Source organism: Leptolyngbya sp. 7M, assembly GCF_018128485.1.
Window position 1 is genome coordinate 4747467 of sequence record NZ_CP070897.1, and the last position, 111183, is coordinate 4858649.

Consider the following 111183-nt stretch of genomic DNA (forward strand, 5'->3'; position numbering starts at 1 on the left):
TGAAAGGGCTGGTAAAACAGCGGGACGGCTTTGGCAAACAGCAGCTTGGGTTCTGCGGTGCTGATCCAGGCGATCTGGCGTTGGCTGGCTTGCTGTTGCAGTTTGGCATCCTGGGGCAGAATCACGGCACTCGCCCCGGTGTGGTGAATCTGACTGGCGAACTTACCACCTTCGATGTAGCTGAGGCTTCCTGGCTGGGCCTCATCAATCGCTGCCAACCCGGTTAAAACCGGATCGTGAGCCGGATCCACCAAGAGGCTGTGCTGGTCTGTGATTTGTAATTCCTGGAGCAACTGGCTAAATTTCATTCCGGCACTGGCTGAAGTTGTTCGTAGTTAATTATCAACAAAATTAGGAATGCAGGCCGAACTAGTACAGGTCGAACTAGTACAGGTCGAACTAGTACAGGTCGAACTACTGAATCTAAATGTTTGTCTGGTTGAGCGAAGTGAGCCGCTTAAAACCTAGCGCTGGTTCTAGCACAATTAAGGTGTCCACTCGTAACCATTGCAGAATCAATTGTGAAGCAGACTATCGGCTATCGGTTAGAGCAGTACACCCTGAAGCGTCCCCAGGAAGTGCTGATCGTCACGGCAGAAATTGACGGAGAACCGGATCAAATCACCATCTTCAAGGGCTTTTCCAGTTCGCTGATGCGGCCCACCGACTTTGATCCAGATGTGCCAATGCTGCCAGCAGGAACGCAGATTATTGCGATTGATCGGCTGCAAAGCCCCTACAATCCGCTGACGCCTCGCTATATTCAACAGGGACTATCCCTATCTGAAATGGAGGTGTTGCTGCAAGAGGTTGGGGTTTGACTGAGGTGCGCGGCTGAACTAGCTGACGCTGTCCTGAAACTAATTAATTCACATTGCATATAGGTTCTATCTAGTTGAACAGCAATTGTTCAATTAGATTGCCGTTGACATCTTATTTGATATCATGTGAATAAATCGTTATTAATACTATTAATGATCTGTTAATATGAGCCAGGCTGAATCGAAACCGGCTGCCTTTTGGCCTTATATGATTGAAGGGATAGGGTGCTTGTTGGTTGCAGGTGCAGCGGCTTATGGGGTGTATACATTCCAGCAGCAGAAAATTAGCCGTCTAGAAGTAGAAAATCGCCGGTTACGGCAGGAAATTGCCAGTTTGCAATCTGCTAGCACTCAACAGAAAGGCACAATTGCCAGATTGACTCAAGAGAACAGTGATTTGAAAACCAGTTTGCAAACCGTTTGCCGGGAAAGTCAGGCTGGCTTTTTCAATCGGTTGGAATATCAGATCGATCGGCTGCTGGAAAAGGATGTTTTAGCCCAGTGGCGTCAGATTTGCCAGAATGTTCAGGCTAGGGCAAATTTACAGTCCTAACTTTAAGCTTTGCCATCTCATCCTGGTTTTTTAAGGCTTTAATCTAGCTTTCCGGAATCGGATTGGCCCAAATTGTAGTGTGAACAATTGCAAAAAAGAGTATCCATTAGTTAAATGTACCTAAAGTGGAGAGACGTGTTATCCTCCGCTGTGAGTGTGGTGTTAGGAGTAAAAACAAATATGGTTCTATCTGCTTCTGGCAATTCTTGGCGAGATTCTCATCCGGTTTCTTCGCTCGGTACGGGCTGGGGAAGCCTCAATCTACCGGCTTCGCGGCTATTTGGTACCGACGGTATTCGCGGTAAGGCGGGCGAGCTGCTAACGGCTCCAACCGGACGAACGGCGATCGAAGCGATGCAATTAGGAGCCTATGATTACATTACTAAACCGTTTCAGCTAGACACACTGCTGAACATTACGGAGAAAGCCCTTAGCCATAGTCAAGCAATCGCAACCGTGAGCCAAACCGCTGACCCGCGAGTGCTGAATCAAGACGAACTGCTAGGACAATCGGCAGCAATGGCTGAGGTATTCAAGTTAATTGGCCGTGTGGCTCAAACTGATACAACCGTGTTGATTTTAGGCGAATCGGGAACGGGGAAAGAACTGGTCGCCTCGATGCTGCACAATACCAGCCGTCGCAGCCGCAGTCCGTTTGTGAAAGTTAACTGTGCGGCTCTGCCCGAACATCTGCTGGAAGCCGAACTGTTTGGCCATGAAAAGGGTGCCTTTACCGGAGCCGATCATCTGCGACTAGGGCGATTTGAACAAGCTAACGGCGGCACGATTTTTTTAGATGAACTGGGCGAACTCAGTCCGGGGACCCAAGGCAAACTATTACGCGTACTGCAAGATCGCTCGTTTGAACGCCTCGGCAGTAACCAAACTCGCACCGTCGATGTGCGGATCATTGCCGCTACTAATCGCAACCTAGAGCAAATGGTGCAGCGGCAGCAGTTTCGGGAAGACCTCTACTATCGGCTGAATGTGGTGCGGATCGATCTGCCACCTTTGCGCGACCGGCTGGAGGATCTGGAGTTATTGACCCAGCATTTCCTCAATCGGTTGACCCTACAGCATAACCTGCCTAAACTGGCAATTACCGAAGCAGCTATGACCAAATTGCGCGACCATCCCTGGTTCGGTAATGTGCGCGAGCTGCAAAACACCCTAGAGCGGGCTGTGATTTTGTCAGGCGGACGCACGCTGCTGCCAGAGCATCTGGTATTTGTTCAGCAGCCTAAACCCGATTTGAACTTGGCCAGAGCCACTGCCCAGCTAGAGCAGGATCTGATCCGTCGAGCGCTTGCCCTCTACCCACATCAACCCCACGTTGCTTTAGGACTGGATCTAGAAACCTTTTCACAAAAACGTCAGCAGTGGAACCTATAAGCATTGCTCCCTCACCCCAGCTCGAACCGCGTTTGGAAGCACAGGCCGTTTTGTATCCAAGCCTGCGTCAACTAGTGCGGTTATTGCCGTTAAATCACAAACAAATTCTGCGGGAACTGCAAACCGAGGCCCAACAAAATCCCTTCTTAATCGATACTGTCACAACTGAGGGCCGCTCTGAGCCGTTGATCAATGACTGGCTGCCCGATTATTACGAACCAGCGGCGGCCAGCGAATCGTTGCAGTCCCATCTAGAAGCTCAAATCGCGGCTCTGTCTATTTCAGCCTCGCAGCGACAAAAGCTGTTGACTTTGATGCAGTGGCTGTCTCCTGCGGGTTATTTAGAAGAATCGCCGAGCCTGTGGGCGGCGGGTACCCCCTGGCATCCCCAAGAGCTGGAGGCAGTGGTGCCGCTACTGCAATCCCTGGATCCGCCTGGAGTGGGTGCCCGCTCGCTGCAAGAATGTCTGCTGCTTCAGCTCCAAGATGGGCAAGCTGCACCGGTCGATACGCCAGTTGGTTTGGCAACTGTGCTAGTGCGCGATCATCTCGACGAGTTGGCAAGCGGTATGAATGCTGCTGAGACTGGGCTATTTGCCCTGCTTGAACGCTTGAAACAGCGCCAGCAAATTCCGGCTGAAACTACGCTAGTCCAACTGCAACAGGCGATCCGCCAGATTCAAGCCCTAGAGCCGCGACCCGGTCGTAATTTCAGCTACACTCCAGCTCCTACCATCACGCCCGATTTGCAGGTCCAACGCCAGCCCGATGGGAACTGGCAAGTCAGTCTCGCCTATGAATTCAAATCGCGTTTTGTCCTGAATGCAGAAGCTGTTCCTGCAGTCCAGTCTCTGGCTGGATATTGGGGCCGGTGGGTCGTTTCCTCCCTAAGGACGGTTTGCCGATGGGCTAAACTATCTTGCCGCAGCTTGACGACATAATCGCTCGGCGGGTCTCGCTGCTCTGGATCACCATATAGCTCTAGAAATGCTCGCCGCTGACAGCGCTGATATTGAAACAGCAAATCGTTTGTTAACCAAATGCCCTCCGGACTCGACTGAACGGGCACAGAGGGCAGGGGCAACAAGTTTTTAGACACTAGAACCGAGAAGGCTGGTTGGCATCCCTCAGCCTCCTGGAAGTTAGGTCGGTGAGGGCTAACGGACAAGAGCCTCCTGCTTAGACAGGGCAAAACTGCCAGAGGCATGAAGAGCGAGGCGTCTCAGTGGCGATTCTGCTATCGGCCAACCGCAGGACTGAGTAAGGCTGCATGAACTTCGACTCAGGTGCGTTCGGCTCAAAGGGGTTCGGCTAACGGCCTGTCGGTAATGGCTCATACCGGCTGGGATCTCACAGAGAGGTTGGATCTTTGTTGAACCAATTCCCTATGAATGTAACTTGATTTCGACCTGTTTGGCTATGGGGGCAGAGATTTTTATACTGGCAAGGCTGGCAAAACGCTAACCAATGAGCAACAACTGCACAGAAACCTAGCCGCCATACTCCGCTTCTGTCACCATCTGCGAGGTTGTAGCCTGCGGCTTCAGCCAGGGAATTTTGGCATCCTGAGCTAGCTTCATCGCCACCGCATGAGCACCATAGCGATTCAAGTGGCTTGGATCGGAAAAGTAGCTGTACTGCGTGGTCCATTGTTCGCTCAGGTCGCGGAAGACAAAGTTGCGCTGCTGCAAACTGAGCTGCACCATATAGTCGCGAAATTCCTGCTCGTATTCCAGCCGCACCGGATCGAGGTAATCCTCAGTCAGGGGCAGATTAACAAACACCACCGGAATCTGGTTAGCTGCGGTGAACTTTAACAGTGCCTGCAGCGCCGCTTCTTGGCTGCCGGAAATGCGGAAGTTTTCGTAGTCACTATCGTATGCGCCTAATACTCTGGCATATTTCTGGTAGTAGGTGGCCGGGTTAAACTGGGTCGCCAGCGACAAAAAGCCGGTTTGATCCGGTAGGGATTGGCCCGTTTTGAGAATTTCGCTCACCCGTGAATCCGCATCATCCGCCACGGATGCCACATCCGCTGCATCACCGGGCAACAGGCGAACCATCTGCTGCTGGAGCCAATGTTTCAACTGGTCTCGATCGGTTTGCCTGCCGGTAAGTTGACCCACTTGCTGACTCAACCAACGGTCGATCGACTGGTAGCTATCGGTCAAGCTGGTGTTGATACTGGGCTGGGCGGCTGGAGTAGCGGTTTCTGTTGAGCTGCGGGGAATGGCGAGCGTTCCGGCCAACAGTTCGCGATAGGCGGGCGACGCTACCATGCCGTTGTAGGTGACATCAACCGTACCGCTGTTAAAGGCCCGTGCGCCATCGGCCCAAACAATCATACGGGGAAGCTGTTCGGGGGTAAGAATATGCTGCACCAATAGGTTCACAACCTGAGCGGTGGCGCCATTAATGCCAAAGTTGAACACCTTAGCATCGTCATAGCCCAGATCGGCCAAGGCATTTTGCAGCGCCAGTGGGTCAACCCCTCGCAGCGCTCTGGAGCTGCCGACAATCAGCACATCCGGCGGACCAAACTCCTCTACAAATCGATAATAGAGCTGGAGTTTTTCATCGAGCAGCGGACTGTTAAAGCTGGGCAGGGACGGGGCTTCAGCTAAAATTTCTGCCGTAATCAGTGGAGCCGTTTGGCTGCGGGGCGTGTAGGCTAACCGGGCCGGCTTGGCGGATGCATCGTTCAGCGGAGTTGGCTCAGAGCGAGTAAAGTCAAAGCAGAGTTGCCTGATCAAATCGACTTCGCAATCAGTAAGGTTTATGGAATACAGCAAAGCTGATTCAATCGGGCTGCAATGTCTGGCAATGATAAAATTTCGTCCACTGATGTGCGAGCAATCGTAGCCTCTGGCATGACTGGACTCTGAGCCGTTTTGGGATCTTGGACAAAAACCAGACCACCACAGGCTTTCACTGCTGCGGCTCCAGCCGCTCCGTCCTGATTGGCACCCGTCAAAATAATGCCAATCGTGCGTTCGCGGTAGACATCAGCAGCGGATTCAAACAATACATCGATCGAAGGACGAGCATAGGAAACGGGTTCATCAGTGGATAGGGCAAAATGATCTGCTTCGATCAGCAAATGATAATCTGGCGGAGCTAGGTAAACATAGCCAGAAGCAATCTGGTCCTTGTCTTCTACTTCTTTCACTGTCAAGCTAGTGGAGCGCTGTAAAAAACCAATGATTTGATCGGCGGAATCTTTGTGGCGATGCTGCACAATTGCGATAGGAAGAGCAAAGGCGGGTGCTAGTCCTTGCAGCAGTACCTTCAAAGCGGCCATTCCTCCCAAGGAAGCACCGACTACAACCAGACGCGACGCCATCAGTCCAACCTCCGGTAGATCTTCTCTCGTTTGTCTAAATCCTCGTAGCGATCGGCAAAAGGGCTGAGTCGGAGCGATTCTTGCCGTCCTAAGGCTAAAATCCCAAACGTGCAGAGACTCTCGTGGAAAAGCTGATGCACCCGTTGCTGCAACACCGAGTCGAAATAGATCAAGACATTGCGACAGAGAATGATATTGAATTCGTTGAAGGACCGATCGGTTGCTAGATTGTGCTGCGAGAAGACAATGTTTTCGCGTAGCGTGGCTCGAAAAATGGCGCTGTCATAAGCGGCGGTGTAGTATTCCGAAAAAGATTGTTTCCCGCCCGCTTGTAGATAAAGCTGAGTATATTGCTGCATCAAGCCCAGTGGATAGATACCGCTCTTGGCCTTTTGTAGCACTATTTCATTGGCATCAGTAGCATAGATCCGGCAGCGGTTATACAGCCCTTCTTCCTGAAGTAGAATCGCCATCGAATACACTTCTTGCCCTTCTGAACAGCCAGCATGCCAAATCCGGATATAGGGATAGGTGCGCAGCAACGGGATCACCTTTTGCCGAAATGCTAGAAAAAAGCTCGGATCGCGGAACATAGACGTGACATTAACGGTGATGCCGAGGAGAAAACGCTTTAAACAATCTGGATCATGAAGAATGCGAGCTTGCAGCTCAGAGATTGTGGCTAATTCTTCGGCATGCAAAATTTTGCGGATTCGCCGCTTTAAGGATGAGACCGCATAGTTGCGAAAATCAAAGCCATAGTATTGATAAATCCCCTCAAGTAATAGCTGAAGTTCAATATCTTCCAGGTTTGGCTGTGACACATTCATAACCACAGACATCAGGTAGCAGCGTAGCTTTATCTCCAACATTCTGCCCCTATCGCAGGTATCAAGTTAGACTCACTCAAAGGTAGAATCTATCCTTAGAGATACTTTAAAGAGGTTAGCTATGGAGTTAGGTTGGAGCTATTTGTCATCCTAGCCTTAGACAAGTCTTCTAGGGGGAGCTAGACGGCTATCTTAGGACTATCTATAGACTAAGTTTAGCTAGAGTGCCCTAACCGGCTCAACCTCTGTCAAAATTGAAAAGCATTACTTGATACTTGATTGGGTATCTCCTTTCCCTGTTCCAAGACTATCGTTTTACTGCACAACTCATTGCACAACATGTTGAATCGCTTAAAAATCGGAACGAAGATCGGAGCTAGTTTCGCGTTGGGACTAACTATTTTTACAGTTATTGCCCTTCTTTCCCATCGTAGTATCAATCAACTCGTTGGTGAACGGCGGTCGCTTTCAGCCTGCTGCCGGCGTGACTCCCAGTCGGACCGCTGTTGCTGCATACGTGAACGGCGGTCGCTTTCAGCCTGCTGCCGGCGAGCCTCTTTATCGGAACGTTGTTGATCCCAACCCGGACCGGGTCGCTCAACATTTTGTCGTCCGCCGCGATCATCGCCCCCTCGTCCCTTGCCTCGGCCTTGAGCGACAACATCGTTCGACGCGACTATGAGCAATAATGCCAGCGCCGTTAAAGCCACCGAAACCTGTTTTATTTTTGATCGCATAACGTTTCCCCTTTTTTCACATTAACGTGCGGTATTAATTTTCAATGCGATAGGTTCTTGCAACCTCTGTTCCGTGCTAGTGTTTTCAATAGATTACGTCTAATGTGTCATAAAACAATACGCCAAAAATAACGATATAGTGTGCAGCCTTAACCTGTTTCGTTCACAAGATTTTTGTTGACTCGACGTGCTTAACAGATTAAATTCAGCCTCTACTGAAGCTTTGGATCCCAATTCGTGATACCAAACTCATTCATTGGCAACTATGCCCTTAGCCGACAAGGCATCGACAGCTTAGAGGAACACTATGCCTGAACTGAAAATAGCTACGTGGAATATCGAATGGATGCTCTCTCTCTTCGGCGGGACGTGGAATGACTGGGATGGCACAATGCCGCAAACCTTTCCCGGTCGTTCGATCGGCGGGATCAAATTGGCAAAGATCGAAGACGTTCCGGCACTTTGCAGTCGTATCGCGGGGGTCATAAGGGCGGTTGATCCAAAGATCCTGATGGTCCAGGAAGGACCGCCGAGGAAAGATCAGATGGAGCTTTTTGTAAAGGAGTATTTGAACAATGATTTCGTTGTTCACTCATCAAATCCGAAAAGCCAAACGCTGCATGCATTAGTTCACAGATCGATCGCGAATAAGGTAACGTCATTCGCACATGACGGCGCGGAAACGCTAGGACTTCGCTCCGGCATCAACTTCTACCCGTGGGGCAAGATCGCCGAATCGGATCGCAAGGAGCACAAGTTTGATCGCCGGCCCCTCGTTCTTACGTTCAAGCCTTCGGCGAAAAAGACCCTGCGGCTTATAAATGTCCACACGAAATCTAAGTTCTCAAAGCTGAAAACACCGCAGCAATGGTTCGATCGAATTCCGGAGGCGATCAATGATGCCTTGCTTGTCCGTCAAAAACTTTCGGCAGAGATATATAGGCTTCGCGAGTGGGCCGTCGCCGATCTTGGCCCCGGAAACAACCCGCCCGACGGGTGCGTTATCCTCGGCGACCTGAATGACGGTGCATACGCAGAACTTATCGAGCGTGAATTTTTGATCCACAACATCCTTGATGAACTCGTGGGTTCTTTTCTGGAGCCTGACACTTTCTTCAAACACGCAATGACGCCGGCGACGATCGGTAATTCATTCACCGTAAGTTTTCCCGATCCGCTAGAGAACGGACAGATCGTACACGAAATGATCGACCATGTGCTGATCTCACCGGAGGTCTGGCGAGCGGGAGGAAAATTTAAAGTAAAGGCAGGATCATGCCGGGTTGAACTCGCGGCTTTTAATCAGTTTGACGCGACAACGCCACAACGCAAACGCGGCGATCGTCCGAGCGATCACCGCCCGGTGTCAGTGGTGCTAACTTATTGAAAGATAGGTTTGTCTACTGAGCCGGCAACGGCGCGGAAAGCAGGTGCCCGCGGTATGCGAAATATACGCGGCCTCCGTCAACCCACATATCCAGGCTGTCAAAGATTATCTTCGGAACACGCAGCACAGGACGAAAACCAAATACGCCGGCATCGTAAAGCCCGACCAAGGTTTCGTTCTTCTCCTCATTCGGCATCGCGGCCCAGAATTCATTTAGTCGTCGTGAGGCGTTGAGCATGGATTGTCTTGGCGGCGAGTTCTCCGGCTATCGTAAATCCAACCAGACCTGGGCTGGAATCTCTTCTAGCTCTGGAGATAATGGGAACGTTCCGGGTGCAAAATCATGAGAGACCAATTGCTCCAGCAAAATTAGTGCTTCTGCAAATAGAAATTCTACAATTTCATCAGGAACACTACTGCCGACAAAATTGACAGGATAGCCCTGATTAACCAGATACAAAATACGATTTGGGAGATGATACGCTTGCACATGAGGGTGGACAAATTCAGTCCATTGTGCCTGAGTATGCAAATAATCCAAATCGATTTCAACCTTTTTTGAACTGGCGCTAACCAAAATAGTACGATGACTCAATTGGTCAATCAGCTCTGGCGTCATCGAACAGGCACCCGACGCGCCGATCACCAGCGAAACTTGCTTTAAGCTATCCAATTCATCGCGCAGTAGAAAACCATCTAGCTTCAAGGCGACCTTTTTGATCACATCGATATCGTAAGCGGCTACTATCACGTTTTTGGCGCGCAGACTGCGACAGACGCCACGCCCAACCCAGCCATAGCCATTCACCAAGGCTAAACGCCCAGCCATCGCGTAGCCAATCTCGCGCAAAATCGTATCCAGTGACAGCACTACCGCATCTCCAACATAATCTCCTTCGATTTCCTTGAGTCGGGTTTCAGCGCAGTTCAATTGAGGAATCAACAGGTTATCAATCCGCCGTGCAGCCCATACCCCTTGTTTGGTAATCTCAACGCTGCCACGCACAAGATGACAATCCTCTCGATAATGCTGGTGTAAGATTGTAATCGCGTAGCCACCAACCTCATGAAGGATGAGTTGATTCCCGGCTGAGCGACACCGCTCCAGGCTATGCTTTAGCTCGGTTCGGATGGTTGCCTCAAGGTCGTGAAATCCCGGTGTCAATACTCGGATCCCCTGCTGCTGCAAGGCTTCTACAACCTGCTTTTTGCCGGAGTAACTGATACCGATTACCACATCAATGGGAAAAAATTGGTGGGAGATCAGCAGTAAGCGCAGTGTATCCTCATAAAGATGCTGTACGACAAATTGCCGATAATTAGGATGAGGTTGAATACCGACTCGGCGAGCAACTTCACCGAGAAAGTCTGGATGAAAACTGTTCATTAAGCATCCCTGCAAGCTGTTTCAATGTTGATCTTCTTCTACAAAACCATTTAAAGCTCGGACTTGGAGGAAGGCACCCGACAAACAAACAACACATCGTTTGTCCACTGGCGGAAAAACGGCAGCCCGCCCAATAGCCGACTGAGATGCCAATCCAGAACCCGCAGCAAGGGCTTTTCCAGAGTCTGCTCGCGCAATTGCTTAAATAGCCGAATCAGGGCAGGAGTTTTCTCGTAGCGAGGATGGAACATTACCAGATAGGGAATCACCGAAATGAACCCAACCCCCTGGCTCTTGCATACCTTCAGCTGACAACTCAGAAGGTTATACCATTCCTTTTGCCGTAAGCGAATTTTATGTTCTTTGTAGTGCAGATGCTTGAACTTGAACCGATCGAGCCGATACATCTGCGGAATGGTGACCACAACAAGCCCATCGGGGGGCAGAATCGCACAACAAGCTTCAAGCACCTGGAGAATATCAACTTCGAGTCCGTCCAGGTGTTCCAAAACATCCAGCAGGAAAATCACATTGGGCTGCCAGGGAAGCTGGGGAACAATTTGCTCCGCTTTGCGAATATCTGCCAAAATGTCGGGGGAGAAGGGGGATTCATAGTCTACCCCACAGTAGTCAAACTTAACCCCCAATTTGAACAGGTAACGCAGCGCAATTTTGTCAGCACAGCCCAGATCCAGAATCCGAGGCTGCATAATACCGGATTCGCGCGGCTGGGATTGGCAGAAATCTCGTGTGCCAGCTTTAGCAGGCCATCGGTGGTCTTTCCCATCGCTGAAACCACGACCACAAGCCCATGACCAGTTTGAGCCGTTTGAATCACTCGCTGAGCGACTGCCTGAATCCGCTCCACCGAACCAACAGAAGTGCCGCCGTATTTCTGGACAATCAGTGCCATAGTGCCGCCTACTCTGGCTTTTGCTTAAATCTCTACAACCTAATAAAGGTAACAGACCTGAAGAGTAATCGTAGATAAATTATTAGATTCTATGGGTTCGCTTAACTATACTTAACTGCGACTGGTTGCTCTGACATCCGGCTTGTGAGCATAATCTCTACAGAGGTTCTGCCTCACCCTAGGGAGCGTCGGGTGAAGTGGGGCCTCTAATTGTTGGTGGCTCTTCTCATCATCAGGTTGTGCGTCAGGAGTCAGAATTGCTCCTAGTGTCTGGGATTCTAATCAGCGCAATTGCTATGATGCGGGTGAAGGATTGGTGACTGGCGATGTTCTTCTACGATCCCACTCTTTGCCTGCCTTCTTCTGAGGAACTGCCTGATTCCGACGACACTCCTGTGGATAATGAGCTGCAAGACCTGATTCCTGGCCTGTTGAAATCGATTTTGGCCTGGCTCTGGCGCGATCGATGGGATTGGTTTTTTGGGGTGGATATGGGGATTTACTATGACCCGGACTTGCCCGCGATTGTGCCAGATGGCTTTCTGAGTATTGGAATTCCTCGCGTCATCGATGAAGAACTGCGATTAAGCTATGTGCTGTGGGAAGAACGCCGGGTACCGACCTTTGTGCTAGAAGTGGTTTCGCGGCGGCATCGAGGTGAATACAGCAGTAAAAAGGCCCTCTATGCCCAAATGGGTGTGAAGTACTACGCTATCTACTCATCGCGACGCCGACGCAAGCCTCGACTAGAGGTGTACGAGCTTGTGGACCAGGAGTATCACTTACTGACTGGAGAACCAGTCTGGCTGCCCGAAGTTGGGTTGGGGCTAGGACGGGATCGGGGCGTGTACCAAGGCATCGAGCGGGAATGGCTGTATTGGTATGACCAGTCTGGCCAGCGAATTCCTACCCCCGAAGAGCGTGCCGAACAAGCGGAAGCATGGGCTGAACAAGTGCGGCAACAAGCCGAGCAAGAACGCCAACGTGCTGAGCAAGAACGCCAACGTGCTGAGCAAGAACGCCAACGCGCTGAACAAGCTGAAATTAAGCTGCAAGCGCTGATGAACCAATTGCGGCAACGTGGTATCGATCCCAATCAGCTTTAGCCCAACATCTAGGGGAGGATCGAATTTAGTGGAGGCACCTCTACCCAAGTGCCAGTCTGATGTGATTGATGAGTCAAATCCATCAGGAGTTGGGAGTACACCCCCTCTTGTAACGAAGGTGCTAATGGGCGGCCTTGCTCGATTCCTTGGACCCATTGATCGACTACTCGGATAAACGGCGCTAAGCGACCGTCGGGATAGGTAGCGGGAAACGCGAGGCGAGCTGGAATCTCCAGTTCGGTTAATGGTTGACCTGCTTGGCTGCCCCACAGTTTGAAGCCATGCACATAGTCACTCTGATTATCACTGCCCAAAACCAGCGTGCCACGGTCGCCATACACCTCTACCCAATGCCCTCGCCCCTGATAGGTGACGGCACTGAGACAAGCCTGACAGGGCGTTCCATCGGTTAATTCCAGCATCAGTGTGCAGGTGTCGTCGGCATCAACTGGCTTCGCTTCGCCGGTGAGGGGATCGGGACGAGTGGCAATCGTAGTGCTGAGCTGACCACACAACCGCGCAACCGGAGCAAATAGCCAGACTACATAGTCAAATAGATGCGAACCAATGGCTCCTAATGCTCCACCGCCCTGATCTCCAGCGAACGAGAATGACGGGGCGATGCTCATGCCGCTGGTGGACGCCATCCCTCCGGTGAAGGGCAAGATCGGGGCCCCACGCCGCAGGCCCGATTCGGCGAAGTCCGACAAGGCTTCCCACTGGAACTTCCGCGAAATGATGCTTCGTGTGAAGGCCATTGAGCCGCTCCTGCCCCGCCGCGGGACCGAAGGTGACACCAACCTGGGCCGCGTGCGGTGGGTGGTGGAGCGCACGATCGCCCGGCTCGACCAGTTCCGTCGTCTCAGCGTCCGCTACGAACGTCGCTCCAACATCTATCAAGCGTTCCTGTCCCTCGGATGCATCCTCATCTGCTTCAGAAAGCTCGATCCGCCATTCTGTTAGAGTGTCTTGGCGTCAAGCGGCGACTTCTCTTGTGACTGAAGCACCTTCGTCGCCCTCGCGAGAGTGTCGCGGTATCCTTCCAACGCTGCCGGGTCGACTACCGCTTGCGCATTAGCCCGGGTCGCTTCCGCAAAATCTAATGTGTCGGTTTTTAGTATGCACATAGATAATAGAAAAATTTGACAGTCGCGGAGTATGCAAAGATCTTCATGCATTTCTTCACATGCTTGTTCACAGCGCGACAAGTTTATATTCGCCCGAATGCAGCCTATTGCCTGACACAAAAAGAATGCGGAAAGAAAAATTATTTCTGTACTATAATTTATGACGCTTTCGATGAATACACGGCATATACTACTAGTCTGCTCTTCGATAATTAATCGCCTAGTCGACAGCGCGACGAGCATCGCAGCCGAGCAAGTCAGCTTTGCTCCCAAAACGTCATCAACATCAAGATCTGGAAAGGCCGTCGGTGATGCTGATGCGACCGAGAACATAGTAAATATCTCTGGTCGATCAATATCTTGCGGCAGATCGCCAGTGCGCACGAAGTTAACTAATTTATTGTACAGACCTTCTGGGTCATCCGTTTCTCGGCTGCGAGCGACAAGCTCTCGCAACGAGGACAATGAAGCGGCAGACTGAAGGAGCCACGCAGCAGATCTCATTTACCATCTCCATCAATGGGACGGGGAAACTGTCGGATGCAACCGATGAGGAATTGTGTGAATGGGAAGCATTGGTACTGGCGGTAAGGAAGGCATAGCGGGGTCAAGTTCGATGCTTGACGGGCTATTTTTACCACTGCAGTGCTTGGCCCATAGATCGGTGCAGTTATCCATCGCGTTGATCACTTTCCTCTCCTGCCCGAAGTGCTGTCGGCCAGAATTGTCAATGCCTCCAAAGCACGCACGGGTCACCTCCCGTCTTGCGTTTAGGCACTCGTTGCCGCGATTGTGACGATTGATAAGTTCTTTGCAATACGCAACATGATCTGCCCAACGGTTCGGCATATTACGCGAACAGCTGTACCATCGGCAGGCGTCGAATTTGTGAGTCAGTGCTTTCCGGCAAGGCTCTTCAGGTGGACCCATCTCTGGATCGGGCGGAAGTGGTCTAGCTTTCGGCGTCCGCTTGGGGTGTTCATCTTCGCGTAGCCCATCTAGCGGCCTCTGTCGCTTGCCGTCCCGCGGAATCAATACTGGCGGGTGACACTCGCCAGGTGGATGCATAGACGGTAACTCGATCCAGTCGGGTCCCCCTCGGCCTGGAGGCCGATAGTCGGGCGATAACTCAGGCAGCCAAGGCGACGGAGTTCCTGGGCGAGTTCTGTTCGGCGCGGACGGCGTACCCGGAATCGGGTAATAGTATGGGTCGCCGCCGGGTGGATGAACCAATCTCAAGGGTGGCTGAGGCGGCGGGCGCACACTGGGTACGGGCTGAGCAAGAAGTCCAAAGTATCCCCAAGGGTCTACTCCGACCACCGGCATGCTCCGCACGTACGCGTACAGGCTCATGCCATCGACGATTTCAATCAAGTGGATCTTTTCGCTCTTCTGGTATATTCGTCCCAAACGCGGTTGGGTAAAGGTTTGCGTTGCTTCAGAAAGAAAGGATAAGTCACCAGATGATGGGTCCCATTCGGTTATTAATTGCAGACAAACATCCTCCAATGCGTGAAGGTTTATCTGCCTTATTAGAAAAACAGCCTGACTTTCAAGTGGTGGCTTTGGCAAAAAATGGACCTGAAGCGATTGCCCAATATCAGCAGCATCGCCCCGACATTCTGTTAATGGACATACGCATGCCAGAAATGGAAGGCACAGATATCGTTGTCACGCTACGAAACCAATTTCCCCAAGCGCGCATTATCATCCTCACTATCCACGACGGCGATGAAGACATCTATCAAGCTTTGCGTGCTGGAGCCTGCGGCTACTTGCTCAAGCATGTGCCCTGTCAGGAATTGTTTGAAGCCATTCGTAGAGTTCATGCTGGCCAGAAATACGTGATGTCATCCGTTGCTCAGAAGCTGACCGAGCGGTTTTCTGACTCTGAATTGACGGAGCGGGAAATGGATGTGTTGCGGCTGATGGTGCAGGGAAAAAGCAATCGCACTATCAGTGAAGAACTTTGCATCGTTGAGGGCACCGTTAAATTCCACGTCCGCAATATCTTAGAGAAGCTGGGAGCCAGCGATCGCACTCAAGCAGTCACCATTGCACTGAAGCGCGGGCTGGCTCGACTCTAATCAATTGGGAATCATTCAGAGAATCATTCGATTGTCATTCAATTACAGCCTTTTCCAGGCTAATGAAGTACAAAAATTGGGGTGCAGGGGCTGTGCCCCTGCGTGGGGGCTTCGCCCCCACACCCCCTATACCTTACGTGGGTGAAAAACGCTGTAACAACCATTCAATTAACAACCCTTAGAACCGGTCATGGAAGGTCCGCTTAATCACATCCAACTGTTGCTCACGAGTCAGCTTAATAAAGTTAACCGCATAGCCAGAGACGCGAATCGTTAACTGCGGATAGAGTTCAGGATGATCCATCGCATCCAGCAGCATGTCCCGATTCAGAACATTCACATTGAGGTGATGCCCGCCGTCGTGGCAATAGCCATCCAACATTCCCACCAGATTGGTGAGCCGATCCGCCTCAGTTTTACCTAACGCTCCAGGCACAATCGAAAACGTATTCGAGATGCCGTCTTGCGCGTAGGCATAGGGGAGTTTAGCAACCGAGGCCAGCGAGGCAATCGCGCCCTTGCTATCTCGCCCATGCATGGGATTGGCTCCGGGTGCAAAGGGTTCTCCTGCCTTGCGGCCATCGGGGGTGTTACCGGTTTTCTTGCCATAGACGACGTTAGAGGTGATGGTTAACACAGACTGGGTCGGAACTGCATCTCGGTAGGTTTTATGCTGCCTCAGTTGCTTCATAAACTGCTTCACCAGATCAACCGCGATCTGATCGACTCGGTCATCATTATTACCATACTTGGGAAAATCGCCTTCAATCTGATAATCAACGACTAGCCCAGCCGGATTCCGAATCGCTTTCACGTTGGCATACTTGATCGCGGAGAGCGAATCGGCGACTACCGATAACCCAGCAATTCCACAGGCCATTGTTCGGAAGACATCGCGGTCATGTAGAGCCATTTCCAGTCGCTCATAGCAATATTTGTCATGCATGTAGTGGATTACATTCAGCGTGTTGATATAGGCTTTTGCCAGCCAAGCCATCATGCTGGTAAACTTCTGCATTACCTCAGCGTAATCCAGATATTCAGCCGTAATCGGAGCGTAGGCAGGGCCAATTTGTTCACCGGATTTTTCATCCTTGCCGCCGTTGATCGCATACAGCAAACACTTGGCTAGATTCACCCGTGCCCCAAAGAACTGCATTTGTTTGCCGTTGCTAACTGCTAAATCCACAGCCGCTGTTGCATCCGCCACGCCAAACTCGACTCGTCCCGTCCCGGCTCCACCAAAGGCAGAATCGACTGCGCCAGTGGTTGCATCATACTTGGCAACGAACGCCTTGCCCAAACTGGGGAGCGGAAACGCCCCGACCAAGCCGGAAATGTAGAGATTATTGCCATTTAACGCGAGGCTCAACCCGGCATCCAGACCGTTACGAATGGTGCCAGAGACATCCACCGTTGTGGCGATGGTTTTAATCCACTGCTGGAGACCGTCACTGTTGTATTTGGTGACGAACACATCGCTGTTGGTGGCAGAGCCAGACCCCGTTACCGTCGCACCTGTGACATAGTAATTGCCAGCGTCGTCCACCGCCACATCAAATGCCACATCAGCTCCGGGTGTATCAATCGAGCGTCGCCACAGTTGGGTGCCATCCACCGCATATTTAGCGATAAACCCATCTCCGGCAGGACCGCTGCCGGCATTGGCCACACCTGCCACATAGAGATTGCCGCTGCGATCTACTGCGGTGCCGTAGGTGTAATCGTTGCCAGAGGTGCCAAACTGTTGCAACCAACGCCGACTGAATGTATTCAACGGTGTAGTGACAGGCTGAGGCGTTGGATTGCCTGGATTATTAGGAACCGATGCTTCCAGAGGTTTAGCGGCTAGCTTGGCTCCGTAGCTGCTGCTGCCGCGGCGCTGGTGGATGCGTAGATAAAATTCACCGGCTGGCAAATCAAGGTTGAGCATGCCATCCTTGCCGTTGGCAAAGGTTTGGTTGGCAATCGGCTGAAGGAATTTCTTGATATCTCCTCGTTTGAGTGTGCTAAACGCCTTGCGGCCAATCGCTTGCAGCACTCGTTTTTTTGCACCCTTCAGCGAGAAGACCTGCACACCTATCACTCCCCCTTTGTCGGTTGCTAAGTCAAGATTGAAGGAGCTGGATCGATCAAAGCGAAAGCGAAACAAATCATCCCGATTCGCGGCTCCCAATACCCCTTTGAATGCATTGAGGCTGGTACCTAAATTTAGCGGTTTTGCGGCGGCTAACGTGCTCTTAGCAATATCTCGTGGCATGGTTCGATTGCAATGGTTGATCTAATCAACCGCAGTATTCCCAGACCAAGTCACCAAAGCACGGCCAGATCCATCAGGTTTTACCTCAGGTTTAAGAATGCTAGAACCACTTGTTGAATCTACGTAGAAACGGCAGCAGCTTTAGACTCAATTTGGTTTATCCGTTGCGATGATATGTACGTCAATATTTTTCAACAGTCGCAGCAGCTTATGAGTCAGGGATCCCCGCAGCATCAGCTTCCAGCGCGACCGTTGGCTTTCACCGATGACAATTTGGGTAATACGATAGTTGCTCGCCACCTCCGCAATCGCCTTGGCTTTGTCCTGATCTCGCACGCGAATAAACTCGCCTTCAAACTCGTGACAGAGCCGTTCACAGGTTTCGATGTGCAAACTTTCAGTCTTAGTCAGAAATCGATCTGGATCATCCACAAATAAGCAATAAAAGGGAGCGTGCATATAGCCAGCGATGCGTGCCCCGCGGCGGATCAGTTGCACCGCATTCGGATAGGTGGAAACACAAACTAAAACCCGTTCATGAATATTGCAGTAGGGGGCAGCAGGCTGGTGACTGTTGGCAGTTTCAGCGAGAGCATCTTCCTCAATGTTGTCAGCAACTTCTCGTAGGGCTAACTCCCTCAAGGCAATTAGATTGCGTCGCTGAAAGAAGTTTTGCAGCGATTGGTCTACTTTCTCTAGGGCATAGATTTTACCATCTTTTAAGCGTTCTTCAAGCGTTTCCGGTGTGACATCAATTACCACGACCTGATCGGCTTCTTCTAGCAGGTGATCGGATCACTCATCACCAATATCTACAGCGTTCACAAATTGGTTGTGAACAGGGGGGTGGGGCAGTGCCCCCACGCAGGGGTTCCACCCCTGCACCCCGTTCAGATCCTACAAAGGATTACTGTATATCAATCCCTTACCAATGAAATTCCTGCCGCCATGAACTCTAATGTTAGCCGTCCAGTACCGTCCGCCAATACTGGCTCAGCTGTTTTGAATTGGATCAGTGATACAGCCTTGTTCCTAGTGCAGCTAGAACGCCGATTTGATCCGTTTTTTCGGCCTGCGCTTGATGCGGTGCTGCGGGATCCACTTGCCAGGTTGACCACAGCCTTGATCAATCTGCAGCGGCCCAACGAAGGCTTGAAAATCGCCGAGGAAAAACTGCTGCCAGATGAAGACGCCTTCCTCGACTCGATCATCTCAACCTTTGAAAAGCAAATGCAGTTGCTCTGGAAACCAGGAGCATTTGAACGCGGCGGCAACACCAAGACTCATGGGATCGTGCGCGGCGAGTTGATTGTGCACGACGATCTGCCTGCAGAATTTCGCCACGGTATCTATGCCAAACCGCAGACCTACCGAGCCTGGGTGCGGTTTTCCGGTCCCGGTCCCTACATTACGCCGGATATTGACGATGTGGGCTTTATGAGTATCAGCATCAAGCTGATGGGGGTACCGGGTCCCAAGTTAATGGAGGACGAAAAATTTACCCAAGATCTGTTTGGCGTTTCTACACCCACCTTTGTAACGCCAGACACCAAGGCCAACGCCCAGTTGCAGCTAGCAAGCCTGAAGAATGCGCAACTTTACTATTTCATTAATCTTCATCGCCCCCATATTCTGGATCTGATCATGCAGTCGCTGTGGCTCAAAACCCAGAGCAGTCCGTTTGAAGCACCCTATTTTAGCTGCGTACCCTATCTATTAGGCGAAGGCCAAGCGATGCAGTATTCCATCTGGCCGAAATCCAACCACCGGACGCCCATTCCTCGATTGCCGTTGCGCCCACCCGATGACTACTTGCGGGATGCGATGATCGACAGACTGGCTGAAGAGGATGTTGAATTTGACATTCGCATCCAACTGCAAACCGATCCATATCTGATGCCCATTGAAAACAATGCCGTGCTTTGGCCTGAGCGACTATCACCCCGCATCTCGGTAGCGACACTACGAATTCCACGTCAGACCTTCGATTCGCCTGCCCAAATGGAATTTGCCAAGCGCCTTTCCTATAATCCCTGGCATTGCATTCCCGAGCATCGTCCCTTGGGGAATCAAAACCGAGCACGCCGGCGAATGTATAGCGAACTTTCCAGACTACGGCAAAAGATGAACACTGTGCCACATTACGAACCAACTGGAGACGAAGTGTTTGAGTAGATCAATCAAAAAACAATATGGAATAACCAAGAAAACATCCATAGGAAGGTAAAAATCAGGGCTATCAGAAAAATCTAAACCAGGTAGCAATCATGGTAAAAAAAGCCGTTTTATGTGGCATCAATAACTACAAAAGCCAGCCCGATCTGCGCGGATGTCTCAATGATGTTGAAAATATGTTTCGCTTGTTGACCGAAGCCGGTTTTCAAGAGGAGCAGATTCATCGTCTCACCAACGAACAGGTGACCAAGTCGAATATTCAGCAAGAATGGCAATGGTTAGTAGCAGGTGCCACACCAGGAGATGCGCTCGTGTTTCATTTTTCTGGGCATGGCTCCTATATTCCCGATCAGCAAGGGGATGAAATCGATCAGCTAGATGAAATCACCTGTCTGCACAACATGGATTTTTACGATCCAGAGACATTCATCCGGGATGACGAATGGAATCAAATGCTGCAGCAAGTGCCTGAAGGCGTGGTATTCACAGTCATAATGGATAATTGCCACATTCATTATTTATTGGCGTGGCGCAGAGTGCCTTTAAGCAGCAGCTTGAACAAGGTGATTTTCTGATTCGCAACTTGCTGGGAGTTGATCCGAGAACCGGAGCGATTGCGGTGGGTGATCGAATTCGTCCTGGCCAGCGGATCCAGTTTCATTTACGCGATGCAACTGCTTCGGCAGACGATCTCAGTACGCTGTTAACTCGCTATCGAATGCATTGCACTAGCACCACTTCTCCGGTTGGAGCATTGCTCTTTTCCTGCATGGGGCGGGGTGAGAGTCTCTACGAGGAGCCTAACTTTGATTCCCGATTGTTCACACAGCATGTCGGTCAGATTTCCCTTAGCGGCTTTTTCTGTAATGGCGAAATTGGTCCGGTTGGCGGTACGACATTTCTACACGGCTACACCTCTGTGTTCGGCATCTGTCGACCAGCAGAGTAAAGCAAAGTTCGAACGTTCTTCACTCAAAGACCACTGTTTCGCTGTCGGCGAGCCTCATAGAGAATGAGGGCAGCGGCTATACCAACGTTCAAGGACTCCACCCCTGCAGCCAGGGGAATTTTGACGGCGATGTCGGCAATCTCGGTGAGCTGAGGTGAGAGGCCGGCTCCTTCGTTGCCAAGCAGCACTACGGTAGGACGGGTAAAGTCAACCTGCCAGTAGGTATGTGATGCAGTGGGCAAGGTGGCTACCAATTGAATGCCTTCGGCCTGTAGTTGCTGGAGATCGGTAGCTAGGTCGGGACTCACACGCATGGGCAGGCGAAACCACTGTCCTGCCGAAGCCCGCAACACTTTCGGATGGTCGAGGTCAACGCTATCGTAGCTCAGCCATAGCCCATCGGCCCCTACCGCCGCACTGGTGCGAATCACTGTCCCTAGATTGCCCGGATCTTGCAGCGTTTCTAAGGCAACACCGAGCTGGAGTGACTGGTGATTAAACGATTGCTCAACTCGTCGGGCAGTTGCAACGACACCATCTGGATTGACAGTTGTAGCAATGGCCTGCAACACCTCTGGACTCACCAGTTCGACGCGCTGGGCCTGTTGATTCACCTGCAGCCAGAGCAATGGATGGGCCGCTTGCCAGTCCGGCGTACAACACACTGTCTCTAGGGGATAGGCAACGGCACAGGCTTCCTGCAGCAAATGGGTGCCTTCTAACAGAAACAAAGCTTGCTCGCGTCGCTCTTTAGCCCGATGCAGCTTGCGTAGCTTTTTCACTAAGGGATTCTGCAGGCTGGTTAGCATGCTGTCTGCACGTTTGCCTACCTAGACTTTCTCACTAAACTTTCTCACTAAACTTTCTCGACGCGGAACCGTTCCACCGAAGACAGCAGATCGCGAGCAACTCCTACCTGGTTTTGCAGAGAAGCAGACACCCGCTGCGCCTCTTGAGAGGTTTCTTGCGCCGTCAGCTCGACCGATTGCATCACTTGAGCTACCGTCCGCGAGGTTTCGGTCTGCTCGATCGTGTCTGCCGTAATTGACCGCACCAGCACATCGATGCGATTCGAGACCTGAATGATGTCTTCTAGCGAACGTTTGGCTTGCTCAGCTAGGCGCGTTCCTTCGATTACTTGCTGAGTCCCTTCTTCCATTGCTGTCATTACCGAGCTGGTTTCGCTCTGGATCTGTAACACAATTTGCTCAATTTCCTTAGATGCTTTCGCAGCCCGGTCAGCCAACTGGCGCACCTCATCGGCCACAATCGCAAAACCGCGTCCGGCTTCTCCGGCTCTCGCGGCTTCAATACTGGCGTTCAGGGCTAACAGATTAGTCCGGGAGGCGATTTGGGAAATCAAGGCGACAATCTTAGAAATCTCCTGCGAGGATTCGGCCAAGCGCTTCACCTTGCGAGTCGTCTCGGCCACAGTTTCGCGGATTCTGGCGCTGCTGGGGTTTGAGTCGCTCGACTACTGGAACCAAACCGTCAATGAACGGGTGCTGCAAAATGAAGTCAAGAAGCTCGACGCCGAAGGTAAACGCAAGTTAGCCGAACAGTTGCTGCGTGAGGCTGAGGCAATGCCGTCCTCGAAGGTCTTAACGAGTAGCGGAGTGTAAATTGCTGCTTAGCATGGGAGGTGAAATGCAATGCCGCTGACAACTCCTGCGGTTGCTGAGTCTGACGCTGGTTATTCTGATCTACCGGCTCCGTTGGGGCGCGTGGTGGCCGAGTACCGGGTCGAGGCGGCAACAGCAATGGCCTATCGGGTGCAGGCGGGACAGTATATCCAAATTATTGATGTGGAGGGCAGTCAGTGCTCGGATTTTTTGGCCTTTGCCGGCGAACAGTTCGAGCAGGAACTCGATGCCACCGTTACCCGCACGCTGAATGGCTTAGCAATGCCCAGAGCCGGGCTGCACGGCAAATACTTCTCCCAAACCATGCAGCCTTTGTTCGAGGTGATTCAAGACACCTGCGGACGGCACGATAATTTTTTGCTGGCCTGCACCGCCCGCTACTACGAAGATGTTGGCTATCCCGGCCATCCGAGCTGTAGCGAAAACTTCAATCAAGTCTTGCAGCCTTATGGCATTCAGCCCCGACCCGGCTGGAGCGCGGTCAATTTTTTCTACAACACTGCGGTGGACTGCGAGGGCGCCATTGTGGGTGGCGAATCTTGGTCGCGTCCGGGCGATTATGTGCTGCTGCGGGCAGGCTGCGATCTGCTGTGCGCTAGCTCCTCCTGTGCTGATGATGTAGACCCGACCAATGCCTGGAATCCGACTGCCATCCATGTGCGGATCTACGACGCCAGTGAGGAATTTCCTCAAGCCATGGGTCGCAGGGTTTCGCCTACGGCTCCGGTGCGCCTGACTCGCGACAGTGCTTTTACTCCCCGGATTCGTGAGCTGACCCAGTATTTGGTGGAGTACAACGGCTTCTGGGTGCCCAACAGCTTTGCCAACTACGGTCCTCAAGCTGAATACTGGGCACTGCGAGAACGGGCGGTGCTGCTGGATCTATCCGCTCTGCGCAAATTTGAAATTCAAGGTCCAGATGCCTATGATTTGCTGCAAATGGCCTTTTCACGAGATCTGGCGAAACTGAGCGTCGGACAGTCGGCCTATGGCTGTTTGCTCAACCCCCACGGCGGCATCATCGATGACGGAATTGTGTTTTGCTTTGGGAAAACGGCCTATCGCTATGTGGGTAACTGCGATACCGACGCAGATTGGTTGCAGCAGGTGGCGGACCAGTATGGGTTTACAGTCAGCATCGAACGAATGAGCGATCAACTGCACAATCTGGCTCTGCAAGGTCCGTTGTCGCGCGACATTCTGCGCCCACTGGTGCAGTTTGACGAGCCGTTCACCAATCTGGATCAGCTAGGCTATTTTCGGTTTGCGACGGGCACGGTGTCGGGGGAAGGGAAGACCATTCCGGTTCTGGTTTCTCGCACCGGCTACACGGGCGAACTGGGCTACGAGCTGTTCGTCCATCCGGATCGGGGTGCTGAACTGTGGGATCTGCTGATGCAGGCCGGTCAGCCCTACAACCTGCTGCCGATGGGCATGCTCGCCCTCGATTGTGCCCGCATCGAAGCTGGATTGCTAGCCGCAGGCCGAGAATTTGACGATCTAACGTCTCCCTACCAGGCCGGAATTGGCTGGGCTGTGGCGCTGAAGAAACCCGATTTTATCGGCAAGGCCGCCTTGGAACAGATCAAGCCCCATCCGCCCAAAGTTGCAGTTGGCCTCGTGTTGGCTGGGAATGAAGTGGCTGCTCACGGGCAATCAGTCTATCCAGTCGGGGAACGCTGGCGAGTCGGGGCCAACATACGAGCCACGGACTGGACGGTTTTGAGCGGGTGATCGGAAATATAGAATCCCAGCAGGTCTTTTTCCAGCTTTAGTTTTTCCTGAGGCGGATAGTCGGGGACCGGAGGCGTTTTGGGAGCGGTTTCAAAGCCGTTGGTGTCGGAGCTGGCGCTATCGCCGCTGCCAAATAAATCAAATAAGCTGCCCTGCCCAACTGCCCGGTCTCTGGCGCGGGACTGTGCCCATTCCAGCACGGGTTCTAGGTCATGCATCAACTGGTTGCGGTTGGGATCGAGGCCATCAAGGGCACCGCACTGAATCAAGGCTTCTAGGGCACGCCGGTTGACGGTGCGGGGGTCAATCCGGTCGCACAGGTCCGCTAGTGAGGTGAATTTGCCGCCGGTTTCTCGCGCTGCCAAAATATTCTCAATCGCGCCTTCACCGACGTTGCGCACTGCCGATAATCCGAACAAAATGCTGTCTTGTAAGGGCGTGAAGTCTACCCCGGAGCGGTTGATGTCGGGCGGTTCAACTTGAATGCCCATGCTCATACAGGTAGCAATGTATTTCTGCACTTTATCCTGATCGCCGCTGTTGGCCGTCAGCAAGGCCGCCATGTATTCGACTGGGTAGTTGGCTTTCAGATAAGCGGTTTGGTAAGTGACATAGCCATAGGCAGTTGAATGGGATTTGTTGAAGCAATTAGAGGCAATCAAGCCATTTCTCAAGCAGAAATTATGGTCTTGTTTAACTCCGATGTCATAAACGGATTGAACACCGACTGAGCGACGACTGATAATCTTAACCACGTTTGTAGCTCCTCAAAAGAATCTCACGGTATTCCATCCCTCGATTGAAAGCTGCCAAAATCTCCTGCTTTTGTTCTGGCTTTAACTGGCCGTAGCGGATACCCATTGCTCTAACCTTGTCACCTGTGCAAGCTCTAATCCTCGTTCAAAAATCTCATCAATTGGCAGCATCTCGCCCCCCTTAGTCATGAACTTATGATCTTTGGTAGAACGGATAATCGAACCATCTTCTAAAATATATTCAAACACCTCCTGTTGTCCGCGATCATGCCACTGAGCAATTGGCTGAATATAAATACATCCATTGCTGTCTATACTATAGACGCTGCACATCATCTGATTTTCGACAATCTCGCCAATTGGCAAAGCACCATACTCTACCGTTAAAATCTCAGTATCGTAACTCAGGCAGTACTCTGCGAATTGCACCATTTGTTCCCATAAAGCTTCTGCAATTTTTGGCTTAACGCCATTTTTAGTTGCTCCACTCACAAAAATTTCCTGGTGTTTTTGCATTTCCGATGGTTTCTTCTTACCCATAGCCCGCCTGAGTAAATCGGCTTGACCAAGAGAATAGCCTGCCATGTCCTGAGCAATTTTCATAATTTGCTCTTGGTACACCATTATTCCGTAAGTTTCTTGCAAAATTGGTTTCAGAATATCATCTTCATAAGTAATTTGTTCACGACCATGTTTTCGATTAATAAACTTGGGAATCAATCCTGCATCTAAGGGACCAGGTCGATACAGCGCCAGCACTGATGAAATGTCTTCTAAACCGGACGGCTTCAACTCCCGCACAATTTGCCGCATCCCGGATGATTCAAGCTGGAAGATACCTTCGAGTTCGCCTCTGGCCAGCAGTTCATAGGACTTGGGATCGTCTAACGGCAGTCGATCTAAATCCAGCTTGACTTGATGAGTTTGGGCCACCAGGTCCACGGTTTTCTGGATCATCGTCAGGTTTTTCAGTCCCAAAAAGTCCATCTTCAGCAAACCCAGCGATTCGATGTCCTCCATAAAGTACTGGGTAAACACCGCTCCGTCCGCGTTGCGCTGCAAAGGAACTACCTCATCCAATGGCTGTCCGGCTGACAGTATCGGTAACTTGAGCGACAGGCCAGGGTAAAGATTAAGCTGTTGATGCAGCTCTGCCATTGGGTCTACAAATAACCAATCTGCCGGAAACCCGGTGTAGGTGCAGAATCGCTCTCCTGAGGCGCGGTCGCCAATCCCAACCGCCCGGATTGCTATTCCAGCCGCCTGAAGCCGCTTGGCTTCTCGTTGCAGCCACCAGGCATATTCCAGACTGTCAAAGTCGCCTAATTGGGACCACAGTAGCATTAGTTGGCGAGGAGCCGTTTCACAGCCGCTCAGAATTGGGACAGTAGCTCCATCACTGATGCGTTGACGCTGAGTTTGACTAAGCAGGGTATATATCGTCATCACATTCCAGAAGGTCTTATCACTTCATCGCTATGTTCTCCCACTCATACCTTCCGATCAAGCCACTCAAAACTAAGATAGCGCGATCCCACAATCTCCTTTAGCGCCTCAAGCAGGGACTACTGCTGTTTTTAGGAATACATACCATACTGTATGGTATGCTAATTTCATATAGCTCATTAAAGGAGAAAACATATGAACGGATTTCTTCTAGCCGCCGCTGTTGTATCCCTTCTTACTTTCTTGGTCCACCTATTTTGGGGAGGCTATGACATTATCAATCCACTGCTTAAAGCTTCAGATCTTCAGGACATGCCGAAACTCACAGCCTATTACGGTTGGCACATTGTAACGCTTGTACTGCTTGCAATGACCTGCGCTTATGCTTATGTTGCTTTCGTACAGCCTGATGTTCCTCTCACAGTGATGCTGACCAGCATAGCTGCTGCTTGTACGCTCCTCAGCGTTGTACTGATCGTGACACGCCAATTGCAACCGCTTGATTATCCCCAATGGGCATTCTTTCTTCCGATTGCCTTGTTTGGAGCGTTAGGGTTGATCTTAGGATGAAAACAATAGAACGATTAACTCGCAACGCTTGGTTCGAGATTGGCTTGCAACTTCTAGCGGCTGAGGGGGAAAAAGCTCTAACTATCGATCGCCTGTGTCAAACTGCTGAGCGAACCAAAGGCTCTTTCTATCACCACTTCAAAAGCCATGATGAGTTTGTAACGGCTCTGCTTGCGTACTGGCAATTCGAGTACACCAACCGCATCATCGCAAGAGTTGAGCAACTTGAAGATCTCAGCGATCGCCGGCGGGAGTTAGATCGCCTCGCGGCAAGCGTAGACAGTCGGCTTGAACGGGCAATTCGCAGATGGTCAGGTGTGGATGAACGAGTGCAGCTCACGCTGAAGCAGGTGGATGAGCAAAGAATCCAGTACCTAGCGAAATTGATTTGTGAGTTGGGACAATCGGATGAGGAAACTGCTCATGAACTAGCCGTGATTGAATATGCTGCTTTTGTAGGGTTTCAGCAGCTATTTCCAGAGGCTGAATCGCAGTGGATAGAACGACTTATTCATCGGGTTACTCAACTGATTTCCTCAGGAAAATAGACTGTTAACCCGGCGCAGTGAACGCAATACCGGTTCTTTATTCACGGCAAAGCCTATAAATATGGGAATCAGCAGCTACTCTAGCGGCTCCACCTGCTTCGCAACATTGCGATGCTCTAGCCAATAGGTCAAGCCAACCCAGCCGATTAGCAACGCCAGCACCACAAAGGCCGACTGAGCCACCCAGGCCACAAGTTGCTCTAACGGCACGAGCTGACCGGCAAAATAGGCCGCACTCACGGTTGCCGAAGCCCAAAGGCCAGCCCCTAAAAGGTTACAGAGCAAAAAATTGAAATAGGGCATCCGGACTGTACCGGCCAAAGGCCCAGCAAAGATGCGCAGCAGGGCCACGAAGCGTCCCAGGATCACCGCTTTGGGTGCATTCTCGGCAAATCGATCGCGCACTGGTGTTAACGTTCTGATTTGCCGAATCAGCGTCCGTCCGTCTCCATCAGGCAGCACAATATTACTGATCAAAACATCGCTTTGCTGGCGTTCCAAAATCTCTAACGCTTCACGGACTGAGGCCACAGCAACCACCTCGGCACCACCATCTATTATCAGAATATCGCTGAGCAACTGTCTGGCTGATGGATCATCCTCCACAAGCAGAATCCGTAATCCTGCTAGTGCAGGTGCGTTTGCAGTAGGTTGGAGGTTAACAGGTGAAGGATCTGAGGTTAGATCTGAGGTTAGATCTGAGGTTAGATCTGGGGGTAACTCATTGGGCAACTCGTTGTTCTGATTGCAGTTCATAAAGCCATCTGCACTAGATTTGCACTGGAACACACTATTCAGAGATACGACTCCAGAACACGATCCTGGAACGCACTCTAATTTATCAAGCTGTTGATTAAACGAACTTGATTAAACGAACTTGATTATTTAGTTAACCTAATTTCAACGTTTGCGCCAGGTGGATGACTACCCTCACTTCACGGGTGAACCTTTAGAGGAGACAAACCAATTACCAGTAGTGACCAGCGATCAACCCAATGATTGAGCAAACCGATAGCGCAGACCATTAATTCCTCAGCAGGTCAAATGCCTCATCTTTGATAGTTGATTTTGCCCATTTACCTGATCAGCTCTCTTTGTATAACTGGTTTGAGATTGAATCAGCTTATCCCCAGACACGTTCATTATAAAATCTAGGTTAAATTAAAAAATTAGTTCCTCACTAAGGTCCAGAACTATTTGAAAGATATTCAATAATTGTTGAATTTGGTGTACTCAAAAGGAGCAATTAGTAGCGTCTAAGATCATTTTACGGACGCGCTCGGCTGGTACTCTTTCACTTCAATTGGCAGTATCACCGTGAATGTAGAACCAGTCCCAACCTGAGATGCCAACTGGATCTCGCCCTGCATTAGCTTCACGAGCCGAGCCACAATCGCCAGCCCTAAGCCTGTACTGTCTGAATTGCTAAACGAATCGGGAGGGCGGAGCTGTACAAACGGATCAAAAATATGTGTCTGTTCTTCTGGTGCAATGCCAATTCCCGTATCAATTACAGCAACTTCCCATTTTTCCTGATCGAGGGTACGAGCCTGAATGGTAATGTTGCCCGTTAGCGTATAGCGCACTGCATTACTCGCCAGATTGATCAAAATTTGCTGCAAGCGCAACGGATCCACCACCACCTGGGATGGAGCCAGGTTATAGTCCACCACCAATGTCAAGCCACGAGCATCAGCCAGGGGTTGAATTACCTCAACCACAGAGCGAATCACCGAACCCACTTCGGTTGATACTAATTGCAGCGGCATCCGGCCAGCCTCACAGCGCGACAGCTCCAGCGCATCGTTGATCAAACGCAACAACTGCCGACCATTGCGCAACACTCGCTCAATATGCTCTAAGCTGGGGACCGTATCCCTAGTTTGAGCTTGGCGCTGCTGCCGCAAGAACAGCTCAGAGTAGCCAATGATTGAATTCAAAGGGGTTTTTAGCTCATGGGTCAGTATCGACAAGTTATCTTGGTTGGCTCTTGCTAAGCGAGTCAGCTCCTGATTGGTCAATGCTAGCTGGGATTGAAGCTGTTCAAGTTCCTGCAACCGTTCCTGCACGTAGCTTTTGAAACATTGAGCGATAGCTGCATCTACTACTGCATTAATTAATGTCATAGCCCGAAACAATTCTTCCGGGCTGCCTTGCAACAAATCTTGCCGCAGGTTCGCTGAAATAGTAGAGCGTAGCAAATGATACTCACGAGCAATTTCGGTAGGATCAAAACCTTGTTCAGCTCGTAATGCTCCATGCTGTAAACTGGCAACTGCCAATGTTTCTAGGTCCGGCTGGCTTTCTGTTAAGTTGGGTGGCAGGCTTTGTAGATACCTCGGCGTTCATCATTTTATTCGGTATCTTCACGGCCCATGTCACGGGTAATATCGCCTTAGCTGGGTCTTCCTTCGTCAGTTCAGACGAAAAAACCACCATTACTCGGCTGTTGATGTTGCCGACATTTGTTGTGGCGGTTGCTTTGACTTCTCTGTTAGCCCGTTATGCGCGGCACAAAAAATGGCCGGTGTTTGCGGTGCTGCTAACGGCAGAAGCGGTTGCTTTGACTGGATTCTTAATCATTGGAACTAGCCTTTCACCTGCCCTGATGTTGGATGTACAGGAAGAGTATATCCTCCCGATTGGGATGGCTGGTGTGGTAGCAATGGCGATCCAAAATGGATTGATGAAAGAAGCAAAAGGAGTATTTAAGAGCTACATTCCGACAACGGTGATGACTGGAAATACAACCCAGCTCACCATTGATATGGTGCAGTATTTGCTGGCTAAATTATCGCCAGCGTCAAACCCGACTGCCCAGCTAGAGGCTGAGGAAGCTCTAGAGCGCATGAGTCGCGTGTTTCCAGTAATCACTGGGTTCGCCCTGGGTGGTTTAGGTGCAGCCTATCTTATTCTGTTAGCGGAAACCTGGTGGAGCTTAGTTTTACCGCTAGCCATTATTTCAATTCTAGCGGTGGCTGCCTATGTGGAATTTAATCGTACCTCGACCCAAGCGGAAGCAGAGTCTTCCGTAGAGGCACAAATGGCAGTAGCAGTAGAGGCAACCGCCGTCGAACGCCCTAGTGATGACAGCGCCCTATTTCGTTCTGAAGTTTGATCGTTGAGGCTGTAGTAATAGCTGATTGGTCATCTTACCCCTAGACTTAGATCATATTTGCCCTGGAGGAAATTCACAATGAAGCGTAAATTACTGTCGGTTTTTGCCTGCTTAGTAGTTTTATTGAATCTACTAATAGCCCAGCCAGTCCAGGCCCAGCCATTCATTCAAATCTCGTTGCCAGGTCTGTCCAATCTAGGCTTCTCGAAAGCTGAACTGACCCCAGAGCAAAAGGCGATGATCGAACAGCTAGAGGATGAAATTGTGCCTCAGCTAGAAACTATCCTGACCCCAGAGCAGCGGGACCAGTTTATCTCGGCGATTGGTGAAGGCAAAAGCTTTCGCAAAGCCTTCAAGTCCATTACTCTGACTCCCACACAGAAAAGTCAGCTTGCCTCGGTGATGAAATCTATTCCCAAGGCTGATTTCTTCGCTACACTGACGCCCGAACAGAAGAAGGGCTTCTTCATGAAGAAGAAAGATATGTTCATACCAACGGCGGAAGAAATTACCGAGAAGATCAATGCCGGTATGAAGAAGAAAGATATGTTTGCACCAACCGCAGAAGAGCTGAGTGAAAAGATTGGGGCAGGACTCGATAAGAAGAAGATGTATATGCCTTCAGTTGAGGAAATTGGCGAAAAGATCAAAGCCAAGATGAATGCCATCATGCCAGAAGATTAAGTGTCCAGCACCAAACAAACCGGTGAGAAGGCGAATTTCGGTTCGCCTTTTTTAGGATGTAGCCGTTGCCACCACAGTTAGGACAAAGTGTTGTGGGTGTGATTCAAACGCCCACAACACTGCTCTATCTCTTCTGGCAAACACTATATCTGCATAAAGAAAATCACCATCATGATCAGGGCCAGCAATACGATAGCGGCTCCTAATAAATCAGTTTTCACCAAAGAGCGGCGAAAGGCAGGGCGCAACCAGAAACCCATCAGCCGCGTCACGATTGGCATCACGACCCAAGTCAAGCAGGAAGAAGTAATTAGGTTATTTACCAGCATCGAGGCAGCAGGCGGCCAAAACTGCATGATCCCCAACGCTGCCACAAAATGCCGGTCGGGGACAGGCATCGACTCTGCGCGTCCAGGCAGAGCTTCTTCAGGGGTGGGAATGGTTAGCTTTTTACCAAATCCAAACAGGACCATAATGAAAACCTAGCTTTCTGAAAATCTTTACGCTTCTTAACTTCCATCATAGATCGGCAAACCTAGCTCCACCTGAGAGCCACCTGAGAAATTGCCGATCGGTTTGCGGACGGTTTGCCAGAAGTCTTCTGCCATGTTTTCCTGACCAGAAATCTGACCTTCTGCTGACTTCGACTGACTGACACCGGCAAATCGCCCGATTAGGATGGATGTATTCCGAAATAAGTGAATGGGTGGATGAGTGGACGGGTGGATATCCATGCAGATAGGCCCACAAACCAGCGTGAAATTCACTTGAAGTTATCAGTAAATTTACAAAACATTGGTGTAGATCTCCGCAGATACAAACCAGGACTGCATCACTAACATGCAGGGTTTGCTTCAAGATTTTGTTTCATCATATCATCAGGACTCGGCAACTATGACTACCAGAACTTCCCCCTGCGTTCGCAACCTATATCTACCAATTTTCGCTAGCCTGTTTACAGCCATAATTACCCAGCTATTTATAGCCGCACCTGCTCAAGCAATCTGCGAATACCAAGGCCAAACCTACGAAACGGGCGACACGGTTGGACCTTATGTCTGCATGCCCGATGGTAGCTGGCAGCCCCAATAGGTAGCTCAACCAATAGCTCAACCAATAGCTCAACCATTTTGGATTTGTTTTGGGACCATTGCCCTATCTCAAGGAGACCGATCGTGTCCTACGAAGAAAGCCCCAGCCTTAACCCCCAGCCCCCCTACGTCACTGAATCTAGCGAACGCCCATTCCCTGAATCAGAACTACGAGACCGGTTAGGAGAACCGTCCGTTGCCCCTACTGCTGCAACCGAGCCTCCAAAGGCTAAAGTTGCGGTTTTTCCGGCCTTGCCTGTCCAAACGACACAGCAACGAATCCATTTGCCTCAGCGGTTCTGGAGTTGGGTTGGACTCAAAGATAAAACCCTCTTTGATTTGCTGCAACTGCTCGGTGCCTCGATTGCTGTGCCTGTGTTTCTGGCGTTGCTCACCTACCAGCAGGCCAAAACCGCGGACGATCGGCAGCGTCATGAGATGATGTCGAACTATTTTGACGAAATGACCGAGCTGATGTTGAACAAAAACCTGGGTGAATCAGGACAAGACTCTAAAGTGCAGTCGATGGCGCCGGCTAGAACCCTGAGTACGCTACGGCAGCTCGATGGAGAACGCAAAGGTCAATTGCTCAAGTTTTTGTACGAATCGAATTTGATTGGACAGTGCAAGTTGAGTGCTAAACCAGGGCAGCCTACGGCATGCCAAGACCCGGTGCTGGATCTGAATGGCGCGCGCCTGAACCAAACCACATTTGATCAACCGGTTCCCCTGCCGGGGATCAACCTCACCGCTGCCTTTTTGCCGGGTGCTCAGTTGCCGAAATTCGATTTGTCGCGGGCGCAGCTCCCAAACGCCAACCTGGAAGGTGCAAATTTAACTGAAGCGATTCTGGATCAAGCCCAAATGGTGAAAGTACAGCTAGTGAATGCGGTACTAAAGGATGCCAATCTCCATAAAGCCACCCTAAACGGCGCTTTCATGAGAAAAGCCGACCTGAGTGGTGCCACCTTGACGGAAGCGAAGCTAGACAAAGCCGACCTCCAAGAAGCCAACCTCAGTAACGCTAGCTTGGTCAAGGCGATTCTGACCAAGGCGATTCTGAAGAATGCCAACCTGAACAACGCCGATCTGGCAGATGCGAATCTGAAGGAAGCCAAACTGACGGGTGCCGATCTAACGGGTGCCAATCTGGAAAACGCGGGAAGCTGAATCAATAAAGCATCGCCCTCCATGCCGCGCATTTTTTGATCCGAAATGATCAGAGGAATTTGTTTGCCTTCCGCAACTAATTCTGCACAGAGTAACAGTGCATCTTCACCGCTACTGGTTAGCTCAATATCATAATCTTTGCCAAAATTGCGCCTGAGCTGTTGCCCTAAACTTCTGAGAATTGTCCATTCATCATCTACACAAACAATTGCCGCTCGTATCATCGATATCAATCCAGTGCCGTACTAATCACCTGCTGTAACTCTGCCTCGGTCCAAGGTTTGTGGAGACAGGCATAGAGATTTGCTTCTCGTCTCGCTCGCTCAATTGCGGCTTCGTCAGCTTGCCCCGTCAACATCACGGTAACAATTTTAGGAAAGCGCTGATGCACTTGAGTCAAAAATTCATCGCCTTTGATCCCAGGCATCAACCAATCCGAGACAATGATCAAAATTTTGATCTCTTCGTTGATTAATTCATCGATCACGATCCAGGCTTCTTCAGCATTTTGAGCAACCTCATAGATATAGCGATTGCCAAAGCAGCGTTTCAGCTGTTCTTTCAGGCATTTCAAAATAGTGACTTCGTCGTCTACACAAAGAATTGCTGCATCGGACATGATTCAGTATCTCCTAATTCATTGCTTAGTTTTCTCCACGTTGAACCGCTCCAATCGGCAGCCAAACCTTGAATTGAGTGCGTCCAGGCTGGCTTTCTACCGCAATATAGCCCTGATGTTTCTCAACAATCTTTTGACTGATATACAGTCCTAGCCCGCTGCCTTCTCCTGCGGCCTTGGTGGTAAAAAAGGCGTCAAACATCCTCTGCTGCACCTCTGGAGAAATTCCAGAACCTGTATCTGTAATACTGACTTCCACTCCGTCATCCTGTTGACGAGTTGTCAGCATCAGCTTTCCCTTTGACTGCATCGCCTGAATAGCGTTATGAATCAGGTTAGTCCAGACCTGAATCAGCTCATCTGGATAACCCCAGATTGCGGGAATAGGTTGATAGTCGCGAATTAGTTCGATATTGCGCTTCAGCTGGTTGTGATAGATCTCGATTACCGTTTCTAATCCATCTGTGACTTCCACGCGCTGCTTTTTCCCAGTTTGGTCAAACCGAGCATAGCTCTTCAAGGCAAAAACGATCTTGGCAGAACGATCAACAGCTCGTAGAATCATTTGGTTATTAATAAACGAACAGGTCAGGTTATAGGCAAACTGCACCGCCCATTCACCCTGGTCACCTTTTAAGAGAGGTGCTAAAAACTCAATTTGTTCATAGATGCCCATGTCCATGAGTAGATCAGCAGTGTCTCTGGCATTTTCAAGTCCATACTCCTGAAGCTGAGCCGTGAGTTTGCGCTTCAGCGCCCGGTTTTCAGTGGATGCAATCAGGGGTTGACTATTGAGTGCTCGCTGGACCAACTCAAAGAAGCTCACCTGTTCTGTATCGTTTAACCGTTGGTGTAGATAAGGCAGTTCGACCAACGCTTCCTGTAGTGCTTTATGAGTGTTGTCAGCAGACGCTTTGATAGTACCCAAAGGATTATTGATCTCGTGCGCCACTCCAGCAATTAACTGCCCCAAGGCTGCCATCTTTTCCTGCTGAATGAGCTGGCTTTGCGTTTGCTGCAGATCCTGTAAGGCAGTTTCGAGAGCTTGATTTTTGGCCCACAACTTGTTGCTGAATCGGTGAAACAAACTTCCAATAATTGCAGCAGACAAAATCAACGATGCACTGGTGCCAAAATCGGCAATTCTACGTGTCTGTTCCTTTTGCTCTATAAATCTTTTTTCTAGAATTGCAACTTCAGCGTATAGATCATCGTAGATTTTATCAATGCCGTCTGCATCAATATCGATTGCCTTTGGCTTGGATTACTTTTGCTTATCTCGGCGGTCGTTGTCGCGGCGGTGATCTCGTTCTTCATTCATAAACGAATTAGCGGCCGACGGCTCCCAAATGCTGCTTCGAGGTATATTAAAGTTGATGCAGTGTACCAAGCGCTGATGAAGGAAGATTACTGGCGTACAACGTTCATAATTTTCTTACTTCGTGTTTCGGTGATAATGCCCTTCGCATTCACCAATTTTCTGCTTGCCTCGGCCCGCGTCCGCCTTAGCTCATACGTGATCGGAACATTTACCGGAATGCTTCCGCGTTCAGCGGCGATGGCATTTGCGGGGGCCGGGCTTTCGCAGCTCGATCCGCAAAGCTCGCGCGATATGGTTGCTTTGTTCATTGGCCTTGCGGCAACGATCGGGGTTATTGTTTTGATCGCGCGATTCAGTAGGGTAGCTCTCAAACGTATGACCAACGGCGAATCCGAGGCGGAAGCAGCGATCTGTACCGAAAGCTGAAAAGCCTCAAATCGTTCTCCTGAGAATAATTCGAAAAATTGCAGAAAAACGAGCTGAATTGCGTTATTATTTTAGGCAGAAAGTTTACGCAACCTTTCTGCTCGGATTTCGTGAAAGATTAACGTACCGGCTAACCTGTGGGCCACAACAACAAAAATATGAAACGTGCATTGTTGATCCGATATTTGCTCACGCTTTTCGTCCTTGTCTCACTTGCATCTCCGACGGCGGTTATCGCGGCGGGTGAAGGTAAGAAATATTTCAAGATCGGCCTAAAGCATGAAGCTGCTGAAGAATGGGACAAGGCAGTGGAGGCATTCACCATTGCGGTGAAAGATAATCCGCGCAATCCGGAATATCGTCTTCATCTGCGGCGTGCGTTGTTCAATGCCTCGCAGCAATATATGAAGCTTGGCCGCGCTGCCGCCGATGAGAAGGATTACGCGTCCGCATATACATTTTTCAGAAAGGCATTTGCGTTCGATCCGGTCAATGAGCTAGCCAAATCGGAGATGGCCCGAATGGTCCGTCTTCAGGAGGAATTGAAGTCGGGCAAGCGTCCGGAGCCGACCACAGCGGACGGAATCCGACTCGTACAGACCTCTTTCGGAATGCAGCCGGAAGGATTTAGAATACCGCAAAAGTTAGAAACCCTCCGCGACTTGCCTTTTCCAAGCGGCATTCCGCTTCAAACTATTGTTAAGGATCTAGCTCGTTCGCTGGATCTCAATGTGCTTTTCGATGTTGAATCGCGACTTGAGAATCGCAGTGTTCGTATCGAGCTTCGACAAGTAACGGCGGCAAAGGCTCTGGATTATATCTTTCTTCAAGAAAATCTCTTTTTTCAACGTGTCGGCCCACGGACGATCTTGGTTGCGAGCGGGAACCGGAGACAGAATTTTCAGCAACTCGTACTTCGTACTTTCTATCTGGCAAACGCAAATCCTAAAGACGTAAAGACCGTCATCCAAACGGCGATCCCGCCCCAGCCGGGACGTTCGCAAACGATAGTACTTGAAGACGCAGCAACAAACAGTGTAACTGTCCGTGATACGGAAGAGAACGTTCGCTTGATCGGACGCCTAATTAGCTCGCTTGATAAGGACAGAGCTGAGGTTGTGATGGATGTTGCTATCTATGAGGTTTCCAAATCTGATCTTATGAAACTCGGAAATCAACTCGGTTCTGAAACACAGCTTTCAAATCTGGGTGGTGTTGGTCTTCCGTATGTTCTAGGCGGATCGACCCAGCCTATAACCAGCGGTCTGCCATTCCCGAATTTCGATGTTGCGAGCGTTGCTATCGGACTGCCTTTAAGCACACTCGCCGCTTTTCAGAGCAAAGGGAATACGAAACTGCTTGCATCGACCCAGATTCACGCGTTCAAGACTTATCTGAACTGTTGGGCACAACCCGCGTCACCGTGACTCGCGCCCTGATTCAACTAGAGCAGCAAGGCTTTATTCAGCGCCTCTCATTACAACGAATTGTGTTACAGCAAGCTGAATACTGGCACTACGAGATTTAATTTGCTGTATTATATTTCATCCGGAACTTTTAACTCATACAAAGTCATAAACCAATTCACAAATCTTTGAGCATTAGGATGCTGTGGATTCAGGAGACGTTCCATAATTGCTTGATGAAGTTGTCGTCCCGGAGGATTCTGCCAAGCCAACCAGGTGTATATGTTTGCTTTATCAAGATGAGAATCTGTAAACACTGCGCCCCTACTTTTTGCTCCTTGAACTGTTTCCTGAGCAAACTGCCAAAGCACTTCATTACCTACTGGGATCATATATGCCAAGAAGGTTTCTAACATACCACGCATTTTATTATCAGGCATAATCCAAATCCCCAATCTAATTCCATCCTCTGTGGTATGTATTAAACCATCCTCTGGCAAAGAGATTGGAATGTCAGGGATACTTTTCAAAATGGCACTTCTAATGCTTTGCCAACGCCCTAAAGGATTTTCATCAGCATCAATCATGATTCCAAGTGCAGAAAGTCCAGAAGCTTGCAATTCAGTAGAAATCACATCTGGATCGACTAAATTTTGATAACCGTCGTAATTGCGGATATACACAGTTGGGTTATTCCGGGTTCCCCAATTTATACCATTTGCTTCAATTAACTCTGGTATTACACGAGCATCTTGCTTTCCCTCTACAAGAAGAACCTTGGGATAAATATCAGCCATTCTCTACCGCACCTCAATTCCCCGTTCAGCCGCAATCACAACTTGCCGCTCAGTGAAGACGACGCTCCTTGATTTACCTTTTTCAATTCTTTGAATTGTAATACCCTCCTCGCTGGGACCTACAGCACTTGCAATTTCAGCCAGGCTTGTCCAGCAATCACTGCTATGGGTTGTAGCGAAAACTTGAACATTGAGTCGCTTAGCAGTTTCCCATATCAGTCTCCACATATTAGACATTGCGCTGAAATGAAGTCCTGTATCAATTTCATCAACGAGTAGAACACCGTCTCTTGCATTCACAATTGCCAGCGTCAATCCCAAAATTCGCCGCATACCATCTCCCATACTGCCTAGTGGAATACGTTGGGTACTACCCTTTAGGCGTACAACTAACCCTCCTGGGGATGTCAATGATATATATCGTCCAGGACCAACTGACGCTATACGCTCAACAAGGGGTTCAATAGTTCTCAGTGATTCAATCACAAAATCCTCTTCTGGTGTCAGAACAATCTGATCAAACAGTGCAAGCATATCTTTGTTGGTCAGCGAAGATGTGGTTACATATTGCGTTCTAACCCCCAAGTTTTTTGATTCTCCAGGAATACGAAGAATATTTGCAGGCAAACCTTGATTTGCAGATAGAGGAACCTGAATAGTTTTATTTTCTCGCTTTAAGTAATTAATAACTAGTGCTAAAGGGCCAGAATTCTCAAATTCAGTAAGATGATCATTATTTTCAATCGATACAACAATCTCTTCAGCATCAACACCATTAAAACCAAATATCGAAAATTTGCTACCTATGTGAATATCATGTCCATAGAATAGGTGTCGTATGTCTAGCTCTCGATTACTGACATTTTCATCAACCCAGACATACTCATTACGATTGAGCATCATTTCTGGTAACACTTCAAACGTGGCCTGAGAGCAAAGAAGCAGTATTGCTTCTAGAATTGATGTTTTACCACTATTATTAGTACCGACAAGCAAATTAACTCTGCCAAGCTGCTGAAGCTCGAATGCTTGAAAACAACGAAAATTCTCAATCTTTAATGTCGAATAAGACAAGCAACTATGTAGAGATAATTGAGACAATGCTCAAGTTGCAATTTTAGAAATAGAAAGGCAAACTGCATTGACACCTCGGATAGTCGTTTAGAACTCAAGCCGTCGCATTTTTAGAAGGCTTCTATAAAAGCGAACCCTCATCCGGCAGCTTGGATGGTTGATTTCGTTCGGCTAATTACGGAACTGTCTCACGCACAAATTCTCAAACCCGCTTGACACCCCCCACGGCTTCATAGTCGTTCCCAATCACCCGCCGCCGACAACCTCGAATTCCCAACAGATACCCTCTCGGCGGTCGGGGTGCATTGGGGTTGTTATGCTGCGTTGCGATATTTCCCTTTACTTGACCAAATGCTCTATAATCACTGTTTTCAGGTAGATTGAGCAAAGTCTGAATATAGGTTGACATGACCGCAAAATGCGAGAGTAGCTTATGGAGCATAACGACCAGCAGAAAGTGTGACTGAAGAATTGTCGGGTTGAAGACTGTGCTAAGTTCTGAGTTTTCTCTTTATACTTAATCCCTTGTAAAGCACACAGCCAATAAAAAACAGTCCAACATACCCTACAATTGGGTAAAGCACTCCAACAAGTTCACTAAAAGAAAACATACTAATAATAAAAGTCATCATTGCAATTCCAATTGCAATCAATGCATTGCCTCTTCTTCCCCCAAAGTGAAAACGGCTACAGACGGACCACATCATCGCAGAACATGAGGAAAAGATACCTAAAATCAAAGTGATTGAAAATATTGCTCCTAGAATATAAGAAATCTTCCTTGCAAGGTACAAAACAGGAATATCAAGCCCTGCAATGGTATCCCCGTTCAACAAAATCGCCGTGCTCATAATTGTGATTGATAGCATCAGTAGAACGACTCCAAGTAGCGTTCCGTATTTTAGATCTTCCTTTGATTTTGCAGTTACACCAATCTGAGTAAAATATGTGCTGCCTGGGAAAAAATTGAGTCCAAGATACAAAAAAGCACTTAAAAACCATGATGGGGCAGACTGATATGGCAATAAGGTTTCTCCATATGTTGGAATATCGTTGAAATAATCAAAATCACTGATAAGAGTAATTATCCCAACAAGTATTGAAAAAACAATTATGATAGGTCCAATTGGAGCAATAATTCTTACTAGCCTTTCGAATCCAATAAGATATGCAATAAGCATCAGAATTGCCATGATTGCTGAACCAATATATTTATTCAGTCCATAATATTCATAAAGAGTTGCACCGGCTCCAGACACTAAAACCGGCATCAAAAGGATAAGTGTTCCAGTGATCAAAAACGTATAAGAAGTTCCGAGTTTGTTTCCACAAAAATATTTAAAGTGATTAAAGTTTTTAATGTCCCTATTTTCAAAGCCAGTTCGCATTAAAAGATATCCTAAGATTAAAAATCCAATGAAATTAATGACTATAATTCCAAAACTGAAATATCCATAACTTGAAAAGAATTGAAGGATCTCTTGTCCGGTAGCAAAGCCTGAGCCGATCACCCAGGCAATAAGAGCGCCAGATGTTCTAATTAATGATTTTTTATCGAATACTTCTTTTTCCATTGCTTTTAATTCGTACTAGCTCTTTTTGGTGGCAGCATCGCTCGGCATCACCTGCCGTCTCAGGCGATTCGATTTACATGACGGCTTTCGTGGCGGCGGTCGGATGCATTCTATGGCAAAGACATTGCCAGTGCGGTCAAGGGCTAAGAAATCTGGCGATTATACATCTCGCAGGCTTGACAGGTTCGGGCTACTTGCTTTCTACGGCCAGTTTGACGCCCAGCAGGATGAGGAGACCACCAGCCACCCTGTCCATCCAATGACCGACTCGACGGTAACCGCGCACTACTACTGTTGTCAGAATTGATGCCGAATCGCGAAGGCCAGCGCAGAGAACACAAGGCGACGCACCGTCGAACCCTCTCGAGGATTTCTTCCGACAACTCCCGCAGCAAAGAGGACAGCGGCCGCCGGTAGAACGAGGAATGGGCTCCGGCGTTCTGGTAAGCGCGGACGGCACCATTCTGACAAATGCCCACGTGATCGATGGTGCAGACCGTATCACGGTTCAGATGAACGATAACAAAACGTTCGAGGCAAAGGTCGTGGGAGCAGACAAGCCCAGCGATCTTGCCGTACTGAAGATCGAAGCCCAAAATATGCCATTTCTGACCCTTGGCAATTCTGATAACGTCCGCGTCGGAGACATCGTGCTTGCGATCGGCAATCCGCTCGGCATCGGCCAAACGGTTACGGCAGGTATTATTTCAGCAAAAGGTCGTCGCACCGGACTGAGCTACGGCGGGCAAGATTCGTTTGAAGACTTTCTGCAAACCGATGCTCCGATAAACCGTGGAAATTCGGGCGGCGCTTTGGTAAGCCTTAATGCCGAACTGATAGGCATCAATTCACAGATACTCGCCGGTGGACCTTCGGGCGGAAATATTGGTATCGGCTTCGCCATCCCTTCCAATATGGCTCGGTCCGTTATGGAGCAATTGCTCAGGGATGGCCGCGTCCGCCGAGGAATGCTTGGCGTAAACATCCAGAATATTACGGAAGAAACGGCTCAGGCTCTTGATCTAAAGGAACGCTCCGGCGTGATCGTTAGTAACGTAAGACCGGGCAGCGCCGCCGAAAAGGCTGGCGTAAAACGCGGAGACATCATTACCGCAATAAATGGCGAAAAGATCGATGATGGGAATGTACTGAGAAACAAGGTTGCCGGTACTCTTCCGGGAACGGAGATCAAACTCACCGTCCAACGTGATGGAAACCCGTTGGAGCTCACGGTAACCCTTGACGAGTTTGACACGGACCGATCAGCTACAAGCGCAGAACCAGGAGCGGCTCCGAATTCGGCTTCTCCGACCGGCGGCAAGTTGGGGTTGACGCTCCAGCCGGTAACTCCGCAGGTTGTAAAAGAATTGGGGCTTACGAACGAGAAAGAAGGTGTTATAGTTACCGGAGTAGATGAAGGAGGTCCCGGAGCCGAGGCCGGGATACAGCGGGGAGATGTGATCCTCGAAATAAATCGGCGATCAATATCAACAGCAGAAGATGTTCTTTCTGTGGTCGAGAGTTCGGGTTCGCGCCCTATACTTCTGTTGATAAATCGTCGCGGCCAAACGGCATTTATCACTATTCGCCCAAGATGATCGCAGAGCAGAGATAGATTTCGCGATAACTATCTCAATTATCCGGTCCAATTTATTTCAAAGACTATGTGGACAAAGACCTACATCGCAACGGCTGTCACATTTTGTCTATTTCTTGGATTTGTTGTCTATTATTCATCTAGCTGGTTGGGAAGTATTACCGCCCCGGCCGATGCCTTCGCGGGTTACGAATACTATCGCGGCCTCTCATGGTACATTCTCGCATTCACGTCGATAGTTTTGTTGATACTTGCTAATGTGATCTTTGCGAAACGTGGGAAAAGCTGGGCTATGTGGACAACACTTGGTTATTTTTGTCTTTTCCTTGTCGCAATTGGCTTTGTTCTCCCGATCGCTTCTATCAGTTTTCTTCGCGGACACGGTTACTCCGCAGAACTTAGATCGTATTTTTCTCCATTTATCGCTGTAGCATTTATGGCCGCGGCTGCGGCCCTCATTTATGGCAATCGCTATCTGGCCGGACGACTACGCGACCGTATTCACGGTAGATCATCTGCAGAGGAAGCATCCGATGAAGAAACTGTAGCGACCTCACCCAATTGATCTCAAGTCTACGTCGGCATCGGTCATGATGATAATCCGGTGGTAGCGGAGCTGAGACGGATTGAACTCTTCGCCTTTGATACCCAAACCCAAGGCCGTAATCAGGGATTGGATCTCGGTATTCTTGTAGATCTTGGCGTCGTCGGTCTTTTCAATGTTGAGAATCTTACCCCGCAGTGGCAGAATCGCCTGGAAGCGGCGATCACGACCTTGTTTAGCGGAACCACCGGCTGAGTCTCCTTCTACAATGAAGATCTCCGATTCGCTGGGATCGCGCGAGCTACAGTCGGCCAGCTTACCAGGCAGCGTCGAAGACTCCAACACCGACTTGCGGCGCACCAGTTCCCGCGCCCGCCGAGCAGCTTCGGCAGCATTAAAAGCTTGAATCGCCTTCTCCAGAATCGCATCGGCCACGCCGGGACGGAATTCCAGATACTCGGTCAGTGCCTCACCAACGAGCGTATCGACAATGCCACGCACCTCAGTGTTACCCAGTTTGGTTTTGGTTTGGCCTTCAAACTCAGGATCGGGCACCTTGACCGAAATTACACCCGTCAAGCCTTCGCGGACATTCTCGCCAGCCAGATTCGAGTCGTTTTCCTTGAGCTTGTTGCGCTTGCGGGCAATGGCGTTCATGGTCCGAGTCAACACCGCCTTTAGCCCTTCTAAGTGCGTACCGCCATCGATGGTGCGAATGTTGTTGGCAAAGCCGAGCAAATTATCGGTATAGGCATCGACACACCATTGCAGCGCTACCTCGACCTGGACATTATTGCGCTCGCCTTGCACAAAGATAATCTCCTCGTGCAGCGGCTGCTTGTCCTTATTCATGTACCCAACATATTCCCGAATCCCACCCGCGTAGTGATAGGTTTCGACTTTGGGTTCATCGCTTTTCAGCAGTTCCAGGCGATTGTCGGTAAAGGTGATTTCTACACCCGCGTTCAAGTAGGCCAGCTCGCGCAGCCGTCCAGCCAGAGTGGCGTAATCAAACTCGATGCCGGTGGTAAAAATTTCGATATCGGGCTTGAAGGAGACCGAAGTGCCAGTGCGATTGCCCTTAGCAGGTTCAATAATCAGATCGGTTTGGGGTACGCCGCGTTCGTAGCGCTGCTTGTGTACCTTTTGTTCGCGCCAAACGGTGACTTCTACCCATTCCGAGAGGGCATTCACGACCGAAATCCCCACCCCGTGCAGTCCACCGGAGACCTTGTAGCCACCGCCGCCAAACTTGCCGCCCGCGTGCAGCACCGTCATCACCGTTTCCAGGGCCGATCTGCCGGTGCTGGGATGAATCCCAGTAGGAATCCCCCGCCCGTCGTCGGTAACACTGACGGAACCATCTGGGTTCAGCGTGATGCCAATATGCTTGCAATAGCCTGCCAGAGCTTCATCGACCGAGTTGTCAACAACCTCATAAACTAAGTGATGGAGTCCACGCGGGCCGGTGCTGCCAATGTACATGCCTGGTCGTTTCCGCACAGGCTCCAAACCTTCAAGGACCTGAATTTGTTCAGCACCATAATTTGTTGTCATGTATGAAGCGCTCCCGTGAGTGGTGTGAAGCCGTCCAAGACCTCAGAATATTAAAATACACCAAAATTCTAGCACAAAAGGGTTAAGGACGATTTTAAGCCAGTCTGAGGCGAATTTTCCGAAGGAGATCGATCAGAATAATTTGTTAGCAATCCTTCATATGTAAAGCTTGGAAATCGGCCAATTTTAAACAAAGTTAATTTTATTGCCATTTGGGCTAATACATTTGTACCAAAATTCTTCTCCTCTTATTTTACTCTAAACAAATGGAGTCAGCGTTGATTGTTATCTGCGGCGCGACAGCCACCGGCAAATCCGGATTGGCGCTTGAACTGGCCCGCTGTTTCTGATTTAGTCTCAGTTTACAAGAAGTGTCAGATTAAGTCTTGACTATTACAGTTAGATTGCGCGATCAAGCTTCTGCGATCGCAAAACAATTCCTCAAAGGATCGCCTATCCGTAAGTTTTTTGATTCTTTAGCAGAACATGCTGAATCTGGTATCAGATCTCAGCAGATGCTTGATGAAGAACGCTGGGGGTGATTTCTACTTCCCTTTCCCCAATCGCTCCACAAATACCTCATGCTCCGACGACTGCAACCCTTCCTGCACCACCTCCAGCACCCGCCGCGCCATCTGGTTGTTCAACAGCGCCTCTACCGCCAGCCACAGGCTCAGAAACATCCGACGGCGAATGAGCCATCAGGTCAGCAGGAAGTAACTGATACTCCCCATCCGTCAGCCAGAACCATTCCAGTTGGTTCTCATAGGATTGCCAGATCACATATTCCAGCACACCATTGCGACGATAGACCTGCTTCTTGCTTCCGGTATCAATCGCGGCACTACTGGCAGCAATTTCCACAGTCAATTCTAGCGCTCCTTCAATATAGCCATCGCTGCTCAATCGGGTTTGCCCGCTTGCATTCGCTTCCATGCAATCTGGATCATCCGGTTGAGCGCCGCGCATTTGATGAACCACGCCACCGCTCGGTTGTCAAATTGACGCGCACTCAGATTGCCGCCCAAAATCGTCTTCAAAGGTCACTGTAGAGGACAGCGGCACCGGGTTTGCCGCTCAACTCTTCGACCCCCCATTGCTCCAGGACGAATTCTTCGATCCAGAAGGTGAGGCTTCCTCTCTGCTTGAGACCAGCGTTATACTCAGACCAGTTGCGGATGCGGTATTGAGGTTTCATGGCATGTTGCGGTGTGGTAACTACAACTTACCATTCCTCTCCCCTCCGCAACCCCTCTTCGTGCAACAACGCCTCCTAAAATTAGGAATGTTGAATCAATCACTCGTGTTTCTGCCTTCTACAGCCAACCTTAACCATGCCCACTCTTATCGCTGTTTGGTCTCAATGGTTTCGATCGATTTATCGCCGCTTGCAAATCTGGTTGATTCTGAGTATGGTGCTGGTCCTTTTGGCTATCATGCCTCCATCAATCCATGCTCAAGAGAACAATTTGATTGGCGATCCTGGCAGCCCAGCAGAGAATCCGGCAGGTAATCCAGTTGATGGCTATCCAGTGGTCTTAGATGGGCAAGTTCTATTTCGCGTTAGGCAGGATATTCCAGGCATTGCATCAGCGCAGGAACGGGCAGCGATTATCAATAGTCGCTTGACTAGGTTCGCTGGCGATACCTCAATTACACCCGAAACCATCCGAGTTGAAGAACAAAATGGCCTGTCGGTTGTCTTAGCAGGAGATACCATTCTGCTAACTGTGGCAGATGGCGATCGAGAAGGTAATCAACCACGTCAAGTACTTGCTGAGAAAACAGTACAAATTATCCAGTCCGCTGTGACTCAATATCGTCAAGCACGGAGCGCTGAGAAAATTGTCCGAGGTATTATATTGAGCGTTTTGAGCACAGTTACCTTAATCGGCCTGCTGCTGTTGCTGCAACGCTGGATCTCCCGCCTATTAATTCGGATTCGAGCGGCTCGACAAGCCGATGCACTAGACCTCAGAATTCAAGGCATGCAATTGCTTGGTTCCGATGCAACCAGCTATCTCCTTTCAGGATTGGTGAAAGCATTGCGGCTAGCGTTGATTTTAGGCGGCCTCTACCTATATATTCCGTTTGTTCTCAGTCAATTTCCAGGCACCAGGGCCGTTGGGAATTCTATCTTCAGCGACATCGCCACGCGGTTAGAGCTGCTGATTGCTGGCTTGGCAGGATATTTACCAAATTTAGCGATTATCACGATTATTGAGATGCCCTCGATCCGCGCAATACCCAGCGGTAAAGCTTTTCAATTGAGCAGCAAACGTTCTTAAAAATATTGTCAAGCTTAAAGAGGTAGTTCAGCTATTGACTATGTTTTAAGCCTTAAGATTGAGAGAATTCTGAATAGAGTCGTAACAATACTCAGCTAACTCGATTGTCCTATTTTTAATTTCCTCTTTACTCCAATTTGTAACATTACTTTCTGCAAATTCTTGCGTTAGTTTAAAGTTGGATTTTTTGTATATATTCATCTTGTCAACCAATTCCTTGTTACCGGCTTCTTCATTTAGCTCTTGTCCTAATGGCAACAGATTACCAATGCTACCCACATAGTCCTCTGCACCAAATGATTGAGGTAATATGTGTTCTAGAGTAATACTGTCAGGCATGAATTCACGGGTTGTTTGCTTGGTAGATTCAAGATAACTAAAAATGTATTGAATAAGTCTTTTATCTTTTGTGTAACCTTTAAGAAATCTTAACTTTGAGAACTTCTCCTTAAATAGATCTCTGTCAGGCAATCGCGTTACCAACTGTTGCTTCAGCTCTGCTAAAACTTTCTTGGTCGAGTTCTTATCTTTTGCTTCAAAAAGCTGTCTTGCAGCCTTAGAGTAGCTTCCTTCAATACCAGAAGGTCTCATAGAACATACAGCATTGAAAAGGAAATGAAACTTCTCAATGAAGGAAAGAATTTCTTTCACTTCAGATAGCTTTAAATATCCTTTTTCTCGAACTCTAAATAGATTTAGTATAAAGGGTCTTTGTTGCGTGATATTGAAGGTTTTTAATGCAGACAGAGATCGATATAACTCCTTTTCTTCTTGCTGCTTGAAATCCTCCAATATAGGAGAAGACGTCTTAACATATAATTTCGCGTCACCCACTAACTCATCAACAAAAGTTTTAGCATCAATACTGCCACTATTCCATTGCTTCTTAAATGATTTGTAAACGTTTTCTGCACTCACATAGCTATATCTAGATATCCACCAATGTCTAACAAATGTTTCTAAACTACCTACACCATCTCTTGAAACTATTATGCTTCTCAATTCCTTCCATTTAGTTTTTGCGAAATCATCAGGATGCTTCCCAATAAGACCTTTGAAGACCTTGTTTTTTATTAGATCTACAAAGCTTAAGTTCATTCCTCGCGCATTGAGGGTCTCAAAAATTGTGTAAGCTTCATCTTCTTCACTAACAGTGATGAAAATAACCTTCAGATACTTAACAACTTGATCTCTAATTGCTTTTAAAAGCTTTTCATACAAATCATCGTCTATTTTGAAAATTGAGAATTTGCTTCTCAGATTCTCCTTGGAAGTACTCAAATAAAATTCATTGTATGAATTTAGAAGGGTCTTTTCTTCTTCCGAAGATGGAGAATTATTTTCTTTCTCAATATGTTGAATCGTCGTCTGGAAAAACGGCTTAGGAGTTTCGTTTTCTAATTTGAAGTAGTAGTTTCCTTCGTCATCTTTGCCTGCAATATAATTTTCATATATTGATAGAGCTACATTTTCTTTTCCAATTCCTCGAAACCTCTCACAAAGGACAGAAAGTAGAATAGTTAATGTTGTAAGTCGTTGTTGTCCATCAACAATTTGTAATGCAACAGATTTGTCATCTCCGACAAGGACAAGAGACCCAATAAAGTACTCCTCATGGCTAAAACTGCCATCGCTATTTATAGTAATGTTTGAAACAATGTCATCCCACAGTTCAGTAACTTGTTCTTTTGTCCACGAGTATTCTCGTTGAAATCTAGGTACAACGTATCTCTTTTTAACAGAAAACAGGTCGGAAATTGTTCTGGTATATGCGTGCAGTTCCATATTTTTGGAGAGATTGATGAAAGCCTCCGGGTCAGGGCGGGGTGGGTAACCTAACGGTGAACGCAAATCAAATTCGCCTGAATCGAGAAGCTGTGTTGACTGCTGATTCTGCTGCAGGTACTAGAGGGAATATTAGTCTGCAATCTAATAATATTCTACTCCGACAGCAGAGTGCTATTACAACAAATGCTATCGGCAACGCTCGTGGTGGTAACATTGCAATTGATACAACGATTTTGGCCGCCGCCGCAAATAGCGACATTACCGCTAATGCTCAAAATAATTTTGGTGGACAGGTGTTGATCAGGGCTGAAGCTGTTTTAGGAACGCAGGCCCGCCCGCAGGTGACTCGCTTCAGCGACATTACGGCCTCTTCTGCATTAGGACCCCAGTTCAGCGGTACGGTCCAGATCAATGCGCCCGACGTGGACCCTAATCGTGGTCTCGTGCAACTGCCCGCTAACCTGATCGACGCTAGCAACCAAATCGCTGCTGTTTGTGAGCAAACCGAGGGCAACAGCTTTGTCGTTACCGGGCGCGGCGGTCTGCCGGAGGCACCAACTCAGCTATTGCGCGGTGAAACTATTTGGGAAGACCTGCGGATATCGCGGATATCAGAGATGGAGCATCGTGGAAGCGCAAGCGAAACTAGCCGAAGTGTGCAGCCTAACCTGAACGAGAACAGGCTAGTAGAAGCGCAGGGCTGGCGAATCAACGCAACAGGCCAAATCATCTTGCTAGCGTCACCAACGTCATCCCGAATTGCAGTAGACTGTGCCAAGAGACAGGATGAGCCAACATGAAACTGCGGCAACGGCTACAGCACTTCTTTAATCAGGTCTACAAGCGGCTTAGCAGATCTCATTCTCGACAACGATTGGAGGAATGTCTAAAGCGACAATTAAGATTACATCTAAGATTACAGCTAAGGCTACAGCTAAGACTACCGTTGAGACAACGGTCGAGGTATCGGAGTCGTGGTTTGGTAATTTTGGCCGTTTTCACCTTCCTTTGCGTGTTCCAACCCTTTTCCATCTCCTTGCCTCTGTTCGCTACGCCAATTCATCGCGTTGATGCTTCGTTTTTGGCAGCTCAATTGCATCTCTCAGAGCCAGAACCCGATGCCTACGCTACACAAACCCCGGCAGACTCGCCGATCGAACCCCTGATTGAACAGGGACGGCAATACTACCAGGCAGGCCAATACGCAGACGCCATCAGGCTCTGGCAGCAGGCTTTGACCGCCGCCCAGAACGCCGACGATTCCCTCCAACAGGCGCGATGTTTCAACTATTTGGCGCTGGCCTATCTGAAGCTAGCCGATTGGCAACGAGCCGAGCAGGTGATTGCTGAGAGTAGGCAGCGGCTGACCCATCAGACGAACCCGCAGCTTCTAGCCCAGGTGCTCAACACGCAGGGACAGGTGCAGTTGGGGTTGGGGCAACCGGAAGCGGCTCTGGCGAGCTGGCAACAGGCCGAAACCTACTACGCCGCTGCCAAGGATCTGCAGGGGCAGATCGGCAGCCAGATCAACCAAGCCCAAGCGTTACAGACCCTAGGGCTATATCGCCGCGCCCAGAGTTTACTGGCAGCGATCAACCAGCGCTTGCAGTCCCAACCTGATTCACCGCTGAAGGCACTGGGGCTGAGTAGTCTGGGCACTGTTTTACAGGTCGCAGGCAACCTGATGGAGTCCCAGCAGGTGTTGCAGCAGAGTTTAGCCATTGCCGAACAGCTTGACATGCGAGCACAGCTCAGTGATATCCAGTTCAGTTTGGCCAACACCCTGCGCAGTCTACAGTCCACCCCAGAAGCCCTCCAGCTGTATCAACAGGCTGCCAATACGGCCCTCACCCCAGTTGGACGCCTCCAGGCCCAGCTCAATCGCCTCAGCTGGCAAAATAGCGAGAGTGATTGCTGTCCATTGAGAGGTTCTCAAAGGCAGTTTCAGCTCCATCTACAGCCGTTACCACCAGCGTAAACCCCAAGGTTCTCACATGTACCGGATTTTCTGCTGGAGAGGTGTAATCTTGCTGTAGCCCGGTGGTCAGGGTAATTGATTTCTCGGTTGCATTTACAGACTGTACTTTTCGCGTTTCGGAATTATTTCCCTGGCTAATCTGCACAGTTGTATTGGCTTCAATCCCCGTTGCGCTTTGAACTGGAATCGTTGTTGTTCTTGCGGTCAAGGAATTTCCAGTCACAGTTGTATCCGAGAGAACAGCATCTTTGACTTCAACTTGAATGTCCGTTGCTTGTGCTCCCTCCTGTTTTGCCGTCACAACCAATATAGGTTTGGCATTGGCAGCTCGGTCATTGAGAGTGAGGGAGGCTCGGACGGCCTTACTGACTCGAACAAAGTAGAAGCTAGCCCCGCCGTTGTCTAAAAAGCCGCGAATCGCGTGGGTGACATAGACGGATGGAGCCGTGATATAGCCGCCGAACATAGTCTGAAATTGGGTCCAATTTGTTAGGAACACCGGAGTATTAATTGGTCCTTGCTCGGCTGGTCCAATAAAGGCGGCAGTACTGGTGCCAACCCCCGCAATCGGTCCCGGAACATCAATTTCCTGGATATACACACCGGGCGCTTTGTTGGTTGCATCAAAGGGGGCCATAACAGTTTGCTCCTTATTTGAGGAAGATAGCTAGTGAACCGAGTCTTTTACATGAGACCAAATTTAGTTGGAATTTTGCTTGCTTAACGTGGTTTGATACAGTTGCGATCGTCCAGGAATATCGATTGTTTCAGTTTTTGACTCAAATCCAACGGCAACAATACGCAGCGTATGCGATCCGGGCGGAACGCGCAGAAACGAATAGTATCCTTCCGAGTTAGTGTGCGTCCGCAATCCAGCATCAACCAAATCAACTACAGCATTCTCGATGCCATGATCTGCTGCATCCATCACCCGCCCACCGATTTGGACCAAGGTTTCTATTTCTGCTGCCATGTCCGTACCGAATCTAGTCGAACGTGTCGTGACCATTGGAGCCGTGATCTGACTAAACACAGGCGGAACGCTGATGGTTGCCATGACTGTAATCGAGGGGCGCAATTTGTTTCCCAATGCAGTCCAAAACTCGGCAGGATTTTGCATGCCTTCTAATTGGGCCGAGATCAGCGGCAACGGTGGCACCTGACCTTCTAGGGGAGTGTCTCGCAGCAAAGTGGCTGGAATCGTAGAATATCCGCTCAGAACTTGTAAGACCTGACTGAGTAGCCGTTGTTCAATTAAAGCCGCTTCATCTCCGGCATCGCTGCCAGCCCAGGCCGTGATCAGATAGGAACAATTGACGCGCAGAGCCGGACGACGAATGACTACCTGTCCATTCTGTCGCGCGATTGTTGGTTCGTTGCTGCGTAGCTCTACATTTTCATGAACCGCATAGAGAAATAAATTAACTGTTGTTTGGCCGGGCGTGAAGGTTTCACTGGGGCGAACAAAGGAAAAATGAGCTTCCATCAACTCGCTAGGGGGATACGCTGCTGGAAATTCTGTAGACCATTGGTGTGAATCTTCCAGAATTCTCCTAAGAACTTCGCTGAGGGCACGGATCATAACTAATCTTGATAATTTAGATCACGTATCTAGTGATTTCCATGACAATGCTTTATCCCCTACATAGCTACGGTGTACACACAAGTCCTCTCAACCCCTTAACTCCCGCATATGGGGACTTTCGCACCTAATTTGGTCCGAATCATGAGAAAAATTGGTCAACGTTTACTCAAAGTCCCCCAGAATAGGGATTATAGCCCTGTAGTTTGCTGTTCTGGGTGAGAGAAATAGATATAGAGATGGCATTGTAGTTTCCAATGGCCCAGAATGTGATTGTGCATGTAGCAGCGATAGCCTTGATCAATAATTTTCATCTTGCGATGTCCTTTAAGACTGATTGGATAAACACGATTTGAGAATCAGAGATAGCTGAATCCACATTCGTCGTTTCTCCAGAAAACCATTTGCTCCCAACTTTTGGGCTTGACAGCGCATCTTGTCATTGGGATTGCTGCTCATTAGCAAAAATGCTGTATCAGCAACTGATGCATTTTGTCGTAGCGTTTTGAGAACATCTAAACCGTTTAGTTTCGGCAAATCGAGGTCACAAATCACAGCATCTGGATGTTGAGATCGAATCAACTGTAATCCGGCGATCCCGTCACCGGCTGTCTGAACCGAAAAGCCTTCTAGCACCAGCCAAGTTGCTAAACTTTTCCGAAAGGCTGGATCATTTTCAAGAATTAGAATCATTGGTGCATTCAAACTAATTTTGAAAGGTTAGCGAAATCGACCTGCAATAATTTCGGGAATGTGCTCCCAAATCCGAGATTTATCTATCCAGCCATCGACTCGATAACGCTGTGCTTCTTGGCAAGCTGCATCTTCACAACCTGCGGTCATGATAAAAAAGAAAGTATTGGCAATTTTGGGATCTTGACGAATCAGTTTGAGCAGGCTCATCCCATCTAAGATCGGCATGTGCAGATCGCAGAGCACCATATCGGGCTGCTCAGTTCTAATCATTTGTAGACCTACTGCACCATTTTCGGCAGTGAGTACAAAAAAAAATTCCAGGTATAGCCAGGTCACTAAAACTTTTTGAAAATCAAGATTATCTTCGATAACCAAAACTGTGATCATGTTTAGGATTTCTAATAAGAATTAACCCATAGAAGATAGATATTGCTATGGTGCTCTATCGAGAATCCTGCTTAGAGAAATCTGATATCGTTTTATGAATCATACCCATCCCAAAAGTTCAGCCGTTTGCTTTGTCAGCCGGAACGGATCAAAGGGTTTGGCAATGACGCCCTTCACACCCAATGCAGTTAATTCACTTGAATTCAAACCAGAAGAGCTGGCAGTGATGATGATAACAGGAACTGCTGGAGTATCTGCTAAGTGAGTTGTGTTTAGTTCTCTGAGCTGTTGCAGAAACGTAATTCCATCCATTTCTGGCATCATCACATCCAGAATGATGGCTTTAGGGTGTTGAGAGGCAACCAGTTTCAACCCCTCCTGCCCAGACTTGGTCGCAATTACTTTCCATCCTGCTATATCTTCAAAGCAATTGGTGATCACTTCTCGAACTGGATCATCATCCTCAATTACTAACAAAACAGGCTGAGCTGAGCTGGCTTCCATCGCTTTGATCCTTCCACACTATGTCCCAGCTCCAATTCCACGATTGCCGCAGCCGCGAACTGAAAGATGAATTGAAACGTGAGTCAAACCATTGAAAAAAGACAGACGGAATTCAGAACTGAAGGACCAATCTCATCAACCGACGCAATGGATTTGAATAGCAGCGTTGAGAGTTCGGAGTAACACCCTTATCTTTTCTGCCGTATTCTTCTCCCCTCGCACTGCACCCGGTTGTGAAACCTAGGGCTGATAAAAACATACCTCCCCAATTCAATTCCTGCATTCCCTCTGTCTACTCATGTTCCTCAGCTTGCAAGTGTTCTGTGAACGTCTCCTAATTTAGAAATAAAGTTTGAGGAATTTCTGAAGTTGTAAAACGTTACAATTACCAGCCAAAACCATTACTAGCCAAAACCATTACCAGCCGAACGCCTCAGCCACCTGATCAATCAGCAGGACTGGGTCAAATGGTTTTTGAATCACGCCATAGGCCATGTAGGGCGAAGGGTTGATCAACCGCAGCGAACGGTACAGGGCAAACGGATCGCCAGCATACTCGGTCGAGAGCCGCTGGGAAATCACCACCTGAAAAATATCGCCAGCGCGGATGTGGGCTTTGGCTTTTTCAACGTTGGCGCAGAATTGCTCCTGGGTGACGTTGCTGCTGTAGGAAAATTTAGAACCGTTCTGGCGCTGGGTCGTTTGGGGCGGCGTCCATTCCAGAATCGTGTCTTTGCCAGTCAAGGGAAGCTGAAGTTTAGCTACCATCTGGCTCACCTTATGGCAGGCTTGCTGATAGGCTTGCTCTAGGTCAGTGTTGGGGTGGCGCAGGTCGGCATAGGCAATTGCCCAGATCTTGCGCTTGACTTGGTCGAAGATCATCAGATGGTCAATCTGCATCCAGAGGCCATCGGGCAGATCGGTCGGTTCAGCCGTGTAGATAGGAACTCGCGGTTCGATCCAGTGAATCAGCTCGTAGCCCCAAAAGCCGAAGAGGCCACCAATACCGGGCGGCAGTTGGGGTAATTTGACCGGGCGGAAGGGTTCCAAACAGGCAGCCAGAGTGGTAAACGGATCGCCTTCAAACACCTGCACCGAGCCATCGCGATAGGTCTGCGTGGTTTGATTACCGCGGGCTTCCAGCACCCAGAGCGGATCGCAACCCACAAAACTATAGCGGCCCACCGTTTCACCGCCCTCGACCGACTCCAGCAAAAAGCTGTAGGGTTGTCCGGCACAGACTTTGTACCAAGCTGAAACCGGCGTATCCAGGTCGGCCACCCACTCCTGATAGACCGGGACAAAGTTTCCCTGCTGCGCTAATTGCGAAAACTGAGCAAAATCTGGAAAAATCATGCGCTACACCCAACCCGCTTGAACGCTGACCTTGGCCTGACCTTTGGTGGATCATTGATAGATTGATCATTAGCAGATCGGTAGATCAGTGAATCATAGTTTATCACTCAGGATTGATCCGAATAGTTCACCTGATGGAGCGATGCCAACTGATCAGAACTATCGAGAAAATAAATGAGTAAGCCATCCAATTTCGTCTACACTGTCTAAGGATGTAACGTTCCTAGATTTTACGGACTATCGATCGCTACATCTCTATCACTAGAGTAAGAATACTGTGGAGCCGATCAGCTTCTTCATTTACCCTCAAGGCAGCTACAGAGCAAAGTTGCACAGTTGTAACTGATTTACCCGGAAACCTCGAACTCGCTACGGTATCTGTGTTTATAGAGCCTGGCTGTTCTTGACCCAAACCTGACCGAAAGCTTCACACCTCAGAGAACCCCCACAGCCCGCCGTTTAATTGGGAGATACGGATCAATGAAAGATTTTGTTTTGGATGCACCGAACGCGAACCGCTACACCTATTTTGTGGCTTACTACGGCAAAGATTTTCACAAGCAAACGGCAGTTCTGCATGTGAAGCACAACTTTGACGACTCAATCCAAGCCCTGCATATCCAAATTCGCCAGCGGATCAACGAAGTATTAGGACAAGAAACGCCTTCCTGTTACCATATCCTGGCGCTGGCGGCTCCTGAAGCCGTTCCGGTGTAATTGAGTTTTGAGAGAATTCGACAATAATTAAGGGGCCGGTTTAGCCCCTTTTTTTGTAGGTTTTTGTAGGAGTCAGGAGATAGGAGATAGGAGATAGGAGTTTGACTAAGCCTTATGGTGGAATGCTACAAATCAAACCCTCACCGCCTTTGGCACCTTTCCTTCCAGATACTTGCCTTCTAGAGCAAGGATGGGAGGAATTAAACGGGCGGCAATCCAATCGTGAATAGGTACCAGGAGTGTGGGCAGTTTAGACGCCTGACTTTAATTCCCGATTCCCGACAGCTCCAGAACCCGTCAGGATGGCAGAACTTTGCCATACCCTAGGCCAGATCCTGCATCGACCTTCTTGGCTGCCCGTACCGGCTGCGGCCCTAGAGCTATTGCTAGGCGATGCCGCTCAGGTGGTTCTAGAAGGTCAACAGGTGCTGCCAAAGCGAACTCAGGCAACAGGTTTTACATATCAGTACCCGACCGTGAAGCAGGCATTGCAGGAGATCGTTAAAAGCACCTAACGTCGAGCTAACCGAGTTAGGTTCGGCCCACCTGGATGGAATTAGCCCAAATCACCACCCGAATTGCGCAAACGAATCAACTGACGTCGCATTTGGGGAGAAGATTCCATTTCTGGTATTTCATGCGCTTCCACATGGGCTTGGATTGGCTCCATATATTCGTCTGCACCGTAGGAAAAGGCATCCAGCAGCAGCTCTAGCAGCTGTTCGCGGTTGTTTAAAATCTTCTTTTCCTCAATTAGTCTAAATTTCAGGCGAATTTCACAATCGTAGACGGCAAATTCAGAACTAAGCGGTTGTTGCTCTAAAGGATTCGGTTTCATCTGAGGTAATCACACCTTATTGTGTTGAGCTAGAGAATTGGCTAAAAACCGGGCTGAATACGATGTGTGAGAAGCCGTCTTTAACGAGTAGCTTTCAGGAACTACAGACGTTGTCAGCATTAGACCAACTGATCTTCGAAAAGAGAACTCACACCGTGGGGCATGTGACTTGAACCTAACATTCCCTAAAAGTTACTCAAATTCGCCAATTTACTCAATGAGAGAAGGGCGAGTTTTTGATTGAGAAGCAACTTCTTAAAAGGGGCTAGTAATTTATAAATATCATTATTGCTTAGTTTAAAGAGGGGAATTTTGTGAATTCTATATGAGGATTACATCGGCCTTTACAAGGCTTTTAAATCTATTTAGCTTTAAGCTTTTCCAATTCTCATCAATAGAGTTTCAGTAAACACCAGTATAGACCCAATCCCAATTGGAATAGTGAGCATGATCCTTTAGAAACACCGGTTATTTCTTATCACTTTCCGCCCTACTGACTAAAGCAACAGAATACTACGGAGGACGTACTGCAAGCAATACAGAGAGCTGCCATCCTGTTTCTGACAGATATTAGCCAAATGAATTGAGCATTGCCTAACCTACTTACTGATTCGGTGTATCCTGTTGTACATTCAGTTGGCTTCTCACACAGACTTTTCTTGTTTCAGTAACTTGTATAAATAGATTCATCATGAAATAATTAAGACATGAATTAATCTATTTAAATTTAATTGAATAAGAGAAGAACGTTTAAAATTAATCATCTATATTAGATTCTCCCCGAGATTTTCACTTTTCCTTGATAGGCATTCAAACTAATAATTTCTCTTCTTCTAGTAATTAGCAAGTTGGCTCAATAATTAACTAATTTTTGATAGTAGAGAATTAGTTAAATCGAGAATTCTAGATTCTGTGCTGATTACCTACAGGTACAGCTTTGAGCCGCCAGCTAGAGTTTTGGCAGGGAGTGTCTAAGTAGGTGAGCATAATTAAACATAAAACCCAAAACCCCGCGCAGCGGGCGGCGCAGGGTTTTGAATCTGGTTTTTAATTATGCCGAGGTACTTATTGCAGACAGCACAACTGATTTACTAGTCGAGTTTCACACCGCCTTTAAACGTTTTTAGACTTTCGGCCCCTTTCGACTGTACGAGGTGGCCTAGTTGATGAGAGCTGGCTGTGGCTAACAGGCTTAACGCCACTGTGACTCAGAACATGCATAAACGCATCAATTCTAGAAGCGTCAATTCGATAACCGCCTCGTAGCCCTAATAGATGAATTCCACCCTGTCCTAGGGCAGCTAGCCAAGGAAGTCTATGGAATTCAGCATCACAGCTCCTTAACACACCACACCACACCAAACAACACGCGATATCATAGCAAGAATTGCTTTTTGTGCGATATATTTTCTTGCTCAAATTTCCTCAGTTGTGGTATACCCCCTTTTTCGAAATCTGGCTAAACCAGTTGGTAAATCAGTTAACCGAACCGGATGGTTAATCTTACCCAGTATCCAGGATTTAGAAGCATTTTTTCAGCAATCTTTGTACCCAAATACTTAGGATGCTTTGGATTCTACCGGATTCCTCCGATAAATCATAGATTTGCCTCGAATCAAGTAGCTGTCGCAAGTTATCCCTGTAGCCATTCCTCAATCAAATCCTCAATCAAAGTTGAGCAAAATTGAATTAGCGGGTAACTTCACTCGCAATCGATCCAATTCCGGAAAGCAACCCAGGTTGCTTCTATGCAAAAAATAGCCATCTTCGGCGGTACATTTAATCCGATTCATTGGGGGCATCTGCTGATGGCAGAAACCGCGTTGAGCCAGATCGAACTGGATCGGATTATTTGGGTTCCCACCTATCACCCGCCCCACAAGCTAAATGCAGAAATGCTGCTGAGCTATGACCACCGCCTTGAAATGGTCCAGCTTGCGCTCGATCAGCATCCTAACTTTGAGGTTTCCCAGGTAGAAGAGGTAGAACAGGAGCGGTCTAGCAAGTCTTATGCCGTTGACACTTGGCGCAGGTTGCAATTGCTCTATCCCGACGTTCTCTGGTACTGGCTCATTGGTTTAGATGCGTTTCAAAGCTTGCCGCGCTGGTATGGTCATCGAGAGCTAGCTCAACATTGCCGTTGGCTGGTAGCCCCCCGGCTCGATGCCAATCTGTTAACGGCAGGCTCGTCGCCAGCAGATGGAGTCGAATCCATCGCAATTAAATCTACCGAAACGGTCTGTGCGCGAGTCGCTGACGCTTTAGCGACTCTCTCGATCCAAGTGCATTGGCAGGTGTTGCCAATGCCGCTAGTCGAAATTTCCTCTAGCCTGATTCGCCAATACTGCCGTCAACAGCGCTCCATTCGCTATTTGGTGCCCGAATCAGTCCGGCTCTACATTTTGCAGCACCAGCTCTACGCTGAAGTCTCTGATCCCCATTCTTAATCGCCTCCTGTACCCTTCACTGCTTTCTTGATCCCCAACCTGCACAGTGAACTTGAGAGCGATACCCTTAAGCGGTATTATGGGGAGTATTACTACCTATTTAGTATTACAACAGAGGGCGAGACGCAGTGATTAGAGTAGCGATCAACGGTTTCGGACGGATTGGGCGCAACTTCTTGCGGTGTTGGGCAACCAGAACAAACAGCAATTTCGAAGTTGTCGCTATCAACGATACTTCTGACCCTAGAACGAATGCTCACCTTTTAAGGTACGACTCGATGCTAGGTAAGTTCGGTGCTGATATTAGCGCTGATGACAACACCATCACGGTGAATGGCAAAACGATTAAATGTACATCCGACCGCAATCCGCTTAACTTACCCTGGGGCGCTTGGGATATTGATCTAATTATTGAATCAACTGGCGTATTTACCTCTCGTGAAGGCGCTTCTAAGCATTTAGAAGCGGGCGCTAAAAAAGTTTTGATTACGGCACCTGGTAAAAACGATGACGGCACCTTTGTGGTCGGAGTCAACCATGACGACTATGACCACAGCAAGCATACGATTATTAGCAACGCTAGCTGTACGACCAACTGTCTAGCTCCGATTGCCAAGGTGCTGCATGAAAGCTTCGGCATTATCAAAGGCACCATGACCACCACCCACAGCTATACCGGTGACCAGCGTCTGCTCGATGCCAGCCACCGAGATCTGCGTCGGGCACGGGCACTGCAAGTGAACTGGAGTCCTTTGGTTTCTGCGCGTAAGCGAAACATGCCTTCCAGGGTGTCGAGCAGCGCATAGAGGTCGAAGCTGGTTTCTTGCAGCATGACCCGACCCGCTTCAATCTTGGAAATCGAGAGGACATCGTTGATCAGTTGTAGCAGGTGCTCACCGTTGCGGTTGATGGTTTTGAGATACTCTTGCTGAGCGGGTGTGGTAGCGGCATCGCGTTCTAGCAGTTGGGTAAAGCCCAGAATGGCATTCAGGGGTGTGCGCAACTCGTGGCTCATGTTGGCGAGGAAGCTGCTTTTGGCACGGTTAGCATTTTCAGCAGCTTCTTTAGCGCTCAACAGTTCGGCGGCTTGCCGTTGGGTTTGTTCTAGCAGTTCGGCCTGTTGTACGGCGACCCCAAGCTGCTGACTGACCTGGATCATGATTTGAATTTCGCTTTCCTGCCATTGACGCGGACCGGAGTTTTGGTAAGCTGCGAGCAGTCCCCAAAGTTGACTGCCAAGGTGGATCGGAACAATTACATAGGCTTTAGCTTGAAATTGCTCTAACAGCTGCAGATAGCAAACCGAAAAATCAGCTTTGTAGATGTCCTCAACGCAGCTGTAGGAAAGACCGCGACAATAGCCACCGCCTGCAGTTTGTTGAAGATAAGTATCCTGGATATCAAGCTCTATTTTTTGAGAATCCGTTTTTTCAAGAGCTGGCGTCAATTCTGTGGCATCGCTCCAGGTTTCGGCTAGGCAGTGTTCGTGCTGGATCAGGTTTTGGGAATGGTGACGTGAATTTTGGGGATGCATAATGGAAACCCAACCGCTAGCAACTGACTCTGCCACAACGTTGCCGCTCCAATCAGGATTGAATCGGTAAATCACCAACCGATCGCTATTCATGGCCTGACGCAGTTCCTGCACGGTAGTTTCAAAGATCGCAGGTAAATTCAAGTTACGATGCAGCCGGTCGATCACCCGCGCAACCGCTTGTTCTCGCTGCAGGCTGGCTTTTAGCTGCTGCTCTGCCTGCTTGCGATCGGTAATATCCCTCACAATGACCAGAACTCTATCGGCTTCAACCGCAACGACTCGCACCTCTTCGTAATGGGGGTTACCTGCAATCCTCAGCTCCTGTTCATAGACTTGTACCTCCCCGGTTTGCAGAGCCTGTTGAATCATCTCCGTGCGTTTTGCGGCCAGATCAAACGGCAGAATTTCGTAAATACTGTGGCCAGCCTCTACCCTCTCTGAGGCAACATCTTTTGCTTGTTTACCGCAGATCTTTTGTAGTTGCGTTCCGCGCTCATCCATCCAGATCAGTAAGTCTGGGATTGCTTTTAAAATCTGCCGCTGTATAGCTTCGCTTTGGCGTAATGCCTTCTCGGCCTGCTTCCGTTTGATTTCATTACGCTTACGTTCAGTAATATCCCGCATGATTAGCAAAGCCGAGCTTTCATCGTAGGGGACAACCCTGACTTCTTCGTATTGCAGCGTGTTGTCGAACTCTAACTGCTGCTCGTATACCTGCACAGCTTTGGTAGTCAGGGCTTGTTGAATAGCTTCTAACTTTCTATCGGCTATAGCTGGCGGCAAAAATTCGCTGATATGGTGTCCTAATGGATTGACTTTGCTTGGAATCAGATCAATCAGGGTTTGGCTGCGCACGATATCCAAGTAAACGCCCTCTGCGCTAACGATACTGATTAAGTCGGGAATGGCAGTAAGAATGGCACGATTGCGGGCTTCACTTTGTCGCAGGGCTGCTTCAGTTTGCTTCCGCTCTGTAATGTCGCGAATCACAACCAGCACTTCATCGTGAGACAGTGGCACCACGCGAACTTCAAACCAGCGTTGTTGCTGCTCCACGGTTGTTCGACGGTGGTGAGCTAAAAATTCATCTCCAGCAAACGCTACCCTTAGAATCGGCAGTAACAGCCCATCAGTTGATCGCAACAGGATCAACTACCGGAAAAATTGTGCTGTTGATGGATTGAATTGATTCTAGCTAGATACGGTTAGCCAGACCTGCTTGGCTAGATATGCTGTACGAACTAGCAGCCACAATTCTTCCTGAACCTTTCAAAGTTTAATTACCTATAGCATTTCCTGGAAAATCACTGCAGATTTAGAAGAGCTATCGAAAAAAGTACTTCTTTTGATATAGAGAAGAATGAACCGGCACATATTATCTTTTAACGAAAGAATTGGAATTTTTTATTAGGATTGCGCTTAAGTCTTGATTCTAGGTATATATCTTAGTAAGGCTTGTGATTTCCTCATTAAGACTACGTTACATTCTGGTTTTGTACTGATTGCTGTAAAAGACAAAATTTGAGTTGTCGCTTCTGGGTTTTTACACTACGGCAGACCCGTAATGCAATCTCATGTAAATAGGAGTGCTTTACAATGTTTTTTCCCAACATTAGGTTATTGACTGGTGCCGCATCGCTGATTGCTTGTTTGGCTGCGGCCTATCCAAGTGTTGCCCGCCCCCTCGCTTCACAGGAAGATACTCTAAGCAATTCACAGGTAACCAATTCACAAGTAACATTACAAGACGTTGCTCAACTCGATTTGAGTCAAGTCAATCGTCCGCCTGAGGAAGGGGTGCCTCCTCGTCCGACTGACTCTGTACGGGGCACGATTACCGCAATTCAAGGGGATCGAGTAACTATCGAGCTAGAGAATGGCGAAACTCGCACCTATTCGATCGCGGCAGAAAATGAGAATCGGGACGGCCTGGAAGTCGGAAACCAGGTTGTGCTCACAGTTGCAAGGGGTTTTGTTCTAGCAGTCAGCAACCAGGTGCTCGAAGTTGAACCTGCTCCGGTGGTGATTCGCCGCGAAGCTCCCGTACAGGAACCCGTTGCTCGGCCAGCTCCGGCTCCCCCTCCGGCTCCGGCTCCCCGTCCAGCTCCGGCTCCGGCTCCGGCAGCCCAACCTGCGCCCCAGCCGGTACGCGGCATGTGGTAGGTAGACGGGAGTTGTCCTAGAACTGGAATTTTCTAGTTGTGCAGTCGCCAGTTGAGCAGCCACTGGTAGAGTAGTGAGCAGTAAGCAATAGAAGTATGGGCAAGGGATATCAAATCTGGTATCCCTTTTGTTGGTTGATGGCTGTGTTGCCTAGTTAAAAGCCAGCGTTAGAAGCCAGCTTCGGTAGATTGCTGTCATGATAAGCTTTGGCTAAATTCAGCCGATTTTACTCTATAGGAGCTTCGATACATTGCGCTGGAACTTCGACTGCTTAATCTCTTATGGATTTTTATTGTCCCTTAACCTCGCCGCTCATAGGTGGTGTTTTTCTGAAGGTAAGCTTCGACTGAATTGAGCGTCACGCTGGTTTCCTTCACCTGCCCGGAGAGTCTTGTATTGACATGCTCGATTCGTTCTTTGAGACCATTGGTGAGCAATTCCATCCGATCACTGGCATGATCGAATTGCAATTGCAGTTTGCGGATCTCTTCTCTCAACTCAACATCACGAGTTTCCAGCCGAGACAAAACGGCTTGTAACTTAGAAAAAGTAGTGAGGATCGTCAGCACGCCAGTGGATAGAGCGACGCCAACTGAAACCAGCTCAATCATGGGATATATTTCTCTCCTGTGGCGATCACGGTACAGGCAACAAAGCTAGGTTGCATGTTGTTGTGGGGGTTACCAGAGCCAGCGTTGCCGGTGGTGGTTGCAGTTCGGTGCTGCGATCCGGGTCCAACCGTTAAATTGGCCGTTTCATAATCGTTCCTTTAGATCGGCGACCTTTTGAGCCGCACGAGCCTTGAAGGCCGCCAACGCCGCCGCGTCGTCGCCGCGTTTTGCCTGATAGACCTTTGCGGGATCTTCTAGCGAAGCGGCCAGCGATTCAGCTTCAGCAACGATTTCCGGCGTGATTATTTCTGCCGTCGCTAGCTGATCGATCGCCGCAATCGTCGCGTTTCCGAACGCGGTGATTCCGGCAAGCTTTTTTGCAATTCTACGCGACGGCGAAGCTGTAAACCTTTCGCAGATCGTTCGGATTCGAACACATCTATCCGGACGATGTGACGAATGCGAATTATATTTTGGCATCGATGTGGAAGAAACACAGGATAAGAAGATCGTTCACGTCGTCGGCGAACAATCCGCTTCAACCGTCTATTTTTCAGACGGCCGGAATGCCATTTACACCGGCGACGCTTCGAAGATCCTGAACCTTGAGGTTCATTTTCTTTTGAACACCTATCGACAAATGCAGCAAGCCGCAACGTCACAGATCATCACTCCAGACGCGAACGGCCAAAGCCCTTTGATGTAATAATGAGCCGCAAAAACTCTACATTTCAACGGCACGTCCGCACCCTAACGCTCAACGCGATTTCGCCGGATAAGTTACAACACTTACTAAACTTACCGGGAAAGGTGAAATATTCAATCGTAGGCTGCCTGCTGGCTTACTTTGTCTTATTCGTTGTAATTGCCACGACCATGACTGTCTTCGCCGCCATTATCGCCAGATACTAAATTCAGATGAATGCAATCGATCAATTTGTATTTGATGTCCTAATTCTTGTCTTCGCCGCGTTCCTTCTTGCCGCTCTTGTCATTCTTATCGCCGACATCGAAGATCCGCCAAAACGATCATGAGGCCAAATAAGAGGCCACAAACACCACTCCACAACCCTTATTATCTATTTTTACCCTTTATTTTATTGGTGCCGACTAGAAGATTCGAACTTCTGACCCCACGCGTGTGAAGCGTGTGCTCTACCGCTGAGCTAAGTCGGCTCTGATGCTAAATTGATGGTGATTCGGCATTTGCAGGCCCCGAATCATTGGCCTTTATCGAACCCAAGGTTGAATCCGTGTAGAAATAGCGGTTCCCGGTTGCCGATACACCTGTCGGCACCTGAGGCTCGGCGGTTACGGAATAGAATGCCGGCCGGGCATCGGTCGGTTCCTCGACACTCATCGTGAAAATGTAGCCATTTACAACGGGCCTGTCACCGGCAAACTGTTCATCCAGCCCAGAGACCGTTACAAGCTGCTGAAATGTTGCGAATCGGCCTTTATTTCTGGAAGCGTATTGGGCCTGGAAAGTCCGGATGCGGTCAAGCGTCTGAGCGGCAGAGGCTTCGTTGCCGGCTTTGATCATCGCACCCCAAGCGATCGCACCTACGCCAATAAGAATGCCGATGATCGCGATGACGATCATCAATTCGATTAGGTTAAAGCCCTTTTGTCGGCGAAACTTCTTTGTATCAACTAACATAAGATAAAGACATACCTCCGCAATGTTGACACGTCGGCAGGTTGTTGTAGTTTCAAAAGTTTATTCGGTTTACGGGCGAATATCAAACAAATCCTGCACCGAAACCAGGAAAATGCGAACATGGTCGGATATCCCCGACAAAGTTTTGACTATTCGGAGCATCCATTTTCCTGTAAACTGATGAATTGGGTGAAATTACCCAAGCCTGAATGATGCGAGATTGGATAACCACCGAAAGTTCTGTCGCTGAAGCGGCGCCCACATACCCGATTGACCTCGCCCAGAAGATCTCGGAACTTCAGAACACGATCGAATCTGTAATCCGCGGAAAGACCGAAACTGATCTGTAGCTGACTAATTTCCTCGATTGGCGTCACCTGCAAAAAAAAGTCAAGAAAATCTGGCTGTTCATAGATCAGATTGCGGTAATGGGCACGAGAGCGGGCTGCCAGTTCCTCCATGATTTCGCGCCAAGGTTGGATATCATCAAAGCCACTGCGCAGCAGGCTAGCTTGAATCACAGCGGTAGTGACGGTTTCCAGATTGTAGAGCGCCAGCTCTGGCAGGTTGTATTTAGATGCCAGCACTTCGCCCTGTTCGGTAATTTTGATGCGGCCATCGATGCTGCGTCCGGGTTGAGCCAAGATTGCATCGTAGGCAGGACCGCCGCCGCGTCCCACCGAACCGCCGCGTCCGTGGAAGATGCGCAGCGCAATGCCAAAGCGATCGGCCACGCCTTGCAGCGCCTGTTGAGCTTTGTGAATCTCCCAGTTACTGCTGAGAAAACCTGAGTCCTTATTGCTATCGGAATAGCCCAGCATGACCTCTTGTAGGGAGACGGTACTCCGAGTCGAGTCAGCACCATAAGCGGTAGTTTCAGAGTCGGCCTGCCCACCGGAGAAACCACCCGCCAGCAGCGCCCGATAGAAAGGCAATTCAAACAGTTCTTGCATCACCGCTGGTGCCCGCTGCAGATCCTCGACGGTCTCAAACAGGGGGACAACCTGAAGTGTGCCTGAACCCGTGGCTGGATCATACAAACCCGCTTCTTTAGCCAGCAACAACACCTCGAGCAAATCGCTGGCATGGTGGCTCATGCTGATAATGTAGGTCTGGCAGATCTCGGCACCAAATTCCTGCTGCAGGGTTCGCACCATCCGAAAAGTCTGAATCGTTTCACAGGTTTTTTCCGAGAAGGGCAGCTCAAACGGAATCAGCGGACGGCGAGTTTGCAGTTCGGTCGCTAGCCAACGGCATTTTTGCTCCTCCGGCAGTTCATCATAGGGCTTAGGTAGAATTTGCAGATAATCAATGATTTCAGCCAGTGTGTCCGAATGGCGAGAGCTTTCCTGGCGAATATCCAGATGGGCTAGATTAAATCCGTAGATCTCCACCTGGCAGATCAGTGTTTCCAGTTCTCGGCTCTGTAGGCCAGTTTCCTTCAGGTTGCGCTGAATCAGCTTCAGTTCGTCCAAAAACTCCTTGCCGGACCGATAGACCAGAGCGGGATTAATTTCTGGCACTTCAAACTGGGGATAGTCGCCGTTATAGAGCTGGAGGCTGCGATCTCGCGTATTTTCTAACCGTCTCTGAATGTAAGCCAGCTTCAGGCGGTAGGGTTCTTGGCGATAGCGGATCGCCAACTGCTCGTAGATATCGGGCATCTGCACCTGGTCTTGCTCCAACGATTCCAGCAGATCGGGCAGCACATCACTCCAGTGCAGAGACATGCTCAACAAGTTGATCAGGTTGTGCACCGAGTTAATATACTTGCCCAAAACCAAATTGCGCTGGTAACAGGCGGTTTTCCAAGTGACTTCTGGCGTTACCGAGGGGTTACCATCGCGGTCGGCACCAACCCAAGAGCCGAACTTGCAGAAATTGTGCTGCGGCGGACGCAGACCTGGGAAGGTCGTGTGGAGCGAACGACAAAACCGCTGATAGAGCTGGGGGATGGCGTCAAATAAGACCTCATGGAAATAGTGCAGCGCGTAGTCTACCTCGTCCAAAACCGTGGGCTTAAACTGGTGCAGCTCATCGGTCCGCCACCATAGTCGAATCTCGTCCATCAGCTGGTCGCGCAAATCTTCGGTTTCCCACGAGGATGAAAGTCCTAGCGCTCGCAGACTTTCTTCAGCGGCATCCAGTTGACGCAAGATTTTAGCGACTCGGCGCTGTTTATCGCGAATTGTGTGACTCCACCAGAAGCCTTTACGAGAGTCATGATGATCGGTGGGCTGATCGGAGTACAGGTGATGATGACGATGCAAACCAATCCACCAGATTGGTCCCTTTTGCAAGGATAGGGTGCCACAGAAAACAAGAATGTACTCTAACCATTTCGGAACTTTGAAGCTACGGTGAGCCACGAGGCGATGCCATCCGAGAGTAACGCCTAGTGCTCCTGTGATCCAATAGAGTAACAATGCCACAGCCACTCCTGTCCAGCTAAAAAATTGAGGAAAGAATGCCAGCAATGACGTTAAATGAAGTACAGTGTGAACGATAATATTACTCCAATTATATTTTGGTTTTGCGGGAACTGCAGCAGTCATGGTTTAACCTCAATTCATACGACGTTTGTAACAAACCGCAACCCCGATCGACGAAGCCAATCACTTGAGTTGAAAGCGGTATAGGAATGTTCTCTAACTTCCTTCACTGCACCCTGCATTACCATCTGATCACTTTTGATCAAATTCATCCACTGAAACTAAGCGACTTGCCGCTGGGGAACTAGCACTACAACAGACCATTCAACCATCGACTCAGCCGGGCTAACGCTCAGTTGGTTCTTACGCTATTCGCCTCGGAGGCATTAAACCAGGTTGAAACTCTGGCCAGCGACGCAACACTTGTTCGCAGCAGTCTACAGGAGAAATCTTCAGATTTTGCAGCAGACTGCAATCTACTTCATCATTGCCATTGACCAGAGCCACAATTGCTCGCATGGGATCATAGGTTTCGATTGTCTCCAGCAGAGCATCAACCACGTCTTCCTCCAGATCCAGTCTGCGTAAGTAGTTTGCAGCTCGGCACCGAGGAATAAAAGCCGGTCTAAACGCTACCAGATCAAGGCTCCAGTCAATAGCTGGATGAAGAGCGTCTATGATCTCACAGACCACCATACCCCGTCCAGCATTCAAGTATTCATTCCAAGCTATGTATCCAATGATTAAAATATTTTGTCGAATAAACGAACCTTGCCAGTGACTGACATACCCAGGCCAGACACCATTGCTGTATTGCATGCTTGCTCTCCCATGCCAGATTTTCTGCGTTCACTCTATCTCTAAAGAACGAGAATTCCTGTTTCTCGTATCGTTCTTTGCACATAACATACGTCGCACGTCGCACGTTCTTTCGCGAGTTTCTCCGTACGCTCAAGCCCTAATTCTAGTCACGTGTCCAGCAGATGCCTCAATTTCTATACCATGCTCTAATTACAATTCTATGCTGCTTATCAACAGAGACTGGAAGCTGATGCAGATCTAAATCAGAGCGTTTACAACTAATTAATTCTAGGAGAGCCAAGTTCACCATCATCCGTACCTCGCAGATGAAAAACAACAGGAAACGAACCACTTGACGTATTGAATCAATGCATTAGATCAATACACCGAAGTGCGTTGGCGCTATTGGCGAGCATCCTGACTTACGATTTCAAATCGAGAATAGATTTTGGATCGCGCTGATGCAGCTAATCAAAAATCATCCATCTCGCATCGCTTACAGTTGCGGGACAGTGTCGGATTTGCACCGAGCTTTCCCCCTTACGTCTGATGGCTGCTCCCCACCAGAACCAATAGGCTATTTGCAGATTAACACACCCAATGCTTAACAGCCCACTATCTTAGATTAATGAGACTGAATGGCATATCAGCCAGCTTTGGGAACTAACTTTGAAACCAAGCTGCCAGCGCTAGGGCTAACCCATCAGCCGCATCATCGGGACGGGGAATTTTTATCAAGATTCAACTCTCGGGCTACGGCTTGCTGCACCTCCTGCTTGCCAGCATTGCCATACCCGGTCAGGGCCTGTTTCACCTATTCACAGGCGCTTTTGCAGCTAATCGTCCCAACGGCGACATCCTCACCCTGACTCACGATCTGACTAGCGATACTGTGTTTCTCCGACGCACCAACTTGGGCCCGGTTACGCTGAAGGTTGATACCGTCGAACGGTTTGAAATTAACGGTGTTGAAGGCAATGATACCCTCACGGTGGGTAGTTTAATCGGCTCTGGGGTTTCTTCGATTCGCTTCTCTGGTGGATCTGGCAACGACTTCCTGGATGCGCGGGATAACGGTAGGGCCACGATGAATATCTTTGGTGATTTTGGCAACGATAATCTACTAGCAGGCAATCAGAGCGATACGATGGAGGGCGGCGCAGGCAGCGACAATCTGTTCGGCAACAATGGCAATGACGTTTTGCTAGGTGTGAATTCGGGCGACTTTGTCAATCCGGGGCGTGGTGAGATCGATACTCTGATCGGTGGTGCAGCAAGAGATCGATTCGTCTTAGGCGATCGGGCTGGTGGTCGGGCGCGAGTTTTTTATGACGATGGCAATAATGACTTTGACGGCGGCAACGACATCAGGACAGGCATGGATGGCGTCAGCGATTTCGCCCACATTGTAGATTTCGTTTCCGGTCTGGATATAATTCAACTGGTTGGAGCACCAAATGAGTATGTAATTCGGGATCTTGATCCTCGCGGTCCACTCAGTCGAGGTACAGTTGCTCAAGATGTGGGAATTTTCAGGCCGCGTCCGAATCTGTTTGCACCCGATGAGCTGATTGCGATTGTGCAGGATGTTGGCAGTGGTACGCTCAATCTCAATAATAGAAACCAGTTCGTCTTTGTTTAGATGCATTATAAAAATGTAATCTGAACGTCTCCTAAACAACTTTAGTTTGTGTCTCCTTGATGTCCTCTGATCTTGCCAGAATTTATCTGCGGGATCAGAGTTTTCTTTTTGAGATTGGAACGTACCCAAGAGTGGTATATCTTTCTACTTTAAAGTATATTTGTAATTTTCTAACTTTCGCTTACTGGCAACTTCAACTTTAAATCCTAGATTAGATTCATGGTTGAACAAAAGCTTGATTCGAAGTAAAGACAAAAGATTCATTCAATTGACTATTTTCGAATAAGAATAAAGTAATTTTTCAATCAAACGCAAACAAAATCACTGATTTATTTTAAAAAGGACGAACGAACGATGGCTCTCATTAATGGATCGGACTTAAACGACAATATTACTGGTGATCGTTCAGGAGTTGCTGAAAGAGATATCATCAACGGGTTGACAGGCGATGATACCTTAAGTGGTTTAGGTGGGAACGATTCCCTCAACGGGGGTGACGGGATTGATATCTTAATCGGCGGCGAGGGTGATGACTTTTTGGCTGGTAATCGCGGAGACGACCGCATGTTTGCTGGCGATGGCAACGACCGCATGTTCTGGATCGATGGTGATGGCAGTGATGTGATGCTCGGTGGCGCAGGAAGTGATACGGTCGAGTTCGTAGGCTCTGCTAAAGCAGGTGACACCTTAACCCTAGAGCAAGGTGCTGGAAATGACAGTGTACGCCTCAGCCGCACCAATCTGGTTCCGATCACACTGAACATTTTTGAGGTCGAAACCATTAATATTGCTGGTGTCGAAGGCAGAGACACTCTGTTTATTGGCAGACTTGGCGAAACCTCACTGTCTAAAATCAACTTCTCTGGCGGAGCAGGCGATGACTTACTGAGTGTTAGCAATAACCCTATGCCTCAGATAGATGCTAGAGGTGATTCAGGCAACGACAACCTGTTTGGTGGCAACCAGAACGACATCCTGAACGGGGGGTCAGGCAATGATGCTTTGTTTGGCGGCGGTGGCAATGACAGTAGTGGCTTGGGGCGTGTTGGCTGGGGCTTGAGTGGCCTCGGCCCTACTGGGAACTGAAGCTGCTAAATTCAAATTGCTCGCTAAAGTGGAAATAGCTTCGACTCTGGAAATAGAATCATCAGGCCGAAACGTACCGTCCGGATAACCCTGCATAAACCCCATTTCGGCAGCTTCTTCAATGGCTGGGGCTGCCCAGTAATCGGTTGGTACATCCTCGTAGACACTACCGCTTTCCAGTTGTCGTTCTGACTCTTGATTAAAGGACTGTCGAACCATTGCTGCAAACTCATCTCGTGCTACCGGATTTTCTGGTCGGAAGGTGCCATCTAGATAACCGGCAATAATATCCTGTGCGGCCAAAGTTTCGATAAAGGGCTGCGCCCAATGGTTTTGAATATCTGGAAAGGGAGCTGTCTGATTTTGACTAGGGGCAGCTTGATCCGGAGCAGCAAGAACGCGGTCGCAGAGAGGTAGAATTGTAGCGGCTCCAGCTACCGATCCAGCGATTAAACCTGGAATTAATAGAGCTTTACTGGTCAATGCACGATCAAAAAGCCTAAACACTGTACTTCTCCAATTCTTTACGCCATGCCTATATATTTACTTCCACCTCAGTTTAATGACTACATGCTTTTGCTTTCTCTATCTAATGGAGGAGAAGTATAACCATTCAGTGTATTGAGCAATTAATTTAATGCATTAAAATGTATTGTTCTATACGAGGACTTCTATTAATAAACTTGTATCACCTAGTGAAGGTTTGAGTGAAGGTTTGATTGTCAAAGCTTGATTGTCAAAGTTCTCTTGACAAAGATTTAATTGCTGATTTGTTCAATAGCCTGAGCTAATCTGATTTACCCCAATACATCCTCATGTTTAATTTTCTACAGATGATTGCCATAGCTGCACGCTTGATTGGATTTGCTCCGTTTCTGACATTTCATCCGATAGTAAGATGTTCTAGCTTAGCCGCTCCTTACTATGGGAAACAATGATGAATTGCAAGGAATAATGAGATATGCCTCTAGTAAAGCTAGCCGATTTTTATCCTGAGCACCGCGACGCTGACACGGATGGTCGGTCGGACATAAAAGGTTTTGATGTTTACACACAAGCTGACGAAAAGGTCGGTTCAATTGACGATATTCTGGTTGATGATCAGACTGGGCGAATTCGCTATCTGGTAGTAGATACAGGCTTTTGGATCTTCGGCAAGAAGGTGCTGCTACCCATCGGTTTGGCAAACATTAGCTACAGCGATCGCCGCATTAATGTCAAGGGTTTGACGAAGCAGCAAGTCCAAGATCTGCCGAATTTCGATGAATTGGATAAGGTTGATTACGACTATGAGGAACAGGTCAGAGGTACCTATCGTCCGAACGTGATGAACACGGCAACTGCGCCAAGCACGACAGCCTACGACCGCAATACCTACAGCTATGACCGCGATCCAGGTCTCTATCATTTGAATGAGCAGAATCACCAGTCGCTCAAACTCTATGAGGAACGCCTGGTTGCCAACAAGCAGCGCCAGAAGACTGGGGAGATCTCTGCCGGCAAACATGTCGAAACCGAAACAGCTCGTGTCGCGGTCCCAATTGAAAAAGAGCGCGTCGTGATTGAGCGGACTACTCCAACATCTGGCGCGGTGTCTAATGCAGCCGATGCCTTCCAGGAGGGGGAAGTTGCTCGGATGGAAGTCTACGAGGAAACTCCTGAGGTGCGGAAAGAGGCATTTGTGCGTGAGGAAGTTCGGGTCAAGAAAGTGGTGGAGCAGGATATGGTTGAAGCTGATGAAACGGTACGCCGAGAGGAACTCGATTTGGACACAGAAGGCCGCTCAGCTGTAGATCGTTGCCACAACGCGAATACCGCCAGCAATTCCTGCATCTGGAAGAACAAAAGTAATTCTCATGCTAAACCATCGCGCTAGTCAACCGGAGTCAGAAACTGAAAACCATGCTTCAAACTATGCTTCTCAAATACAGCTTTGCCAGTAGGATTTGTTAATAGAACACGTGTAGTGCAGATCAGAGTTGATCTTGATTCAAGCAGTACCCGTAACAATAAGCAACATTGAGCTGAAGATCATGTTTTATTGTAGACGGGTTAGCAGTTATGTCCAGTGATCCAAATCCAGCAGCTTAGAATTGTTTAGAACATGGTGTCGATAGGCAGGCCAAAACCCAGAGCCTGACGGATACTCAGCAAGATTGCTAAGACAGCAAACAAAATTCCGCTAGCTAAAATGTCTTGCTTGATATTGCCTAATCCTTCACGCCACAGTCCCCAGTTGATCACCAGATGGTAGAAAAGGTCATTGAGCGCCACTCCTACAACCGCTCCCGGCATTCCGAACAGGGTGTATCCCACATAAATCCCAACGGATGTACAAACAAATCGGGTGAAATTGGCTCCAGCTGTGTATTGAGGTCTACCAATGGCGAATAGGAGCGCTTCATTGGTATTACACATTAAACGGGGCCACAATCCTAGAACTAGAATTGGCAACATCCAAGCAGCTTGACTGTAGCGGCTATCATACAGCGTTTTGATGATGCCATCGCCTAGGCAGACCATTAGAGCCACAACCAGCGCCATCAAGATTAGAATATACTTGCGTTTGCGCCCTACTTTGGTCCGTACCTCAGACCGAGGCTGATCGATGATTTTGGAGAACGCAGGCATCATTACCTTGCCGTTGAGAGCACTGGTCACTGCACGAGGTAGTTCAGCAAAGGTGAGGGCAATTCCATAAACCCCCAGCAGCGTTAGCCCAGCCGTTTCACCCAGATCCTGGATCAGGACTTTACCCAAAATTAACCGATCGGCTTGCTCACCCAAAAAGGTAATGGCGGTGGTTAAAAAGATCCAGGCTCCAAAGGAGATCAGTTCACGGGCCGCAGATTTATCCCAGGCAAAGCGATTCGGTTTCCCCTTGCTGAGGCGGAAGCTCATCCATACTTGATAGATGCTAGATGCAATCCCCCCAGCCACCAGTGCCCAAACTGAACGGTGGAAAAAGGCCCAGGTAATCATGACAACAATGCCGACGATTTGTCCTGAGAGTTCAAATAGCGCAACTTCTTTAATGGAGAGATGGCGGTTTAAGCTGAAGATGGCCGTGAAGGTGAAACCAGTAATCACCGTATTTAGCCCTACCACGGGCAGCAGCCACAGGAAGCGTGGATCCTTATAGACGAAAGCAACTAAGTGAGCCAGGAAAAAACAGCCAACCCAGATTAAAACACCGCGAATCACCTGGATCGTCCAGGCTGTGTTCAGAAATTCCCGCTCATCACCTCGCTTATTTTGAATAATGCTGACACCAATACCCACATCCGAGAACATGTGCAAGCCGGTGATGAAGGCATAGACTAGCGCCATCAGGCCAAACAGATCCGGTGCCAACAGACGAGTCAGGATCAGGTTACTGATAAAACGGACAATATTGCCAGCACCAAAGCCAACAATTGTCCAGAGTGCACCACGAATAGCCAGCTGTTTGACAGAAGAGTTTTCAGTAGATGAGGCCATGACTCCCAGACAGAAACAACAAAGCAATGAGCAGGAACTCAAACAACGATGAGGTCACCTGAACGAGAAATGCATCCATACAGAAGCATCCCCACGATCTAACAGCAGATATGCCATCCTCACTCCAATCATGACTCTTTACAGGAGGAGCCTGAGCAGACAGTGAACTAATTGGCGCTGCTCCCACGGCTAGTAGTTTCATCCAACCCTGGATCAAAACGCTGCGAGCCGGACAATCACTTAATTTATTCACCGACGAAATTCGCAATCCAGTCAGCGGTATGGATGCAGCTCAGGGAATTTTTCTAGCCTTGGCTAACGGCAAGAGAATTATTCATCTGGGGGGCATCGAACGACTGTCGCGTTATCAGTTAGGCTATGTCCTGGCTGAGGTGTTGCAGCTCCCGATCGATCAGCTCAACCCTTGCCGACAGGCCGATGTTCAAATGGCAGCTCCCAGACCGCCCGATGCCTCACTCAATAGTGAACTAGCCTATAGTTTGGGATACCAGCCTAAGGGTTTTAAAGACGCGATCCTGGCCCTACAAGCTGAGCTGTGAGGTCCGCAACTGAAGTGCGAACTAATCGAAAAAATACACTCAAGTGCTCTGGAGCTTTCACCCAATCTGCTACTCGGCGAGAAGGCTGCGCCTAGGAGTGGCGTTTGCCTGCATAAAGGCTTCGATATCCGCCGCCGCCGCTTCTAACGCTTGCAAACTAGAGGTTTCGGTTGCTACAGCGTTAACCACAGTTGATGCAGGCTGCTCTTGGTTCAGGGTTTGGTTGGATGCTGGTGCTGTGGGGTCTTCTAAGCAATCCGCAAGCTGATCCAGAGAGGCAATGAAGGCCTGAGCCGCAGCATGACGGAGTTCCCGCTGGTGGTGATCCATATAAAATGGCTGCCCCAATGAACAATAAGCTTTAGGGTTCCCACTATGGACCAGATTATTGCTGCCCGCGTCAAGTAAAAGCTTTTTTTAATAAACTACTAAGATACTAAGAAGCGTTCTCGTTACCCAATCAACCCATGACCGCAGCGATTCCCACCCTCGCCAGCCAGTACGATCCCGCAGTGACCGAAGCCAAATGGCAACACTTTTGGGAGGACAAACAGGTCTTCAAGGCGGATCCCAACCGCGAAGGCGACCCTTACTGCATCGTGATTCCGCCACCCAACGTCACGGGTAGCCTGCACATGGGCCATGCCTTTGAAAATGCCTTAATCGATACGCTGGTGCGCTATCACCGCATGTTGGGGCGCAATACGCTCTGGCTCCCCGGTACCGACCATGCCAGTATCGCCGTGCAGACTCTGCTAGAAAAGGAGCTGCGCCAGCAGGGGAAAACTCGCTATGACGTAGGACGGGACGCCTTTCTGAAGCGCGCCTGGGAATGGAAAGAGGAATCGGGCGGCACGATTGTGGGGCAGTTGCGTAAGCTGGGTGTCTCGGTAGACTGGTCGCGGGAGCGATTCACGATGGATGAAGGCTTGTCGCGAGCCGTGCTAACTGCCTTCAAGCAGCTTTACGACGAGGGATTGATTTATCGCGGCAAATACATGGTCAACTGGTGTCCGGCCAGTCAGTCAGCGGTATCGGATCTGGAGGTGGAAAATCAGGAAGTCAACGGGCATCTCTGGCATTTCCGCTACCCGCTTACCGATGGCTCCGGCTATGTAGAAGTGGCAACAACTCGACCGGAAACGATGCTGGGGGATACGGCAGTGGCGGTGAATCCGGACGACGAACGCTACAAAGCCATTGTGGGTAAAACGGTACTGTTGCCAATCATGAATCGGGAAATTCCGATTATTGCCGATGAATATGTCGATGCCTCCTTTGGCACCGGCTGCGTCAAAGTTACGCCAGCGCATGATCCAAACGACTTCGAGATGGGCAAACGCCACAATCTGCCCATGATCAACATCATGAACAAAGACGGCACCCTGAACGAAAATGCTGGCGAGTTTGCCGGCCAGGATCGGTTCAAAGCCCGCAAGAACGTGGTGCAGCGATTGGAGACAGGTCACCCTTCCAGGTTGATTAAGCAGCTAACTATTGCAGGTTGATGTGAAAAAAGCAGCAAACATGATCAGAGATTGTTCGAGGAGTTAGCAGAGTAAGAACAGCTTTCCTATGTAAGTTGGATTGAGGCTTCGAATTGAGAAATGCGTAGTGGTGAGAGCGCTCTGCATAGAGGGTGCTCTCACCTTTCGCTGTGGAAATTTTCGAGTCTTAAGTAATTTTTAATACTTGAAGTTTTCTTGCATAGATTACTCAAAATACTTATGTAAGAACGTTGATATACAAAATTCAAGTGCTGCTAAATTATTAATTTTTGAAATTCCATATCTAGAGTTCTCTAGCGAGAGAATATTTTAAAAGCTCTACCTTTAGTGATCATGTAACTTATCAAACAGCTTCAGATCAGTGTTGAACAGCTGAAAAACACCTCGCGCTTAATGTGAGGGGGTTATTATTTTCTCTGTATCGATGTAAAAATGAGGGCTAAGGGTTAATTTTTGATTTCAAGAGTTGGCTCTAACTCAATCGATTCAGTCGATTAAATCAACCTCTCTCACAGTTTGAGGAGAAGAATTTTATGGAAACAGTTGCTTATTTTCAACTGGCTCAAAATTACGAAGCTTCTGAGTTATCAGACTTGGAAGTGAACCCTGGTGAAAGCCTGAAGTTATCTGGAAAAACAGCGGCTAGTGTGCTTGGAATTACAAGTACGGTTCTAGCTGGTGGTGTGCTGGCGGCTTCTCCAGCTTCTGCCTATGGCTCCTATGGCTCCTATGGCTATCACGGCTGCTGTCGTCCGGTTTATTATCAACCGGTCGTTTATCGTCCGGTCTACTATCGTCCAAGTTGCTGTTACTATCCGCAGTATCATTCCAAGCCTAGCCACCATTACCCCCACTACTACAGCCAGGACTATTCCCACGACTATTCCTACGACAAGCATTACGACAAGCACGCTGACAACGGCTACCACAAAGACAACGATTACCACGAGATTGCGTTTCATCCAGTGACTGACCCTAACCTGTTGAAGCTAGGCTCTTCGGGTGAAATTGTGGCTCTGCTGCAACAGGCGCTCTTAGATAACGGCTTTGATCCGGGGCCGGTGGATGGTCTGTTTGGCTATCAAACCAAAGCAGCTGTGAAGGACTATCAAGAGGCGAACGGTCTATTGGTTGACGGAATTGCGGGCGGTCAAACATTAGATAGCCTGGGACTGGCTGGCGCAGGTGCCTAATCATCCCAGGCTTGTGCAATGAGCCAATAGCGGAGACAACTAAAGGCTCTTGGTGAAGGGCGGCGTTGTTAAGTTACGGTACCAGCGGTAGTCAAATCAAAAGACTAGCGCTGGAGAGAGGGACGGCCATCCCGATCTCATCCGTCGCTTTAATACAACGCCGCCTTATTTTATAAACCAATTCGCTGAAAACGACAGCGGAAACGGCAACTATTTTTGGCAACTATTTTTCGTTATTAACAAATCTAATCAAAGCCTTAAGAAAACGATCGATCTGTCAGGTGAATAAATCAGGGTACCCTGGAGGAGTTGAGGAGTTGTTAACCAGTACAATTGTACCACAAGCAATTTTATGTTTCAACTGCAAGCTCTAATTTTTGATGTGGATGGCACCTTGGCAGAGACCGAGCGAGATGGTCATCGAGTTGCCTTTAACCAGGCATTTGCCGCTGCTGGCCTCGATTGGGACTGGACGCCGGAATGCTATGGCGAGCTGTTAGCTGTTACAGGTGGCAAAGAGCGGATTCGACATTTTTGGCAGCAGTATTTGCCAGAATTTGTGCCTCCGTTGTCTGCTGGGATGAGTGAGCAGGAGTGGATCGCGGGACTACACATATTCCTCTCTGTCCCAGAAGCCTTGAGTCGGTACCCTCAAGCTGACCAGATACATTCACTTCGCCAACCCTGGAAGATTCTTTTGATAGACGCCTCTGGAAAAAAATGCGGTTATCGGCAAGAAGTGAATTTACGTGCAGGACTGAATGTCTTAATCGAGGACTACACGCTTCAGGAGGACTTGATTGTGGACACAGGCGCAGATGAACCCTGCGATCCTTATCGGTATTTAGAGGTAAGCTTTATGCTCTCAGGTCATAATCGCCATGAGAACTTGCAGCCTCATCACAACTTTTTCTTGGCTGATTGGCAAAACTCGCGTGGTGGGCAGTTCCACTGGCAAGCGGGTGAGCGAGTCCTAAAGGTCGACATTCACATTGATCCTGCTCTATTTGAAACGCTTGTGGGTGAGCAGCTTGATGTGTTACCGCCACTGCTAAGACGGCTCCTTCAAAATTCCCAACCTATTCAGGATCAGTTCTGGCATGTGCAACCCACGACCTCAGCCATGCAATCTGCCATCCACCAGATTTTGCATTGCCCGTATCAAGGACTAACCCACTGGCTATTTTGGGAAAGCAAGGTCATAGAACTAATCGCGCTGCGGCTAGACCCGGTGTGTCAGACACAGCCAGCCGATTTGGCGTCATCAGGCTTGCATTCCGAAGATATTGATCGCATTCACTACGCCAGTGATATTTTGCTCCAGCGGTTGACGAATCCGCCGTCACTGGTAGAACTGGCTCGACTTGTGGGGCTGAACGACCACAAGCTGAAGCAGGGATTTCGCCAGGTGTTTGGCACAACGGGGTTTGGCTATTTACAAACTCATCGTATGGAGCTGGCTAAGCAGCTTTTAGCAGAGCCGACGTTCAGTATTGCCGGGGTGGCTCAGGCAATAGGCTATGCCAGTCAAAGCCACTTTTGCCATATGTTTAAGCAACAGTTTGGCATGACGCCGCGATATTACCGTAGCAGCTTGCGCCGTTTAAAAAATCCGGATGCCGCAAAAAAAGATCCAGATACCGCAAATTGCGATCGCTGAAATCCCGTATTCTCACCCTATGTTCTTGATAATAGTTCTTGTTTGAGCAGATGAAGCTGCATGAGCGCATAGCTTCGCTATGTTCAAGTATGTGAACAGGTGCGTGGAGATGATGGGACAACCACAACAATCGACTTGGCTGGCAAAAGCCCTAACGGTGGGGACAGCGAGTTTTGTGTCTCTGGGCTTGGGACTAGGCTGGGCAACTCCGACTTTAGGAAATGAGGATGCGATTGGTAGTGATGAGCTGTCTCTAGATGCGATTGGGTCTCCAGTAACCACGGTTGCAGAGTGGATGGCTCAGATTGAGACGGTGGAAACAGCGGTAATTACTGATGTACAGGTGCGCGAGACTCCCGATGGGCTTAAGGTTGAGTTGGTGGCTGACCGCCCCCTAGAACCCCGCTCCTCTCGCATTGAGGGCAACGCGCAAATTATCGAATTTGCAAACGCCATTCTGGATTTGGCAAACGATGCTGCCGCCGAGCAGTTCAATCCAGGAGCCGGTATTACCCTGGTACAGATAACACCATTGCCCAATGGGAGCGTCCGACTAGCGATTACCGGTACCGAAGCTCCCCCCGTTGTCACCTCATCACCTGGGGCTGCAGGTGTGGCCTTCACCGTTACCCCCGGACTGGCCAGTGCTGAGGTTGAGGCTGATAACGCCATTCGAATTCAGGTGACAGGGGATGTCATTGATACCGGCTACCGGGTGCCGAGTGCCAGCGTTACCCGCCTTGAGACCCCTTTGCTCGATACTCCGGCTTCGGTGCAGGTGGTGCCACGGCAACTGTTTGAAGAACCTTCTCCGCCTCCCAGCTATCCTACACAGAACAAGCCCTAACGCAATGACAGGCTACAGTAAAGCTCCACGGGGTCTTTTTGTCCAACTGCGGGTAACGCGCATCTTCACACGTACTTCAATTTCGCCGAGTACCTCGTTGAGACAGTGCTCCACTCGTTACGCCTTTCGTGCGGGTCGGAACTTACCCGACAAGGAATTTCGCTACCTTAGGACCGTTATAGTTACGGCCGCCGTTCACCGGGGCTTCAATTCAAGGCTTGCACCTCTCCTCTTAACCTTCCGGCACTGGGCAGGCGTCAGCCCGTATACGTCCGCTTTCGCGTTTGCACAGACCTGTGTTTTTGGTAAACAGTCGGTAGGGCCACTTCTCTGCGGCTGGTTTTACCCAGCGTCCCTTCTTCCGAAGGTACGGGACCTTTTTGCCGAGTTCCTTAACGAGGTTTCTCTCGCTCGCCTGTGATTTCTCATCTCGTCTACCTGTGTCGGTTTGGGGTACGGGCGATAAACTTCTCCGCTTCGCTGCCTTTTCTTGGCTCCAGGTCCAGTTCACTTCCAGGATTCCTCCCCGGCATCACGGCCGTTAACCGCTTGCCACCTCCTCTTCCATCCGGAGGCTGAACCTTCCCGCAGCGCGCAGCGTCGCTCCATTCATCGGTACCGGAATCTTGACCGGTTGTCCATCGCATTCGCCTCCCGGCTGCTGCTTAGGCCCGACTTACCCGACGCGGACTGACCTTCCGTCGGAACCCTTAGACGTTCGGCGGCAGGGGTTCTCACCCTGCTTTCGCTACTCATGCCGGCATTCTCACTCCCCACCACTCCAACAGATCTCGCCGACCTGCCTTCGCCGCTGTGGGGACGCTCTCCTACCATAAGCCTTTCGGCTTATCCCCGACTTCGGTGCTGCGCTTCAGCTCCGTTCCATTTTCCGCGCAGTCACGTTCGACCAGTGAGCTGTTACGCACTCTTTCAAGGGTGGCTGCTTCTAAGCCAACCTCCTGGCTGTCTCGACATGACCACATCGTTTCCCACTCAGCGCAGACTTCAGAACCTTAGTCGCGGGTCTGGGTTCTTCCCCTCTCGACCGTGAAACTCATCTCCCACGGCCCGACTGCCCTGCTCCCCTCTCGGCATTCGGAGTTTGACTGGGTTCGGTAACCTCACTGGCCCCTAGCCCAATCAGTGCTCTACCTCCCAGAGTTTTTCCGCAGGACGCTAACCCTAAAGTTATTTCGGAGAGAACAAGCTATCTCCAAGCTCGTTTGGCATTTCACCCCTAACCACAAGTCATCCCCGTGTTTTGCAATACACGTGAGTTCGGACCTCCCAGCCGTGTCACCGGCCTTTCATCCTGCTCATGGTTAGCTCGCCTGGTTTCGTGTCCAATAACAGCCACTCCTCGCCCTCTTCAGACTCGCTTTCGCTTCGCCTCCGGGTGTCTCTCCCTTAGGCTTGCCACTGCTATTGACTCGCCGGCTCATGCTCCAAAAGGCACGCCATCAGGGCTTTTCGCCCCTCTGACCGGTTGTAAGCACACGGTTTCAGATTCTCTTTCACTCCCCTCGCCGGGGTTCTTTTCACCTTTCCGTCACCGTACTTCTTCACTATCGGTCGTCAAGTGTATTTAGCCTTGGAAGGTGGTCCTCCCAGCTTCCCACAGGGTTAGCGTGCCCCGCGGTACTCAGGATCCTTCCCTCTCCTCTCCAGCTTCGCCTACGGGGTTCTCACCCTCTCTGACCACGTTTCCCAACATGTTCGGCTCGCCTTCAATTCGATCCCGGAAGTCCTACAACCCCGCCCTTTTTCAAGAACGGTTTAGGCTCCTCCACTTTCGCTCGCCACGAAAAGCTAATCAGGAAGCTGGACGATGGTCATCTGATTTTGTAGACCAAGGTAAAAATGAATTAAAATATTTGTTCCTTTGGTGTACAGTCCCTAACGCCAGTTGTGCGTTGATGCGCCGTGACGTCTTCATTCGCGCCGGAAAATTTGATGCGACAATGTTTCTGTCAGCAGATTGGATGCTGTGGAGTAAAATGATGATGATTTCAGACATTGCCTATGTGTCTGAGCCTTTGAATCATTTTCGGACTCATGCTAATACTGTTAGACAGAGAGCGGGAAGACGAGGAATTGACTTTGAAGAAGATTTTCTCGTGAAGAAATACATTCTAGATCATTCTGGCTTCTCCTTCTCGTTCAAAGAAATACACCAGGCGTTTGACAAAATCAAATGGCAATGGATTGAGACCATAGTGGCTTCACCTACTGCAATCGATCTGAAGCGTAATATTAGAATCTATAAGTACTTAAGTGAAATTTACTCAGATCTAGGATGGCAACTCGGTAGTAGATTATTGCTTCGATACACTGGACTTTTGAGATTTGTGAAGTATTTGAAGAGAACACAATTAGCTTCGCTTTCGAACAATCAATAATGGAGGGAGCCTTAGTTCTGCTCGCGTTGGTGAAATACTTTTGCCTAGCAGTTAGAAACACCAAGAATCTCTACTACTCCAACAGCGACGAATTGTTTCAAAATCATCCAAGATTTCAAATATACCTTCGGCGTAATCTTTAGTTGACCACTGAGCAGCTTTAATTAGGCCGCGTTGAATTAAAGTTTCACGGAGATTGTCATCCTCTAGAAGTGATTTAATTGCCAGAGCAATTTCTTCTACCGATTTGGGATTTACTAGTAAAGCAGCATCTCCTAACTGCTCCTGCGCACCAGGTACTTCAGATGCAATTACAGGACATTTTAAGGCAAAGGCTTCCAGAGGAGGTAAATTGTCCGGTCCAAAAAACGTTAGGAATGTAAGAGCAAAAGCGTTCTGGTAAATAGATACCAAGTCGTCTTGAGAGACAAAGCCCAAAAAGTGGACTTGTTGAGATAAGTTCAGATCATTTACAATTTGTCTAACGTAAGTCTGATTACCTTTATCAGAGCCAGTAAACACAACAGGAAATATCAGATCATATCTGTCTCGCAACCACTTAACTGCAAGTAATAAGCCAACATGATTTTTATGAGGCCAGAACTGAGCTGGGTAGAATAAGTAGTTTTTAGGCAATTGGTATTTGCTAAGTACAGAATCGGTGCAATGATTAGAGGCATCTAGAGCAAATTGAGGTGTGGGAAATGGTAAAACTTTAATTCGCTCTTCAGGTATTTGATAAAATTGCTGAATTTCTGTTTGACCAACCTTTGTCCCAGTAATAAGCGATACAGCACGCTTTAATCTGATCCCATATCCTCTCTCCCTCCGTTCCCATTCTCCCTGGTTACTGACCTCAGGGAAATAAGGGTGCAGTCGATGAGCCAAATCCCAAACTACTGCTACATAAGGAATATCCATGATTGGAACATAAGTTTGGCTGAGATACAAGAGCACATCTACTTCTCTGTTGACGAGAGAACGAACTAAACGTTCTTCATACGTCTCTATCCTACTCATTTTAGGATCTTTTATTTTTGCAACTAAAATCCTTATTTGTTTAGGGAATTTCAACCATAGGCGCTCTTTTACAGTGCGTTGCTGATGAAGTGAAATAAATTCCAAGTGTTCGTTAAACGAAATTTGAGAAGGTGCTTCTTTATCAAAACTACATAGCGCAAAATGATGATTACTGTGAGGTGCAAGCTCTACTAGTGAGCTAAATACTTCACTTTCAAATGTATGACCACTTTCGGCATCTCTGCCGTTTGGGGGGTGGGCTGATGCTGGTGGTTAGCATCAGCTATTGGATCAATCGCTATCTGCTACTCTATTCGCCCCAAGGCGCAACCTACGGTGCGGGCTACACCAGTGTGACGATTAGCCTACCGGCTTACACAGCCTTGAGTTTGCTGGCTCTACCGATTGCGCTCTGGCTGTTGGCTCAAGGATTTGGCTGGGGTGACCGCATTATCGAACAGCATCGACATCCTGTTGGCGGACGACTTGGCGATGGCCGTAGCTATTCTGCGGCTGGGGCACCTTCCAGCGTTGATTCTAGTCTCAAGCGCCGTTGGCCGAACTGGCGGAAGGAGAACAGCTCGATCCAAGCCTCAGTTCAAGCCAAGTACACCCTAGACGACGCTGGTCCAGATGCTCCACCGCATCACAATCTAGTCAGCCCGTCTTTGAAACGACGCTATCTCCGCCTACCAGAACGGATCTCCTATCCACCCTCGCTGCGTCGGGTTGTGCTAGTGATTGGATTTTATCTCTTGCTGCTGCTGCTGCTGAGTGGGGTTTTGCCGGTAGCGGTGCAGCAAATGGTGGTGCAGCCCAACGAATTGCAATTGGAGATGCCCTATATTCGCCGTACTCTGGCCTTGACGCGGCAGAGCTTTATGCTCGACCAGATGGACGTGCAAACCTTTGCTCCGGACAATAGTCTCAGCCTAGCCACCCTGCAAGAAAATAATTTAACCGTAGACAACATTCGCCTGTGGGATAAGCGCCCGTTGCTGGAAACTAACCGTCAGCTCCAGCGCATCCGACTCTACTACGAATTCCCTGATGCCGATTATGACCGCTATGAGCTGCCCACCGATGATGGTCGTGCCGTTCAGCAGCAGGTCCTGATTGCCGCCCGTGAACTCGATTACAATGCCGTTCCCACTGCTGCTCAAACCTGGATCAACCAGCACTTGATCTACACCCACGGCTATGGGTTTACCCTGAGTGCGGTCAATTCGGTGGGCGAAGGCGGCTTGCCCGATTACCTGATCAGCGGCATTGAATCGGCTGCCTCCGATCCGCGTGTCCGCAATAGTATTCCGGTGGGTAGACCCCGCATTTATTACGGTGAACTCACCAACACCTATGTCATGACCCAGACGCAGGTGCTGGAGCTAGACTATGCCAGCGGCAGTGACAACGTTTACAACACTTACGATGGCTGGGGCGGCGTCAGCATTGGCAATGTGGCACAGCGACTCCTCTATGCCAAGCATCTGCGGGACTGGCGCATGATGTTCACCGATAACTTCACGCCTCAAACGAAACTGCTGTTTCGCCGCAACATCAGCGAGCGAGTGAAAGCGATTGCGCCGTTTTTACGCTTTGATAGCGATCCTTACCTCGTGGTGATCGATACGGGCAGCAAGCAGTGGCAACACAGCTATCGGCCCCAGCCCGGAATCGTGGATGAGAGCCACCTCTATTGGATTATCGATGCCTATACCACCAGCAACCGCTATCCCTACTCGGATCCGTTGGGGAACGATTTCAACTACATTCGCAATTCGGTCAAAGTGGTGATCGACGCCTATCATGGCTCGGTCAACTTTTATATTGCCGATCCGCAAGACCCAATCATTCAAGCCTGGAGTCAGACATTTCCCGGCATATTTCAGCCGCTTGATGCCATGCCCACCGGCCTGCTACGCCACATTCGCTATCCGCAGGACTTCTATCAGGTACAGTCGAACCAGTTGATGATCTACCACATGACCGATCCGATCGTGTTCTATAACCGGGAAGACCAGTGGCGGGCACCGAACGAGATCTACGGCAACGAGCAGCAGTTGGTTGAACCCTATTCATGGTGCTGCATGTGGACTCGCGTAAAGACTGGAAAGGCAAACCCCAGCATCAAGGCGCTGCCATGACCCAACGCGGCGTTAATAATGCGATTTCGGTGCGCCACATTGTGAGAAGCATCGTGAATCACGGTTCCCACCAGATGTAGGGCAATCACATTGGTCAAAAAGCAGGTCCAGCCTGGAAAACCCCAACACCAATAGCCGACCGTAGAAAGCGTAGCTAGTGCAACTGCCCCTAAGAACATCAACAAGGTGGGATTCCAAGCACCCGGTGGACCCAAAAATTCTTTCGGTACAGTCAGGGGCTTCATTGCCTCCGACATTGTATTTCCTCTCCTTACAGTCATCCTTGCGTAGTATAGGCTACGAGGGGATTAAGAATAAAGTTTTGTGAAATTAGTGGATTTAATCGAACTAGTCATCCATACTGCATGATTTCTAATCATTGCTCATCCTTAAGGCATGAAATCGCCAAATGGGCGGAGCAAAGTCGGGCAATCCTGTAGAAAGCATAGAGAAAAAGAGGAACTAGTTTTTGTAGCTCTACTCTGTAGAGAAGCTTACCGGGAAAATTCACGCCTCCTTAATGGATCTGACCGAAAATGTTTCGAAAAATTTCACGAATTTTCCATGATTTCTCCGCGATACTACTGGCATGGGCCAAAGTGTAGCCTGCATGGCAGAAACGGATAGACTCTGGCTCTGGCTTGCTTCTCAGCGGCCAGTGGGTGCTCTAGTCTCAATAGACGGTTCAGTATTTTCAACCTTACGCCTGCCCAGCAGACAGCTTATTAAGTGACCTATAGAAGGATGTGAACTAAGCATTCAGCTTAGAAACTAAAGATCGAAAAGATCGATCAGGGATTGTAATTTACACTGTCAGGCTGTTGAGTAACGGTGAGGATGGCATGAATCGCTCTTTTGTCAATCAAAATAGGCAGGCTAATCAATCTAAACGAGCCGACCAGGCAGGGCGGGCAGCAAGAGTTTCGGCCCAGTCTAGACAAGTGGCTAGACAGCACACCAGACAACTGGCCCAGGATGCCCCCAGCCATCTTCAAAAACGCTGGCAGCCTCAGCAAAACAAAACCAATATCCATCAGCAAAAACAATCAGTGTTGCGTCTCAGTTCAGCAGAACAGGAAACAATTTTACGGCAGCGTGCTCTGGCTGAAGCCCAGCATGGCAATCACGTTGAGGCTATTGCTATCTTCAGTGAGTTAATCGACCGCAACCCTCAAAATGCGAACCATTACAGTAATCGAGGTCTGGTTTACTTTCAGAGCGGTCAGCCTGCCGCGGCTATCGCCGATTACAATCGCGCCATTGAGCTGAATCCGCGCCTCGATAGTGCCTACAATAACCGGGCTAATTACTATGCAGCTCAGGGCAAGTTTTTGGAAGCGATTCTGGACTATGATATTGCCTTGGATTTGAACCCAGCTAACGTGCGGGCTTGGATTAATCAAGGCATTACCTTCCGGGAGTTAGAGATGTATGACCGGGCGCTAGAGAGCTTTGACTTGGCCCTGTGTCTTGGCAAGCTTGAAGGTCACATCTATGCTGAGCGGGGCCGCACCTATCATTTGCGAGGCGACTGGAACTGCGCGATTGGCGACTACCGTCGAGCACTCGAGAAACTAGCTCAACCCAGCCCTAACTTCGATAATTCTGGGCTACGGCTATACTTGCAGGTTGAATCCTGGTTAGATGAGCTGCTCAGCCCACTTCATCCCAATTAGAAGCAGATGAGGCCCAAGGGAATTCCTATTTCCAACCTTGTTCCGCCTGCTCTAACACATAGGCTGCTACAGACTGGATTTCGGCCTCGGTGAGCCGACCCTCTGGCGCAATTTTGCCGTGGCGCTGGGAGCCGATGCCGAGGAGTTGGAAACCTCTGAGAAGCTGGCAACCACCACCAACCTGATTGACACCTTCCGGCGGCTCTGTCTCCACTCGCCCTTTTATGCTGGGCTGGCGGCTCTGCATGTTTACGAATCGCAGATTCCCGAAGTGGCAAGTGTCAAAATCGACGGCTTGAAGCAGTTCTATGGCATGGACAACCCAGCCGATTATGAGTTCTTCAGTGTGCATCAGGTGGCCGACATCTACCACGCCGAATCGACCGCCAAGCTGATCGAAGCCTATGCCGTCACGCCAGAGCAGCAAGCTGAAGTGAAACAGGTGGCCGAAACGGCAGCGACTGCCCTGTGGCAATTCCTCGATGGAGTGTACGAAACCTACTGTCAAGACATTGCGGCTGAAAAAGCAGCGGCTTAGACTGGTTAGGTTTGAGAATGCTCAGGTATCGTTTCGATTCTCGTTTCTGATACTTGAGCATTTATCTTCATATTTTCAATTAACTGTGCAATATTTGCAGCCTTCCTTTTGAATTAGGCTATCCGTAGATTATATGTCCTTTTAGCTCATTAACCGTATCTACTAACGTTTTGGCGTTGCTGAATAGAGGTATGAATTACCCCCCTAGCCCCCCAATTCTGACTATCGAATTTGCTCAATTTGCCGATGGGCGCAGTAAAGAGTACCGCAGTACCGCCCTACTCAGTCGATAGATAATTAACCAGATTTGACATGGCTTCTGATTCCTGACTCCTGCTACAATCTAGTACAAATATCCTACTTCGCCAATCATGCCTACTGAAATCTGCCGCTGCGGTTGGGTCCATGATGATCCGCTCGAAATTGTCTACCATGACTGCGAGTGGGGCGTGCCAGTGCATGATGATAGACGCCTATTTGAATTTTTGATTCTAGAAGGCGCTCAAGCTGGACTGAGCTGGATCACAGTTTTGCGCAAGCGAGAATCCTATCGAGCAGCCTTTGATCAATTTGATCCAGAGAAAATAGCCCGCTACGATGACGCTAAAATTGCTGAACTGTTGGCCAATCCGGGAATTGTGCGCAATCGTCTCAAGGTTGCCGCTGCCGTACAAAATGCCCGCGCTTATTTAACCATCCAGGAGCAGCTCGGCAGTTTTGACGCCTATATCTGGCCATTCGTAGAGGGAAAACCAATTATCAACGCATGGAAAACGCTAGCCGAAGTTCCGGCAGAGACGGCTGTATCCAAAGCCATGAGTCGAGATTTGCGTCAGCGCGGGTTTAAATTTGTTGGATCAACCATCTGCTACGCTTTCATGCAGGCTTGTGGTTTAGTCAATGATCATCTAGTGGATTGCTTTCGTTATCAAGAAATCAATCGCTTCTGATTCTTTCTGATTTCGATGTTCATTAAACATTAATATACTGACTCACTTCCCAGGAAGTCACCTCAGCATTATGGGCATCCCACTCCTGATATTTGAAATCCAGATAGGTTTTAGCGGCAGCTTCTCCTAACGTTTGCATCAACAGTTCATCTTTTTCTAGACTACGCAATGCTTCCAGTAAACTACTCGGCAATGTTTGCAGATCGGTAAACTCAGAACCGCGGACAAACATATTTTCATCGAAGCGATTACCGGCACTGAGATTTCTGTTGATTCCCTCTAAACCAGCCGCCAGTAAACCAGCTTGGGCCAGATAGAGCGTAGCAGCACCATCCACCAAACGACATTCAAACCGACCTTTGTCGGGAATGCGGATCATGTGGGTGCGGTTGTTGCCACCGTAGGACAAATAACGCGGACTCCAGGTACTGCCAGATGTCGTCATGGTCGCAGGATGAGGGGTACGGAAGAGATCAATGCTACGAGTCCGATGGGAACGTTTACAAGGAAGATAGTGCGCCATCCGAGATCAAAAAGGTTGAGTGTTATCAAAAAGCCGCCAAAGACCTGTCCTAAGATTGAAGCAACACCCGCAGCTGCCGCATAAGCACCAAACGCTTTTGGGCGTTCTTTTGTATCGAAGCTGACCTGAATAAACGAGATCACCTGAGGTGTCATCAGGGCTGCCGCTGCACCTTTAGCGATGCGGAAAATGATGAGCAGGAACGATGTGGATGCGAACCCGCACAACGCTGAAAAAAGCGTGAAGCCTGCTACGCCTATTACAAAAAGACGTTTTCGCCCATAGAGATCACCCAGCCGCCCGCCCGTTACGAGCAGCACCGCATAAGCCAGCGTGTAACCCGCGACGACAAGTTGGATTTCGGCAAAACTGGCGTTCAAGTCACGCTCTATCGAGGGAATGGCGACGTTGACGATAAAGCCATCAAGTGTGACCATTATGGTTGCGCCCAAGACAATGGCAAGTATTAGCCAACGTCGCGCATCCGGCTCATTGATGCTGGATGCGGGGGAAGTTGTTGTCTCAGGCATCAGAAAAACTCCATGTTTTATTGAGTTTGAAGGGAATTACGATAGAAGACACTGCATGTAGAGAATGTGTGGTTGAAATACCTGATGAACACCCGTCGTTTTGCCTTCAAGCGTGAGTGTAGCAAATTCACCTGGCGTATATTCAGCGATGGCTTTGAAATCATGAATGAAGTGCGCTTGATCGGTGTAGCCAAACTCGAAGGATAAATCGTGAAGCCGATATTGTGGCTCACGTAAGAGTTGATCACGAACCGCTTCAAACCGAATCAGGCGTGCCAGTCGTTTGGGGGACAGCCCGATGTTTTCCTTGAATTGACGTTCCATCTGTCGCCTAGACAGCCCAATGGACGCGGCGAGTGCTTCAACAGGTATTTGACCCTCTAGTGTGTACAGACCCTCGATCGCACTATGAAGCTGGATGAACTCCGGTTGTATCGGACACACAACCATATCGAGGAAATTCTGGATTTGACCTGCATTGGCGCTATAGCGGGTGACTCGCACAGTGGTTTCTAATGTTCGCGCCAATTTCTGCCATACGGGCGCTAGTGGAATGAGTTTGGATGATTCGGAAGCAGTTTTTTTGCACATGGCTCGTTAAATGTCATTGATATAGCTTTAGTGTAATGCTCAAATGAAGTTTCGTATTGTAAAAATGCGTCTTAAGAACTTAGACGAGATAGACTGAAGAGCGTATGCCTGGACTGACCCGCGTCTAGTGGACAGTAAACTTGTCACGGGCGAAGCGTTGCTCAAAAACAGCCGGGCTGAGATAGCCCAGTGACGAATAGCGACGACGTCGGTTGTACCAACGCTCGATGTAGTCGAAGATCGCGCTGCGCGCCTCAGCACGGGTGGCATAGCGATGGTCAACCCACTCAGCTTTGAGCGTGGCGAAGAAGCTCTCCATCATAGCATTGTCGTAGCAGTTGCCGCTGCGACTCATGCTCACTTGGGAGTGGCTAAAATCAAGGGTAAGTGAAATCTATGAGATGAGCTGGGTAGTTGGGAAAGGCTTGCTTGTGATGCTGGCGACGATATGCGCCGCAACCCAGTTGGCGACTGTCTGATGCACCACCCCCAAATGGCGGGCGATACGCCGCAGATTCATCCCATCCACATACAACCGAATAGCTTGCTGTCGTACCGTGTCAGGATAGCCTTGTTCCTTCGGTTGGGGCGTATAGCGCCGATGGCAGTACTGGCACTGATACCGTTGGCTACCGGCTTTCGTCCGACCACTCTTGGATAGCGCAATTGAGCAGATGCAAACAGACTTGCAGAACACACGTCAAGCAATCGTCAATATAATTGCTAGCCAAAAGCGACTTCAACAGCAATACCAACAGGCACAGGCGGAAGTCAATAAATGGAAACGGCGGGCACAACTTGATGAATTACTTGATCAATAAAAAACCTTAATCAACAAAAAACAGGGGCCTATCTTGGCATCCCTGTTATGAATTGTTATGAATTGATTTAGCTAATTAAGCTCGCTGGTCTAAACATCGGTTTCGCTCAGTTCGCGTGTCAGGTAGTCAAAGGGTTCATCCAGGTAGGCATCGGTTGCAATTCCGGCCTCAGCAACTCGTTCCCTGACGATATCTTTCATGATCTGGATACCAACAACGGTCGGACCAATCGGTACACCCAGTGAGTTATAGGTTTCCCGCAGGCCATAGAGTACGCGCTCATCCAGCACATCGGTGTTACCCGCAACTAGGGCATAGCTAGCGTAGCGCAGGTAATAGTCCATATCGCGCAAGCAAGCCGCATAGCGCCGAGTCGTGTAGGCATTGCCACCCGGACGAATTAGTTCAGGAATATCCTCAAACAGACGTAACGCAGCCTGCTTGACGATGGCAGCGGCATTGCCATTGATTACGGCTGCTGCTTGCACACGAGCTGTACCACTCTCAAAATAAGATTTCAGAGAATCCAGGGCGTTGCGATCGAGATATCGACCGGTGCTGTCGTAGTTTTTAATCAGGCTGGTCACCGCATCCCGCATCAGATTTCGTCTCCCAAGTTTTGTTATCAGTAGTCTGTTTACTATGTCTTGATTGCCTGTAGACCATAGGCCAATTGAAAGGCAGCCAGGGATGCTGTAGTGTGAGCGCCTTGCCCACCGCAGACAAGATGCCTGCCCCCGCAACCTTATTTTTAACGTCCTACATGTGGCTACATGAAGACTGGCAATCGCCATTTAGTTTATCATGCAGCGTTTGACAGAATTGCGTCTAAATCTGAGAAGCAAGCCAAGAACTGTAAAGATTCTTATCTAATTGCCTTGGTAAGCCTGGGGTTTCAGTAGCAGTTACAGCAACGCCATCGGTTCTGTAAGCTGCAAAACCCGGATCTACAACCCGCTGGAGCACCGACCAACCGATCCTACACTATCCGGCACCACCACCTGGACAACCAGGTCAATAACCCATTGAGCAAGTTTAATCAAGTTAAAAGACTCATTTGTATTTTTGAATACAAAATCTGTGTAAACCTGTTCCTAGGATGATTCAGGTGAATTGAAGTTCGGTTCGTTGAGGATGTTTCCTCCTGCTGGAGCAAGGCAATCGCTGAGTCGAGAGCCATTGCTAAATCAATGGGGTAAAGTCGCATCTATTCATATCGGCTCATATCGGCTTCAACGAGCGACTTCAACGAGCGGCTTCAGTGCAGATTCAAGCGCCAGCCCAATTATTTTACTCCCTTTGAGTAAATACTCTCTGCGAGTAAGCGTGCATATCAAGAGACAGCCTAAGAGATTGTTTAAGGAGTAGTCATGGCAACCCCCCAAGAAGTCTTGAGCTTGATTAAAGAGAAGGGCATCAAGCTGATTGACCTCAAGTTTATCGACCTGCCAGGAATTTGGCAGCACTTGACGGTTTACGAAAACCAAATTGATGAAAGCAGCTTTGTCGATGGTGTAGCGTTCGATGGCTCCAGTATTCGCGGTTGGAAGGCCATCAACGAGTCGGACATGTCGATGGTACTCGATCCGGATACGGCCTGGATCGATCCGTTCATGAAAGAGCCGACCATGAGCTTTATTTGCAGCATTAAGGAACCGCGTACCGGTGCTGTTTTAAGAGCCGCAGTCAGCAAGTGCTGGTGGAAATTATGCCAGAGCAGCATCAGTTTTCTGCCACTTTGGCGAAGCTCAACTCAGCTCGTCAGCAAACTGGCATCTCGCAGGCATTGGTAATCTGTGACCGCATTTCGGACTTAGAGGCGCGGGGGTTTATCAGCCAGGGGATTAGCCTCTACGCGGCCCAGGAAATTGCTCTGCCGGTGAAGGCGAACTGTGACAGATGTGCTACCCAGGATTGCCCAATGCGGGGCCGGACCGATTCGCCGGTGTTACTCTGTCAGCGGTTTTGCTTGAACCCAGAGTAGGTCCTGTCTACTCTTCCTGAAATGCTGCGAAATCCACCTTGTCATAAAGGTCAAGCAGGGGCAGCTCCAGAGGCAGTGTTGCTAGTTTGAACGTTGCTGCTTCATTGTCATGCTCAGTGAGTATCCAGGTTCGAGGTGCGGTTCTGTGATAGTGCTCGACATGCTGCATCGATTGATCGATCAACAGATATTCCTGAAAGGTCAGGATTGTTCGATAGGCTTGGAATTTTTTGCCTCGGTTATAGGCTTGCGTCGAGTCTGATAGCACTGCCGCAATCAGCGTTGGATCCGTGCCTGTGTCTCGTCGGCCTGGTTGAAGTTGTAGCTCGCCTTGCACCACCATCACATCTGGATAGGTATCCTAACTATTTCCATCCGTTGCCCAACTTTCCATCCCCAATTATCTCAGCGACTCTAACGGATTCAGCCAGGTTAGAACCGTTCGCTTCAGTTGGTTCAAATCGCGGTAAAACTCCTGTTTAAAAAACTGGCCGATGGCGTCGAGAGGCGTGAATTCCTTGCCAGCCTGCCAATTGACATCTTGACCAAGTGGCGTCAGGTGACTGCCCTTGAGAATTTGAACGCTAGTAAGGTTGGGAAAGCGCTCTAGCAAAACGCCGTGCAGAGAACGGGTTTGATCAATGTCGTCGTTGGTGAATTTAATCAGCAGGTTACGCGGTACTTGGTATTGTTCTAGAATTAGCTGGTTAGTTTCTTCTGGCGAAGGCGTGAACTCCACATCAAATGCAGCCGCGAACTGAGGCAGCAACGGTGAGTTGAACTGAGATGCTAATTGAGATGTGAATTTAGAAAACTGAGTAAATTGCTCAACTAAGGGAATCGAGCGTTTCGCCGGATAGTTATTGAAGGAAATTAGAATATTACCAGCCCGCTCTTGCGGGAACAAACTGCCGATCAGCAAATGCAGCTTGCAGCCCATACTGTGACCAATGCCGTAAATGGGCAAGTATTGGCGCAGCACCTCGGTGGTCAAATAATCCAGCGCCAAGTTGGACATCCGCATCACCCGCTGGGCGATTGTAGTGTGATCCAACGTATTCACAAACGGTGTAGCAACAATCGCGTATCCTTGGGCCGCCAGAGCTTCGAGTAAAGCTCGATAGGTAACTTGGGGAGCCGTTGCCACAAATGCCCCACCCAAAAAATGAATAATCGCAATCGGACGCGGGGGAACCAACACCCAGTTGCCGTAGATTTCCTGCCACTCCATAGCCCAAACCAACTCAGTTTACATATCTTTAATCTTAGAACGTCTGAGCTGGACAGGGGGGTGCCGAGAGTTGCTGAGAAATCCGTACTGGAGAATAAGCTAGCCTGTATGGTTGGAAGCAACCAGTTTTTAGCAGTACTCTCACCTACAGAACAACGGGCAATGGAACCTTCAGCCAATTCTGTTGATCTCTCTCCTACCAAACGGGCTTTACTGGCCTTGCAGCAGCTCCAAGCCAAGCTCGATGCCCTCGAAGCTGCCCAGCAGGAACCGATTGCGATTGTCGGGATGGAAATCACATCGGCTAGGGTGGCGACAAGCTGATTGCGGGTTTGGGCCAGTTTAGCGGTAGCTCGCGACTGTTTGGCTGAAAATATCGAGAGCAGCAATAGGCGATGTTCAGCTACTCCCGTTTGCCATTCGGCTGTGAGTTTCATACCGTCGAGACTGCGAGCTGGACAAAAAATCACCGCTTGAGTGCGCTGGAGCAATAGCGACAGAGCTTGCTTTTCTACAGGCGAGTGAAAGCCACTGATTACCGCTATTTCTGCTGGCAGGGCTGCCATAAGGCTGCAAGTCTGGGACCATACATCATCCGGACATTCACTTGAGCAGAAAAAGGCTAGTTTTGGCTGCTGTAGCAGTTGCAGGTTGCCGATGGTGCAAAGCGGAAGTAGATCTGCGCGAAATTGCCGCAGGGCATCGGGGTAGAGGGGGTTGTCGGGTGAAAGTGAGTGGTTCTGAAGCAATGGTGTGAGATTCAGCTTCGATAGGCAAATTAGAGTTTATAGATAAAGTTAGCAATATTCTCTCGCTCTATCCACCCCTGTTTCTGGTAAAACTGACGCTGATAGGACTCCCGTTCTCGACTATTCACCAGCATTAACCGACTGCATCCGCGTAGTCTGGCTTCGGTTTGAACTGTGTCCAACAGCAGTGAGCCAATTCCCTGCCCTCGATGAGCCTGATCCACGAATAATTCAGACACAAATCCTTCCGGGGCAGAGAAGTCATGATCAGTTCCTCTGTGATTGAAAAGCGATTAGTTTTTTTGGATGTAACTGCAAATGACTGCAATTTGAGCGCAAGCAGACAAAGCCCCCAAGATTTGAGGGCTAAGGTTTTAAGACACAGGGGGGCATGGCCCCCATTGGTCTTAGTTCTATTTATTCAGAACTTCCTGACGCGACTCCTCAAACCGCTGATTCAGCTTGTTCAAAGTTGCTTCCCGCTCTTTTTCAAATCTTGGATTAAGCTTATTCATGACTTGTTCGCGTGATTCTTGAAAGCGTTCGTTCAGCTTGTCGATTGTTTCTTGCCGCGACTTATCATACCGCTGCTCGGTTTTGTTCATCACCTGTTCGCGGGAAGCTTCAAATCGCTCATTCAATGCTGCGGCAGGTGCATTATAGGTATTCATCAGAGCGATAGTAGACAGAGCTGCGAAGATTAGGCGTTTCATGGGTTTTCTCCTTGTTAGATAAAGGGTAGTTAGAGTGGGTATTGAACTAAATGAATGGGCCGTGAAAGTAATAGCGAACAAGTGGATAACGATTACAACCAGCGAAACCTAGTGATAGTAGCGTTGCTCAAGCCAAATCCGAACTTCGGTTTCGTTAGAGAATACGGCTTCCCTCTGCGTCTGGGGATCATAAACCCGCCAAAAAGTATGGAATTGGAGTATGCAAAGGGAGTGCCGTGAAGTATGGTGCCACTTCAGAAAAGTATGGTTGATTGTACCGTCATTCATCCTTTGTCTGCGTTAACCAATGTCGAATGCTGAATCGCCAATGAGCCAGATGTCTACACTCCATTTACTATTTAATTGGGATGACTTTAATTGGAATGACTGAATCTGAAGCGCTAGACCCGCTAGATATGGTTCTGTTATTTAGAACACCATGAGGAGATCCAATGGCTAAACCGATGAATGTTTTAGGGGGTGAATTAGCGTCCTGCTGCACCTCTCCTATAACCGGATTTTATCGCAATGGCTACTGCGAAACGGGCGCAGATGATCGTGGGGTACATGTCGTTTGTGCTCAAATGACAGAAGCATTTTTGACCTTTACCACCTCCCAAGGAAATGATCTCAGTACACCAGCCCCGATGTTTGGGTTTCCCGGCCTCAGCGCTGCCCCCACGCAGGGATTCCACCCCTGCACCCCGTTCAGATCCTACAAAGGATTACTGTAGTTCTCAGTTGCTTAGGCGAGCTTTGTCAGAGAAGAGGTCTTAAGTTCAGAGTTTTTCTATAGGCTTTGGCATCGTAGCAAGGCACAGTTTGGGGAGAACTGCCACATGATTTTACTACCGGGGCATTAATTCAAAATTAATTCGCTCATTCAAAACTTAAAATTACGCGCTCCATACAGGCTACTACCAACAGCAGGCTATGCCAACACCAACAAAACTTGCTATTTAAGCAGCCGTGGTCTTAAGCCATAATGCCGGTAATAGCAGTAATCACGCAGGATGTGGTCGTGGTCGAAGCAGAGCTTGGTCGGAAGCTGCCACAGTTCAAAAACGCCGAGAGCCTTGGCATCGTCTTGGGCTTGGGGTTCACCCTTGGCGATTGCCAGAAATACTACACTGAGCGTATGTTGGCGCGGGTCTCGATTGGGGTCTGAGTAAACCTGAAATTGTTCGATTAGCTCGACCTGCAAGTTGGTTTCTTCCTCCGCTTCGCGGCAAGCTGCTGTTTCAACCGCTTCGCCATAGTCTACAAAACCGCCAGGTAAAGCCCAACCCAGGGGAGGATTTCGGCGCTCAATTAAAACGATGGGTCGCTGGGGACGATCCACCAATTCAATGATGATGTCAACAGTCGGAACCGGATTACGATACGCCACAGTCTTACTCAGATCACTTCCTTTTCAGGATAAGAGGAGTAAGGTTTTGTTTGCACTCAGCTTTTACCTTTGCATTGATCCGTAGTACCTCACTGAACTCCCCCAGATGGACGATGAGGCTCAACTGATCAGCATGGCACAGTCGAGGAGTTGGTCTAGCAATGAACTCTGATGGAAGTGGAATGGAACCCTTCACAACCTACCTGCGCGTGCGGCGCTATGAAATGGACGTGCATGGCCATGTCAATAATGCCGTCTATCAGCACTACTTAGAGCAGGCGGCGATTGAACATTCTGAATCGTTGGGGTTCACAGCGGCTCTGTACGAGAAACTGGGCGGCACCTTTGTGATGCGGCGAATTACGATCGATTATCTGCGTCCCGCTTTTGCCGGAGATACGCTGGCATTAACGACATGGCTACAAGAAATGCGCGGATCACGAGCCTTGCGTCGCTACGAAATTCGCAGGTCATCTGAATCTGAACGGGAATCAGATCTGATTGTGACAGCAGAAGCACTGTGGGTTTGGGTGGACATACAGACAATGCGACCCAGAGCAATTCCTGATCAAATTCTGGAAACATATGGACTGTTAACCAGTCAAAACCAAGGGCGGAAGTCGCAGCAAATCAAGCAGCAGATCCAAGAGGTGAATTGAGATGACCACTTCCCAATTGCAGCACGAATTTATTGTCAGCAATGGCCTGCGGCTCCACTATGTCACTCAAGGGGAAGGGCCACTGATGCTGATGCTGCATGGGTTTCCAGAATTCTGGTACTCTTGGCGGCACCAAATTCCCGAATTCGCGCAGCACTACAAAGTGGTAGCGCTCGATCTGCCCGGTTACAACGAAAGTGATAAACCCACCGATCTGTCAGCCTATCGCCTAAGTGAACTGGTGCAAGATGTGCGCGGAGTGATTCAGGGCTTGGGCTACGACCGTTGTGTGCTAGTCGGGCACGACTGGGGCGGGGCGATTGCCTGGAACTTTGCCTACGCCCATCCTCAACTAGTGGAACGACTGATCGTGCTGAACTTGCCCCATCCGGCTAAATTTTCCGCTGGCTTACGCACACCGCAACAGTTGCTCCGCAGTTCCTATATTTTCTTTTTCCCGAGGCATCGGCTACCACTTCTTCCATCACCCAAATTGGGCTTCTGGTGCGCAGGGCAATCGCAATCGCATCGCTGGGACGGGAATCGATTTCCTTTCTCACTTCGCCCTGGCGAATCATCAAAATCGCATAGAAGGTGTTGTCTTGTAGGGAGTGAATCACAACGCGCTCTAGCACCATATCCCACTCTTCCATCAGATTCACCATCAGGTCGTGGGTGAGGGGACGGGGAGGAGTTTGGTTTTCTAATGCGCTGATAATTGCTCTGGCTTGATCTTGACCGATGTAAATCGGCAGCTGACGACGCTCGGAGGCATCTCTCAGGAGCACAATCGGATGGCGGGACACCGCATCCAAGGCAATTCCAGCGACTCTCATTTCAATCATGGTTTAGCCCTAGAATCCGTGAAAGGGGGTAGTTCAGTCGAACCGGCTGCTCGACAATGACAATATCGACAGATTGGGATTTACCGATATAGGGTAACATTTGTGGCCTTGGAGCCAACTAAACGCACCTTATATTTTCAACATCTATTTATTAAGGAGGTCAGAAAAAAGTAAAGGTTTTTTACTGACCATGAAAGTATAATGCAGACCTATAGGCTCCGATTTCAGTCGAGGTAACCAGTCGTGATTCGGCTGATCTCCAGTATGCCCTGAATCTGCCCTTAGCTTCAAAACTGCATTCGCAAAACTTGGCCGTACTGTTCTCCAACCTCCTGGTGTAAAAACAGTAGGGCAACTCCCGTTTAGCGAAGCTTCGATATGATCAATGCTGAACGATCCATCCTGAACGCCGTATCGGGCTACTGGTTCATAAGGCAACGTAAATGAGGGAGTTCGTTTCCCCTACGCAACGGCAACTATCTGATCGTCAACGGCGGCAGCGACATTCGGATCAATGCCCACTTGAAGCTACTCAATCCAACCGTTCCTCGCTTCCACGCTTATCGGGGTAACAGTTACGGGCTGGATATTGTCAAAATTGATCGCTTTGGCCTGCGAGCACAGGGGATCGTACCCCGCGATCCAGATGCCTACAATATCTACGGTGAACCAGTCATAGCACCTTGCTCAGGCAAACTTGTGACCGTAATTGATGGACTGCCAGATATGCCGGTTCCTGAAGTTGACCGCGCCAATCTCGCTGGAAATCACCTGATTCTGCGCTGTGACAATCTACAACCTGGCCATGGTGGCACTGGTCATGTAGATGTGGTGTTGGCCCATTTCCGTCCCAACAGTCTCATAGGGCAGAGCGGTGCACAGGTCAAGGTTGGCGATCGGTTGGGTGAAGTTGGTAATTCTGGGATGAGCAATGAACCCCATCTGCACATCCACGCCCAGCAACCCGGATCAGCAACAGCTCCGATGTCCGGCAATCCGCTGCCAATCCGCTTTAATGGACGCTTCCTGGTCCGAAACGATCGAGTCTCTTATTGATCTCCTACGGATTGATCTCCTACGGACAGGTACAACCTAACTTGCCTGCCCCCAGCCCACATAAGGCAGTTTGCTGGCCGTTGCCCGAATTTGTTCGACTTGGGCTACGAGTTGACCACAGGCATCCCAAGTGCCGCTGAGAAACATATTGCGCGCTCCTTCTCCCATCTGCACGGGAATAGACTGATCGCCGAATTGCACCTGCATTGTCTGGAGATCGAGAGTAATCGGAGTTTGGGGATTGGCCGCGATCCAGTCCTGGAGGGTTTGAACATCGGCTGGAGCCGCCGTGACGCAGGGAATTCCCATTGCTACACAGTTGCCAAAAAAGATTTCGGCAAAACTCTCGCCCACCAGCGCTTTGATGCCCCATTTGGCAATGGCCTGAGGTGCAGGACGTCTTGGCTACAGCAGACGTTAATCCTGGGGCTTCCCGCCACCATCGGCGGAGCAGCAGGACGGTTAGCGATATGAGGAGCGATATGAGGAACGGTATGAGGAGCGGTATGAGAAAAGCATACAGAACACGGCAGCGGTTCACCATTCCCGTAGAGTGGATTACCTTTACCATCGCCTCGCTGATCGTGGCGGTCCTGGTGGGCTTTATTGTGCTGATCTGGGTAACGGAAAGCAATGAGCCTCCCATCCTATCCGTACTGCAAGAGTCGGAGGTGCGGGTAGCTGGCGGCGAGTTTTATGTGCCCTTTACGATAAAAAACACGGGTGGCACTACAGCAGAATCGGTACAGGTGATCGGTGAACTGCGACGCGGCGACGAGCTGATCGAGAGCGGCGAACAGCAAATCGACTTCCTGTCGAGCGGTGAACAGGAAGAGGGAGCCTTTATTTTCAGTCGCGATCCTCGTCAAGGTGAACTGACCCTGCGTGTTGCCAGCTATAAGCTGCCTTGATTTCGGTTGACCTGATTGGCCTGCTTTATGCCCATCAAATTGACATGCGCATTAATTGGCAAGCCGAGATGAGAGAATCAGCGACACCCTAGGGATTCGCGAGTATCGACGCCGGTAACTGGATTGACACCGCTGGCAGAGCGGCAAAGCTGGATAATTTGCTCCCGGTCTAGCATGGCATCGCTGAAGTCAGCTCCGGTGACGTTCGCGTTGCGGAAGTTGGACTTCAACAGCATGGCCGAGTTGAGGATTGCATCCGTCAGGTCTGTCTCTGATAGATCGCTGAGGTAGGCAATCCCGTCGCTAAAATCAACACCGTGCAAATTGGCTCCAGACAAGAGGGAGCCGTTGAATACCGCTCCCCGCAGATCGGCGCCACTGAAGTTGGCCTTCGTTAATCTGGCGTTGCTGAACTCCGCTCGGACTAGATCTTGACCGGAATAGTCCTTTATATCTGCACTGACATCATCGTAGGCCCGAATCGCTGCCGAACTCGCCGCCTCAACCGGTTGAGCGATGGCAAAGAAGAGAAACAAAGCCAGGAAAAAACCGCAGCAATGCCGAAGTAAGCGCATCATCTGACAAAATCTTGGGCTGTGAACTGAACAAACTTTACACTTTTTAATTTTAAGCGGATTAGAGTCTGCAAACGTGATCCGCGGGCAAACTTTTATAGCTTGGACTATGTGGCAGACCTAAGCGAGTTGAGGTTCTTTGGTACTTAGACATAGAGATAAATTTATCGTTGAAAGGTTTACACTCGTAAGGTTTGGCTGTAGGTTTCGCTGTTGAACCTAGCGATGCCTCCCAATCACAATCAACGGCGAGCAGAATCAGCCATGGTGGATAGAGACACAGATACGGTCGGTCAGGGAGCATTGATTGAATTTGCCGCTGTTGCAGAGTGGATCGAGGCTGCCACCAGTCGCCTCGCTAAAATTGCTCTGTTGAGTCAGTACTTTGCTCAACTGCAAGACGATCCGTTGTATTATGCCGTTCATTATTTCGCCGGACAGGGGTTTCCCCAGCGGGAGCGGCGGCTTGCGCCAATTGGTGAACTGACGTTGGTGACGGCCCTTTCGGGGTTGTCTGGCATCGAGCCAGCCAAGCTGAATGCCCATCTGAAGCGGCTAGGAGATTTGGCCGAAGTGGCGGCATTAGTGCTGGTGCGGCAGAGTGAGCCAATCTTGACCTTAGAAGATGTGGCAATTGGCTTAGAGCAGCTCGCCAAAACCCAGGGTAGACGCAAACTCTCGTGGGTGATTCGGCTACTGGAACCGGCTACATCCGTGGAAGCAAAATACTTGACCAGGCTGCTGCCCAGCGGCAAGCGGATTGGCCGCTCGGCGAATGTTACGGTTTGGATCGGAGGGCGAAGAGGTTCTTCTTCCACGAATGATCTTGATGATGCGAGCCTGAAAGAAATGGTAGAACAAGCCGAGAAGATCGCTCGCCTTTCACCCGTGGATCGTGAATATATGCCGACACTGGGCAGGCAGGAGTACAAACCGACGCCCGGATATGTAGCGGCAACCGCTGATCTGGCTCTAGAGACAAGAGCAAAGGCCATCGCTGACATAATCTCGGAATGCGAGAAGAATAGGGTCATCGGTGCCGGATTCCACTCGGCGCGAGCCCAGGCGGGAGCCTCAGCGACAAAGAATGGCAATTTCGAGTTTGAACGTTCGACGAATGTAAGCCTTTCGATGACCGCACGTACGCCAGATGGCACAAGTTCGGGGTATTTTCTTCGCAGTCATTACGACATTGCAAGGCTCGACACAAAACGGATCGCATCGGAAGCAATACGAAAAGCACGCGAAGGCGTAAACGCTCGAACTGTCGAACCTGGCCAATACACCGTGGTGCTGGAGCCGCAGGCCGTCGCAGATCTTGTCGGAAATTTGGGATTTATGTTCAATGCAAGGAGCGCAGAAGAAGGTAGAAGCGTTCTATCGGCTCCGGGCGGTAAAACCCGACTCGGCGAGAAAATGTTTGACGAAAAAATCAACATTTACAGCGACCCGTGGCATCCGGAACTTCCCGGTTCACAATCCGCCCAAGGCGGCATACCTGCGCAAAAAATGTATCTGGTCAGAAATGGTGTTGTTGAGAATCTGATATATAACCGCTTTTGGGCAAAACAGAAAGAACGTCAGCCAACGCCAGGTCCAGTTAACACGATTCTTGAATCTTCCAGCCGACCCGCAACCCTGGAAGAAATGATCCGCTCGACGGAGCGCGGTATCCTGGTCTCACGATTCTGGTACATACGTTCGACCGATCCGCGGACGGCAAGTTCAACCGGTTTGACGCGCGACGGAGTTTGGCTAATCGAAAAAGGAAAGATCGCATATCCTATCGGCAATCTGCGTTTTAATCAGTCAATGACACAAATGCTCGGACCGGAAAATGTTGAGATGATCGGCACTCCGGAGCGTGTCGGCAGTTCGGAAGGAGGTGGAGCAGGGGCTTCATTACTTCCGGCTTTGAAGATCAAAGTTTTCAACTTCACTTCACGATCCGAGGCAGTGTGACCTTCCGCCAGCTTTTAATTTGGTCCGAAACAAACTACTATCACGAAGGATGTATAAGCATCCTTCTTTTCTTTTGCACTAAATTTATTCCTTTCGCTTGCATATGCTGCAAAACTCGATCTCAGGCTTTGAATCCGTGACAGGTATGCCGGAAGCTGTCGGATTCGTGTTCGCGTTTATCTTCGGTTCGGCGATAGGCAGTTTTTTGAATGTTGTCATTCATCGTGTACCGAGAGAAGAGTCGATAGTTTTCCCGGGCTCTGCCTGTCCGGGTTGCGGCAATTCAATAAAACCATACGATAACCTTCCGATCATCAGCTGGATATTGCTGGGAGGCAAGTGTCGAAATTGTAAGAATCCGATCTCAATTCGATACCCGGCCGTTGAATTTCTGACCGGGTGTTTATGGATTCTGGTTTTCTGGCAGGTTGGTTTCACACCATTTTTGCCGATCTCCCTGGCATTCGTTTCTGCGATCGTTGCTCTTATGTTCATCGATGCGGAACATATGATCCTGCCAAATGTCATCACTTACCCACTGTTTGTATTCGCGATGCTCACGCGCGGTGTTCTTCCGCTCGTTTTCAGCGTTGACTATTTCGGAGATTCGGTTCACTCACCAAGCTGGTAAAACGCGACGATGCCACCAGGTCAAGCCGACAAGGCCAATCGTAGTGACGCCAATCAGGGCCGCATCGAGGCGATGGAACCACTCCAGGAATACCTGTAGGTTCATCTGCTGGCCTGGAAACAGGGTGCCATAGCAGAGCGGCCAGTCGGGGCAAGCCAAGCCAGCATTCATCACTCGCGTGGCGCTGCCAATCGCCATCAATAGAAACGTAGCAATGGCAATTTTCCAGATTAGCCGCCGGACCTGCGTTTGGGGTGGTGTTTTGGATTCAATAATGATATTGGACTCAATATCAGATCGATCATCCAACTGTTGCTTAATTGGTAAATCTAAATTCAAACCTACGTCTGAATGCACACTCGAATTCGTCATTCCTGTCTCCTCATCGCATCCGGATCAGTAGCACATGATGCAAAACGCTGTTCAAATTAGTTTGAATCAGAGCAGTTAATCTGCCCTAGGCAGAGGAGATGATTTCAGTCACTAAGATGATTGTTCTAATCAGCCGAAATGATCTCTTGCCACTACTCTAGTGACGCTCTTCCAAAAATCGAAAAGCTTTTGGAATTTCTTTGGATTGTTCGTGTTTAAGTGAGTACTCTCGATCTCAATGAACGTAAAATCTCTATCTTTTTGCTTATACTCTGTAGCGATAGCTACATAAACTTTTTGCGATCCCAAAGAAAACCTTAAAGATGTTTGTAGTTGCCTAACTTTTCCCGTCCAACTGTTCTAGTCTAACGCTGTAACTCAAAAGGGTGATCTAACGTAGTGATAGACCACTGCTACCAGACTATGGAGTTTATAGATTTCACCGGTATAAATCGGTCCTTACCCTTAACGTCCCCTCGCCCAGGGAGAGAACTCAATCCTGAATGAAGTTCGGTTCAAAGCTCGCCCCAACCTGTAAGAAGCTGTTTGCAAAGGATTTTGTCTTCATGAATCCGCCCCCTTTTCCGGGGTGCCCGCAGGGCTATAGCTCCCACCAGTGGGGAGTTTGAACAGCGATGGTTCGGAGAAGTCCCCCAGAATAGGGATTTGGGGGCTTGTCAAACGGATTCTAAGAATCAAGCTGTAAGGATAAAACTTCTTACATCTTTGTGAAGTTTGGGTTTGCTTGCCGGATTATTCCTTCACCATAAGGGAGATAGTGAACTTGCAAAAATTTGCTCTTCCCAACTGCTCTTCCCAGTTTTCCGTTCTTCTGAGTCAACCTTCTGAGTCAATCAAGAGTCAATCCACTAGTAGCCGTATTAGCCGTGAATATTCCAAATAGTATTTTGACGATGCTGGCAGGAATTGCCCTCACCCTAGTCAGCCTTTGGTACGGGCAAAATCATGGTTTAGCTCCCGTACAGGCGTCCGCCGATGCTGTCTTGGTCGATGATTTGTTCAACACCATGATGACCGTCGGCATGGGCATCTTTTTGCTGGTAGAAGGCGTGCTGATTATTTGCATGTTCAAATTTCGGCGTAAACCGGGCGACGATACCGATGGCCCTCCAATCGCTGGCAACATCCCGCTCGAAATTTTGTGGACTGCGATTCCGGTCGTGATTGTGCTGGTGATCGGAGTGTACAGTTTTGAGATTTACCGCATTGAGGGCGGCTTTGACCCAGAAGCGGCTGAACAGTCGCCGGTCCAAGTGTCGCCGGTCCAAGTGGCAATGCTGCCGGATGCTGAAATGGGTGCCCCCCTTCTACCGCCAGCCAGCCAGTCAGTCAGCCACAAACCGATGCACAATCACATGGCGCTTGGGGTAGGCGGTATGCCGGATCAGATCAAAGACCCCGATCTGACCGTGAACGTGATGGGTCTGCAATATATTCAATGGGGAAAATTCGTCCATTTCTCGATTTCTGCGGTAGTAGGCTGTCTTAGCTCGTGATGGAGTGAAAACCTTGTGGCATCCTGCGGGACAGTTCCTTGAATGAGGCTGGGAGGGGATATTTCCCATGGTGTTGCCATACCAATCAGATCTTGTCTTGTTGTTTACTGTTCATCTTTACGTGTGTATTGAATTTGAAAATATTACGTGTTACTGGTATTGCTAATTTTACATTTTAGTATTCAAGATGAATACTCATATATTCAGATATGTATATCTGGAGTCAGCTTTTAGCAACAGAATTTGTATTCGCTGAGCGTGTGTTTTCCATCTGGAAGGGGGGTTATGCAGTTTGACGCCGCAAAACTGAAGAAGCTAAAGAAACTGAAGACGCAACCGGTGCGATTGCTGCACTCGCAAATCACTCGCAAATTTAGCCCAACAACCGTGAGAACCGAAGTTTTGGCGGGGGTGACGGTGGCTTTAGCGCTGATTCCCGAGTCTTTAGCATTTGCGGCGATTGCGGGTGTTAGTCCGATGGTGGCGCTCTACACGTCTTTCTCGATGGCAGTGGTAATTGCCTTTACGGGAGGGCGGATTGCCATGATCTCGGCGGCAACTGGCTCGATGGCATTGCTGATGGTGAACTTGGTACAGCAGCATGGGGTGGAGTACCTGTTTGCGGCCACGATTTTGACGGGGATTTTGCAGTTGCTAATCGGGGTTGGCCGGTTGGATCGGTTTTTTAGCTTTATTCCGCCAGCAGTGATTGCTGGTTTTGTGAATGCGTTGGGGATTTTGATTTTTGTGGCGCAGCTCCAGCAACTTCCGGGCGAATCTTGGCCGGCCTATGGGATGGTGGCGGCTACGCTGGTGATTGTCTATTTGTTTCCGCGTCTGACGAAAGCGATTCCTGCACCACTGGTGGCGATTGTGGCGATGACGGCGGTGGCGATGGCAGCCAAGCTGGAGATGCGACGGGTGGGTGATATTGGCGAAATTACGCGCAATTTACCGATGCTGCACCTGCCCCAGGTGAGTTTTTCGGTTGAAACTTTGATGATTATTCTGCCCTATGCCGTAACGTTAGCAATTGTGGGTTTGCTGGAGTCGCTGCTGACGGCAGCGTTGATCGATGAGATGACGGATTCGCCTAGCTCAAAGAATCGCGAGGTGCGCGGTCAGGGAATTGCCAATATCGTTACAGGTTTTCTGGGCGGCATGGCTGGGTGTGGGATGGTTGGGCAGTCGATTATTAACGTGCGCTCTGGAGCAAGACGCCGGTTATCGACCTGTGTGGCGGGGGTGTTTCTGCTGTTTTCGATCTATATTTTGCGGGATGTAGTACAGCAGATTCCGATGGCGGCCTTGGTGGGGGTGATGATCATGGTGGCGTTTGAAACGTTCGATTGGCAATCGTTGAAGGAGTTGCGGAAAGCTCCTTTGAATGAGGCGGTGATCATGCCGATTACTGTGACAGTGACAATCTGGACGCATAACTTAGCGTATGGGGTGTCGGTCGGCGTCGTGTTGAGCGTATTGATGTTTGGCTGGCGAGCGGCAAAGATTTCTTTAATGGCGTCGATTGACCGTGAAGGGGCTAAAGTCTACCATATTGCTGGACAGTTGTTTTTTGGTTCGGCAGCCCAGTTGAGCACTAGTTTTGACTATCAAAGCGATCCCGATATGATTGCGATCGACTTTAGCCATACTCATGTTTGGGACTACGCAGCGGCTCAAGCTACGGCTAAAGTGGTAGAAAAATATCAGCGGTTGAATAAACGGGTGACGCTGATTGGTTTGGACTCACAAAGCTATGGCTTGATGGCTCACGTTCCGAGCATCTCGACCCTAACTTCAGCGAAGAAAATTGGCAGCTATTTAGTTGATGCGGGTTTGTTGACCGCAGACCAGATTAATGTAGCCCTCAATGACCAGCAGGCCACTGGAATGCGCTTTGGCGAAATTATTGTTGCGCGGGGGTGGCTGAAGGAGCAGACTGTTGAGTGGATTATGACAAAGGTAGTGGAGCCGGAGCGGCAAGCCCAGAAGCGGCAAGAGAAACAGCGAGAGCATCTGGCAAGCCACAGAGCCAATGGTCAAACTGCTCAAACTGCTCAAACTGGTGTTGCTTCTAATTCCAAACCTCAGGGAACTCCAAAGCCGGGCATCAAGGTTGCTTCTGTGGGTGATAGGCCAACAGCACCCAAGACCTTTGTGCGACGGGAGGCTCCGATTTCAAAACCGTTGCCTTCGGTTGGTTCTTCTGACGGTGATGTCAACTGGGTGGGTTAGGCGCGTGTCGCCTTCTGAGATTGAATCAGTTTTCTAGGAAACTCGACTAGGAAAACAGCGTTAGCCAGAACGGCAGTAGCAGTAGCAAGAGCAGTGAACCCAGGGCGAGGGTTGTCACTGTTAGTTCGCGGTCAAGATCATAAGCTTCAGCGATGATCAGCGTAGCGAAAGCAGGCGGCATTGCCATTTGCAGCACAATCACCAATTGAGCTAGTCCACGAACGCCAAATTGAGGCAGGCTTAAACCTAGCCCTAGGGGAACCAGCAGCATTTTAATGCCCAGGCTGATGCTTGCCTGCTGCACACTTCCCCAAGAGCGAATTTGACTGAGCCGCATTCCCAACAGCAACAGCGACAGGGCAACCATCGTCCAGCCAATGCCTTGCATCCCTCGTTCTACCGCTACAGGAAGGGTCAATTGATTCAATCCGAGGCCGATCCAGAAGCTCCATAGGGCCGGATTGCGGATTAGCGCCAGCAGAAATTGAGCTTGGTTCGTTGCAGTCTTGCCATAATGGGCTGCTAAAAGGACACCGAGCCCATAGGCTCCTAAGGTGCTTCCTAGAGTGTCATAAAACACGGCCCAGCCGAAGTATTGGGGGCCAACCAGGGCCAACGCAACCGGATAGCCCAAGTAGCCTGTGTTCCCAACCATTGCGGCCAGTAAAAAGCTGCCCTGAGAGGGAGGGTACTGTAGCGGGTAGTGCCGCTGAGTGAGGGGATGGCGATCTGATGGAGAGCGGAAAAACGGTAGACGCAGGTGGAGTTGGACCCATAGCCAGGCCAAGCTTGCTCCTAACAGCATGGCGGCCCAGGCTGCCATCGGTGCAATCCAAACTGAGGCAGAAAGATCTGCTTGTTGCAAAAAGGCCAGGATGCTAAGAGGCACCCCAATCCAAAACAAGAACTTGCCTAGGACCAGTGGAATCGATTCTGGCAGTCTGTAGCCCAAAATCAACCCAAAAACTACCCATCCCACCAGCGGTAGGTACAGTTTCCACAGATTTTCGAGTCCAGTCATGTTTTTACAGAAACGGGATAGGGTGCTACTATTTCGCTGTCTAACGGCCTATCTAACGGCTCATTAATCAGGCCAACCACTGCTTGATGCAGTATAGAAAGAAGTTCGTTTTGCGGTTGGCTCGCTAACATAGGGAAGGCAATCGCCCTGGTCTAGAATTGACTAGATTTGTGACAGAACCTAACGCAGGAGGATTGACTTGTGGACGATACAGGTCTACCGCAGATCTCAGATGAACTGCCAGAACTGTCAGAACTCCCAGCCCAGGACATTCCTGAAGCGGTGCGAGAAGGTGTCGGAATGCCGCAGCAGACTGCAAAACGCAGTTCCTGGCTCTGGGGCGTTAAGCGACAATTGATTAGCCAGAATTGATTAACCAGAATAGTGTTGAAAGGATGGGTTCTCGTGAATTTTCAGTCGGTGATTGCCACGCTGCATCAGTTTTGGAGTGACCGAGGCTGTTTGATTGTTCAGCCTTACGATACAGAGAAGGGAGCTGGCACCAAAAGTCCGCATACATTTTTGCGAGCGCTGGGTCCAGAACCTTGGTCAGTGGCGTATGTGGAGCCTTGTCGGCGTCCAGCAGACGGTCGATATGGAGAAAATCCAAATCGGGTGCAGCATTACTATCAGTATCAAGTGCTGATTAAGCCATCACCAGAAAATATTTTGGATGTTTATTTAGATTCCCTAAAGGCGTTGGGCATCAAACCAGAGGATCACGATATTCGATTTGTGGAAGACAACTGGGAAGACGCTGCTGTAGGTGCGTGGGGTGTGGGCTGGGAAGTCTGGCTGGATGGAATGGAGATCACTCAATTCACCTATTTTCAGCAGTGTGGTGGAATTGATTGCCGCCCCGTGTCAATCGAGATTACCTATGGTCTGGAGCGCCTGACAATGTATCTCCAGGAAGTCAACGCGATTTTTGACATCCAATGGAACGATCAGTTCACCTACGGCGATGTTTTTCTTCAATCAGAGATTGAAAACTCGACCTATAACTTTGAGGCTTCTGATCCGGAAACGCTATTTACTCTGTTTGGTATTTATGAGCGTGAAGCTCACCGATTGATGGAAGCCAAGCTAGTTCTGCCCGCGTTTGACCAGGTTTTGAAGTGTTCCCACACGTTTAATTTGCTCGACGCCAGAGGTGTGATCTCTGTAACCGAGCGAACTCGCTATATTGGTCGCATTCGTAGCTTGGCACGGCAAGTCGCCCAGCTCTATCTACAGCAGCGGGAAGAGCTAGGATTTCCACTGATGAAAGAGTCTGAGGCCAAGGCAGCTTAATTGCGATTGAGGTTGCTCAACTAAGGCGAGTAATGGCTTGATTGACTTTGGGTTTCCCAAACCTGGCCCAAGCGCTTCCTCCTCTAAGGAATAGCTCCATCCAGCGGAGGGGCTGACCATCGGTGGCTGTCCAGCCGGAACTGCCAGGTGCAAAGGCGAGTGTACCTTCAGGGACTCGGAAACTGCCGTCGGAATAAACAGCGTCGCTGACAATATCGCCGATTCGGATCACAATTTTGGTTTCAGGTTCCAAATTGAGCGTATGTGCCGGAATCGTGGTTTTTATATTGCCGTAGCCGTCGATCCAGGCAATCCGGTCGAGGGGCACATCCGGGATCTGACTCG

Annotated in this window: 126 protein-coding genes, 1 tRNA gene, 5 pseudogenes, 1 riboswitch and 1 other annotated feature (2 of these 134 running past the window's edge); of the genes and pseudogenes, 64 read left to right on the forward strand and 68 right to left on the reverse strand. The window is 49.3% G+C overall.

From position 1 onward, the window contains the following. A protein-coding gene (locus JVX88_RS24450; protein WP_211621099.1) for an LpxD N-terminal domain-containing protein crosses the window boundary here: on the reverse strand, positions 1 to 308 show its 5' portion. The gene continues 205 nt to the left of window position 1, outside the view; the window shows 308 of its 513 coding nt (coding positions 1-308); its start codon is at positions 306 to 308; the stop codon falls past the left edge of the window. 213 nt (positions 309 to 521) lie between these two features. Between JVX88_RS24450 and JVX88_RS24455 the strand changes: the two genes are divergently transcribed. From JVX88_RS24455 to JVX88_RS24470, 4 genes are all read left to right on the forward strand, one after another. Then, on the forward strand, positions 522 to 821 hold the full coding sequence (locus JVX88_RS24455) for a hypothetical protein (protein ID WP_211621100.1): 300 nt from the start codon (positions 522 to 524) through the stop codon (positions 819 to 821). 166 nt (positions 822 to 987) lie between these two features. After that, a complete protein-coding gene (locus JVX88_RS24460) occupies positions 988 to 1374 on the forward strand; it encodes a hypothetical protein (RefSeq protein ID WP_211621102.1) in 387 nt (128 codons plus the stop codon). Between the two features lie 180 nt (positions 1375 to 1554). Continuing rightward, a complete protein-coding gene (locus JVX88_RS24465; protein ID WP_211621106.1) occupies positions 1555 to 2766 on the forward strand; it encodes a sigma-54 dependent transcriptional regulator in 1212 nt (403 codons plus the stop codon). Beyond that, the gene (locus JVX88_RS24470) at positions 2754 to 3707 is read left to right on the forward strand and encodes a hypothetical protein (protein ID WP_211621109.1); all 954 of its coding nucleotides are present in this window, start codon (positions 2754 to 2756) and stop codon (positions 3705 to 3707) included. The genes JVX88_RS24465 and JVX88_RS24470 overlap by 13 nt, the downstream gene beginning before the upstream one ends. A gap of 549 nt (positions 3708 to 4256) precedes the next feature. Here JVX88_RS24470 and JVX88_RS24475 read toward each other — a convergent pair. The 4 genes from JVX88_RS24475 to JVX88_RS24490 all read right to left on the reverse strand — a co-directional run bounded on the left by JVX88_RS24475 (position 4257) and on the right by JVX88_RS24490 (position 7676). Then, positions 4257 to 5519 carry a D-alanyl-lipoteichoic acid biosynthesis protein DltD gene (locus JVX88_RS24475; protein WP_211621112.1) on the reverse strand — a complete coding sequence of 421 codons (1263 nt, stop codon included), beginning with the start codon at positions 5517 to 5519 and terminating at the stop codon, positions 4257 to 4259. A gap of 23 nt (positions 5520 to 5542) precedes the next feature. After that, positions 5543 to 6109 carry a chemotaxis protein CheB gene (locus JVX88_RS24480; protein WP_211621115.1) on the reverse strand — a complete coding sequence of 189 codons (567 nt, stop codon included), beginning with the start codon at positions 6107 to 6109 and terminating at the stop codon, positions 5543 to 5545. Then, entirely contained in the window at positions 6109 to 6939 is an 831-nt protein-coding gene (locus JVX88_RS24485; protein ID WP_211621118.1) for a CheR family methyltransferase, read from the reverse strand. Before JVX88_RS24485 ends, JVX88_RS24480 begins: the two co-directional genes overlap by 1 nt. Positions 6940 to 7379: 440 nt before the next feature. After that, positions 7380 to 7676 (reverse strand): hypothetical protein, encoded by a 297-nt coding sequence (locus JVX88_RS24490; RefSeq protein WP_211621121.1) that lies wholly within the window; start codon positions 7674 to 7676, stop codon positions 7380 to 7382. Between the two features lie 307 nt (positions 7677 to 7983). Between JVX88_RS24490 and JVX88_RS24495 the strand changes: the two genes are divergently transcribed. Next, positions 7984 to 9063, forward strand: coding sequence for an endonuclease/exonuclease/phosphatase family protein (locus tag JVX88_RS24495; protein WP_211621124.1), 1080 nt, complete (start codon positions 7984 to 7986; stop codon positions 9061 to 9063). Between the two features lie 13 nt (positions 9064 to 9076). Here the strand turns inward: JVX88_RS24495 and JVX88_RS24500 are convergent, their stop codons facing one another. Genes JVX88_RS24500 through JVX88_RS43265 form a run of 4 tightly spaced genes read right to left on the reverse strand, consistent with a single transcriptional unit; the run spans position 9077 to position 11363 of the window. Then, positions 9077 to 9301: a hypothetical protein gene (locus JVX88_RS24500; RefSeq protein WP_211621126.1), complete on the reverse strand. Its 225-nt coding sequence runs from the start codon at positions 9299 to 9301 to the stop codon at positions 9077 to 9079. Between the two features lie 27 nt (positions 9302 to 9328). Then, positions 9329 to 10450, reverse strand: coding sequence for a hypothetical protein (locus JVX88_RS24505; RefSeq protein WP_211621129.1), 1122 nt, complete (start codon positions 10448 to 10450; stop codon positions 9329 to 9331). A gap of 50 nt (positions 10451 to 10500) precedes the next feature. Then, positions 10501 to 11097, reverse strand: a complete 597-nt coding sequence (locus JVX88_RS24510) for a class I SAM-dependent methyltransferase (RefSeq protein ID WP_263975235.1) — start codon at positions 11095 to 11097, stop codon at positions 10501 to 10503. Beyond that, a complete protein-coding gene (locus JVX88_RS43265; RefSeq protein WP_317134427.1) occupies positions 11067 to 11363 on the reverse strand; it encodes a hypothetical protein in 297 nt (98 codons plus the stop codon). Before JVX88_RS43265 ends, JVX88_RS24510 begins: the two co-directional genes overlap by 31 nt. 326 nt (positions 11364 to 11689) lie before the next feature. Here JVX88_RS43265 and JVX88_RS24520 point away from each other — a divergent pair, with 326 nt between their 5' ends. Further along, on the forward strand, positions 11690 to 12469 hold the full coding sequence (locus JVX88_RS24520) for a Uma2 family endonuclease (RefSeq protein WP_211621133.1): 780 nt from the start codon (positions 11690 to 11692) through the stop codon (positions 12467 to 12469). A gap of 8 nt (positions 12470 to 12477) precedes the next feature. On the opposite strand, the gene JVX88_RS24525 is transcribed toward JVX88_RS24520, so the two are convergent. Next, the gene (locus JVX88_RS24525; protein WP_317134428.1) at positions 12478 to 13116 is read right to left on the reverse strand and encodes a Gfo/Idh/MocA family oxidoreductase; all 639 of its coding nucleotides are present in this window, start codon (positions 13114 to 13116) and stop codon (positions 12478 to 12480) included. Between JVX88_RS24525 and JVX88_RS24530 the strand changes: the two genes are divergently transcribed. Further along, on the forward strand, positions 13097 to 13432 hold the full coding sequence (locus JVX88_RS24530) for a transposase (RefSeq protein WP_211621136.1): 336 nt from the start codon (positions 13097 to 13099) through the stop codon (positions 13430 to 13432). The genes JVX88_RS24525 and JVX88_RS24530 overlap by 20 nt on opposite strands. Here the strand turns inward: JVX88_RS24530 and JVX88_RS24535 are convergent. Together JVX88_RS24535 and JVX88_RS24540 are read right to left on the reverse strand one after the other, a co-directional pair. Then, the gene (locus JVX88_RS24535) at positions 13429 to 14100 is read right to left on the reverse strand and encodes a hypothetical protein (protein WP_211621138.1); all 672 of its coding nucleotides are present in this window, start codon (positions 14098 to 14100) and stop codon (positions 13429 to 13431) included. The two genes, JVX88_RS24530 and JVX88_RS24535, sit on opposite strands and share 4 nt — an antisense overlap. Positions 14101 to 14112: 12 nt before the next feature. Next, positions 14113 to 14949 (reverse strand): hypothetical protein, encoded by an 837-nt coding sequence (locus JVX88_RS24540; RefSeq protein WP_211621139.1) that lies wholly within the window; start codon positions 14947 to 14949, stop codon positions 14113 to 14115. Between the two features lie 80 nt (positions 14950 to 15029). Here JVX88_RS24540 and JVX88_RS24545 point away from each other — a divergent pair, with 80 nt between their 5' ends. Beyond that, on the forward strand, positions 15030 to 15683 hold the full coding sequence (locus tag JVX88_RS24545; RefSeq protein WP_263975236.1) for a response regulator: 654 nt from the start codon (positions 15030 to 15032) through the stop codon (positions 15681 to 15683). Positions 15684 to 15861: 178 nt separating this feature from the next. On the opposite strand, the gene JVX88_RS42270 is transcribed toward JVX88_RS24545, so the two are convergent. Then, a complete protein-coding gene (locus JVX88_RS42270) occupies positions 15862 to 17943 on the reverse strand; it encodes a pyruvate formate lyase family protein (protein ID WP_211621141.1) in 2082 nt (693 codons plus the stop codon). Between the two features lie 147 nt (positions 17944 to 18090). Beyond that, positions 18091 to 18729: a universal stress protein gene (locus JVX88_RS24555; RefSeq protein ID WP_263975628.1), complete on the reverse strand. Its 639-nt coding sequence runs from the start codon at positions 18727 to 18729 to the stop codon at positions 18091 to 18093. Between the two features lie 162 nt (positions 18730 to 18891). On the opposite strand from JVX88_RS24555, the gene JVX88_RS24560 reads away from it, so the two are divergent. The 3 genes from JVX88_RS24560 (at position 18892) to JVX88_RS24570 (ending at position 21067) form a co-directional block, all read left to right on the forward strand. Further along, entirely contained in the window at positions 18892 to 20118 is a 1227-nt protein-coding gene (locus tag JVX88_RS24560) for a catalase family protein (protein WP_211621143.1), read from the forward strand. 92 nt (positions 20119 to 20210) lie between these two features. Then, positions 20211 to 20693, forward strand: a complete 483-nt coding sequence (locus tag JVX88_RS24565; RefSeq protein WP_211621145.1) for a caspase family protein — start codon at positions 20211 to 20213, stop codon at positions 20691 to 20693. Then, positions 20645 to 21067: an FIST C-terminal domain-containing protein gene (locus tag JVX88_RS24570; RefSeq protein ID WP_317134429.1), complete on the forward strand. Its 423-nt coding sequence runs from the start codon at positions 20645 to 20647 to the stop codon at positions 21065 to 21067. Before JVX88_RS24565 ends, JVX88_RS24570 begins: the two co-directional genes overlap by 49 nt. A 23-nt stretch (positions 21068 to 21090) precedes the next feature. On the opposite strand, the gene JVX88_RS24575 is transcribed toward JVX88_RS24570, so the two are convergent. Next, the gene (locus JVX88_RS24575; protein ID WP_317134430.1) at positions 21091 to 21849 is read right to left on the reverse strand and encodes an RNA methyltransferase; all 759 of its coding nucleotides are present in this window, start codon (positions 21847 to 21849) and stop codon (positions 21091 to 21093) included. 74 nt (positions 21850 to 21923) lie between these two features. Further along, positions 21924 to 22499, reverse strand: coding sequence for a methyl-accepting chemotaxis protein (locus JVX88_RS24580; protein ID WP_317134431.1), 576 nt, complete (start codon positions 22497 to 22499; stop codon positions 21924 to 21926). Between JVX88_RS24580 and JVX88_RS24585 the strand changes: the two genes are divergently transcribed. Together JVX88_RS24585 and JVX88_RS24590 are read left to right on the forward strand one after the other, a co-directional pair. Continuing rightward, positions 22480 to 22689 carry a hypothetical protein gene (locus JVX88_RS24585; protein ID WP_211621151.1) on the forward strand — a complete coding sequence of 70 codons (210 nt, stop codon included), beginning with the start codon at positions 22480 to 22482 and terminating at the stop codon, positions 22687 to 22689. The two genes, JVX88_RS24580 and JVX88_RS24585, sit on opposite strands and share 20 nt — an antisense overlap. A 30-nt stretch (positions 22690 to 22719) precedes the next feature. Next, positions 22720 to 24444, forward strand: coding sequence for a DUF1989 domain-containing protein (locus tag JVX88_RS24590; RefSeq protein ID WP_211621152.1), 1725 nt, complete (start codon positions 22720 to 22722; stop codon positions 24442 to 24444). On the opposite strand, the gene JVX88_RS24595 is transcribed toward JVX88_RS24590, so the two are convergent. Beyond that, positions 24372 to 25199: a hypothetical protein gene (locus tag JVX88_RS24595; protein ID WP_211621154.1), complete on the reverse strand. Its 828-nt coding sequence runs from the start codon at positions 25197 to 25199 to the stop codon at positions 24372 to 24374. The genes JVX88_RS24590 and JVX88_RS24595 overlap by 73 nt on opposite strands. Positions 25200 to 25280: 81 nt before the next feature. Continuing rightward, positions 25281 to 26645 (reverse strand): AhpC/TSA family protein, encoded by a 1365-nt coding sequence (locus JVX88_RS24600; protein WP_211621156.1) that lies wholly within the window; start codon positions 26643 to 26645, stop codon positions 25281 to 25283. Between the two features lie 195 nt (positions 26646 to 26840). Between JVX88_RS24600 and JVX88_RS24605 the strand changes: the two genes are divergently transcribed. Continuing rightward, on the forward strand, positions 26841 to 27215 hold the full coding sequence (locus JVX88_RS24605) for a hypothetical protein (protein WP_211621158.1): 375 nt from the start codon (positions 26841 to 26843) through the stop codon (positions 27213 to 27215). Further along, positions 27212 to 27763 (forward strand): TetR/AcrR family transcriptional regulator, encoded by a 552-nt coding sequence (locus JVX88_RS24610; protein WP_211621160.1) that lies wholly within the window; start codon positions 27212 to 27214, stop codon positions 27761 to 27763. Before JVX88_RS24605 ends, JVX88_RS24610 begins: the two co-directional genes overlap by 4 nt. A gap of 75 nt (positions 27764 to 27838) precedes the next feature. On the opposite strand, the gene JVX88_RS24615 is transcribed toward JVX88_RS24610, so the two are convergent. Together JVX88_RS24615 and JVX88_RS24620 are read right to left on the reverse strand one after the other, a co-directional pair. Beyond that, a complete protein-coding gene (locus JVX88_RS24615; protein WP_211621163.1) occupies positions 27839 to 28519 on the reverse strand; it encodes a response regulator in 681 nt (226 codons plus the stop codon). 506 nt (positions 28520 to 29025) lie between these two features. Next, positions 29026 to 30045, reverse strand: a complete 1020-nt coding sequence (locus JVX88_RS24620) for a sensor histidine kinase (RefSeq protein ID WP_263975237.1) — start codon at positions 30043 to 30045, stop codon at positions 29026 to 29028. Here JVX88_RS24620 and JVX88_RS24625 point away from each other — a divergent pair. Both JVX88_RS24625 and JVX88_RS24630 read left to right on the forward strand, forming a co-directional pair. Continuing rightward, positions 30045 to 30881, forward strand: coding sequence for a YoaK family protein (locus JVX88_RS24625; RefSeq protein WP_225931163.1), 837 nt, complete (start codon positions 30045 to 30047; stop codon positions 30879 to 30881). The genes JVX88_RS24620 and JVX88_RS24625 overlap by 1 nt on opposite strands. A 78-nt stretch (positions 30882 to 30959) precedes the next feature. Continuing rightward, on the forward strand, positions 30960 to 31565 hold the full coding sequence (locus JVX88_RS24630; protein ID WP_211621167.1) for a hypothetical protein: 606 nt from the start codon (positions 30960 to 30962) through the stop codon (positions 31563 to 31565). 143 nt (positions 31566 to 31708) lie between these two features. Here the strand turns inward: JVX88_RS24630 and JVX88_RS43275 are convergent, their stop codons facing one another. Beyond that, positions 31709 to 32038 carry a hypothetical protein gene (locus JVX88_RS43275; protein ID WP_317134432.1) on the reverse strand — a complete coding sequence of 110 codons (330 nt, stop codon included), beginning with the start codon at positions 32036 to 32038 and terminating at the stop codon, positions 31709 to 31711. A 36-nt stretch (positions 32039 to 32074) separates the two neighbouring features. Further along, a complete protein-coding gene (locus tag JVX88_RS24640; RefSeq protein ID WP_211621169.1) occupies positions 32075 to 32299 on the reverse strand; it encodes a hypothetical protein in 225 nt (74 codons plus the stop codon). Positions 32300 to 32459: 160 nt separating this feature from the next. Here JVX88_RS24640 and JVX88_RS24645 point away from each other — a divergent pair, with 160 nt between their 5' ends. Beyond that, the gene (locus tag JVX88_RS24645; RefSeq protein WP_211621171.1) at positions 32460 to 32657 is read left to right on the forward strand and encodes a hypothetical protein; all 198 of its coding nucleotides are present in this window, start codon (positions 32460 to 32462) and stop codon (positions 32655 to 32657) included. 83 nt (positions 32658 to 32740) lie between these two features. Next, positions 32741 to 33826: a pentapeptide repeat-containing protein gene (locus JVX88_RS24650; protein ID WP_211621173.1), complete on the forward strand. Its 1086-nt coding sequence runs from the start codon at positions 32741 to 32743 to the stop codon at positions 33824 to 33826. Between the two features lie 229 nt (positions 33827 to 34055). Here the strand turns inward: JVX88_RS24650 and JVX88_RS24655 are convergent, their stop codons facing one another. Both JVX88_RS24655 and JVX88_RS24660 read right to left on the reverse strand, forming a co-directional pair. Next, entirely contained in the window at positions 34056 to 34445 is a 390-nt protein-coding gene (locus tag JVX88_RS24655) for a response regulator (protein WP_211621175.1), read from the reverse strand. A gap of 25 nt (positions 34446 to 34470) precedes the next feature. Further along, entirely contained in the window at positions 34471 to 35508 is a 1038-nt protein-coding gene (locus JVX88_RS24660; RefSeq protein ID WP_225931164.1) for a sensor histidine kinase, read from the reverse strand. 180 nt (positions 35509 to 35688) lie between these two features. Between JVX88_RS24660 and JVX88_RS24665 the strand changes: the two genes are divergently transcribed. From JVX88_RS24665 to JVX88_RS39045, 3 genes are all read left to right on the forward strand, one after another. Next, a complete protein-coding gene (locus JVX88_RS24665) occupies positions 35689 to 36192 on the forward strand; it encodes a VTT domain-containing protein (RefSeq protein ID WP_225931711.1) in 504 nt (167 codons plus the stop codon). A gap of 158 nt (positions 36193 to 36350) precedes the next feature. Continuing rightward, entirely contained in the window at positions 36351 to 37619 is a 1269-nt protein-coding gene (locus tag JVX88_RS43280; protein ID WP_263975238.1) for a secretin N-terminal domain-containing protein, read from the forward strand. Then, a complete protein-coding gene (locus tag JVX88_RS39045) occupies positions 37595 to 37720 on the forward strand; it encodes a helix-turn-helix domain-containing protein (RefSeq protein ID WP_263975239.1) in 126 nt (41 codons plus the stop codon). The genes JVX88_RS43280 and JVX88_RS39045 overlap by 25 nt, the downstream gene beginning before the upstream one ends. A 9-nt stretch (positions 37721 to 37729) precedes the next feature. On the opposite strand, the gene JVX88_RS24675 is transcribed toward JVX88_RS39045, so the two are convergent. The 4 genes from JVX88_RS24675 to JVX88_RS24690 all read right to left on the reverse strand — a co-directional run bounded on the left by JVX88_RS24675 (position 37730) and on the right by JVX88_RS24690 (position 41043). Further along, entirely contained in the window at positions 37730 to 38395 is a 666-nt protein-coding gene (locus JVX88_RS24675) for a DUF3226 domain-containing protein (RefSeq protein WP_211621178.1), read from the reverse strand. Between the two features lie 3 nt (positions 38396 to 38398). Continuing rightward, the gene (locus tag JVX88_RS24680; RefSeq protein WP_225931165.1) at positions 38399 to 39496 is read right to left on the reverse strand and encodes an AAA family ATPase; all 1098 of its coding nucleotides are present in this window, start codon (positions 39494 to 39496) and stop codon (positions 38399 to 38401) included. 175 nt (positions 39497 to 39671) lie between these two features. Continuing rightward, a complete protein-coding gene (locus JVX88_RS24685) occupies positions 39672 to 39878 on the reverse strand; it encodes a hypothetical protein (RefSeq protein WP_211621180.1) in 207 nt (68 codons plus the stop codon). 82 nt (positions 39879 to 39960) lie between these two features. Further along, the gene (locus JVX88_RS24690) at positions 39961 to 41043 is read right to left on the reverse strand and encodes a hypothetical protein (RefSeq protein ID WP_211621182.1); all 1083 of its coding nucleotides are present in this window, start codon (positions 41041 to 41043) and stop codon (positions 39961 to 39963) included. Positions 41044 to 41071: 28 nt separating this feature from the next. On the opposite strand from JVX88_RS24690, the gene JVX88_RS24695 reads away from it, so the two are divergent. The 3 genes from JVX88_RS24695 (at position 41072) to JVX88_RS24705 (ending at position 43205) form a co-directional block, all read left to right on the forward strand. Next, a complete protein-coding gene (locus tag JVX88_RS24695; RefSeq protein WP_211621185.1) occupies positions 41072 to 41350 on the forward strand; it encodes a hypothetical protein in 279 nt (92 codons plus the stop codon). Continuing rightward, on the forward strand, positions 41346 to 42641 hold the full coding sequence (locus JVX88_RS24700) for a Do family serine endopeptidase (RefSeq protein ID WP_211628853.1): 1296 nt from the start codon (positions 41346 to 41348) through the stop codon (positions 42639 to 42641). Before JVX88_RS24695 ends, JVX88_RS24700 begins: the two co-directional genes overlap by 5 nt. Before the next feature lie 66 nt (positions 42642 to 42707). Then, positions 42708 to 43205, forward strand: a complete 498-nt coding sequence (locus tag JVX88_RS24705) for a hypothetical protein (RefSeq protein WP_211621187.1) — start codon at positions 42708 to 42710, stop codon at positions 43203 to 43205. Here the strand turns inward: JVX88_RS24705 and JVX88_RS24710 are convergent. The 3 genes from JVX88_RS24710 to JVX88_RS24720 all read right to left on the reverse strand — a co-directional run bounded on the left by JVX88_RS24710 (position 43194) and on the right by JVX88_RS24720 (position 45939). Next, complete coding sequence (locus JVX88_RS24710) at positions 43194 to 44741, reverse strand: DNA gyrase subunit B (RefSeq protein ID WP_317134433.1); 1548 nt, start codon at positions 44739 to 44741, stop codon at positions 43194 to 43196. The two genes, JVX88_RS24705 and JVX88_RS24710, sit on opposite strands and share 12 nt — an antisense overlap. Positions 44742 to 45320: 579 nt before the next feature. Beyond that, positions 45321 to 45710, reverse strand: coding sequence for a Uma2 family endonuclease (locus JVX88_RS24715; protein ID WP_211621189.1), 390 nt, complete (start codon positions 45708 to 45710; stop codon positions 45321 to 45323). Positions 45711 to 45777: 67 nt separating this feature from the next. Beyond that, complete coding sequence (locus JVX88_RS24720; protein ID WP_211621191.1) at positions 45778 to 45939, reverse strand: transposase; 162 nt, start codon at positions 45937 to 45939, stop codon at positions 45778 to 45780. A 136-nt stretch (positions 45940 to 46075) separates the two neighbouring features. On the opposite strand from JVX88_RS24720, the gene JVX88_RS24725 reads away from it, so the two are divergent. Further along, on the forward strand, positions 46076 to 47029 hold the full coding sequence (locus tag JVX88_RS24725; RefSeq protein ID WP_211621193.1) for a hypothetical protein: 954 nt from the start codon (positions 46076 to 46078) through the stop codon (positions 47027 to 47029). Between the two features lie 45 nt (positions 47030 to 47074). Here JVX88_RS24725 and JVX88_RS24730 read toward each other — a convergent pair whose 3' ends face one another. Next, a complete protein-coding gene (locus JVX88_RS24730; protein ID WP_211621195.1) occupies positions 47075 to 48814 on the reverse strand; it encodes a DUF262 domain-containing protein in 1740 nt (579 codons plus the stop codon). A gap of 56 nt (positions 48815 to 48870) precedes the next feature. Between JVX88_RS24730 and JVX88_RS24735 the strand changes: the two genes are divergently transcribed. Both JVX88_RS24735 and JVX88_RS24740 read left to right on the forward strand, forming a co-directional pair. Next, complete coding sequence (locus tag JVX88_RS24735; RefSeq protein ID WP_211621197.1) at positions 48871 to 49617, forward strand: S-layer family protein; 747 nt, start codon at positions 48871 to 48873, stop codon at positions 49615 to 49617. A 188-nt stretch (positions 49618 to 49805) separates the two neighbouring features. Continuing rightward, positions 49806 to 50795 carry a tetratricopeptide repeat protein gene (locus JVX88_RS24740; RefSeq protein WP_211621199.1) on the forward strand — a complete coding sequence of 330 codons (990 nt, stop codon included), beginning with the start codon at positions 49806 to 49808 and terminating at the stop codon, positions 50793 to 50795. Here JVX88_RS24740 and JVX88_RS24745 read toward each other — a convergent pair. From JVX88_RS24745 to JVX88_RS24770, 6 genes are all read right to left on the reverse strand, one after another. Next, positions 50704 to 51432: a hypothetical protein gene (locus tag JVX88_RS24745; protein ID WP_211621201.1), complete on the reverse strand. Its 729-nt coding sequence runs from the start codon at positions 51430 to 51432 to the stop codon at positions 50704 to 50706. The genes JVX88_RS24740 and JVX88_RS24745 overlap by 92 nt on opposite strands. Before the next feature lie 63 nt (positions 51433 to 51495). Continuing rightward, positions 51496 to 52377, reverse strand: coding sequence for a Pvc16 family protein (locus tag JVX88_RS24750; protein WP_211621203.1), 882 nt, complete (start codon positions 52375 to 52377; stop codon positions 51496 to 51498). A 327-nt stretch (positions 52378 to 52704) separates the two neighbouring features. Continuing rightward, a complete protein-coding gene (locus JVX88_RS24755) occupies positions 52705 to 53070 on the reverse strand; it encodes a PleD family two-component system response regulator (RefSeq protein ID WP_211621204.1) in 366 nt (121 codons plus the stop codon). Between the two features lie 27 nt (positions 53071 to 53097). Then, entirely contained in the window at positions 53098 to 53460 is a 363-nt protein-coding gene (locus JVX88_RS24760; protein ID WP_211621206.1) for a response regulator, read from the reverse strand. 99 nt (positions 53461 to 53559) lie between these two features. Continuing rightward, positions 53560 to 53964: a response regulator gene (locus tag JVX88_RS24765; protein WP_211621208.1), complete on the reverse strand. Its 405-nt coding sequence runs from the start codon at positions 53962 to 53964 to the stop codon at positions 53560 to 53562. A 417-nt stretch (positions 53965 to 54381) separates the two neighbouring features. Beyond that, positions 54382 to 55320 carry a chorismate-binding protein gene (locus JVX88_RS24770; RefSeq protein WP_211621210.1) on the reverse strand — a complete coding sequence of 313 codons (939 nt, stop codon included), beginning with the start codon at positions 55318 to 55320 and terminating at the stop codon, positions 54382 to 54384. A 480-nt stretch (positions 55321 to 55800) separates the two neighbouring features. Between JVX88_RS24770 and JVX88_RS24775 the strand changes: the two genes are divergently transcribed. Next, the gene (locus JVX88_RS24775; RefSeq protein ID WP_035998744.1) at positions 55801 to 56037 is read left to right on the forward strand and encodes a hypothetical protein; all 237 of its coding nucleotides are present in this window, start codon (positions 55801 to 55803) and stop codon (positions 56035 to 56037) included. 302 nt (positions 56038 to 56339) lie between these two features. Then, positions 56340 to 56552, forward strand: a complete 213-nt coding sequence (locus tag JVX88_RS24780) for a DUF1731 domain-containing protein (protein ID WP_211621212.1) — start codon at positions 56340 to 56342, stop codon at positions 56550 to 56552. A gap of 41 nt (positions 56553 to 56593) precedes the next feature. On the opposite strand, the gene JVX88_RS24785 is transcribed toward JVX88_RS24780, so the two are convergent. Then, a complete protein-coding gene (locus tag JVX88_RS24785) occupies positions 56594 to 56875 on the reverse strand; it encodes an Npun_R1517 family heterocyst differentiation transcriptional regulator (RefSeq protein ID WP_036003904.1) in 282 nt (93 codons plus the stop codon). A gap of 1748 nt (positions 56876 to 58623) precedes the next feature. Here JVX88_RS24785 and nadD point away from each other — a divergent pair. Beyond that, positions 58624 to 59322: a nicotinate (nicotinamide) nucleotide adenylyltransferase gene (gene nadD / locus JVX88_RS24790; RefSeq protein ID WP_211621214.1), complete on the forward strand. Its 699-nt coding sequence runs from the start codon at positions 58624 to 58626 to the stop codon at positions 59320 to 59322. Positions 59323 to 59450: 128 nt separating this feature from the next. Beyond that, positions 59451 to 60074: pseudogene (locus JVX88_RS24795) on the forward strand (glyceraldehyde 3-phosphate dehydrogenase NAD-binding domain-containing protein); the annotation flags it as partial. On the opposite strand, the gene JVX88_RS24800 reads toward JVX88_RS24795, so the two are convergent. Beyond that, a complete protein-coding gene (locus JVX88_RS24800; RefSeq protein WP_315875300.1) occupies positions 59993 to 61915 on the reverse strand; it encodes a histidine kinase dimerization/phospho-acceptor domain-containing protein in 1923 nt (640 codons plus the stop codon). The pseudogene JVX88_RS24795 and the gene JVX88_RS24800 sit on opposite strands and share 82 nt — an antisense overlap. Between JVX88_RS24800 and JVX88_RS24805 the strand changes: the two genes are divergently transcribed. Then, the gene (locus tag JVX88_RS24805) at positions 61873 to 62043 is read left to right on the forward strand and encodes a zinc-binding dehydrogenase (RefSeq protein WP_211621218.1); all 171 of its coding nucleotides are present in this window, start codon (positions 61873 to 61875) and stop codon (positions 62041 to 62043) included. The genes JVX88_RS24800 and JVX88_RS24805 overlap by 43 nt on opposite strands. A gap of 412 nt (positions 62044 to 62455) precedes the next feature. After that, entirely contained in the window at positions 62456 to 63022 is a 567-nt protein-coding gene (locus tag JVX88_RS24810; RefSeq protein ID WP_211621220.1) for a hypothetical protein, read from the forward strand. Between the two features lie 299 nt (positions 63023 to 63321). Here the strand turns inward: JVX88_RS24810 and JVX88_RS24815 are convergent, their stop codons facing one another. Next, positions 63322 to 63633, reverse strand: a complete 312-nt coding sequence (locus tag JVX88_RS24815) for a hypothetical protein (protein ID WP_211621222.1) — start codon at positions 63631 to 63633, stop codon at positions 63322 to 63324. A 144-nt stretch (positions 63634 to 63777) separates the two neighbouring features. Then, positions 63778 to 64113 carry a hypothetical protein gene (locus JVX88_RS24820; protein WP_211621224.1) on the reverse strand — a complete coding sequence of 112 codons (336 nt, stop codon included), beginning with the start codon at positions 64111 to 64113 and terminating at the stop codon, positions 63778 to 63780. 4 nt (positions 64114 to 64117) lie between these two features. Here JVX88_RS24820 and JVX88_RS24825 point away from each other — a divergent pair, with 4 nt between their 5' ends. Together JVX88_RS24825 and JVX88_RS24830 are read left to right on the forward strand one after the other, a co-directional pair. After that, a complete protein-coding gene (locus tag JVX88_RS24825; RefSeq protein ID WP_211621226.1) occupies positions 64118 to 64339 on the forward strand; it encodes a hypothetical protein in 222 nt (73 codons plus the stop codon). 2 nt (positions 64340 to 64341) lie between these two features. Continuing rightward, positions 64342 to 64545, forward strand: coding sequence for a hypothetical protein (locus JVX88_RS24830; RefSeq protein WP_211621228.1), 204 nt, complete (start codon positions 64342 to 64344; stop codon positions 64543 to 64545). Positions 64546 to 64734: 189 nt separating this feature from the next. On the opposite strand, the gene JVX88_RS24835 is transcribed toward JVX88_RS24830, so the two are convergent. The 4 genes from JVX88_RS24835 to JVX88_RS24850 form a co-directional block, all read right to left on the reverse strand. Beyond that, positions 64735 to 64809: transfer RNA gene (locus tag JVX88_RS24835), tRNA-Val, on the reverse strand. A 7-nt stretch (positions 64810 to 64816) separates the two neighbouring features. Continuing rightward, a complete protein-coding gene (locus tag JVX88_RS24840) occupies positions 64817 to 65293 on the reverse strand; it encodes a prepilin-type N-terminal cleavage/methylation domain-containing protein (protein ID WP_211621229.1) in 477 nt (158 codons plus the stop codon). Between the two features lie 149 nt (positions 65294 to 65442). Continuing rightward, positions 65443 to 67725 carry a phosphoenolpyruvate carboxylase gene (locus JVX88_RS24845; protein ID WP_317134434.1) on the reverse strand — a complete coding sequence of 761 codons (2283 nt, stop codon included), beginning with the start codon at positions 67723 to 67725 and terminating at the stop codon, positions 65443 to 65445. Between the two features lie 363 nt (positions 67726 to 68088). Further along, on the reverse strand, positions 68089 to 68544 hold the full coding sequence (locus JVX88_RS24850) for a hypothetical protein (protein ID WP_211621233.1): 456 nt from the start codon (positions 68542 to 68544) through the stop codon (positions 68089 to 68091). Positions 68545 to 68915: 371 nt separating this feature from the next. Then, positions 68916 to 69115, reverse strand: a riboswitch (cobalamin riboswitch). Between the two features lie 171 nt (positions 69116 to 69286). On the opposite strand from JVX88_RS24850, the gene JVX88_RS43285 reads away from it, so the two are divergent. Both JVX88_RS43285 and JVX88_RS24865 read left to right on the forward strand, forming a co-directional pair. Then, complete coding sequence (locus tag JVX88_RS43285) at positions 69287 to 70168, forward strand: hypothetical protein (RefSeq protein ID WP_317134435.1); 882 nt, start codon at positions 69287 to 69289, stop codon at positions 70166 to 70168. Between the two features lie 354 nt (positions 70169 to 70522). Next, positions 70523 to 71254, forward strand: coding sequence for a calcium-binding protein (locus JVX88_RS24865; RefSeq protein WP_211621237.1), 732 nt, complete (start codon positions 70523 to 70525; stop codon positions 71252 to 71254). On the opposite strand, the gene JVX88_RS24870 is transcribed toward JVX88_RS24865, so the two are convergent. After that, complete coding sequence (locus JVX88_RS24870; protein WP_211621239.1) at positions 71156 to 71761, reverse strand: S-layer homology domain-containing protein; 606 nt, start codon at positions 71759 to 71761, stop codon at positions 71156 to 71158. The genes JVX88_RS24865 and JVX88_RS24870 overlap by 99 nt on opposite strands. A gap of 454 nt (positions 71762 to 72215) precedes the next feature. On the opposite strand from JVX88_RS24870, the gene JVX88_RS24875 reads away from it, so the two are divergent. Beyond that, on the forward strand, positions 72216 to 73130 hold the full coding sequence (locus JVX88_RS24875; protein WP_211621240.1) for a DUF2382 domain-containing protein: 915 nt from the start codon (positions 72216 to 72218) through the stop codon (positions 73128 to 73130). A 221-nt stretch (positions 73131 to 73351) separates the two neighbouring features. Here JVX88_RS24875 and JVX88_RS24880 read toward each other — a convergent pair whose 3' ends face one another. Then, entirely contained in the window at positions 73352 to 74734 is a 1383-nt protein-coding gene (locus JVX88_RS24880) for an oligosaccharide flippase family protein (protein WP_211621242.1), read from the reverse strand. A gap of 200 nt (positions 74735 to 74934) precedes the next feature. Here JVX88_RS24880 and JVX88_RS24885 point away from each other — a divergent pair, with 200 nt between their 5' ends. After that, the gene (locus JVX88_RS24885) at positions 74935 to 75294 is read left to right on the forward strand and encodes a sugar nucleotide-binding protein (protein WP_225931715.1); all 360 of its coding nucleotides are present in this window, start codon (positions 74935 to 74937) and stop codon (positions 75292 to 75294) included. Between the two features lie 69 nt (positions 75295 to 75363). Here the strand turns inward: JVX88_RS24885 and JVX88_RS24890 are convergent, their stop codons facing one another. Further along, positions 75364 to 75624, reverse strand: a complete 261-nt coding sequence (locus tag JVX88_RS24890; RefSeq protein ID WP_211621244.1) for a hypothetical protein — start codon at positions 75622 to 75624, stop codon at positions 75364 to 75366. Between the two features lie 137 nt (positions 75625 to 75761). Here JVX88_RS24890 and JVX88_RS24895 point away from each other — a divergent pair, with 137 nt between their 5' ends. From JVX88_RS24895 to JVX88_RS24915, 5 genes are all read left to right on the forward strand, one after another. Then, positions 75762 to 76802: a class I tRNA ligase family protein gene (locus JVX88_RS24895; protein WP_317134436.1), complete on the forward strand. Its 1041-nt coding sequence runs from the start codon at positions 75762 to 75764 to the stop codon at positions 76800 to 76802. Between the two features lie 533 nt (positions 76803 to 77335). Then, positions 77336 to 77995, forward strand: coding sequence for a peptidoglycan-binding protein (locus JVX88_RS24900; RefSeq protein ID WP_211621246.1), 660 nt, complete (start codon positions 77336 to 77338; stop codon positions 77993 to 77995). Positions 77996 to 78347: 352 nt separating this feature from the next. Beyond that, positions 78348 to 79655, forward strand: coding sequence for a helix-turn-helix domain-containing protein (locus JVX88_RS42280; protein WP_211621248.1), 1308 nt, complete (start codon positions 78348 to 78350; stop codon positions 79653 to 79655). 109 nt (positions 79656 to 79764) lie between these two features. After that, positions 79765 to 80502: an AMIN domain-containing protein gene (locus JVX88_RS24910; RefSeq protein ID WP_211621249.1), complete on the forward strand. Its 738-nt coding sequence runs from the start codon at positions 79765 to 79767 to the stop codon at positions 80500 to 80502. A 55-nt stretch (positions 80503 to 80557) separates the two neighbouring features. Beyond that, positions 80558 to 82424, reverse strand: a sequence feature (23S ribosomal RNA rRNA prediction is too short). Next, positions 82419 to 82901 (forward strand): hypothetical protein, encoded by a 483-nt coding sequence (locus tag JVX88_RS24915; RefSeq protein ID WP_211621251.1) that lies wholly within the window; start codon positions 82419 to 82421, stop codon positions 82899 to 82901. Its footprint overlaps the feature before it by 6 nt. Positions 82902 to 82952: 51 nt before the next feature. Here JVX88_RS24915 and JVX88_RS24920 read toward each other — a convergent pair whose 3' ends face one another. Then, the gene (locus JVX88_RS24920; protein WP_225931166.1) at positions 82953 to 84026 is read right to left on the reverse strand and encodes a glycosyltransferase family 4 protein; all 1074 of its coding nucleotides are present in this window, start codon (positions 84024 to 84026) and stop codon (positions 82953 to 82955) included. Between the two features lie 113 nt (positions 84027 to 84139). Between JVX88_RS24920 and JVX88_RS24925 the strand changes: the two genes are divergently transcribed. Continuing rightward, positions 84140 to 86065, forward strand: coding sequence for a UPF0182 family protein (locus JVX88_RS24925; RefSeq protein ID WP_211621253.1), 1926 nt, complete (start codon positions 84140 to 84142; stop codon positions 86063 to 86065). Here JVX88_RS24925 and JVX88_RS24930 read toward each other — a convergent pair. After that, complete coding sequence (locus JVX88_RS24930) at positions 85993 to 86322, reverse strand: hypothetical protein (protein ID WP_317134437.1); 330 nt, start codon at positions 86320 to 86322, stop codon at positions 85993 to 85995. The two genes, JVX88_RS24925 and JVX88_RS24930, sit on opposite strands and share 73 nt — an antisense overlap. 585 nt (positions 86323 to 86907) lie before the next feature. On the opposite strand from JVX88_RS24930, the gene JVX88_RS24935 reads away from it, so the two are divergent. From JVX88_RS24935 to JVX88_RS24945, 3 genes are all read left to right on the forward strand, one after another. Further along, positions 86908 to 87741, forward strand: a complete 834-nt coding sequence (locus tag JVX88_RS24935) for a tetratricopeptide repeat protein (protein WP_211621255.1) — start codon at positions 86908 to 86910, stop codon at positions 87739 to 87741. Between the two features lie 73 nt (positions 87742 to 87814). Beyond that, on the forward strand, positions 87815 to 88279 hold the full coding sequence (locus tag JVX88_RS24940) for a TenA family transcriptional regulator (RefSeq protein WP_225931716.1): 465 nt from the start codon (positions 87815 to 87817) through the stop codon (positions 88277 to 88279). A gap of 371 nt (positions 88280 to 88650) precedes the next feature. After that, on the forward strand, positions 88651 to 89229 hold the full coding sequence (locus JVX88_RS24945; RefSeq protein WP_211621257.1) for a DNA-3-methyladenine glycosylase I: 579 nt from the start codon (positions 88651 to 88653) through the stop codon (positions 89227 to 89229). A gap of 22 nt (positions 89230 to 89251) precedes the next feature. Here the strand turns inward: JVX88_RS24945 and JVX88_RS24950 are convergent, their stop codons facing one another. The 5 genes and pseudogenes from JVX88_RS24950 to JVX88_RS44380 all read right to left on the reverse strand — a co-directional run bounded on the left by JVX88_RS24950 (position 89252) and on the right by JVX88_RS44380 (position 91393). Next, the gene (locus JVX88_RS24950) at positions 89252 to 89674 is read right to left on the reverse strand and encodes a glutamine synthetase (RefSeq protein WP_225931167.1); all 423 of its coding nucleotides are present in this window, start codon (positions 89672 to 89674) and stop codon (positions 89252 to 89254) included. Continuing rightward, positions 89671 to 90282 (reverse strand): MFS transporter, encoded by a 612-nt coding sequence (locus tag JVX88_RS24955; protein ID WP_211621260.1) that lies wholly within the window; start codon positions 90280 to 90282, stop codon positions 89671 to 89673. The genes JVX88_RS24950 and JVX88_RS24955 overlap by 4 nt, the downstream gene beginning before the upstream one ends. A 36-nt stretch (positions 90283 to 90318) precedes the next feature. Beyond that, entirely contained in the window at positions 90319 to 90873 is a 555-nt protein-coding gene (locus tag JVX88_RS24960) for a helix-turn-helix domain-containing protein (RefSeq protein ID WP_211621262.1), read from the reverse strand. A gap of 124 nt (positions 90874 to 90997) precedes the next feature. Next, a pseudogene (locus tag JVX88_RS24965) lies at positions 90998 to 91231 on the reverse strand (IS3 family transposase); the annotation flags it as partial. A gap of 36 nt (positions 91232 to 91267) precedes the next feature. Then, on the reverse strand, positions 91268 to 91393 hold the full coding sequence (locus JVX88_RS44380) for a hypothetical protein (RefSeq protein WP_410503799.1): 126 nt from the start codon (positions 91391 to 91393) through the stop codon (positions 91268 to 91270). Positions 91394 to 91547: 154 nt separating this feature from the next. Here JVX88_RS44380 and JVX88_RS44385 point away from each other — a divergent pair, with 154 nt between their 5' ends. Then, the gene (locus tag JVX88_RS44385) at positions 91548 to 91694 is read left to right on the forward strand and encodes a hypothetical protein (RefSeq protein WP_315875358.1); all 147 of its coding nucleotides are present in this window, start codon (positions 91548 to 91550) and stop codon (positions 91692 to 91694) included. An 89-nt stretch (positions 91695 to 91783) separates the two neighbouring features. Here JVX88_RS44385 and apcB read toward each other — a convergent pair whose 3' ends face one another. Continuing rightward, positions 91784 to 92293 carry an allophycocyanin subunit beta gene (gene apcB, locus JVX88_RS24980; protein WP_036000170.1) on the reverse strand — a complete coding sequence of 170 codons (510 nt, stop codon included), beginning with the start codon at positions 92291 to 92293 and terminating at the stop codon, positions 91784 to 91786. A 771-nt stretch (positions 92294 to 93064) separates the two neighbouring features. On the opposite strand from apcB, the gene JVX88_RS24985 reads away from it, so the two are divergent. Beyond that, on the forward strand, positions 93065 to 93487 hold the full coding sequence (locus JVX88_RS24985) for a glutamine synthetase beta-grasp domain-containing protein (RefSeq protein WP_317134438.1): 423 nt from the start codon (positions 93065 to 93067) through the stop codon (positions 93485 to 93487). A gap of 198 nt (positions 93488 to 93685) precedes the next feature. Here the strand turns inward: JVX88_RS24985 and JVX88_RS24990 are convergent, their stop codons facing one another. Then, entirely contained in the window at positions 93686 to 94024 is a 339-nt protein-coding gene (locus tag JVX88_RS24990; protein WP_315875301.1) for a Uma2 family endonuclease, read from the reverse strand. 54 nt (positions 94025 to 94078) lie between these two features. Further along, positions 94079 to 94909 (reverse strand): DUF1350 family protein, encoded by an 831-nt coding sequence (locus JVX88_RS24995; RefSeq protein ID WP_211621272.1) that lies wholly within the window; start codon positions 94907 to 94909, stop codon positions 94079 to 94081. 108 nt (positions 94910 to 95017) lie between these two features. On the opposite strand from JVX88_RS24995, the gene JVX88_RS25000 reads away from it, so the two are divergent. After that, on the forward strand, positions 95018 to 95233 hold the full coding sequence (locus JVX88_RS25000; protein WP_211629102.1) for a hypothetical protein: 216 nt from the start codon (positions 95018 to 95020) through the stop codon (positions 95231 to 95233). A 454-nt stretch (positions 95234 to 95687) separates the two neighbouring features. Here the strand turns inward: JVX88_RS25000 and JVX88_RS25005 are convergent. Further along, positions 95688 to 95906 (reverse strand): annotated as a pseudogene (locus JVX88_RS25005) (GNAT family N-acetyltransferase); the annotation flags it as partial. Positions 95907 to 96071: 165 nt separating this feature from the next. Next, a complete protein-coding gene (locus tag JVX88_RS25010) occupies positions 96072 to 96371 on the reverse strand; it encodes a hypothetical protein (protein WP_211621276.1) in 300 nt (99 codons plus the stop codon). Between the two features lie 452 nt (positions 96372 to 96823). Here JVX88_RS25010 and JVX88_RS25015 point away from each other — a divergent pair, with 452 nt between their 5' ends. Continuing rightward, positions 96824 to 97105 (forward strand): DUF2237 family protein, encoded by a 282-nt coding sequence (locus tag JVX88_RS25015; protein ID WP_211621278.1) that lies wholly within the window; start codon positions 96824 to 96826, stop codon positions 97103 to 97105. Between the two features lie 221 nt (positions 97106 to 97326). Here JVX88_RS25015 and JVX88_RS25020 read toward each other — a convergent pair whose 3' ends face one another. Beyond that, positions 97327 to 97761, reverse strand: coding sequence for an NUDIX domain-containing protein (locus tag JVX88_RS25020; RefSeq protein WP_211621279.1), 435 nt, complete (start codon positions 97759 to 97761; stop codon positions 97327 to 97329). Positions 97762 to 97922: 161 nt separating this feature from the next. On the opposite strand from JVX88_RS25020, the gene JVX88_RS25025 reads away from it, so the two are divergent. Both JVX88_RS25025 and JVX88_RS25030 read left to right on the forward strand, forming a co-directional pair. Continuing rightward, positions 97923 to 98420, forward strand: a complete 498-nt coding sequence (locus tag JVX88_RS25025) for an acyl-CoA thioesterase (RefSeq protein ID WP_211621281.1) — start codon at positions 97923 to 97925, stop codon at positions 98418 to 98420. A 91-nt stretch (positions 98421 to 98511) separates the two neighbouring features. Further along, positions 98512 to 98916, forward strand: a pseudogene (locus JVX88_RS25030) (alpha/beta fold hydrolase); the annotation flags it as partial. Here JVX88_RS25030 and JVX88_RS39055 read toward each other — a convergent pair. Beyond that, positions 98813 to 99265 (reverse strand): bifunctional nuclease family protein, encoded by a 453-nt coding sequence (locus tag JVX88_RS39055; RefSeq protein ID WP_225931169.1) that lies wholly within the window; start codon positions 99263 to 99265, stop codon positions 98813 to 98815. The pseudogene JVX88_RS25030 and the gene JVX88_RS39055 sit on opposite strands and share 104 nt — an antisense overlap. Positions 99266 to 99787: 522 nt before the next feature. Here JVX88_RS39055 and JVX88_RS25035 point away from each other — a divergent pair. After that, positions 99788 to 100321, forward strand: a complete 534-nt coding sequence (locus tag JVX88_RS25035; protein ID WP_211621285.1) for a peptidoglycan DD-metalloendopeptidase family protein — start codon at positions 99788 to 99790, stop codon at positions 100319 to 100321. A 36-nt stretch (positions 100322 to 100357) separates the two neighbouring features. Here the strand turns inward: JVX88_RS25035 and JVX88_RS25040 are convergent, their stop codons facing one another. After that, complete coding sequence (locus JVX88_RS25040) at positions 100358 to 100675, reverse strand: hypothetical protein (RefSeq protein WP_211629103.1); 318 nt, start codon at positions 100673 to 100675, stop codon at positions 100358 to 100360. On the opposite strand from JVX88_RS25040, the gene JVX88_RS44390 reads away from it, so the two are divergent. Both JVX88_RS44390 and JVX88_RS25050 read left to right on the forward strand, forming a co-directional pair. Beyond that, positions 100589 to 100795: a DUF2391 family protein gene (locus tag JVX88_RS44390; RefSeq protein WP_410503800.1), complete on the forward strand. Its 207-nt coding sequence runs from the start codon at positions 100589 to 100591 to the stop codon at positions 100793 to 100795. The genes JVX88_RS25040 and JVX88_RS44390 overlap by 87 nt on opposite strands. Positions 100796 to 100827: 32 nt before the next feature. Then, the gene (locus tag JVX88_RS25050; RefSeq protein ID WP_211621288.1) at positions 100828 to 101232 is read left to right on the forward strand and encodes a TIGR02588 family protein; all 405 of its coding nucleotides are present in this window, start codon (positions 100828 to 100830) and stop codon (positions 101230 to 101232) included. 77 nt (positions 101233 to 101309) lie between these two features. Here the strand turns inward: JVX88_RS25050 and JVX88_RS25055 are convergent, their stop codons facing one another. Beyond that, positions 101310 to 101810 (reverse strand): pentapeptide repeat-containing protein, encoded by a 501-nt coding sequence (locus tag JVX88_RS25055; protein ID WP_263975241.1) that lies wholly within the window; start codon positions 101808 to 101810, stop codon positions 101310 to 101312. A 222-nt stretch (positions 101811 to 102032) separates the two neighbouring features. Here JVX88_RS25055 and JVX88_RS25060 point away from each other — a divergent pair, with 222 nt between their 5' ends. Then, positions 102033 to 103769, forward strand: coding sequence for a metallopeptidase TldD-related protein (locus JVX88_RS25060; RefSeq protein ID WP_211621290.1), 1737 nt, complete (start codon positions 102033 to 102035; stop codon positions 103767 to 103769). Between the two features lie 145 nt (positions 103770 to 103914). Beyond that, positions 103915 to 104400 (forward strand): prepilin peptidase, encoded by a 486-nt coding sequence (locus JVX88_RS25065; protein ID WP_211621292.1) that lies wholly within the window; start codon positions 103915 to 103917, stop codon positions 104398 to 104400. Here JVX88_RS25065 and JVX88_RS25070 read toward each other — a convergent pair. After that, positions 104386 to 104772, reverse strand: coding sequence for a COX15/CtaA family protein (locus JVX88_RS25070; protein ID WP_317134439.1), 387 nt, complete (start codon positions 104770 to 104772; stop codon positions 104386 to 104388). The two genes, JVX88_RS25065 and JVX88_RS25070, sit on opposite strands and share 15 nt — an antisense overlap. Before the next feature lie 887 nt (positions 104773 to 105659). On the opposite strand from JVX88_RS25070, the gene JVX88_RS25075 reads away from it, so the two are divergent. Next, positions 105660 to 106289, forward strand: a complete 630-nt coding sequence (locus tag JVX88_RS25075; RefSeq protein WP_211621294.1) for a cytochrome c oxidase subunit II — start codon at positions 105660 to 105662, stop codon at positions 106287 to 106289. 360 nt (positions 106290 to 106649) lie between these two features. Beyond that, positions 106650 to 108056: pseudogene (locus tag JVX88_RS25080) on the forward strand (SulP family inorganic anion transporter); the annotation flags it as partial. A gap of 514 nt (positions 108057 to 108570) precedes the next feature. On the opposite strand, the gene JVX88_RS25085 reads toward JVX88_RS25080, so the two are convergent. Beyond that, positions 108571 to 109545: an AEC family transporter gene (locus JVX88_RS25085; RefSeq protein ID WP_211621297.1), complete on the reverse strand. Its 975-nt coding sequence runs from the start codon at positions 109543 to 109545 to the stop codon at positions 108571 to 108573. A gap of 201 nt (positions 109546 to 109746) precedes the next feature. Between JVX88_RS25085 and JVX88_RS25090 the strand changes: the two genes are divergently transcribed. Together JVX88_RS25090 and glyQ are read left to right on the forward strand one after the other, a co-directional pair. After that, positions 109747 to 109917, forward strand: coding sequence for a hypothetical protein (locus tag JVX88_RS25090; RefSeq protein WP_211621299.1), 171 nt, complete (start codon positions 109747 to 109749; stop codon positions 109915 to 109917). 33 nt (positions 109918 to 109950) lie between these two features. Continuing rightward, on the forward strand, positions 109951 to 110838 hold the full coding sequence (gene glyQ, locus JVX88_RS25095; RefSeq protein ID WP_211621301.1) for a glycine--tRNA ligase subunit alpha: 888 nt from the start codon (positions 109951 to 109953) through the stop codon (positions 110836 to 110838). 16 nt (positions 110839 to 110854) lie between these two features. Here glyQ and JVX88_RS25100 read toward each other — a convergent pair whose 3' ends face one another. Beyond that, positions 110855 to 111183, reverse strand: the final stretch of a protein-coding gene (locus JVX88_RS25100) for an S-adenosyl-l-methionine hydroxide adenosyltransferase family protein (RefSeq protein WP_211621303.1). 460 nt of this gene lie beyond the right edge of the window; 329 of the gene's 789 nt are visible here — the last part of the coding sequence; the start codon falls outside the window, past its right edge; its stop codon occupies positions 110855 to 110857.

Coding starts and splice junctions, on each gene's coding strand:
- JVX88_RS24460 (WP_211621102.1), top strand. CDS start 988: ATGAGCCAGGCTGAATCGAAACCGGCTGCCTTTTGGCCTTATATGATT.
- JVX88_RS24465 (WP_211621106.1), top strand. CDS start 1,555: ATGGTTCTATCTGCTTCTGGCAATTCTTGGCGAGATTCTCATCCGGTT.
- JVX88_RS24480 (WP_211621115.1), bottom strand. CDS start 6,109: ATGGCGTCGCGTCTGGTTGTAGTCGGTGCTTCCTTGGGAGGAATGGCC.
- JVX88_RS24485 (WP_211621118.1), bottom strand. CDS start 6,939: ATGAATGTGTCACAGCCAAACCTGGAAGATATTGAACTTCAGCTATTA.
- JVX88_RS24490 (WP_211621121.1), bottom strand. CDS start 7,676: ATGCGATCAAAAATAAAACAGGTTTCGGTGGCTTTAACGGCGCTGGCA.
- JVX88_RS24495 (WP_211621124.1), top strand. CDS start 7,984: ATGCCTGAACTGAAAATAGCTACGTGGAATATCGAATGGATGCTCTCT.
- JVX88_RS24500 (WP_211621126.1), bottom strand. CDS start 9,301: ATGCTCAACGCCTCACGACGACTAAATGAATTCTGGGCCGCGATGCCG.
- JVX88_RS24505 (WP_211621129.1), bottom strand. CDS start 10,450: ATGAACAGTTTTCATCCAGACTTTCTCGGTGAAGTTGCTCGCCGAGTC.
- JVX88_RS43265 (WP_317134427.1), bottom strand. CDS start 11,363: ATGGCACTGATTGTCCAGAAATACGGCGGCACTTCTGTTGGTTCGGTG.
- JVX88_RS24520 (WP_211621133.1), top strand. CDS start 11,690: ATGTTCTTCTACGATCCCACTCTTTGCCTGCCTTCTTCTGAGGAACTG.
- JVX88_RS24530 (WP_211621136.1), top strand. CDS start 13,097: ATGCCGCTGGTGGACGCCATCCCTCCGGTGAAGGGCAAGATCGGGGCC.
- JVX88_RS24525 (WP_317134428.1), bottom strand. CDS start 13,116: ATGGCGTCCACCAGCGGCATGAGCATCGCCCCGTCATTCTCGTTCGCT.
- JVX88_RS24535 (WP_211621138.1), bottom strand. CDS start 14,100: ATGAGATCTGCTGCGTGGCTCCTTCAGTCTGCCGCTTCATTGTCCTCG.
- JVX88_RS24540 (WP_211621139.1), bottom strand. CDS start 14,949: ATGAGCCTGTACGCGTACGTGCGGAGCATGCCGGTGGTCGGAGTAGAC.
- JVX88_RS42270 (WP_211621141.1), bottom strand. CDS start 17,943: ATGCCACGAGATATTGCTAAGAGCACGTTAGCCGCCGCAAAACCGCTA.
- JVX88_RS24560 (WP_211621143.1), top strand. CDS start 18,892: ATGAACTCTAATGTTAGCCGTCCAGTACCGTCCGCCAATACTGGCTCA.
- JVX88_RS24565 (WP_211621145.1), top strand. CDS start 20,211: ATGGTAAAAAAAGCCGTTTTATGTGGCATCAATAACTACAAAAGCCAG.
- JVX88_RS24590 (WP_211621152.1), top strand. CDS start 22,720: ATGCCGCTGACAACTCCTGCGGTTGCTGAGTCTGACGCTGGTTATTCT.
- JVX88_RS24600 (WP_211621156.1), bottom strand. CDS start 26,645: ATGACGATATATACCCTGCTTAGTCAAACTCAGCGTCAACGCATCAGT.
- JVX88_RS24605 (WP_211621158.1), top strand. CDS start 26,841: ATGAACGGATTTCTTCTAGCCGCCGCTGTTGTATCCCTTCTTACTTTC.
- JVX88_RS24610 (WP_211621160.1), top strand. CDS start 27,212: ATGAAAACAATAGAACGATTAACTCGCAACGCTTGGTTCGAGATTGGC.
- JVX88_RS24615 (WP_211621163.1), bottom strand. CDS start 28,519: ATGAACTGCAATCAGAACAACGAGTTGCCCAATGAGTTACCCCCAGAT.
- JVX88_RS24625 (WP_225931163.1), top strand. CDS start 30,045: ATGTTTCTAGGTCCGGCTGGCTTTCTGTTAAGTTGGGTGGCAGGCTTT.
- JVX88_RS24630 (WP_211621167.1), top strand. CDS start 30,960: ATGAAGCGTAAATTACTGTCGGTTTTTGCCTGCTTAGTAGTTTTATTG.
- JVX88_RS43275 (WP_317134432.1), bottom strand. CDS start 32,038: ATGGTCCTGTTTGGATTTGGTAAAAAGCTAACCATTCCCACCCCTGAA.
- JVX88_RS24640 (WP_211621169.1), bottom strand. CDS start 32,299: ATGGATATCCACCCGTCCACTCATCCACCCATTCACTTATTTCGGAAT.
- JVX88_RS24645 (WP_211621171.1), top strand. CDS start 32,460: ATGACTACCAGAACTTCCCCCTGCGTTCGCAACCTATATCTACCAATT.
- JVX88_RS24655 (WP_211621175.1), bottom strand. CDS start 34,445: ATGTCCGATGCAGCAATTCTTTGTGTAGACGACGAAGTCACTATTTTG.
- JVX88_RS43280 (WP_263975238.1), top strand. CDS start 36,351: ATGAAACGTGCATTGTTGATCCGATATTTGCTCACGCTTTTCGTCCTT.
- JVX88_RS24675 (WP_211621178.1), bottom strand. CDS start 38,395: ATGGCTGATATTTATCCCAAGGTTCTTCTTGTAGAGGGAAAGCAAGAT.
- JVX88_RS24685 (WP_211621180.1), bottom strand. CDS start 39,878: ATGTCAACCTATATTCAGACTTTGCTCAATCTACCTGAAAACAGTGAT.
- JVX88_RS24690 (WP_211621182.1), bottom strand. CDS start 41,043: ATGGAAAAAGAAGTATTCGATAAAAAATCATTAATTAGAACATCTGGC.
- JVX88_RS24705 (WP_211621187.1), top strand. CDS start 42,708: ATGTGGACAAAGACCTACATCGCAACGGCTGTCACATTTTGTCTATTT.
- JVX88_RS24710 (WP_317134433.1), bottom strand. CDS start 44,741: ATGACAACAAATTATGGTGCTGAACAAATTCAGGTCCTTGAAGGTTTG.
- JVX88_RS24715 (WP_211621189.1), bottom strand. CDS start 45,710: ATGCGCGGCGCTCAACCGGATGATCCAGATTGCATGGAAGCGAATGCA.
- JVX88_RS24720 (WP_211621191.1), bottom strand. CDS start 45,939: ATGAAACCTCAATACCGCATCCGCAACTGGTCTGAGTATAACGCTGGT.
- JVX88_RS24725 (WP_211621193.1), top strand. CDS start 46,076: ATGCCCACTCTTATCGCTGTTTGGTCTCAATGGTTTCGATCGATTTAT.
- JVX88_RS24730 (WP_211621195.1), bottom strand. CDS start 48,814: ATGGAACTGCACGCATATACCAGAACAATTTCCGACCTGTTTTCTGTT.
- JVX88_RS24745 (WP_211621201.1), bottom strand. CDS start 51,432: ATGGCCCCCTTTGATGCAACCAACAAAGCGCCCGGTGTGTATATCCAG.
- JVX88_RS24750 (WP_211621203.1), bottom strand. CDS start 52,377: ATGATCCGTGCCCTCAGCGAAGTTCTTAGGAGAATTCTGGAAGATTCA.
- JVX88_RS24755 (WP_211621204.1), bottom strand. CDS start 53,070: ATGATTCTAATTCTTGAAAATGATCCAGCCTTTCGGAAAAGTTTAGCA.
- JVX88_RS24760 (WP_211621206.1), bottom strand. CDS start 53,460: ATGATCACAGTTTTGGTTATCGAAGATAATCTTGATTTTCAAAAAGTT.
- JVX88_RS24765 (WP_211621208.1), bottom strand. CDS start 53,964: ATGGAAGCCAGCTCAGCTCAGCCTGTTTTGTTAGTAATTGAGGATGAT.
- JVX88_RS24770 (WP_211621210.1), bottom strand. CDS start 55,320: ATGATTTTTCCAGATTTTGCTCAGTTTTCGCAATTAGCGCAGCAGGGA.
- JVX88_RS24775 (WP_035998744.1), top strand. CDS start 55,801: ATGAAAGATTTTGTTTTGGATGCACCGAACGCGAACCGCTACACCTAT.
- JVX88_RS24780 (WP_211621212.1), top strand. CDS start 56,340: ATGGCAGAACTTTGCCATACCCTAGGCCAGATCCTGCATCGACCTTCT.
- JVX88_RS24785 (WP_036003904.1), bottom strand. CDS start 56,875: ATGAAACCGAATCCTTTAGAGCAACAACCGCTTAGTTCTGAATTTGCC.
- nadD (WP_211621214.1), top strand. CDS start 58,624: ATGCAAAAAATAGCCATCTTCGGCGGTACATTTAATCCGATTCATTGG.
- JVX88_RS24810 (WP_211621220.1), top strand. CDS start 62,456: ATGTTTTTTCCCAACATTAGGTTATTGACTGGTGCCGCATCGCTGATT.
- JVX88_RS24815 (WP_211621222.1), bottom strand. CDS start 63,633: ATGATTGAGCTGGTTTCAGTTGGCGTCGCTCTATCCACTGGCGTGCTG.
- JVX88_RS24820 (WP_211621224.1), bottom strand. CDS start 64,113: ATGCCAAAATATAATTCGCATTCGTCACATCGTCCGGATAGATGTGTT.
- JVX88_RS24830 (WP_211621228.1), top strand. CDS start 64,342: ATGAGCCGCAAAAACTCTACATTTCAACGGCACGTCCGCACCCTAACG.
- JVX88_RS24840 (WP_211621229.1), bottom strand. CDS start 65,293: ATGTTAGTTGATACAAAGAAGTTTCGCCGACAAAAGGGCTTTAACCTA.
- JVX88_RS24850 (WP_211621233.1), bottom strand. CDS start 68,544: ATGCAATACAGCAATGGTGTCTGGCCTGGGTATGTCAGTCACTGGCAA.
- JVX88_RS24865 (WP_211621237.1), top strand. CDS start 70,523: ATGGCTCTCATTAATGGATCGGACTTAAACGACAATATTACTGGTGAT.
- JVX88_RS24875 (WP_211621240.1), top strand. CDS start 72,216: ATGCCTCTAGTAAAGCTAGCCGATTTTTATCCTGAGCACCGCGACGCT.
- JVX88_RS24880 (WP_211621242.1), bottom strand. CDS start 74,734: ATGGCCTCATCTACTGAAAACTCTTCTGTCAAACAGCTGGCTATTCGT.
- JVX88_RS24890 (WP_211621244.1), bottom strand. CDS start 75,624: ATGGATCACCACCAGCGGGAACTCCGTCATGCTGCGGCTCAGGCCTTC.
- JVX88_RS24895 (WP_317134436.1), top strand. CDS start 75,762: ATGACCGCAGCGATTCCCACCCTCGCCAGCCAGTACGATCCCGCAGTG.
- JVX88_RS24900 (WP_211621246.1), top strand. CDS start 77,336: ATGGAAACAGTTGCTTATTTTCAACTGGCTCAAAATTACGAAGCTTCT.
- JVX88_RS42280 (WP_211621248.1), top strand. CDS start 78,348: ATGTTTCAACTGCAAGCTCTAATTTTTGATGTGGATGGCACCTTGGCA.
- JVX88_RS24910 (WP_211621249.1), top strand. CDS start 79,765: ATGATGGGACAACCACAACAATCGACTTGGCTGGCAAAAGCCCTAACG.
- JVX88_RS24915 (WP_211621251.1), top strand. CDS start 82,419: ATGCGCCGTGACGTCTTCATTCGCGCCGGAAAATTTGATGCGACAATG.
- JVX88_RS24925 (WP_211621253.1), top strand. CDS start 84,140: ATGTATGACCACTTTCGGCATCTCTGCCGTTTGGGGGGTGGGCTGATG.
- JVX88_RS24930 (WP_317134437.1), bottom strand. CDS start 86,322: ATGTCGGAGGCAATGAAGCCCCTGACTGTACCGAAAGAATTTTTGGGT.
- JVX88_RS24935 (WP_211621255.1), top strand. CDS start 86,908: ATGAATCGCTCTTTTGTCAATCAAAATAGGCAGGCTAATCAATCTAAA.
- JVX88_RS24945 (WP_211621257.1), top strand. CDS start 88,651: ATGCCTACTGAAATCTGCCGCTGCGGTTGGGTCCATGATGATCCGCTC.
- JVX88_RS24950 (WP_225931167.1), bottom strand. CDS start 89,674: ATGACGACATCTGGCAGTACCTGGAGTCCGCGTTATTTGTCCTACGGT.
- JVX88_RS24955 (WP_211621260.1), bottom strand. CDS start 90,282: ATGCCTGAGACAACAACTTCCCCCGCATCCAGCATCAATGAGCCGGAT.
- JVX88_RS24960 (WP_211621262.1), bottom strand. CDS start 90,873: ATGTGCAAAAAAACTGCTTCCGAATCATCCAAACTCATTCCACTAGCG.
- JVX88_RS44380 (WP_410503799.1), bottom strand. CDS start 91,393: ATGAATCTGCGGCGTATCGCCCGCCATTTGGGGGTGGTGCATCAGACA.
- JVX88_RS44385 (WP_315875358.1), top strand. CDS start 91,548: ATGCAAACAGACTTGCAGAACACACGTCAAGCAATCGTCAATATAATT.
- apcB (WP_036000170.1), bottom strand. CDS start 92,293: ATGCGGGATGCGGTGACCAGCCTGATTAAAAACTACGACAGCACCGGT.
- JVX88_RS24985 (WP_317134438.1), top strand. CDS start 93,065: ATGGCAACCCCCCAAGAAGTCTTGAGCTTGATTAAAGAGAAGGGCATC.
- JVX88_RS24995 (WP_211621272.1), bottom strand. CDS start 94,909: ATGGAGTGGCAGGAAATCTACGGCAACTGGGTGTTGGTTCCCCCGCGT.
- JVX88_RS25000 (WP_211629102.1), top strand. CDS start 95,018: ATGGTTGGAAGCAACCAGTTTTTAGCAGTACTCTCACCTACAGAACAA.
- JVX88_RS25010 (WP_211621276.1), bottom strand. CDS start 96,371: ATGAAACGCCTAATCTTCGCAGCTCTGTCTACTATCGCTCTGATGAAT.
- JVX88_RS25015 (WP_211621278.1), top strand. CDS start 96,824: ATGGCTAAACCGATGAATGTTTTAGGGGGTGAATTAGCGTCCTGCTGC.
- JVX88_RS25025 (WP_211621281.1), top strand. CDS start 97,923: ATGAACTCTGATGGAAGTGGAATGGAACCCTTCACAACCTACCTGCGC.
- JVX88_RS39055 (WP_225931169.1), bottom strand. CDS start 99,265: ATGATTGAAATGAGAGTCGCTGGAATTGCCTTGGATGCGGTGTCCCGC.
- JVX88_RS25050 (WP_211621288.1), top strand. CDS start 100,828: ATGAGAAAAGCATACAGAACACGGCAGCGGTTCACCATTCCCGTAGAG.
- JVX88_RS25055 (WP_263975241.1), bottom strand. CDS start 101,810: ATGATGCGCTTACTTCGGCATTGCTGCGGTTTTTTCCTGGCTTTGTTT.
- JVX88_RS25060 (WP_211621290.1), top strand. CDS start 102,033: ATGCCTCCCAATCACAATCAACGGCGAGCAGAATCAGCCATGGTGGAT.
- JVX88_RS25065 (WP_211621292.1), top strand. CDS start 103,915: ATGCCGGAAGCTGTCGGATTCGTGTTCGCGTTTATCTTCGGTTCGGCG.
- JVX88_RS25070 (WP_317134439.1), bottom strand. CDS start 104,772: ATGACGAATTCGAGTGTGCATTCAGACGTAGGTTTGAATTTAGATTTA.
- JVX88_RS25085 (WP_211621297.1), bottom strand. CDS start 109,545: ATGACTGGACTCGAAAATCTGTGGAAACTGTACCTACCGCTGGTGGGA.